At 70.1% G+C, this 114,175-nt stretch carries 102 protein-coding genes, 2 tRNA genes, 3 pseudogenes and 2 riboswitches (2 of these 109 cut by a window edge); of the genes and pseudogenes, 34 read left to right on the plus strand and 73 right to left on the minus strand.

Translation table 11 applies throughout. The features are described from left to right. Both ACZ7M3_RS12200 and ACZ7M3_RS12205 read right to left on the minus strand, forming a co-directional pair. A protein-coding gene (locus ACZ7M3_RS12200) for an SCO0607 family lipoprotein (protein ID WP_472062769.1) crosses the window boundary here: on the minus strand, positions 1–267 show its 5' portion. 66 nt of this gene lie to the left of the window's left edge; the window shows 267 of its 333 coding nt (coding positions 1–267); its start codon is at positions 265–267; the stop codon falls past the left edge of the window. A 199-nt stretch (positions 268–466) separates the two neighbouring features. Continuing rightward, positions 467–1,174, minus strand: coding sequence for a TetR/AcrR family transcriptional regulator (locus ACZ7M3_RS12205; protein ID WP_472062771.1), 708 nt, complete (start codon positions 1,172–1,174; stop codon positions 467–469). Between the two features lie 89 nt (positions 1,175–1,263). Between ACZ7M3_RS12205 and ACZ7M3_RS12210 the strand changes: the two genes are divergently transcribed. Further along, entirely contained in the window at positions 1,264–2,127 is an 864-nt protein-coding gene (locus ACZ7M3_RS12210; RefSeq protein WP_472062773.1) for an NAD(P)H-binding protein, read from the plus strand. A gap of 67 nt (positions 2,128–2,194) precedes the next feature. On the opposite strand, the gene thiD is transcribed toward ACZ7M3_RS12210, so the two are convergent. The 6 genes from thiD to ACZ7M3_RS12240 all read right to left on the minus strand — a co-directional run bounded on the left by thiD (position 2,195) and on the right by ACZ7M3_RS12240 (position 8,592). Next, the gene (gene thiD, locus ACZ7M3_RS12215) at positions 2,195–3,001 is read right to left on the minus strand and encodes a bifunctional hydroxymethylpyrimidine kinase/phosphomethylpyrimidine kinase (RefSeq protein WP_472062775.1); all 807 of its coding nucleotides are present in this window, start codon (positions 2,999–3,001) and stop codon (positions 2,195–2,197) included. Between the two features lie 42 nt (positions 3,002–3,043). Further along, positions 3,044–4,447 carry a purine-cytosine permease family protein gene (locus tag ACZ7M3_RS12220; RefSeq protein ID WP_472062776.1) on the minus strand — a complete coding sequence of 468 codons (1,404 nt, stop codon included), beginning with the start codon at positions 4,445–4,447 and terminating at the stop codon, positions 3,044–3,046. Continuing rightward, a riboswitch (TPP riboswitch) is annotated at positions 4,437–4,531 on the minus strand. Its footprint overlaps the gene before it by 11 nt. Before the next feature lie 73 nt (positions 4,532–4,604). Next, entirely contained in the window at positions 4,605–5,696 is a 1,092-nt protein-coding gene (locus tag ACZ7M3_RS12225; protein ID WP_472062778.1) for a maleylacetate reductase, read from the minus strand. A gap of 5 nt (positions 5,697–5,701) precedes the next feature. Continuing rightward, positions 5,702–6,601: an intradiol ring-cleavage dioxygenase gene (locus ACZ7M3_RS12230; protein ID WP_472062779.1), complete on the minus strand. Its 900-nt coding sequence runs from the start codon at positions 6,599–6,601 to the stop codon at positions 5,702–5,704. A 16-nt stretch (positions 6,602–6,617) separates the two neighbouring features. Further along, positions 6,618–7,850: a type III PLP-dependent enzyme domain-containing protein gene (locus ACZ7M3_RS12235; RefSeq protein WP_472062781.1), complete on the minus strand. Its 1,233-nt coding sequence runs from the start codon at positions 7,848–7,850 to the stop codon at positions 6,618–6,620. A 394-nt stretch (positions 7,851–8,244) separates the two neighbouring features. Continuing rightward, a complete protein-coding gene (locus ACZ7M3_RS12240) occupies positions 8,245–8,592 on the minus strand; it encodes an SH3 domain-containing protein (protein WP_472062783.1) in 348 nt (115 codons plus the stop codon). Positions 8,593–8,831: 239 nt separating this feature from the next. On the opposite strand from ACZ7M3_RS12240, the gene ACZ7M3_RS12245 reads away from it, so the two are divergent. Next, the gene (locus ACZ7M3_RS12245; RefSeq protein ID WP_472062785.1) at positions 8,832–9,524 is read left to right on the plus strand and encodes a class I SAM-dependent methyltransferase; all 693 of its coding nucleotides are present in this window, start codon (positions 8,832–8,834) and stop codon (positions 9,522–9,524) included. A gap of 477 nt (positions 9,525–10,001) precedes the next feature. Here ACZ7M3_RS12245 and ACZ7M3_RS12250 read toward each other — a convergent pair whose 3' ends face one another. The 5 genes and pseudogenes from ACZ7M3_RS12250 to ACZ7M3_RS12270 form a co-directional block, all read right to left on the minus strand. Beyond that, positions 10,002–14,462, minus strand: a complete 4,461-nt coding sequence (locus ACZ7M3_RS12250) for a NaeI family type II restriction endonuclease (RefSeq protein WP_472062786.1) — start codon at positions 14,460–14,462, stop codon at positions 10,002–10,004. A gap of 16 nt (positions 14,463–14,478) precedes the next feature. After that, positions 14,479–15,495: an AAA family ATPase gene (locus ACZ7M3_RS12255; RefSeq protein WP_472062788.1), complete on the minus strand. Its 1,017-nt coding sequence runs from the start codon at positions 15,493–15,495 to the stop codon at positions 14,479–14,481. Beyond that, positions 15,492–17,654: a VMAP-C domain-containing protein gene (locus ACZ7M3_RS12260; RefSeq protein ID WP_472062790.1), complete on the minus strand. Its 2,163-nt coding sequence runs from the start codon at positions 17,652–17,654 to the stop codon at positions 15,492–15,494. Before ACZ7M3_RS12260 ends, ACZ7M3_RS12255 begins: the two co-directional genes overlap by 4 nt. A 1-nt stretch (position 17,655) precedes the next feature. Beyond that, on the minus strand, positions 17,656–17,970 hold the full coding sequence (locus ACZ7M3_RS12265; RefSeq protein WP_472062792.1) for a trypco2 family protein: 315 nt from the start codon (positions 17,968–17,970) through the stop codon (positions 17,656–17,658). Positions 17,971–19,057: 1,087 nt separating this feature from the next. Beyond that, a pseudogene (locus ACZ7M3_RS12270) lies at positions 19,058–20,188 on the minus strand (ISL3 family transposase); the annotation flags it as partial. 282 nt (positions 20,189–20,470) lie between these two features. Between ACZ7M3_RS12270 and ACZ7M3_RS12275 the strand changes: the two are divergent. Continuing rightward, entirely contained in the window at positions 20,471–21,079 is a 609-nt protein-coding gene (locus ACZ7M3_RS12275; protein ID WP_472062794.1) for a YdeI/OmpD-associated family protein, read from the plus strand. 428 nt (positions 21,080–21,507) lie between these two features. Here the strand turns inward: ACZ7M3_RS12275 and ACZ7M3_RS12280 are convergent, their stop codons facing one another. The 6 genes from ACZ7M3_RS12280 to ACZ7M3_RS12305 form a co-directional block, all read right to left on the minus strand. After that, positions 21,508–21,921, minus strand: coding sequence for an NUDIX hydrolase (locus ACZ7M3_RS12280; protein WP_472062796.1), 414 nt, complete (start codon positions 21,919–21,921; stop codon positions 21,508–21,510). 106 nt (positions 21,922–22,027) lie between these two features. Further along, positions 22,028–22,702, minus strand: a complete 675-nt coding sequence (locus ACZ7M3_RS12285; RefSeq protein ID WP_472062798.1) for a DUF5655 domain-containing protein — start codon at positions 22,700–22,702, stop codon at positions 22,028–22,030. Positions 22,703–22,897: 195 nt separating this feature from the next. Further along, positions 22,898–24,718, minus strand: a complete 1,821-nt coding sequence (locus ACZ7M3_RS12290) for a caspase, EACC1-associated type (protein ID WP_472062800.1) — start codon at positions 24,716–24,718, stop codon at positions 22,898–22,900. Then, on the minus strand, positions 24,702–25,055 hold the full coding sequence (locus ACZ7M3_RS12295; RefSeq protein ID WP_472062802.1) for an effector-associated constant component EACC1: 354 nt from the start codon (positions 25,053–25,055) through the stop codon (positions 24,702–24,704). Before ACZ7M3_RS12295 ends, ACZ7M3_RS12290 begins: the two co-directional genes overlap by 17 nt. A gap of 93 nt (positions 25,056–25,148) precedes the next feature. After that, complete coding sequence (locus tag ACZ7M3_RS12300) at positions 25,149–25,442, minus strand: hypothetical protein (protein ID WP_472062803.1); 294 nt, start codon at positions 25,440–25,442, stop codon at positions 25,149–25,151. 98 nt (positions 25,443–25,540) lie between these two features. Beyond that, positions 25,541–26,050 (minus strand): SUKH-4 family immunity protein, encoded by a 510-nt coding sequence (locus ACZ7M3_RS12305; protein WP_472062805.1) that lies wholly within the window; start codon positions 26,048–26,050, stop codon positions 25,541–25,543. Positions 26,051–26,716: 666 nt separating this feature from the next. Here ACZ7M3_RS12305 and ACZ7M3_RS12310 point away from each other — a divergent pair. Further along, positions 26,717–27,934 (plus strand): tyrosine-type recombinase/integrase, encoded by a 1,218-nt coding sequence (locus tag ACZ7M3_RS12310; RefSeq protein ID WP_472062806.1) that lies wholly within the window; start codon positions 26,717–26,719, stop codon positions 27,932–27,934. Between the two features lie 99 nt (positions 27,935–28,033). Here ACZ7M3_RS12310 and ACZ7M3_RS12315 read toward each other — a convergent pair. After that, positions 28,034–28,107, minus strand: a tRNA-Pro gene (locus tag ACZ7M3_RS12315). A 100-nt stretch (positions 28,108–28,207) separates the two neighbouring features. On the opposite strand from ACZ7M3_RS12315, the gene ACZ7M3_RS12320 reads away from it, so the two are divergent. Then, positions 28,208–28,735, plus strand: coding sequence for a DUF309 domain-containing protein (locus tag ACZ7M3_RS12320; protein ID WP_472062808.1), 528 nt, complete (start codon positions 28,208–28,210; stop codon positions 28,733–28,735). Positions 28,736–28,871: 136 nt separating this feature from the next. After that, on the plus strand, positions 28,872–29,642 hold the full coding sequence (gene cobF, locus ACZ7M3_RS12325) for a precorrin-6A synthase (deacetylating) (RefSeq protein ID WP_351305468.1): 771 nt from the start codon (positions 28,872–28,874) through the stop codon (positions 29,640–29,642). A 36-nt stretch (positions 29,643–29,678) separates the two neighbouring features. Here cobF and ACZ7M3_RS12330 read toward each other — a convergent pair whose 3' ends face one another. Both ACZ7M3_RS12330 and ACZ7M3_RS12335 read right to left on the minus strand, forming a co-directional pair. After that, on the minus strand, positions 29,679–30,425 hold the full coding sequence (locus tag ACZ7M3_RS12330) for a cobalt-precorrin-6A reductase (protein ID WP_472062810.1): 747 nt from the start codon (positions 30,423–30,425) through the stop codon (positions 29,679–29,681). Between the two features lie 21 nt (positions 30,426–30,446). Next, positions 30,447–31,220: a sulfite exporter TauE/SafE family protein gene (locus ACZ7M3_RS12335; RefSeq protein ID WP_351305472.1), complete on the minus strand. Its 774-nt coding sequence runs from the start codon at positions 31,218–31,220 to the stop codon at positions 30,447–30,449. Between the two features lie 173 nt (positions 31,221–31,393). Here ACZ7M3_RS12335 and ACZ7M3_RS12340 point away from each other — a divergent pair, with 173 nt between their 5' ends. The 8 genes from ACZ7M3_RS12340 to ACZ7M3_RS12375 all read left to right on the plus strand — a co-directional run bounded on the left by ACZ7M3_RS12340 (position 31,394) and on the right by ACZ7M3_RS12375 (position 39,195). After that, on the plus strand, positions 31,394–32,215 hold the full coding sequence (locus tag ACZ7M3_RS12340; RefSeq protein WP_472062812.1) for an SAM-dependent methyltransferase: 822 nt from the start codon (positions 31,394–31,396) through the stop codon (positions 32,213–32,215). A 235-nt stretch (positions 32,216–32,450) separates the two neighbouring features. Continuing rightward, complete coding sequence (locus ACZ7M3_RS12345) at positions 32,451–33,182, plus strand: hypothetical protein (RefSeq protein WP_472062814.1); 732 nt, start codon at positions 32,451–32,453, stop codon at positions 33,180–33,182. Between the two features lie 108 nt (positions 33,183–33,290). Then, positions 33,291–34,424, plus strand: coding sequence for an acyl-CoA dehydrogenase (locus ACZ7M3_RS12350; RefSeq protein WP_472062816.1), 1,134 nt, complete (start codon positions 33,291–33,293; stop codon positions 34,422–34,424). Between the two features lie 209 nt (positions 34,425–34,633). Then, positions 34,634–35,788: an SDR family oxidoreductase gene (locus tag ACZ7M3_RS12355; RefSeq protein WP_472062818.1), complete on the plus strand. Its 1,155-nt coding sequence runs from the start codon at positions 34,634–34,636 to the stop codon at positions 35,786–35,788. Then, positions 35,785–37,125: an aspartate aminotransferase family protein gene (locus ACZ7M3_RS12360; RefSeq protein ID WP_472062820.1), complete on the plus strand. Its 1,341-nt coding sequence runs from the start codon at positions 35,785–35,787 to the stop codon at positions 37,123–37,125. Before ACZ7M3_RS12355 ends, ACZ7M3_RS12360 begins: the two co-directional genes overlap by 4 nt. A gap of 50 nt (positions 37,126–37,175) precedes the next feature. After that, entirely contained in the window at positions 37,176–37,658 is a 483-nt protein-coding gene (locus ACZ7M3_RS12365; RefSeq protein ID WP_472062822.1) for a type II toxin-antitoxin system RatA family toxin, read from the plus strand. Beyond that, the gene (locus ACZ7M3_RS12370; RefSeq protein ID WP_472062824.1) at positions 37,651–38,223 is read left to right on the plus strand and encodes a flavin reductase family protein; all 573 of its coding nucleotides are present in this window, start codon (positions 37,651–37,653) and stop codon (positions 38,221–38,223) included. Before ACZ7M3_RS12365 ends, ACZ7M3_RS12370 begins: the two co-directional genes overlap by 8 nt. Positions 38,224–38,325: 102 nt before the next feature. Continuing rightward, positions 38,326–39,195 (plus strand): esterase/lipase family protein, encoded by an 870-nt coding sequence (locus tag ACZ7M3_RS12375; protein WP_472062826.1) that lies wholly within the window; start codon positions 38,326–38,328, stop codon positions 39,193–39,195. A gap of 108 nt (positions 39,196–39,303) precedes the next feature. On the opposite strand, the gene ACZ7M3_RS12380 is transcribed toward ACZ7M3_RS12375, so the two are convergent. From ACZ7M3_RS12380 to ACZ7M3_RS12420, 9 genes are all read right to left on the minus strand, one after another. Further along, positions 39,304–39,891, minus strand: a complete 588-nt coding sequence (locus ACZ7M3_RS12380; protein ID WP_472062827.1) for a hypothetical protein — start codon at positions 39,889–39,891, stop codon at positions 39,304–39,306. A gap of 35 nt (positions 39,892–39,926) precedes the next feature. Further along, positions 39,927–40,979 carry a fatty acid desaturase family protein gene (locus ACZ7M3_RS12385; protein ID WP_472062829.1) on the minus strand — a complete coding sequence of 351 codons (1,053 nt, stop codon included), beginning with the start codon at positions 40,977–40,979 and terminating at the stop codon, positions 39,927–39,929. Positions 40,980–41,042: 63 nt separating this feature from the next. Further along, a complete protein-coding gene (locus tag ACZ7M3_RS12390) occupies positions 41,043–42,002 on the minus strand; it encodes a ferritin family protein (protein WP_472062831.1) in 960 nt (319 codons plus the stop codon). Positions 42,003–42,047: 45 nt separating this feature from the next. Further along, positions 42,048–43,064, minus strand: coding sequence for a phosphatidylglycerol lysyltransferase domain-containing protein (locus tag ACZ7M3_RS12395; RefSeq protein WP_472062833.1), 1,017 nt, complete (start codon positions 43,062–43,064; stop codon positions 42,048–42,050). After that, a complete protein-coding gene (locus tag ACZ7M3_RS12400) occupies positions 43,061–43,528 on the minus strand; it encodes a hypothetical protein (RefSeq protein WP_067362687.1) in 468 nt (155 codons plus the stop codon). The genes ACZ7M3_RS12395 and ACZ7M3_RS12400 overlap by 4 nt, the downstream gene beginning before the upstream one ends. Positions 43,529–43,530: 2 nt before the next feature. Beyond that, complete coding sequence (locus ACZ7M3_RS12405; protein ID WP_472062835.1) at positions 43,531–44,463, minus strand: SAM-dependent methyltransferase; 933 nt, start codon at positions 44,461–44,463, stop codon at positions 43,531–43,533. A 79-nt stretch (positions 44,464–44,542) separates the two neighbouring features. After that, positions 44,543–46,114 (minus strand): ABC1 kinase family protein, encoded by a 1,572-nt coding sequence (locus ACZ7M3_RS12410; protein ID WP_472062837.1) that lies wholly within the window; start codon positions 46,112–46,114, stop codon positions 44,543–44,545. A 133-nt stretch (positions 46,115–46,247) separates the two neighbouring features. Beyond that, the gene (locus ACZ7M3_RS12415) at positions 46,248–46,802 is read right to left on the minus strand and encodes a hypothetical protein (RefSeq protein ID WP_351298698.1); all 555 of its coding nucleotides are present in this window, start codon (positions 46,800–46,802) and stop codon (positions 46,248–46,250) included. Positions 46,803–46,903: 101 nt separating this feature from the next. After that, entirely contained in the window at positions 46,904–47,404 is a 501-nt protein-coding gene (locus ACZ7M3_RS12420; protein WP_388394286.1) for an RNA polymerase sigma factor, read from the minus strand. 711 nt (positions 47,405–48,115) lie between these two features. Here ACZ7M3_RS12420 and ACZ7M3_RS12425 point away from each other — a divergent pair. Then, complete coding sequence (locus tag ACZ7M3_RS12425) at positions 48,116–48,382, plus strand: metal-sensitive transcriptional regulator (protein WP_472063118.1); 267 nt, start codon at positions 48,116–48,118, stop codon at positions 48,380–48,382. 141 nt (positions 48,383–48,523) lie between these two features. Here ACZ7M3_RS12425 and ACZ7M3_RS12430 read toward each other — a convergent pair whose 3' ends face one another. Further along, the gene (locus ACZ7M3_RS12430) at positions 48,524–50,920 is read right to left on the minus strand and encodes a M4 family metallopeptidase (RefSeq protein WP_472062839.1); all 2,397 of its coding nucleotides are present in this window, start codon (positions 50,918–50,920) and stop codon (positions 48,524–48,526) included. Positions 50,921–51,753: 833 nt separating this feature from the next. Here ACZ7M3_RS12430 and ACZ7M3_RS12435 point away from each other — a divergent pair. Together ACZ7M3_RS12435 and ACZ7M3_RS12440 are read left to right on the plus strand one after the other, a co-directional pair. Next, positions 51,754–52,281: an NUDIX hydrolase family protein gene (locus tag ACZ7M3_RS12435; protein WP_472063120.1), complete on the plus strand. Its 528-nt coding sequence runs from the start codon at positions 51,754–51,756 to the stop codon at positions 52,279–52,281. Positions 52,282–52,365: 84 nt separating this feature from the next. Further along, a complete protein-coding gene (locus ACZ7M3_RS12440) occupies positions 52,366–53,949 on the plus strand; it encodes a serine/threonine-protein kinase (protein ID WP_472062841.1) in 1,584 nt (527 codons plus the stop codon). On the opposite strand, the gene ACZ7M3_RS12445 is transcribed toward ACZ7M3_RS12440, so the two are convergent. From ACZ7M3_RS12445 to ACZ7M3_RS12475, 7 genes are all read right to left on the minus strand, one after another. Beyond that, positions 53,946–56,540 (minus strand): tryptophanase, encoded by a 2,595-nt coding sequence (locus ACZ7M3_RS12445; RefSeq protein WP_472062842.1) that lies wholly within the window; start codon positions 56,538–56,540, stop codon positions 53,946–53,948. The genes ACZ7M3_RS12440 and ACZ7M3_RS12445 overlap by 4 nt on opposite strands. 298 nt (positions 56,541–56,838) lie before the next feature. Continuing rightward, positions 56,839–58,185, minus strand: a complete 1,347-nt coding sequence (locus tag ACZ7M3_RS12450) for a cytochrome P450 (protein ID WP_388518489.1) — start codon at positions 58,183–58,185, stop codon at positions 56,839–56,841. An 8-nt stretch (positions 58,186–58,193) separates the two neighbouring features. Then, positions 58,194–58,787 (minus strand): GTP-binding protein, encoded by a 594-nt coding sequence (locus tag ACZ7M3_RS12455; RefSeq protein ID WP_351298716.1) that lies wholly within the window; start codon positions 58,785–58,787, stop codon positions 58,194–58,196. Continuing rightward, complete coding sequence (locus ACZ7M3_RS12460) at positions 58,762–59,139, minus strand: DUF742 domain-containing protein (protein WP_054232691.1); 378 nt, start codon at positions 59,137–59,139, stop codon at positions 58,762–58,764. Before ACZ7M3_RS12460 ends, ACZ7M3_RS12455 begins: the two co-directional genes overlap by 26 nt. Next, positions 59,136–59,537, minus strand: a complete 402-nt coding sequence (locus ACZ7M3_RS12465; RefSeq protein ID WP_054232692.1) for a roadblock/LC7 domain-containing protein — start codon at positions 59,535–59,537, stop codon at positions 59,136–59,138. Before ACZ7M3_RS12465 ends, ACZ7M3_RS12460 begins: the two co-directional genes overlap by 4 nt. Beyond that, positions 59,534–60,721 carry a sensor histidine kinase gene (locus tag ACZ7M3_RS12470; RefSeq protein WP_472062844.1) on the minus strand — a complete coding sequence of 396 codons (1,188 nt, stop codon included), beginning with the start codon at positions 60,719–60,721 and terminating at the stop codon, positions 59,534–59,536. Before ACZ7M3_RS12470 ends, ACZ7M3_RS12465 begins: the two co-directional genes overlap by 4 nt. Before the next feature lie 357 nt (positions 60,722–61,078). Beyond that, positions 61,079–62,893 (minus strand): ABC transporter ATP-binding protein, encoded by a 1,815-nt coding sequence (locus tag ACZ7M3_RS12475; RefSeq protein ID WP_472062846.1) that lies wholly within the window; start codon positions 62,891–62,893, stop codon positions 61,079–61,081. A gap of 478 nt (positions 62,894–63,371) precedes the next feature. On the opposite strand from ACZ7M3_RS12475, the gene ACZ7M3_RS12480 reads away from it, so the two are divergent. Further along, entirely contained in the window at positions 63,372–64,829 is a 1,458-nt protein-coding gene (locus tag ACZ7M3_RS12480; protein WP_472062848.1) for an MFS transporter, read from the plus strand. A gap of 432 nt (positions 64,830–65,261) precedes the next feature. Beyond that, the gene (locus ACZ7M3_RS12485) at positions 65,262–66,503 is read left to right on the plus strand and encodes a cytochrome P450 (protein ID WP_472062850.1); all 1,242 of its coding nucleotides are present in this window, start codon (positions 65,262–65,264) and stop codon (positions 66,501–66,503) included. A gap of 682 nt (positions 66,504–67,185) precedes the next feature. On the opposite strand, the gene ACZ7M3_RS12490 is transcribed toward ACZ7M3_RS12485, so the two are convergent. Then, complete coding sequence (locus ACZ7M3_RS12490; protein WP_472062852.1) at positions 67,186–67,386, minus strand: hypothetical protein; 201 nt, start codon at positions 67,384–67,386, stop codon at positions 67,186–67,188. Between the two features lie 506 nt (positions 67,387–67,892). Here ACZ7M3_RS12490 and ACZ7M3_RS12495 point away from each other — a divergent pair. The 4 genes from ACZ7M3_RS12495 to ACZ7M3_RS12510 all read left to right on the plus strand — a co-directional run bounded on the left by ACZ7M3_RS12495 (position 67,893) and on the right by ACZ7M3_RS12510 (position 70,611). Continuing rightward, a complete protein-coding gene (locus ACZ7M3_RS12495) occupies positions 67,893–68,108 on the plus strand; it encodes a hypothetical protein (protein WP_472062854.1) in 216 nt (71 codons plus the stop codon). A gap of 64 nt (positions 68,109–68,172) precedes the next feature. Further along, positions 68,173–69,063, plus strand: coding sequence for an RNA polymerase sigma factor SigJ (sigJ, locus tag ACZ7M3_RS12500; RefSeq protein WP_472062856.1), 891 nt, complete (start codon positions 68,173–68,175; stop codon positions 69,061–69,063). A gap of 439 nt (positions 69,064–69,502) precedes the next feature. After that, entirely contained in the window at positions 69,503–70,423 is a 921-nt protein-coding gene (locus ACZ7M3_RS12505) for an NADP-dependent oxidoreductase (protein WP_472062858.1), read from the plus strand. A 29-nt stretch (positions 70,424–70,452) separates the two neighbouring features. Next, positions 70,453–70,611 (plus strand): hypothetical protein, encoded by a 159-nt coding sequence (locus tag ACZ7M3_RS12510; protein ID WP_472062860.1) that lies wholly within the window; start codon positions 70,453–70,455, stop codon positions 70,609–70,611. Positions 70,612–70,889: 278 nt separating this feature from the next. On the opposite strand, the gene ACZ7M3_RS12515 is transcribed toward ACZ7M3_RS12510, so the two are convergent. After that, positions 70,890–70,963 (minus strand) — tRNA-Pro (locus tag ACZ7M3_RS12515). Between the two features lie 185 nt (positions 70,964–71,148). On the opposite strand from ACZ7M3_RS12515, the gene ACZ7M3_RS12520 reads away from it, so the two are divergent. Both ACZ7M3_RS12520 and ACZ7M3_RS12525 read left to right on the plus strand, forming a co-directional pair. Then, complete coding sequence (locus ACZ7M3_RS12520; protein WP_472062862.1) at positions 71,149–71,853, plus strand: transketolase; 705 nt, start codon at positions 71,149–71,151, stop codon at positions 71,851–71,853. A gap of 122 nt (positions 71,854–71,975) precedes the next feature. After that, positions 71,976–72,893, plus strand: a complete 918-nt coding sequence (locus ACZ7M3_RS12525) for a transketolase family protein (RefSeq protein ID WP_472062864.1) — start codon at positions 71,976–71,978, stop codon at positions 72,891–72,893. 45 nt (positions 72,894–72,938) lie between these two features. Here the strand turns inward: ACZ7M3_RS12525 and ACZ7M3_RS12530 are convergent, their stop codons facing one another. Next, positions 72,939–73,298: an MmcQ/YjbR family DNA-binding protein gene (locus ACZ7M3_RS12530; protein WP_121414198.1), complete on the minus strand. Its 360-nt coding sequence runs from the start codon at positions 73,296–73,298 to the stop codon at positions 72,939–72,941. 249 nt (positions 73,299–73,547) lie between these two features. Here ACZ7M3_RS12530 and ACZ7M3_RS12535 point away from each other — a divergent pair, with 249 nt between their 5' ends. Genes ACZ7M3_RS12535 through ACZ7M3_RS12545 form a run of 3 tightly spaced genes read left to right on the plus strand, consistent with a single transcriptional unit; the run spans position 73,548 to position 75,000 of the window. Further along, complete coding sequence (locus ACZ7M3_RS12535; protein WP_351298753.1) at positions 73,548–73,727, plus strand: hypothetical protein; 180 nt, start codon at positions 73,548–73,550, stop codon at positions 73,725–73,727. Continuing rightward, positions 73,724–74,332: an RNA polymerase sigma factor gene (locus ACZ7M3_RS12540; RefSeq protein ID WP_472062866.1), complete on the plus strand. Its 609-nt coding sequence runs from the start codon at positions 73,724–73,726 to the stop codon at positions 74,330–74,332. Before ACZ7M3_RS12535 ends, ACZ7M3_RS12540 begins: the two co-directional genes overlap by 4 nt. Then, complete coding sequence (locus tag ACZ7M3_RS12545; RefSeq protein ID WP_351298759.1) at positions 74,329–75,000, plus strand: hypothetical protein; 672 nt, start codon at positions 74,329–74,331, stop codon at positions 74,998–75,000. Before ACZ7M3_RS12540 ends, ACZ7M3_RS12545 begins: the two co-directional genes overlap by 4 nt. A 22-nt stretch (positions 75,001–75,022) precedes the next feature. Here ACZ7M3_RS12545 and ACZ7M3_RS12550 read toward each other — a convergent pair whose 3' ends face one another. The 11 genes from ACZ7M3_RS12550 to ACZ7M3_RS12600 all read right to left on the minus strand — a co-directional run bounded on the left by ACZ7M3_RS12550 (position 75,023) and on the right by ACZ7M3_RS12600 (position 85,383). Continuing rightward, positions 75,023–75,559, minus strand: a complete 537-nt coding sequence (locus tag ACZ7M3_RS12550) for a GNAT family N-acetyltransferase (RefSeq protein ID WP_472062868.1) — start codon at positions 75,557–75,559, stop codon at positions 75,023–75,025. Continuing rightward, the gene (locus ACZ7M3_RS12555) at positions 75,556–76,131 is read right to left on the minus strand and encodes a helix-turn-helix domain-containing protein (RefSeq protein ID WP_388518540.1); all 576 of its coding nucleotides are present in this window, start codon (positions 76,129–76,131) and stop codon (positions 75,556–75,558) included. The genes ACZ7M3_RS12550 and ACZ7M3_RS12555 overlap by 4 nt, the downstream gene beginning before the upstream one ends. Before the next feature lie 106 nt (positions 76,132–76,237). Further along, a complete protein-coding gene (locus ACZ7M3_RS12560) occupies positions 76,238–77,143 on the minus strand; it encodes a LysR family transcriptional regulator (protein ID WP_067361203.1) in 906 nt (301 codons plus the stop codon). 31 nt (positions 77,144–77,174) lie between these two features. After that, positions 77,175–78,368, minus strand: coding sequence for a glycine C-acetyltransferase (locus ACZ7M3_RS12565; RefSeq protein WP_097223906.1), 1,194 nt, complete (start codon positions 78,366–78,368; stop codon positions 77,175–77,177). Positions 78,369–78,417: 49 nt separating this feature from the next. Next, positions 78,418–79,446 (minus strand): L-threonine 3-dehydrogenase, encoded by a 1,029-nt coding sequence (gene tdh, locus ACZ7M3_RS12570; RefSeq protein ID WP_095851319.1) that lies wholly within the window; start codon positions 79,444–79,446, stop codon positions 78,418–78,420. Between the two features lie 165 nt (positions 79,447–79,611). Further along, positions 79,612–80,202, minus strand: a complete 591-nt coding sequence (locus ACZ7M3_RS12575; protein WP_472062870.1) for a GAF domain-containing protein — start codon at positions 80,200–80,202, stop codon at positions 79,612–79,614. Positions 80,203–80,309: 107 nt separating this feature from the next. After that, entirely contained in the window at positions 80,310–80,897 is a 588-nt protein-coding gene (locus ACZ7M3_RS12580; RefSeq protein WP_452972346.1) for a GTP-binding protein, read from the minus strand. Continuing rightward, positions 80,875–81,246, minus strand: a complete 372-nt coding sequence (locus tag ACZ7M3_RS12585; protein WP_054232708.1) for a DUF742 domain-containing protein — start codon at positions 81,244–81,246, stop codon at positions 80,875–80,877. The genes ACZ7M3_RS12580 and ACZ7M3_RS12585 overlap by 23 nt, the downstream gene beginning before the upstream one ends. A gap of 2 nt (positions 81,247–81,248) precedes the next feature. Beyond that, on the minus strand, positions 81,249–81,689 hold the full coding sequence (locus tag ACZ7M3_RS12590; RefSeq protein WP_095851322.1) for a roadblock/LC7 domain-containing protein: 441 nt from the start codon (positions 81,687–81,689) through the stop codon (positions 81,249–81,251). A 92-nt stretch (positions 81,690–81,781) separates the two neighbouring features. Further along, positions 81,782–83,794, minus strand: coding sequence for a sensor histidine kinase (locus ACZ7M3_RS12595; RefSeq protein WP_472062872.1), 2,013 nt, complete (start codon positions 83,792–83,794; stop codon positions 81,782–81,784). Between the two features lie 356 nt (positions 83,795–84,150). After that, the gene (locus ACZ7M3_RS12600) at positions 84,151–85,383 is read right to left on the minus strand and encodes an MBL fold metallo-hydrolase (RefSeq protein WP_472062874.1); all 1,233 of its coding nucleotides are present in this window, start codon (positions 85,381–85,383) and stop codon (positions 84,151–84,153) included. Positions 85,384–85,807: 424 nt separating this feature from the next. Between ACZ7M3_RS12600 and ACZ7M3_RS12605 the strand changes: the two genes are divergently transcribed. The 4 genes from ACZ7M3_RS12605 (at position 85,808) to ACZ7M3_RS12620 (ending at position 89,904) form a co-directional block, all read left to right on the plus strand. Further along, positions 85,808–87,469, plus strand: a complete 1,662-nt coding sequence (locus tag ACZ7M3_RS12605) for a 5-guanidino-2-oxopentanoate decarboxylase (protein WP_472062876.1) — start codon at positions 85,808–85,810, stop codon at positions 87,467–87,469. Positions 87,470–87,477: 8 nt separating this feature from the next. Then, the gene (locus ACZ7M3_RS12610) at positions 87,478–88,692 is read left to right on the plus strand and encodes a Glu/Leu/Phe/Val dehydrogenase dimerization domain-containing protein (RefSeq protein WP_472063122.1); all 1,215 of its coding nucleotides are present in this window, start codon (positions 87,478–87,480) and stop codon (positions 88,690–88,692) included. A 146-nt stretch (positions 88,693–88,838) separates the two neighbouring features. Further along, a complete protein-coding gene (locus tag ACZ7M3_RS12615) occupies positions 88,839–89,258 on the plus strand; it encodes a hypothetical protein (RefSeq protein ID WP_097223908.1) in 420 nt (139 codons plus the stop codon). Positions 89,259–89,283: 25 nt separating this feature from the next. Then, the gene (locus tag ACZ7M3_RS12620) at positions 89,284–89,904 is read left to right on the plus strand and encodes a TetR/AcrR family transcriptional regulator (RefSeq protein ID WP_351435832.1); all 621 of its coding nucleotides are present in this window, start codon (positions 89,284–89,286) and stop codon (positions 89,902–89,904) included. Between the two features lie 451 nt (positions 89,905–90,355). Here ACZ7M3_RS12620 and ACZ7M3_RS12625 read toward each other — a convergent pair whose 3' ends face one another. Both ACZ7M3_RS12625 and ACZ7M3_RS12630 read right to left on the minus strand, forming a co-directional pair. Further along, positions 90,356–91,141 carry an SGNH/GDSL hydrolase family protein gene (locus tag ACZ7M3_RS12625; RefSeq protein ID WP_351299533.1) on the minus strand — a complete coding sequence of 262 codons (786 nt, stop codon included), beginning with the start codon at positions 91,139–91,141 and terminating at the stop codon, positions 90,356–90,358. Between the two features lie 143 nt (positions 91,142–91,284). Continuing rightward, a complete protein-coding gene (locus ACZ7M3_RS12630; protein ID WP_472062878.1) occupies positions 91,285–92,001 on the minus strand; it encodes a DUF6250 domain-containing protein in 717 nt (238 codons plus the stop codon). A 233-nt stretch (positions 92,002–92,234) separates the two neighbouring features. Between ACZ7M3_RS12630 and ACZ7M3_RS12635 the strand changes: the two are divergent. Beyond that, positions 92,235–92,333: pseudogene (locus ACZ7M3_RS12635) on the plus strand (IS110 family transposase); the annotation flags it as partial. 50 nt (positions 92,334–92,383) lie between these two features. On the opposite strand, the pseudogene ACZ7M3_RS12640 reads toward ACZ7M3_RS12635, so the two are convergent. The 3 genes and pseudogenes from ACZ7M3_RS12640 to ACZ7M3_RS12650 all read right to left on the minus strand — a co-directional run. Then, positions 92,384–93,715: pseudogene (locus tag ACZ7M3_RS12640) on the minus strand (rhamnogalacturonan lyase family protein); the annotation flags it as partial. A 347-nt stretch (positions 93,716–94,062) separates the two neighbouring features. Further along, positions 94,063–95,043: a M23 family metallopeptidase gene (locus ACZ7M3_RS12645; protein WP_472062879.1), complete on the minus strand. Its 981-nt coding sequence runs from the start codon at positions 95,041–95,043 to the stop codon at positions 94,063–94,065. Positions 95,044–95,045: 2 nt separating this feature from the next. Next, a riboswitch (cyclic di-AMP (ydaO/yuaA leader) is annotated at positions 95,046–95,204 on the minus strand. A gap of 301 nt (positions 95,205–95,505) precedes the next feature. Beyond that, a complete protein-coding gene (locus ACZ7M3_RS12650; RefSeq protein WP_472062880.1) occupies positions 95,506–97,575 on the minus strand; it encodes an alpha-galactosidase in 2,070 nt (689 codons plus the stop codon). 182 nt (positions 97,576–97,757) lie between these two features. Between ACZ7M3_RS12650 and ACZ7M3_RS12655 the strand changes: the two genes are divergently transcribed. Continuing rightward, positions 97,758–98,555: a tyrosine-protein phosphatase gene (locus tag ACZ7M3_RS12655; protein ID WP_450423978.1), complete on the plus strand. Its 798-nt coding sequence runs from the start codon at positions 97,758–97,760 to the stop codon at positions 98,553–98,555. A gap of 37 nt (positions 98,556–98,592) precedes the next feature. Here ACZ7M3_RS12655 and ACZ7M3_RS12660 read toward each other — a convergent pair whose 3' ends face one another. The 15 genes from ACZ7M3_RS12660 to ACZ7M3_RS12730 form a co-directional block, all read right to left on the minus strand. Next, the gene (locus ACZ7M3_RS12660) at positions 98,593–98,709 is read right to left on the minus strand and encodes a DUF6126 family protein (protein WP_054232722.1); all 117 of its coding nucleotides are present in this window, start codon (positions 98,707–98,709) and stop codon (positions 98,593–98,595) included. 59 nt (positions 98,710–98,768) lie between these two features. Beyond that, positions 98,769–99,422, minus strand: a complete 654-nt coding sequence (locus tag ACZ7M3_RS12665; protein ID WP_095851334.1) for a helix-turn-helix domain-containing protein — start codon at positions 99,420–99,422, stop codon at positions 98,769–98,771. Between the two features lie 120 nt (positions 99,423–99,542). After that, positions 99,543–100,943, minus strand: a complete 1,401-nt coding sequence (locus ACZ7M3_RS12670) for an aspartate aminotransferase family protein (protein ID WP_472062882.1) — start codon at positions 100,941–100,943, stop codon at positions 99,543–99,545. After that, positions 100,940–102,868 (minus strand): 1-deoxy-D-xylulose-5-phosphate synthase, encoded by a 1,929-nt coding sequence (dxs, locus tag ACZ7M3_RS12675; RefSeq protein WP_472062883.1) that lies wholly within the window; start codon positions 102,866–102,868, stop codon positions 100,940–100,942. Before dxs ends, ACZ7M3_RS12670 begins: the two co-directional genes overlap by 4 nt. A 28-nt stretch (positions 102,869–102,896) precedes the next feature. Then, on the minus strand, positions 102,897–104,054 hold the full coding sequence (gene ispG / locus ACZ7M3_RS12680; protein WP_095851337.1) for a flavodoxin-dependent (E)-4-hydroxy-3-methylbut-2-enyl-diphosphate synthase: 1,158 nt from the start codon (positions 104,052–104,054) through the stop codon (positions 102,897–102,899). Between the two features lie 4 nt (positions 104,055–104,058). Further along, complete coding sequence (gene hpnH, locus ACZ7M3_RS12685; protein WP_261685139.1) at positions 104,059–105,081, minus strand: adenosyl-hopene transferase HpnH; 1,023 nt, start codon at positions 105,079–105,081, stop codon at positions 104,059–104,061. 5 nt (positions 105,082–105,086) lie between these two features. Further along, positions 105,087–105,728, minus strand: coding sequence for a phosphorylase family protein (locus ACZ7M3_RS12690; RefSeq protein WP_472062885.1), 642 nt, complete (start codon positions 105,726–105,728; stop codon positions 105,087–105,089). Then, entirely contained in the window at positions 105,728–107,752 is a 2,025-nt protein-coding gene (shc, locus tag ACZ7M3_RS12695) for a squalene--hopene cyclase (protein WP_472062887.1), read from the minus strand. The genes ACZ7M3_RS12690 and shc overlap by 1 nt, the downstream gene beginning before the upstream one ends. Before the next feature lie 111 nt (positions 107,753–107,863). Continuing rightward, positions 107,864–108,991: a polyprenyl synthetase family protein gene (locus tag ACZ7M3_RS12700; RefSeq protein ID WP_079064752.1), complete on the minus strand. Its 1,128-nt coding sequence runs from the start codon at positions 108,989–108,991 to the stop codon at positions 107,864–107,866. Further along, positions 108,991–110,406, minus strand: coding sequence for a hydroxysqualene dehydroxylase HpnE (gene hpnE, locus ACZ7M3_RS12705; protein WP_472062889.1), 1,416 nt, complete (start codon positions 110,404–110,406; stop codon positions 108,991–108,993). Before hpnE ends, ACZ7M3_RS12700 begins: the two co-directional genes overlap by 1 nt. Continuing rightward, positions 110,403–110,543 (minus strand): DUF6380 family protein, encoded by a 141-nt coding sequence (locus ACZ7M3_RS12710; protein WP_351298823.1) that lies wholly within the window; start codon positions 110,541–110,543, stop codon positions 110,403–110,405. The genes hpnE and ACZ7M3_RS12710 overlap by 4 nt, the downstream gene beginning before the upstream one ends. Continuing rightward, on the minus strand, positions 110,543–111,493 hold the full coding sequence (hpnD, locus tag ACZ7M3_RS12715; protein ID WP_067361282.1) for a presqualene diphosphate synthase HpnD: 951 nt from the start codon (positions 111,491–111,493) through the stop codon (positions 110,543–110,545). Before hpnD ends, ACZ7M3_RS12710 begins: the two co-directional genes overlap by 1 nt. Continuing rightward, positions 111,490–112,392 carry a squalene synthase HpnC gene (hpnC, locus tag ACZ7M3_RS12720; protein ID WP_472062891.1) on the minus strand — a complete coding sequence of 301 codons (903 nt, stop codon included), beginning with the start codon at positions 112,390–112,392 and terminating at the stop codon, positions 111,490–111,492. The genes hpnD and hpnC overlap by 4 nt, the downstream gene beginning before the upstream one ends. 358 nt (positions 112,393–112,750) lie before the next feature. Further along, the gene (locus ACZ7M3_RS12725) at positions 112,751–113,524 is read right to left on the minus strand and encodes an ABC transporter ATP-binding protein (protein WP_351431203.1); all 774 of its coding nucleotides are present in this window, start codon (positions 113,522–113,524) and stop codon (positions 112,751–112,753) included. After that, positions 113,517–114,175 carry the 3' portion of an ABC transporter permease gene (locus ACZ7M3_RS12730; RefSeq protein ID WP_472062893.1) on the minus strand. It continues 271 nt past the right edge of the window, so 659 of the gene's 930 nt are visible here — the last part of the coding sequence; its start codon lies off the right edge, out of view; the stop codon is at positions 113,517–113,519. Before ACZ7M3_RS12730 ends, ACZ7M3_RS12725 begins: the two co-directional genes overlap by 8 nt.

Consider the following 114,175-nt stretch of genomic DNA (forward strand, 5'->3'; position numbering starts at 1 on the left):
GGTGTCCCACTTGTCGCCGACGTGCTGCGGGACCTTCCCTTCGGGATAGCGGACGTACCCCTTCGGCGGCTCGTCGCCGTTGGACACGCAGGCGCTGCCGGTGCCGCCCACCGTCATGACCGGGTACTCGCCACCGCCGCAGCTCGCGTCCTCGGCGGAGCAACCGGTCAGCATCGCGAGGGTCACGCAGGCCAGCGCGAGGCCCAGGGCGGACCGCGCCGGGCCTCTGCCGATCGCGGACGACGGTCGGTGAACTCGGCTTGTCATACGCACGATGGCTCCCTCTGGACGGCTTGTGGGACCAGCCTGCGCGATGCAAGGAAACCGATCATGAGTACGCATACTCGGATGCGGTGGGCCGTCGTACCCGATTCCGCGTAGGCACGGGGGCGTTCGACCCCACGCGACCGAGCCACCCTCAGGTCGAACCACCCTCAGCCCGGGTCACCCTCAGGCCGGGTCACTCTCAGCCCGGATCGGCGATTCGGTTGAGCCACTCCTCCATGAGGCCGCGCTCCGGCGCCGTCAGGGCGTCGGTCTGCGGGAGTACGGCCCGCAGGGTGACGGCGGCCGCGACGGGCCCGGGTGCGGGCGCGACAGGGGCGTCCGTGGCGATCGCCGCGATGACCGCCTCGCGGGCGGTGCGGGACAGCTCCGGGTCCCGGCGGCCTTCGGGGGTGGCGATGAGCGTGAGCGTCGTACCGCAGCCGGCCGCGTGGACGAGGTCCGCGGCACGGCCCTCGGGGACGCGCAGCCGGCCCGCCTCGGCGATACGCCGGATGTGTTCGGCGAGGACCTCGAAGGCGGCGAGCGCAGCGGGCGAGGGCGCACCGGGGCGGTATCGGCCGTACATCAGGGTGTACAGCGCCGGGTTGGCGAGGCCGAGGCCCACGTGCAGATCCCAGCCGGCGCAAAGGTCCTCGACCGGGTCATCGGTGGGCTTCCGGGCGGTCTTGCTGGTCAGGTACGCGGTGAAGCCGTCGGCGACGACCGCGTCGAGCAGGCCCTCTTTGTCACCGAAGAGCCGGTAGATGGTCGGCGGCTGTACGCCCGCCGCGGCGCTCACCGCCCGGGTCGAGACCGCGTCCGGCCCGCCTTCGGCCAGCAGCCGGGCAGCGGCCGCGACGATGCGTTCACGATGCCCGTCCGCCGCGGTGACGTCCTCACTCTCCATGATTCCGACGATAACAGAATCCTGTTACCGATGAGAATTTCCAGTGATACGGTCATTGCGTTATCGATGGAAACAGAGATGAGGTTGTCATGATCATCATCACCGGAGCCAACGGCGGACTCGGTCGGCTCGTCACCGAGCGGCTGCTGGAGCGCGTCCCCGCCGAGCGGATCGGCGTCAGTGTGCGCGACCCGGAGAAGGCACGAGCGCTCGAAGACCGGGGCGTGCGCGTCCGCCAGGGCGACTTCGGCGACCCCGCGAGCCTCGCGGACGCCTTCGAGGGCGCCCGGCAGGTCCTCGTCGTGTCGACGGACAGCACCGGCGCGGACGCCGTGCACCACCACCGCACCGCCGTCGAGGCCGCGGCGGCTGCCGGAGCCAAGCGCATCCTCTACACCAGCCACATGGGCTCGAACCCGTCCTCGCCCTTCGCTCCGATGCGCGACCACGCCGCGACCGAGGCGGCCCTCCGGGAGTCCGGGGTCGCCTTCACCTCACTGCGCAACGGCTTCTACGCCTCCTCAGCCGCGATGCTGCTGGGCCACGCGCTCGAGACGGGCGAACTGGCCGCGCCGAAGGACGGACCGGTCGTCTGGACGACCCACGCCGACCTCGCCGAGGCGGCGGCGCTCGCGCTCACCGGCGAGGGTCTCGACGGGACGACACCGGCGCTCACCGGCCCCGAGGCGCTCGACCTGGCCGACATCGCGGCGATCGCCACGCGGCTCACGGGCCGCGAAATCCGCCGGGTGGTCGTCTCCGACGCCGACTACCGCGCGAGCCTGCTCGCCCGCGGTCTGCCCGAGGCCGGCGCCGACCTGCTCCTCGGCCTGTTCGCCGCGAGCCGGCAGGGACAGTTCACGCCGGTCGACCCCACGCTGGGCCGCCTGCTCGGCCGACCCACCACGGCCTTGGCGGACTTCCTGAAGACAACGATCACGCCGACCGGCTGACGTGCCGGTTCCCCTTCGGGCGACGCGGACGACGGCCTCGTCCGCCATGCCGACGGATCCGCGGCGTTCAGGCGCGCGTCCGCCAGCCGTGGTCGACCGGCCCGAGGCCCTCGCCCAGGGCGAATCCCGCGGCGATCGCGCCGGTGACGTACTCCTTCGCCAGCCGCACCGCCTCCGGCACCGCCCGCCCCTGCGCCAGCCCCACCGCGATGGCCGAGGCGAGGGTGCAACCGGTGCCGTGCGTATGACGGTTGTCGTGGCGCGGGGCCCGGAACCAGTGTTGTTCGGTGCCGTCGGTCAGCAGGTCGACGGCCTCGCCGGGCAGGTGGCCGCCCTTCACCAGGACCCAGCGGGGCCCGTACGACAGCAGCTGTTCCGCGGCCCGGCACATGTCACGCTCGCCGGTGGCCTTGATCCCGGTCAGCTCGGCGGTCTCGTCGAGATTCGGGGTGGCCACCGTCGCCAGCGGCAGCAGGGCGGTCCGTACGGCGTCCAGCGCGTCGTCCGCCAGCAGCCGGTCGCCGTGCTTGGAGACGCTCACCGGGTCCACCACCACGGGCGCGCCGACGTCCGAGAGCAGTTCGGCGACGGTCTCGACGAGCAGGGGCGAGGCGAGCATGCCGGTCTTCACGGACTGCACACCGATGTCGTCCACGACGCTGCGGTACTGCGCGCGCACCGCCTCGGCGGGAAGCTCCCAGGCTCCCTGTACGCCGAGGGAGTTCTGCGCGGTGACGGCGGTGAGCACGCTCATCCCGTGCGCGCCCAGCGCGAGCATGGTCTTCAGGTCGGCCTGGATGCCGGCGCCGCCCCCGGAGTCCGATCCGGCGATGGTCAGGACACGGGGCGGGGTGGTCGGTGTGTTCGCGGGCATGGTGGGTGTCACTCCGTACGAAGGGGGTGAGAGGGGGCGGGGTCAGCGGCGCAGGCGCAGCGGGGCGTAGACCAGCAGGGCCGCGAGGAACGCCACGCCGTAGGCGGTGTCGGCGCCGTGCAGGGCGTGCGCGACCGGGCCGACGTACAGGCTGGTGCTCATGAACGGCACCGCGGCGGCGAAAGCGGCGGCGAACGCCACGAGCGCGGGCCACCACGGATACGGGCGGGCGCTCTCGGCGGCCAGGTCGACGGGTGCGCCGCCGCGGGCCCTGGCCCGGGCGAGCCAGTCGACGGCGACGATCGCGACGAACCCGGGAATCCAGTAGCCGACGAACAGCAGGACGTTCTGGAAGCGGGCCGTGGTGTCGGCGGCGTGCATCCACAGCACGAGCGGGAAGCCGAGGACGGCGGCCAGCGCGGCGGCGGCCGGGCGCGGCAGCCGTACGCCCATGGTCTGCAGGGCGAGCGAGCCGCTGTAGTCGTTCATGGCGTTGCTGCTCAGCGCGGCGAGCGCCACGGCGAGCAGGCCGAACGCGCCGAGGGCGCCGCCGCCGAGCAGGGTGTCGACGCCGCGGGCCGTCTGGTCGGTGAAGACGGCCGCGCCCCACAGTCCGAGGGCCTGGACGGCCACGAAGGACACGCCGATGCCGGCCAGGGTGTACCAGAACATCCGCGGGCGGGACGCCGTACGCGGCAGATAGCGGCTGAAGTCGCTCGCGTACGGCGCCCACGACAGCGCGAGGCTGAGCGCGATCGTGCAGGTCAGGACGAAGGCCCCGGCCCGGTCGGCGCCGTGCGCGGTGGCGGCGGGGGTGGTGTGGGCGCCGCTCAGGAGCTTCACGGTCAGGGCCACGAACGCGGCGGCGAGAGCGAAGGTCATCACGGTCTGGAGCCGGTGGATCACCTCGTAGCCGAGGACGCCGAGCGCCCCCTGCGCCGCCATCATGACGAGCACGCCCAGCCAGAACGGCCAGCCGCACAGCTGGGCCAGCGCGTCCCCGCCGAAGAGGCCGATCAGCGCGTCCCAGGCGATGGACGACAGCCACTGCAGGGCGCCGGGGACGACCACGGCCCGACCGAACGCGAGGCGGGCGAGCGGCAGCTGTCCGGCGCCGGTCTGGCTCCCCCAGGTGCCGAGGTACGCGGTCGGGACCGCCCCCAGGAGGGTGCCCAGCACGACGGCGGCGAGCGCGGTGGAGAAGTCCAGGCCGAGCGCGATGCCGACGGTGCCGGTGAACACGCCGGTCATGGTCAGGTTGGGGGCGAACCACACGGTGAACAGGCGGCCGGGGCCGCCGTAGCGGTGGTCCTCCGGGACCGGGGCGATTCCGCGCGCCTCGACGTGCAGATCCCCCGGGGCGGTGGGCATCCGCCCGTCGAACACGCCCTGTGGGCCTCCGACGGCCACCTCGCCGCGAGCGTTACGGGCATACGGCAACGACATGAGACATCCCTCCGCCAGTCCTAACTGGTTCAGGTTCGACGGGTGTGATCTCAGCCCTCGTGCGGGGCACCCCGTGTCCGGTTCGGCGGTCAGGATAGCCCGGCGGGCGCGGTCTGCCCCAGGGGGAGGGGTCCGCGCGGGCCGTACGGCCCCGTGGCTACGCGTCGACGCTCGGCTCCCTGCCCTCGTACGCCGCCGTCAGCAGCGCCAGTACACCGTCCACGGTGACCCCGCGCGGGTTCGGGTACGGCTGCCCGGCGGTCTGCTCGGCGGCCACCGCCAGATCGGTCTCCTTGAGGCCGAGTTCGGCGAGGCTCCGGGGGGCGCCGAGGCTTGCGGCCAGGGCCCACAGGTCATGGGGGACGTCGTCGACGCCGCCCAGAGCGCGCGCGAGGGCGGTGACAGCCCGGGGTGCGGCGGGCGCGTTGTAGGCGAGGGCGTACGGGAGGACCACCGTGTGCGTCTCGGCGTGCGGCAGGCCGAAGGTCCCGCCGAGCACGTGGCACAGCTTGTGGTGCAGGCCCATGGTGGTGGCGCCCAGACAGGCGCCGCAGAGCCAGGCGCCGTACAGGGCCCGACCGCGCGCGTCGAGGTCGCCGGGGGTTGCGGCCACCAGCGGTAGGGCCTGCGTCATCGCCCGTACGCCCTCCTCGGCCATGAGCGAGACGAGAGGCGAGGCGTCGGGCGCGTAGAGGGCCTCGACGGCGTGGGCCAGCGCGTTGACGCCGCTGGTGACGGTGAGGGGGACGGGGAGCGAGAGGGTGAGTTCGGGGTCGTAGACGACGCTGCGGGGCTGGACGGCGGGGTCGCGTCCGGTGCGCTTGGCGCCGTGCTCGGTGAGTCCCCAGACCGGGGTCATCTCGGAGCCGGAGTAGGTGGAGGGCACGGCGATCAGGGGCAGGCCGGTGCGCAGCGCGATCGCCTTGCCCAGGCCGATCGCCGAGCCGCCGCCGACCGCGACACACCCGTCGGCGCCGGCCGCGCGCGCCGCCTCGACGGCCCGGTCGGCGACCTCGACGGGTACGTGCATCCGGGCCTCGGCGTGCAGCCCCGCGCAGGCCTCGCCCAGGGCGTCCGCGACCGCGCGTGCCGTGCCCTCTCCCCTGCTGCCGCAGACCACCAGCACTCTGCGCAGCCCGAGCCTGGCGGCCTCGTCGGGGGTCGCGGAGACGGCGGCGCCGGGCCGGAAGACGATCCGCGCGGGCTGGGTCTCGTACGAGAAGTCGAGCGGGGTGTTCCTGTCGGTCATGGTGCTCATTCCGGTTCGAGTACGAGGTCGAAGCGGGCGTGGCGGAAGGGGTTCGGGACGCCGAACTCCCGTGCCAGGGACGGGTCGTCGGTCTCCGTGAAGTCCTGTACCAGGCTCTTCTTGACCGCGAACACCGCGTCGGAGTCCAGGTAGTCGCTGCCCGCGACGAAGATGTGCGTGGTGACCGGGGCGTGGCCCTCGGCCGAGGCGATGAAGTGGATGTGGGCGGGGCGGTAGGGGTGCCGGGCCGTGGCGCGCAGCAGCTCGCCGACCGGGCCGTCGGTGGGGATCGGGTACGGGCTCGGTACGCAGGTGCGGAACCAGAAGCGGCCCTCGGCGTCGGCCGTGAACAGTCCCCGGCCGTTGCCGGCCGGCTGGACGTCCGGCTGCTGTACGTCGTAGTAGCCCTCGGAGTCGGCCTGCCACACGTCGAGGACCGCGCCCGGCAGCGGCGTGCCGCCCTTGCCCAGTACCCGGCCGCTGACCACGCACGGCTCGCCCCTGCCCACCAGGTCGATGTTCGCGCCGAGTGCGCGGATCGGCGATCTGGTCAGGTGGAACGGGCCCAGGACCGTCGACTCGGTGGCACCCGGGTCGCGGTGACCGCCCAGCGTCTCCACGAGCATGGAGACACCGAGCACGTCCGACAGCAGGATGAACTCCTGACGGGTGTCGGTGCACTGTTGCCCGGTCGCGGTCAGGAATCCGATCGCGCGTTCCCATTCCGCCATCGTCGGCTCCGTCTCGCGCACGAAGTCGTGCAGATGACGGGTGAGCGCGCCGAGCAGTTCACGCAGACGCGGATCGGCCGTGCCGCGCAGGCTGTCGACGACGGCGTCGGTGATGCCGTGCGTGAAGTCGGTCGTGGCATCGGTCGTCGTCGAACGGTTCGGTTCGTCTGTCATGCCGCTCCTCGTGGTGCTATCGGGACTGGTCGCCGTCGGTGCCCGGGTCCACGAAGTGGAAGCCGGGCTCGGGCAACCTGGCGAACGCCCGGTGGGGCACGGACGAGGTGTAGGCACCCGCGAGGGAGAACACCACACGGTCGCCGGCCCGCAGCCCCGGCGCCCGGACGTCCCGGACCAGGATGTCCCTGGAGTTGCTCAACTGGCCGGTGAGCGTGACCCGTTCGCGGCGCACCACGGGCCGCGGCCAGGAGTAGGGCCACGCGTCCACCTCGAGTACGGACCAGGGCTGGTCGGGCCACGGCTGGTCGGGCCTCCTGGACGCCGACGTGCGCAGGTTCACCCCGCCACCGCGGACGACGGCGAAGTCCTCGCTCGCGCCGTGCTCGACGTCCAGCACCTCGCTCGCGTACCAGCCGCAGTACGCCGTCAGCGCGCGACCGGGCTCGACACTCAGGGTCAGTTCCGGGTGCGCGGCGACGAGTCGGGCGAGTCCCTCGCCGTACGCCTGCCAGTCGAAACGGCGTTCGGGGTGCTCGTAGTCCACCGCCATGCCGCCCCCGAGGTTCACCTCGGTGAGACGCAGGCCGTGGCGCGCGGCGAGTTCCGCCGTCCAGGCGACGACGCTCCCGGCCACCTCGAGGTGTTCGGGAGCGTGCAGGCCGTTGGCCAAGTGGGCGTACACGCCGCGCAGTTCGAGGTTCGGGTAGCTGCCGTCGGTGAGCAGGCCGACGATCGTGTCCGCCTGTACCGGGTCGAGGCCTGAGATCCTGCGGCCACCGCCGCCGTCGGCGAACAGGTGGTCGGCCACCGGGAGGTTGAAGCGCGGCAGGACCGCCACCCGGCCGTCCGGAGCGTGCCGCTGGGCCAGCCCGGCCAGCATGTACAGCTCGTACTCGCTCTCCACGAGGAAGCGTGTCACGCCCCGCTCCAGCGCGTCCAGGAGCTCCGTCGGGGTCTTGTCCTGGCCGCCGAAGGCCAGTGGGTGGTCCGGCGCCACCCGAGTGACGTGGTCCAGTTCGCTGTCGGTGGAGACCTTGTAGCCGTCGACGTACGGGGCGAGCGCGGTCAGGATCTCCGGTTCCCGGTTGGCCTGGGTCGCGTAGTACAACTCGACGCACTCGGGCAGCGCGGCCCGCACCGACGCGGCGTGTGCGCGCAGTGCCGCCAAGTCGTACACATAAGCGGGAAGTTCCGTGGGCGGCAGGGTCAGGATGCGGTCGCGCACCGCGAGTGAGGGTGTGTTCATGGGGCACTCCGGGTCGTGTGGCGCAGGATACCGTCGGCACGCGAGGAAGGCGGCGGACGGGGACCGGAGTGACGGCCCGGCGGACGCAGGCGGTTGGGGACATGACACGTGCCACGGCAGCCGCGGAAATCGACGGAGCCGAGCGTCCGGTTCGGCGCGGTGGCCGGGAACCGGGAGACCGGCGGCGCCGTGCTCCCGCACGCCGACGCCTCCGCTCGCAGGGCCCGCGCCCTGTGGCATCCCACCATCATGCTGATCCGCGACTCCATACCCGAGGCCCCACACGATCTCTACCCGGTGGGAGATCCTTCGGCACCTCGAGCGGCCGCCGGTGTACCTGAACGCGGCGCGGTGCCCGACCCCGGGTCGGGATCGGGCACCGCGTGTGGGTCGGTCAGCAGGTGGCGGAGGCCGGAAGGCCGCCGTACTGGTCGCCCTTGAGGTAGACGGCGCTCACATAGCCTTCGGCCAGTCGCACCCAGACGTCGTTGACGTAGCCGTTGTCGCGGATGGTCTCGCCGTGGGTCCAGCAGGAGGCGCCGCGCGGCTGCCCGGCTGTGACGTGCCCGGAGATGTCGGTGGTGGTCGAGGGCCCGGAGCGGACGTTGACGTTCACATACGGCGTGACGGCGTACGGCAGTCCCGCCGCCGCGGCCTGCGCCCCGGCCGCGCCGGTCAGCAGCAGTCCGGTGGCCAGCGCGCCGACCCCCGCCGTGGCGAACGCCTTGGTCCTCATCCTCATGGTCATACGGTCCTTCCCCGTGGTGGAGTCCGGGCGTGTTCCCGGGCCGGGCCGTACGGCCCACCCGGTCACGCCCGGGCCCACCCTGCCGGGTCGACACCCGGGGGCGGAACTTCTTTCGACGACGCTCGAAACGTCGGGCCCCGACGGGCCGGTACGCGCCGGCGGCCCGGAGTTCGAAGCCGACGCATCCGTCCGCGCGGCCCCACGGCGCGTTTGACCTGCCGCACAATGGGGCGATGATCGACGGTACTTCGCCGACAACCGCCCCCTCGCCACCCGAGTTGGTCAAGGACGACGAACTGACCGGCCATGCGGTGGTGGCCAACAGCACCATGAACCGCGCACGCGTCCTGGCAGGCGTCAACAGCTACGCCCGCGAACTCGGCTTCTCCCCCGCCGAGTTCCTGAACGACCACGGAGCCGCCCCGTCCTGGCTGGATCTGTGCAGCGGAGAGGGACTCGCCCTCCGCGAGGCGGCGCGGCAACTCCCCCGGGCCGTCATCACGGGCGTGGACCTGGTCGGCCCACTGCTGCGGACGGCACTGCCCGACGGCCTCGAACTCGTCACCGCGGACCTCGGCCGGTGGTTGCCGGGCCGCCGCTACGACCTCATCACCTGCGTCCACGGACTGCACTACATCGGCGACCGGCTCGCCCTGCTGGAGCGGGCCGCCTCCTGGCTCACCGGCACCGGTCTGCTGGTCGCCCATCTCGATCCCTCGACGCTGCGGCGCCCGGACGGCAGCGACGCGTCCCGCCCGGTCCTGGCGGCACTGCGGGCCGCCGGCTTCCAGTACTCGGCCCGCCACCACCGTCTCCGCCTGCGCGGCGGCCGCCCCGTCACCCTGCCTTTCGCCTACCTCGGCGCCGACCCGCACGCCGGCCCGAACTACACCGGACAGCCGGCCGTCGCCTCGTACTACCGCTGAGCCCCCGGCCGCCCCCCGGAAACGAGGAAGAGGCCGTATCGAAATGTCCGATACAGCCTCTGACCCGCGACTTCAAAAGTCGGGACGACAGGATTTGAACCTGCGACCCCTTGACCCCCAGGAGTGAGGGCCGTGGGAACTACCTGCACATATCGGGCAGAAAGAGGGTGCAGAAGGTGCCTCCCCGCGCGTGCTGTTCAGGGTCGGGAGAACCGTGTGGTCCCCAAATGGTCCCCAGGGCAGTGGTAACACCGTGGGTATCTGCCTGCCGTAGACCAAAAGGTTCCGGACGGACCGAGCCATGCGCGATGCATGTCGCGGTCCCGGCAGGTCGCGCACCCGTCGTGCGTGCTCGCTGGCGTCACTCACGACCAGCGTCGTCCTCGGCAGCAGCGTCGAACTCGCGCCGACTGCACTGCGCCCCAGAACGGGCATCCCTGGCTGCACGGCGATGGGGCGACGAGGCCGACATCACCTCTAGCGGGGCCCGTCCATATGATCACTGCTTGCTTCCGATTGTGAAGGAAGCACCGGCGCGCGGTGCACAGGGTCTTCCGGAGAGGCCAGACACCACAGTTGGCCGTCCATCTCCACTAGAGGCTTGCCGATCCCAGGCAAAGCCGGTACGACCCGCGCGCTGACGAATTCTCCTTCCCGGGGGAGGGGAAGACCGAGCTGACGGGCGATGTGCCGGTGTGCATCGTTGTCGCCCATGATGATGATTCCCTCGTCCCGAAGTGCCGAGCGGGATCCGCCGTTCCCTCGGACGCGCTTCATGTAGTCCTTCTGCTGAACGACGGTACGGACCGCATTGCGCCCGATTCGGCGCCTCTGGGCGCGCCGGAACAGTTCGTTGGCTCGGCCCTGACCGGACCTATTCCCAAAGACCTCCTCACGGTCGGTGTCGGGCATGTGGAGCAAGATGTTCTCCGAGAGCTCGGCCTCGCGCCAGAGCCAGAGGATCTTGTCGCGGTGCCCGGCTTTGAGCGTGGCTCTCAGGTCCCGATTGCGCCCAGTGTTGAGCCACTCCTGTTTGACGCGCAGCAAGCCGACACTCCACCGGCTCACGTAGTCGTCAGCCCAGACTAGGAGGCAGATGTGGCCCAGCGTCCCGTGAGGGAGCGTCCAGCCGCCGAATGTGAGGCTAAAACGGCAGTCAACATCGACGTCGGCGATGCTGAAGTCCATCGCATGGCCGTCCTCGAAGACGAACTCACGCTGGATCGCAATGTTTACCAGGCTCCCGAGGTGCGCCCGCTCTGCCTTGGTCAGGTGCTTCAAGTCGTATCGACCCGTGACCTCACCGTTCAACACCTCGTCGATAGCATCCCGCAGAACCCGCCCCATACGTGTACCGTCCGGGTCCAAAACCCGCACTGCACGATAGGCCGCGATGAGCTCCTCATCGTCTGCTCCCGCACTCGTGAGCCTTTCCAGCACTTCGGCCGCGTTGGCCGGCCGATCCTTGGGGTTGATCGCTAGAAGGTCCGTGACTAGCGCTTCGAGTTCGGGAGGGAAGCCAGAGGGCAGTGCCGGTCGGGGATGCGAGCGTCGGTGAGCCTCTGCTTCGCGTTGGGTGAGTGCGGCGGCGGGCGGAGCGCCAGTGACCATGGCGTACAGCAGACAGCCCAGTGAGTACAGGTCGCTCCGGTGGTCGACGGCAACGTCCTCGAAGAACTCCTCGTACGAGCGGTAGGGAGGCAGAAGCCCGAAGGGATGGGGGGTGGGTCGCATGTGCCTACCCGGGTTGATGCGCGGCAGGCGGCGGACGCACAGACCGGGATCGGTCACAAGTACCCGACCGTCATGGCACAACATTACGGCTGAGGGGCTGAGGTCCAGGTGAAGCAACCCGTTCCGATGGAGATCGGCGAGCATCCCCGCGACCTGCCCGCCGATTTCTCTGATCTTTTCCAGGGGCAGAGTGCCAGGTGCAAGGTCCAGCAATCGCCCCAGGTCGTCGCCGTCGACAGCATCCGTCACAAGGTACGGACGACCATCGTGCAACCCGTAGCCGCTGACCCGCACCGCTCCCTGAATGTCGAGTGCGGCCAGGCGCTCCGCATCGGCGAGGAAGTCCTCTTCTCCGGGCCCCGCGCCTGCCCTCGGTGTGTCGAAGAGCTTGAGAGCGACCTCCCGGCCTTGTAGCTCATCCGTCGCCTGCCAAGTGGTTGACGTCGTTCCGACGTACCGCTGCCGGGTCAGCCGGTAGCGTCCCTCGACCACCATTCCCGACTTGTCGGCGGGGATGCCCGGATCACGGCTCGGCTTCTGTGCGGGCTCCTCGGAAACCACGGCCAAGGGTTTTCCGTGCGGTCGGACTCCCCCCGCGGTGTTCTCGCCCGGCACCGCGATGGGGAACTCCCCTGCCGGCGCTCGGTCGGCCGTCGGTCCTCCGGAGCAAAGGGCAAACGCCTCGGCCAGATCGGCGGCGGAGGGTCTGCGGGTGGGATCGTATTCCATACAACGCCAAAGGGACCGCAGGAGCACCGGGCTGATCCCGGAGTTGGTCAGTCGGGCATTTTCCGAGATGTCGACCGTCGGATCGCTCCACCGTCCCGAGAGAAGGGCCAGCAGCAGCGCCCCGACGGCGTATACATCGCTTTGCGGCGTGAGCGGCTGCCCTTCGTCGTCCGCCTCCAGGTACGTGTCGCTGAGGGGCAGCACGTCGCGGTGAGCGCTGTCGACTCCGTCGACTGTCGCCGTCGCCCAGCCGACGAGCCGGACGTCGCGATCGGTCACGAGAACGGACCGGGGGGAGAGCGAGCCGTGCACGAGCCCCCGGGAGTGGGCAAGGGCAACTGCTTCCGTCAGGCCCAGTCCGATTCGCAGGAACAGCTCCTCTGGGACCGTTCCCCCGTGTTCGTCGAGGACGGCGCGCAAGTTTGGTGCGGGCGGTGAGGACGGGGCGTCTGCGCGGCGGTGGACGCAGCTCGCCGCGACCCACGGCAGCTCCCCTGCGGTGTTCGCCGCCGCGCCGAGGAGTGCGGGGACATGCATGCCCTGCATGCGCGTCAGGCACTCGGCCTCCGTCCGGACGAGGTCGAGCGCGGTTCCCGGGGCGCGGGTGTACAGCATGACCGGCGCCCGGACCATGGCGACCGTGCCGTTCTCGTCCTCGGCCAGGTACATCGTCAGGTGGGGCCAACCGTGGACACTGCGTGCACGGAGCTGGAACCGACCGAGCCGTACCGGGTCCTCCGGCAGGAGTTCTGTCCAGCCGGCTGGCACGGTTTCCCGCGGGGCGTCTTCGTATGCCTCGTCAGTCCCGGCAGCTGAGTCCCGGGGCCCGGCGGAATCCCCGGTCTCGTGCCCGGGGACACGGAGCCGTTCTGGCCCGAGCGCCACATGCCCCTCATTCGCGGAAGGGATGCCGAGCCGCGTTAGCACCTGCTCTCGAAGCCAGCCGAAGGAGCGTCCGGTGTCGCCGATGACGGCCGGGCCGTCCGGGTGCCCGACCCATGCCGGGAAGACCGGGGCGCGGCCGACGGCGGCCTCAATGCGCCGCGTCACGGCCTCGGCGGTGCGCAGCAGTTCCCTCGGGGAGACGGCGCTGAGGAGAACCTGCCGGGCGTCGTCCGTGAAGTCGAACCGCCGGTGGTGCGGCAGACGATCCGCCCCGTCGGCGTCGAGCTCGTGCATCAAGCCCCCCAGGAACACCTCCATGAGGTGACCGATGTCTGTCGGTGGCCCGAGGGCGGCCTGTACCAGGCGCATCACGGGCGGTGTGGCGGGGACGACAGCCGCCAAATGGGCCGCAAGCCGATACGCGTCGGCGGACGCAGCCTCCCTGAAGCGGAGTACCGTTTCGTCGGCGTCGACGTCCCGGGCTTCGGCCACGGTCCAGTTGGAATCGAGACGGCTGGCGTCCCACAGCGGGAGGAGCGCTGTGCCGCCGGGTGAGGCAACGAGCCACGCCCAGTCGGTGACGGCCGCAGGAGTCGGCGCAAGGACCGGGACGGGTACGGAGTCGAAGCGGACGAGGTCCGGCGGTAGGTCCGGGTCGGTCACATGCCAGGCGCGGGTGGGACCGCCGCGGCGATGGGTGGTGACCTGCCAGCCCCGTGCGCCAATCCCGGTGCTCGCCCAGAGTCGGGAAGGCAGTGCCTGGATGATTGCGGTGGGACCGCAACGTCCCCAGTGGTCCATCACCTGGCGCATCCCACCGTCCCGCCAGGCTTCGCCCACACCATCGCTGACGACCAGCACGAGGGTATTGCCGGTCGGGTCGCACAGGGCCTCCGGCGTAAAGAGCCGACCGCGGTAGCGGTACGGGCTGGTCCGCAAGGACGGAGTGCCGTTTCGCGTATCAAGTCCGTACACGCGCACGTCTCGGAAGGCCCCGGCACGTTCCATCAGCGCCCGGACGTCGGCGGCGAGCCGCTGCCAGAGGACCATGGAGACGCCGTCGTCAACTACGAGGGCCAGGGACAGCCAGCGGGTGCGCACCGCTCTGGTGACGGCCTCGGGCACGCCCGTGTCAGCGATGGCAGCGACGGTCCGTGTGACGTCGAGTTCCTGCTGGCGCCGGTCAGGGAAGCGCTGCCGCAGCGGCCGGAGGGACTTGCCGAACTGGAGCTGCCCGGCGCCGAGAGTACTGCTGTCCGGGGTGCGGACTGCGACCGCCGGCGACAGGCCCGCGGGCGCCTGCGCGCCTTCGTCGAGACTGGGCTGCGCCGAGGCCAACAGCGATCGCTTGGATCGCTTCTTCGTGGACTCCGCAGCGGTCGGCTCTGGTGCGGGCTCCACGGTCTCGGCCGCCGCCACCGTCGGCCCGTCGCGGGGCGGCTCTCCGTGCCGCTCCGAGGTCGCAGTGGCCGCGCCAGCGGAGCGCGCCAGGGGCCTGGAATCCCGAGGCAGCTTCCCGGCGAGCCAAATGGCGTCGAGGAGTTCCTCATGGGAGAGCTCCACCCCGCTCTCGGCCAGGACCTTCGTCACGCGCGAGATCACGGCGTCACACAGCCCCGCCGAGACGGTGCAGGACGCTTTGGAGAAGGGAAGCCGCCTCGAGGTTCACACCACCCTTGCGGAGGAAGACGGCGTTGAGCAGCTGATCGGTGGCCAGTTCGCCCTCGGCACGGCGTTCGAGGAACTCCCGCAGCAGGTCGTCGGTGTCGTCCAGGGCGTCGGGACCGAGGTGCGCGGCGACGATCTCCCGAAGCCGCCGCTCGTTGGGCTCAGGGAGATCGAGGCGGACGCAGCGCCGCAGGAAGGCGGGCGGGAATTCCCGTTCGCCGTTGCTGGTGATGACTACGACCGGGAACTCACTGCAGCGGACGTGGCCGCGCGTGACCGGGGTGGTCTCATCCAGGCCGTCGGTCCGAACGTGTACCGGTGCGTGGCTCGCGGGCAGCCGGGTGAGTTCGGAGATAGCGAACTCACCCTCCTCGAATACGGTCAGCAGGTCGTTGGGCAGGTCGACGTCACCCTTGTCCAGCTCGTCGATGAGCAGCACGCGGGGGCGCTCCCGGGGCACAAGCGCGTTGCCCAGGGGGCCGAGCCGGATGTACTGGCCGATGTCCGGTTCCGTGCCGTCCCCGTCCCCGTCCCGCCGTAGGGTCGCCTCGCGCAGCCGGCCGACGGCGTCGTAGTGGTACAGGGCGTCCTGAAGAGTTGAGCGGCTGTTCACCGGCCACTGCAGGACGCGGCCGAGCGCGAGTTCGTGAGCGATGGCGTGGGCCAGCGAGGACTTGCCCGTGCCAGGCTGCCCGGTCACCAGGAGGGGCCGACGCAGGTGAAGTGCCGCGTTCACCACCTCCACCTCGTCGGGGTCGATGAGGTACGGCCGCGGATAGGGAACCCTGTCACCGGTCACGGTCTCCTGACGGTCGAAACGGCGCCACGGGGGTGCAGCGGGGAACGGCACCTCACGGCGTTCCCCGTCTCCGCGGAACAGCCACCAGTCATCGCCTCCGCCGTCAGAGGATGAAAGCTGAGGGCTTGTACCAGCCAGGGGCTCTGAGGTGGTCATGACGCGTGCGATCCTCTCCAAGGGTCTCTCAGTTGAAGCGACTCAGTCCGTGGGAGAGAGCCTTCCGGTTCCCACACGAGGGAGGGCCGTGCCCGCCGCTCCGCCGGGCAAGCCGCCGAGTCGCTCCTGAAGACCCGGACCCGCTCGGGAAGTCCCTCCAGATCGCCAGCGGGAGCCAGGCCCTCCAGTCTGCCTGCGTCCTCGTAGCCGGTGGCCTCACGGTCCCACAGCACAACCGGGACGCCCAGGACGAGACATGTCAGCAACCAGGACCGGCGCTCGTTGGCAGGGCCGTGGAGGACCACCCGTGCGGTATCACGATGCTTGGTCTTCAGCAGATTCACGAGCTGCCTGGCGTCGCCGGACGTCTGGCTGGTGACGAGCACTGACGCGCGTCCGTTCTTCCACCGGCGTACCTGGTCGCCTTCGCGTTGCGGCCTTTGGTCACTGAGTTCCGGGCAGCTCAGGGAGACGCGGTAGTCCCCTCCAATCGGCCACGCGGGCAGGATGTTGTCGAGCGCTCCGGGCTCCCATTCGTCGACTGCCAAGTCGAGCCCCGCCCGGTCGACCACGACGGTCACCCACGGCACATGGTCGCCTTGCCCCGGCTCCTGGGTCACGGCGAAGACTGCTTCGCTCAGGCTACTTGCCGCCTCTCGCGGGGTCTTGGGCTCTGACTCCGCCTCCATGAGGACGCGGTACGAACCGTCGTCGCGGACAAGCAGAATTCGGACCCGGTACCGGTCGCCCCCTGCGGCGGGGTCGTGTGCCAACTCCATCACGACCCGCGACACCGGCGACGCTGCCCGCTTCGCCCACTGGGCGGCGTCCGCACGCCGCTCGCCCAGAGCCCCGGCATGGATACCGAGCCGCTGGGCGGTCTTCCCTGACCACGCGCGCAGGTCGTCGCCCAGTCCGTCGCCCATGGCCGCCGCCACGTACTCGACGAGCCGCAGTAGCGCCGGCACCGGCGGGGCGCCCTCGGGGCCGCTCACACCGTCGGACAGATCCTCCAAGCCCTCGACCACGCCAAAGACATCGTCCTCGCCGAGCTGCGAACGGGTGAGGATCTCCGGAAGTACGACGTACTGCAGCGCCTCACCGGCTGTTCGGGGCAGCAGCGCCGGCTGCTTCTCGCAGACCTGGCGCAGCAGGCCGATCAGGGCGTCGTACTCGTTCACGGAGAGCAGCAACCCGCAGTCGAGTGCCCTGGCCCACGAGAACAGATGGGTCAGAGCGGCGCGGGCCGTCCCCTGCGCACTGCTCGCGAGGGCTTCGCCGAGCGACGCGAGCGCCCGGGGATGCGCCATGAGGAGCGCAACGAGGTCGGCAGCGGTGGGCTCAAAGCCCTCGGCCTCGTAGCCCAGTTCGCGCGCCAGGGCCCGGGCGTGATCGACACGGACGCCGGGGTGCGAGAACAACGGTGCGAGCAGCTTCTCCAGTTCGCGCTCAGCGGGCGTGCGCTCGGCGGCGGGCCTGGCCTCGGGCAGGGACGCGCCGATCGCACTCAGCTCGGGAGACCGACCGGTTTGCTCTTCGACGTGGGACGCGAAGCCGTCGTCTCCAGAGAAGGAGGAAACGGGCAGGGCGATCAGCCGGCGGGCTCCGTAGGCGTGGTCCTCCTCGGTCACGACGCCGACGAGATGGCCGCCGCAGAAGATCGCCGCCCCCGAGGCCCCGCCCCAGGCGTTCCCGCCGTCGGTACGGGCGGTGGGGGCCGGTCCCTGGTCGAGGACGTAACGGTCCTTGCCTCCGGAGAGGACCGGTAGGACACCGCGCAGGTGCTCCGGCGCCCGGGTCTCCCCTTTGGCGGCCCAGGGATAGCCAAGTCCCTCGTACGGCAGTGGCGTGGTGCCTGCTGGGCAGCCCCAGCGGACGGAGCCGGGCGGATCGATCTCACGGTCAATGCGCAGCAGCGCGACGTCCAGTCCGTCCGGGTGGGCCCAGAGCAGTTCCGCGTCCACGCGCGTCGTCTCGCCGTCGAGGTGGTGGCCTACGCACACGGTGATGACCGGCCACAGCGTTCCCGTGTCGCGATTCTCCAGCACGTGGCGGGCGGTCAGCACGAGGCGCGGAGCGATCAGATAGCCGGAGCCGACGGTGAGGCGCCCCCTGCCTGTGTCCCCGCTGCGGATCAGCGCCAGTCTGCGCGGATCCATGTCACTCCTCGTCCAGCGATCCGAACTCATCGTCGCCGATCTCAGGGCGCGCGCCTCCGAGAGCCCGGTCCTTGACCGACAGCTTCAGCACCAGTTTGTGGGTACGGACGGTGGATTGCTCGCCCCCCGCGCCGATGGCAACCACGCCGAAGGAGAGCTTGCCGTCTCCCTTGGCGGACTTGCGCAGTTCGAGCTGCAGCTCCAGCTCCGCCTCTTCGACGCCGAAGGCGAATTGCTGGTTGCCGCCGAGCCGCTGGGCCTCGTACAGCTCTTGGCGCAGCTCCTCGATGGCTGCGGCCAGACCGATAGTCGACACCCTCGCCCCGCCCCCGGTTCAAGACACTCAGAAAAACAGTAGGTCGCCAGTACGGTACAACGCTCGCGAGACGCTTCAAACCTCGGTCATGGACAATGACTTGTGGAAGTAGCCGTCCACCGCATACCACCGCCCGAGAAGAAGTCCACCGACCAGGATAAGACGTTGCGCGCCTCCACCCGAGGAGATCCAGGCGGTCCTCACAGTGCCGACGGTCTGTAACGACCTGGACGTTCACTCTGAGGCGCTGACCCGGAGGTACTCAGCCAGGGGTCCGTCGAGCAGCGCGTAGTCCGGGTTCCGTCTCTCGCACCACATTGTATTGACCGCCCTCTGTGCATTCGGCCCTGGGGCACATTGCTTCCTTTCCCTGATCTTCACCACAGCCGACGCTGCGAGGCAGATCCGAGCACCCAGAACTGGTCCCCAAGCCGACATCGCCGAGCCCTCCGCCCAGTTGGAGGAGGAGACGCTTGCGTCATCGCCGACGGGACCTCCGTGGCAGACGCCCAATGGCTGCCGCCGCGTCAGAAGGCCGGTTCGCCAGGGCCGACACGGCGTGAGATCTCGCAACCCTCCGCCTTAGCTCGCGGATGGTGTCCTGCCACTGCCAGGAATCACTGCTGCACCACTCTGCTTCATCGACCGGCTGCCAGGCCGTCAGTTCGTCCAAGCGAGCGAGCACCGTGGAGGTCTCGGGGCCGAGCACTCCGCTCTCTCCGTCGAGTCGCCACTTGATGTCATGCAATCGATTGGCCGCACGGTAGTAGGACAACTGGGAGTCGTTGAGTCTGCGCATGGCGTAGCCACCACACTTGCTGCACAGTCGAAGTCGGTGCGAGCCATGAGGTCGGCGACCGTGAGGAGGTCGTCGCCGGCCACAACCGCGCGTTCGTGGGCGTGCCGGCACAGCGGCGAGTGGCCCTTGCCCTCGATCAGAGGGCTGGCGTTGGTGGTGTAGAGCTGGACTGCGGCCAAGGGCCCCAAAGGGAGGCCGCTGCTACTTCGCCACCGGTCGTCGCCAGGCTGCCGGAATGGCGCGAGGTCGAGGTGGTCTTCCGTGAGCAGGCCATGCCATACCGGGTCTTCAAAGTTGAGCGGTGCGGAGGTGTCCGCGGGCTCGGCGGGTGGTGACGCAGCGTGTGCGTAGGCGTTGGTTGGCGGGGTTGCGGAAGCCGAACGCGTTGCGGGCGATGAGCTTGATCACGCGGTTGATCCCTTCGCTCTTGGCGTTGCTGTGTCCGGTGTGGATGAACGCGGCGATCTCCGGCCACCAGCGGTCGACGGTGGTGGCGAGCTGGCGGACTTCGGGGATGTCGGAGTCCGCGCACCAGGTGAGGAACTTCCAGCGGGCGTTGCCGACTTGGTGGCGGTCGGCTCCGGTGCGGGCCAGGGCGAGGAGGGTGCGCAGGTTCTCCTTGGCTATCCAGGCCGTCAGCAGCGTCTGCCCGATCTTCCCCTCGCCCAGGAGCGTGTTCCACATCGTGGCGAACTGGTCGTCGGAGAGGTCCTCGCGGCCCAGCAGAAGCTGTCGTCTGGCCTTCCACTCCGGGTCGCTGGCCCGTCCGCGTCGGCCGCGGGTCTCGGCGGTGGTGCGGCGCCTGACCATGGACAGCATCTTGTTGGCGAGCTGGACCACGTGGAAGTGGTCGACCACGACGGTGGCGTGCGGCAGGCCGATACGGATCGCGGCGCGGCATGTGGCCGACATGTCGATGGCGACATGGCCGATGCCCCTTCTCCAGTCCAGGCTGGTGGTGGCGAGCCAGACCAGGACATCGGCGACCGTGCGGCCGTCGACTTGTCCGAGCAGCCCGCTGTGGCCGAGGGCGTCGACGAAGCCGGTGTGCCACCGGTCCCGGGTCAGGCGCCACTTGCCGGTCTCCGCATCCTGTTCCCAGCTCGGCCGTCCGCGGCGGGTCTCGTCGATGCCCAGGACTGTGACCTGCGGCAGAGGTGCCTCGGTGACGTCGCGGGCCTGCGTGCGGAAGGCTTCCATCACGGTCGGCCAGGACAGATGCAGATCCCGTGCGGCCTGGATCACCGTGGAGCCGGCATCCCGTATGCGGCGCCCGGCCGTATCCCGCAGCCGGGCGGTCAGCCTGGCACCGGCCGGGATCTGCGGGATCTGCTCGGTGAAGGACCGGCGAGGGCAGCCGGCCTCGCGGCACCACCAGCGGCGCTTGTGCCAGCGGAACTCCAATCCGCTCTCGCCGTAAGGGAGATCGCCGGCCGGGTCACCGCCGAGCCCTTAACCCGGGTGGCGAACACCCCGCAGGCCGGGCAGGCCCTGGCTGTCTCGTCGGCCGTGACCAGGTGAACTCGGCGCCTTCCGTCGGCCAGCCGCTCAACCCGCGCGACGGACACCCCGTCGAGGTCGAGCAGCAACGTCGTATCGTTGACCAAGCCCGTGGCTCCTGCATGATCGTTCTGCGTCGAGAACAGAGATGATCACGCAGGCCCACGGGCATCCCGCACCCGGGACCGTGCCGAATGCCTCATGACAATCGGCCGGGTGTGGTTCGCTGCTGGGGTGACTCAGGACTTGGAGATCGTCGCATTCGAATCCGCCGAGGCATTCCAGACATGGCTCGGCGAGAACCACGCCGACTCGCCCGGCATCTGGCTCAAGCTTCGCAAGAAGGGCCCCGGAATCGCCGCGCTGGACTACACCCAGGCGCTCGACGCGGCACTCTGCTACGGCTGGATCGACGGCCAGAAGGCCAAGTTCGACGACCAGTGGTGGCTCCAGCGGTTCACCCCGCGCAAGCCGCGCAGCAATTGGTCCAAGGCCAACCGGGACAAGGTGGCCGCCCTGATCGAGCAGGGCCGGATGCATCCGCCGGGACAGGCCGAGGTCGACCGCGCCAAGGCAGACGGCCGTTGGGAAGCGGCCTACGACGGCGCGAAGAGCGCCACGGTGCCGGACGACCTCACGGCGGCCCTGACCGCCGCCCCGGCCGCGGCTGGGTTCTTCGAGACGCTGGACCGGCAGAACCGCTACGCGATCCTGTACCGGATCCAAGACGCCAAGAAGCCCGAGACCCGGGCGCGCCGGATCGAAAAGTACGTAGCGATGCTGGCGAAGGGCGAGAAGCTGCACCCGTAGTCACGGAGAGGGACCGTGGCCGTGTGCTGCCCTGGACTCCCAGCGCGCCTGCGGCCCCGGCAGCAGCCACCAACCGCCGTCGCTGAGCGTAACGAAACGTCAGAGGCCCTGAGTAGGCCGCTCAAGATCGAAGACCCCCCATACGTCGATCGGCATCTCCCGACGGCCACAGACCAGCCGCGAAACGCGCACGGCCAAGAGGGCCGGCAAGCGATCACGCCGCGTAGCTCACCCGGAAACAGATCCTGCGCCCGCTCCACGTCCCTCGGCGTACGGAGCTGCATTTCCAGATCCCCCGTCCCGTGGTGACCGAGACCGGACACGTCCCGGCGGAGAGAAAGACGACGGCGGTCAGTGCCGCCACTCCGCCCGTCGACGACAGCACACTCATTCGGGATCACGAGACCGCCACCTTGAGAAGGGAGTGCTCAGGCAGTCAGGGTTGCGTCGAGGTATTCCTGCACCGGCTCGAACAACCCGTACGGCACGTACTGCGGGATCTCGCCATGGGCGACCCAAGCGAGTTCGGCCAACTCGTCGGTGTCGGCTACGTGGGCAGTGCCGCCCATCACCCCGCAGGCCGTGTACGACATCAGCCGGCCAGTCTTCGGATGGACCCGCTCGCCGAGCAGCTTCATGGCGGCCACGTCCAGGCCGGTCTCCTCCCGGGTCTCCCGTACGGCGGCGTCTTCACGCGCCTCGCCGGGCTCGACCTCACCAGCCGGGAACTGCCAGGAGAGCTGCCCCTCGCTGACCCGGCGGCGGACCATGAGCACGCGCCCCTCGTGGACGACGATGGCCGCGGCGATGCCTGGTCGTTCCTCCGCGTTCTGCTGCGTCACGTCGGCCTCTCCAAGACAGCTAAAATTGGTGGACAGATCGTATCGACGGGGATGAAGCAGGGCACCGACTTTCTCGGGACCCACATGACGTCAAGCTGACAAGCAATCACGCCCCTGCGTAGCTCGCTCGGAACAGATCCTGCGCCCGCTCCACGTCTCGCGGCGTACGCAGCTGCACCTCCAGATCACCCGTCCCGTGGTGACCGAGACCGGACACGTCTCGGGTGAAACCCGGAACGAGGTCGACGTCCTGCGGGTCGACCTTCAGGTAGACCAGCAGCTTGCTGCGCTGCGGCAGGCAGAGGCAGGCGAAGTTCCGCAGGCGCTGGTACGCCCGGTACTGCTTGCGCTCGACGCGGTTCACGCCGTCCCCGAGCCCGAGCAGGACCTCGTCCACCGCGCTCGCCAGCTCCACCATCGCCTCGCCCTGGACGTCCGCCGCTGCCTGGGCAACAGACTGGCGCCGTGCCCGGCGGGACACCTGCGTGCCGCCGCTCACGGCGGCCACGGTCTCGAGGCCGAGCAGGTCGCTGCCGAAGAGTCGGTAGCGGACCAGGTCGATCGAGCGCCGGTGCTCGCGCACGGCGTGAACGTCGTAGTGGGTGAAGTCGCCGGCGATGCAGATGAGGCGCGGGCCGCTCCACAGGACCTGGGAGGCAGCCATCACCCCGAGCCGGTCGCGGACCAGGTACTCGAATTCGGCGCGGTGGTCCATCAGCCAGGCCAGGTAGAACAGGCCCTGGCTGATCACGCCGACATCCGTGCCGCGCTTGTACTCCACTTTACCGACCGCAGGAGCTCGGACACCGGCTCTGAACTGCGACCATTCATAGACTACATGTCCGCGACGGCGGGTCGGAGCCGTTGCTGTAGCTCGTCCGGGTGGACTCATGGGATGGCCCGTCCCCTGGGGTGGGTGGACGCTGCGGGGGCTGCTGAAAGCCCTGGCGGTCAGATCAGCTCGGGCGAGGGTGTGTCACTGGAGCTTCCACAGCCAGATGCCTTCGCCAGGGCCATCAACGCCGTGGAAGGTCGTACCACGTGCGAGGACTTTGCCGTCGGGGCTGAACGCCACCGAGTCGCTGACGTGGTCGGTGACGGTATGAGTGCTGCGGCCGGTGGTCACGTCCCACAGTCGGACGCCGCCTTCACCTCCGGTAGCAAGCGACTTCCCGTCCGGGCTGAACACCACCGAGTACGTGATCCCCCCGATGAAGGTGGTCATGGTGCGGCCGGTGGCCACGTCCCACAGTCGGACGCCGCCTTCACCTCCGGTAGCAAGCGCCTTCCCGTCCGGGCTGAACACCATCGAGTACGTCGGCTCCTTGATGAGGGTGACGGTGGTGCGGCCGGTGGCCACGTCCCACAGCCAGCACCCAACTGCCTTTCCGTCGTCTGTGTCGCTGCCCGCGAGCGTCTTGCCGTTGGGGCTGAGCGCGACCGACTTCATGGAGCGCTTCTGCCGGGTCAAAGTGGTGATGGTGCGGCCGGCGGTCACATCCCACAGCCGGACGCCGCCTTCGCCACCGGTAGCAAGGGTCTTGCCGTCGAAACTGAACACCAGCGATTCGGTTTGAGGGGTGTTCAGCTTGACGGTGGTGACCCCGGTGCGCGCGTCCCGCAGGCGTACGTCGTAGAAACCACCGGTGGCGAGGGTCTTGCCGTTGGGGCTGAACGCCAGAGAGCTCATGTCGTCTTGATCGGAGAGCACGGCGATGGTGTCGCCGGTGGCCACATCCCACAGCCGCGAACCGGAAGCGTAGTTTGCGGCGGCGAGTGACCTGCCGTCGGGGCTGAACGCCAGGGCCCTGGGGTCTGCGTCGGCAAGTTTGTCGGACTCCGGCCAGAGCATCACCGTAGCCCCGGCGGCTGCGCCGACTACTCCTACTGCGAGCGTGCCGAGGACTATGGTGCGCCGGTGGATTCGTCGCCGGGTCGACGGCGATTCCGGCCGTTCGTCCGGCCTTCTGCTCTGTGCCGGGGGTTCGACGTGCGTGGCATGGTCAGGTGCTTTGAGACGGCTCAACTGTGCTGCCGGCCCGGCGGTCAGGGTGTTGCCGGCCGCGTTCTTGGCTACCGGGCATTTGTCAGCGGTGTCCGTGCCGCGCTGGTTGGGGTGCGGCAGGTTGCGGGCGATCAGCCTGTGCCTCAGGTGGGGGTAAAGTTCCGCGAAGGTCAGCACCGGTGGGCCGCCGGCGACCCCTGCGCCAATCAGGTCGAGCAGTTCCCCGGTGAACGCGGTGTAGGTGTCGGCTTGCCCCGCGTGCGCGGTGCGGTCGGCCGCAGTGAGGGTATAGGTGCCTCGCACGTCGGTTATGTCGGCCAAGTGCTGCCGATCCCCTGCGAGCACATTAATAGCGCGACCGGAGTAACAGCAGTCCAGCACAACGGCTTTAACCTTGGCCGGGCTTCCGAGCAGAACGCTTCGGATCTTGGAGTACTCCAGTCCGGTAACGTCCGGTTCCTCGGCGATGGTGTCGCTGACGGCGAGTACGAGATCCCCGTTCATGGTGACGGTGCCGTGGCCCACGAAGTACAGCAGCAGCACACCGTTGGTGTTCTGGGCATGGCGGCGCAGATCGCTCATCACACGACGGCAGTCGACGGGATTGAGGATGCGAGTGACCTGGTCGTCGGGCCAGCCGCCCAACTCCTCGTCGACGAGCATCCGGTGCACGCCCCGCAGGCTATTTCCTGCGGCAGGCACGGACGGGAACCCTGGATCCTGGTAGGTGGAGACGCCGATGAGCACGGCGCGGGAGCCCGATCGGTCGATTCGATCAGTTCCCGGGGGCATCGTTGCCGTCCAGCACCCGGTTGATCAGAGCTATGGGATCGCTGACGCGCCGAGCATCGACCTCGACCGTGCGGCCATTGGCGGTGACGGTCACCTTGACGTCTGAACGCCGGGCGCGCAGCCACGCGGACAGTGACTGGGCCAACGCCACAGCCACTCCGCCGGAACCTAGAGCGACAGTGAGCACGTCAAGCCCGCTGCCGAGCTCCGTCTCTGCAACCTCCCTGCGCACGACCTGGACGGCACCCTCCAACTCACGCTCCGCGCGGAGCCAACCGACAAGCGCGGCCAACTCTCCAACCTCGTCGCCACCTCTGATACCGATCACAGCGTCCATACCTTCATCATTTCAGGCTGATCGCCAGCAGGCAGGAAGTTGGCCTCACGGCTCTGTCCACCGCGACGGGGACAGAGCCGTGAGGCGGGTCGGTCAGGTCGTTGACCCCGGGGTGGTGAGGCCAGCTTCGAGGTCGGCGATGCGCCGGTCCTGGAAGCGGAGAGTGGAGCGGGCTGCCTTGAGTCGTTCGTCGAGGGTGCGGTTGTCGGCGGTGAGCTGCCGGACCCGTTGCTTGAGGGTGGTGTTCTCGGTGGTGATCCGCTTGATGGCCTCCTCGGTCCACTCAGCTTCGAAGTCCCTTATCTGGCCCAGGAGTTCGCCGATGCGGGAGCGCTGGGTGAGGATCTCGGCGTGGGCGGCCTTGAGAGCGTCCTCGGCGTTTAGCACCCGTTCGCGCCAGGTTGCGTCCCGACCTCGTCGACGGCTGCATCGCTGCCACCGGCCTGATCCTGGACGGCTGAGTGAAACCGGGGACCGGTCCCAGATCACTCATCCCAGTCCGCATAGTCCCCGATCGCCACGTCGTCGCAGAAGGTTTCCCAGAACCCGTTGTGCACGAGAGCGGTCTCGTCGATGCCGGAGACGAGACCGCGCAGCTCTTCCGCCACCTCCTCGCACCTTTCCTCGTCGCCCTCGGCATAGAACGGGAAGCGTGCGATCACAGCCACGACGCATCGGTTGAAGGAGCCGAGGTCTTGGTTCACGTGACTGGCTGTCGTTGACTCGATCTTGGGAATCTGCACCACGTGACCAGTGGCCACGTCGACGGCGATGCGTCCGAACAGGCCACTCGACGCGATGGCGACCAGCCCCCGCTCACCGATCCCCTCGAAGTACACCGACTCGCTCAGCGGCCGGTACTCGTATCCGATCAACCCGCCTGGGATGCCAGTCTCCCCGAGAGCGACAGCGATCTGGGCGGGCACCTCGGGTGGGGCCTCGATGGGAATCAAGACGAACTCGGGCTTCGGCAGCTGCGGCAGAGGCTGGCTCACGGGAAGATCCTCTCCCGACGGACTGCCCGGGCAACACCCATTGGCCCGCGAGACGGCCGACTCAGGCCGAGCGGCCAGCCCCGACATCACGCATTCAAGTTCAGTAGCATCCGACGGGGCGGCAACATAGCCCGGAAACACCGGTTAGCCAAACCGGCGTTTCCGGAGACGATTAATGCGCCAACGTCCGCACTCGAGCACAACCACAAATCAAAGCGATGGTGAAGGCGCGTCGCCGCTCTGTCGGAAATTCGCCGCGCGTTCTCCGTTCGCGAACTGTGCTGTCCGTCTCTGGACTCTTCCGCAGATCCGTCTAGTGTTCCGTACTCCCCGGAGAATAGCCGCACTTGCCCAATGAACCAATAGCAACCATTGCCAACGCCGAACCGCATCGCGATAAGGAGGCCGCAGCGGACCCTGCAGCTGCTCACCATCATGCCGTCTCACCTGATAGCCGAGCGCCTCTCCTCACCAGCTCCTGGTATTCAACCAGTGACCTCGCTGCCTGCCTGAGAGTGGACGCCTCAACCCTGCGCAGCTGGCGCACCGCCCAGCCTCCACAGGGGCCGCCTTTCGTCACGGTCTCGGAACGCGTCGCCATGTGCAGCGTCCTTGACGTCGAGGAATGGCTGCGCCACCGACGTACCGTCCCGACCAAGGGACTCAATGGCCGATAAGACCAACGTTCCTGCCGGTGTCCGGCTCTCGACCGATATCGAGTACCGTCCTGATCGCCCCACTCCGTATAGGGCGCGTGTCCGGTGGACCGATCCAACCAGCAAGCGCCGCCAGTCACTGTCCGAGGGAAAGGACAGCGAAGAAGAGACCCAGGAATGGCTCCAGGCCATCATCGAGGCCGCACAGGCCGGCCTGAGCCCGTCGCTGGCCACCATGAAGCTCGCCGAATACGGCGAAGCGAACATGGACCTCGCCCTGCGCGGCCTGGAGTTGAAAACGCTGGCCCCCTACCTGTCGGGGTGGCGGATGCGTGTGGTCCCCGCCCTGGGCCACCGCCCGGTGCGGATGATCACCAATGGTGTCGTCGACCGCACCGGGCAGAACTGGATCGCCGACGAGCACAGCCGCTCCACGGTGAAGAACACCATCGCCGTCCTGGTCCGCGTCATGGAGCAGGCAGTACGTGACGGCATCATCAAGGTCAACCCCGCCTGGGTGACCCGCTGGCAGAAGCTCTACAAGCAGGCCGAGGACGAACTCCTCAACCCACGCGCGCTGGCCCTGCCCGACTGGGAGACCCTCCTCGCACTGGCCGACGCGCTCGTGGCCGCCTCCCACGACCAGTACCGAGGCTGGGGAGACGTGGTCGTCTTCGCCGCGTGCACTGCCGCACGGATCGGCGAGGTCTCAGGCTGCCGCGTCGGAGACATCGACACCACCCAGTGGATCTGGACCGTGCGACGCCAGACCACACCCGCGCCCTGCGGACTGACCGACAAGGGCACCAAGGACAAGCGGGCCCGCAAGGTTCCCATCGTCGATGAGATCCGCCCCCTCGTCGCCCAGCGCATCCTGTCCGCCGGCCCGAATCCCGACGCCCGCCTGTTCACCGGCCCGCGCGGCGGACGCATCTCCACCGCCGTCCTACGCGACGCCACACACTGGGACGACGTGGTCACCAAGCTCGGCTACGAGCACCTACGCCGCCACGACCTCCGGCACACCGGACTGACCTGGTTCGGCGACGCCGGAGTCCAGGTACACGTCCTGCGATGCATCGCCGGCCACGGCTCCCTGACCACCACCCAGCGCTACCTGCACCCGGACGTACACAAGATCACGGCCGTCGGGGCAGCGCTCTCCGCCCACCTCAGCGTCCTGCGTGCACCGCGCTCACTGCCGAGCCCGATCGTCGTGACCCGCTGACCCCGGTCAAGGGCGCCGGTCCCCAACTGGTCCCCAAGAATGATCAAGGGCCGGTTTCGGATTCCTCCGAAACCGGCCCTGATCTGCGACCGTCTCCAGTCGGGACGACAGGATTTGAACCTGCGACCCCTTGACCCCCAGTCAAGTGCGCTACCAAGCTGCGCCACGTCCCGGTGCGTTCACCCGCGGTGTTCCGCGTGATCGTGCGAACAGAACTTTACCCCACGTCGGGGGCTGCTCCGAAGAAGGCGCGGAGCGCGCGACAATCGGGGCATGAACGCAACATCCGGAGGTCGGCGGGGCGACGGGCGGGATCGGGACACGACGGGGCGGGCGCACAACGCCCGGCCGCGGGACGGACTGGGACGGCCGCTGCCGTACGGCGCCGACGGCGTCGAGCGGCAGCCGGAAGGAGTCGTCCGCAGCCCCGAGGAGACGGTCACCGAGGCGCAGGCGCTGCTCGACGCGGGGAAGCCGTTCCACGCGCACGAGGTCTTCGAGGACGCCTGGAAGTCGGGCCCCGAGGGTGAGCGCACACTCTGGCGGGGGCTGGCCCAGCTCGCGGTGGGGCTCACCCACGCGGCCCGTGGGAACACGGCGGGCGGTGCCCGGCTGCTGCGGCGCGGGGCCGGGGCGGTCGAGGAGTGGGCGGCGGGGGCGGACGGCCGGGGCCGCCCTCATGACCTGGACCTCGCCGAACTCGCCTCCTGGGCACGCGAGCTGGCGACGGTCGTGGAACGCGAGGGCGCCGCGATCAGCGCGGTGACGTGGGCGCCCCGGCTGCGGGGGCGCCGGGACTGACGATGCGGAGCCGCCGGGAGGGGTGAGTGCGGGGCCGCCGGTGCTCACGGGTGCGGCGGCGCCGATCGGCGCGGTGCGTGCGGCGTCACCCCGGTGCGGTGCGTCCGCTGTCAGTGGCGTGCGGCAGACTCGGGGTGTGCGAAAGATTCATGTCATCGGCATCGGCGCGGGCGACCCCGACCAGCTCACCTTGCAGGCGGTCAAGGCGCTGAGGAGCACGGACGTGTTCTTCATCCTGGACAAGGGCGAGGTGAAGTCGGACCTCGTCCAGCTGCGCCGTGACATCCTCGACGCGCACATACCTGCGGGGTCCTATCGCCTGGTCGAGGCGCGCGACCCCGACCGCGACCGGGCCGCCGGGGGCGCCGCCTACTCCCCCGCCGTCGGGGACTGGCGCAGTGCCCGCGCCGACATCTACCAGCGGCTGATCACGCAGGAGCTGGGCGAGGACGAGAGCGGCGCGTTCCTGGTCTGGGGGGATCCCGCGCTGTACGACAGCACGCTCGGGATCCTGGAGGAGATCCTGGAGCGGGGCGCGGTGGCGTTCACGTACGAGGTCGTGCCCGGCATCAGCAGCGTCTCCGCGCTGGTCGCCCGCCATCGGACCGGGCTGAACCGGGTGGCCCGTCCCGTCCAGATCACCACGGGGCGGCGGCTCGCGGAGGGCTTCCCCGAGGGGGTCGACGACGTGGTCGTGATGCTCGACGCCCATCAGACCTTCCGGCAGTACGCCGACGAGGACATCGACATCTACTGGGGCGCCTACATCGGTACGCCCGACGAGATCCTGGCCTCCGGTCCGATCGCCGAGACGGCCCCGCGCATCGAGCGACTGCGGGCCGAGGCACGGGATCGCAAGGGCTGGATCATGGACACGTATCTGCTGCGCAGACACCCGCGCGGCTAGGCCCTGTCCGGCGAGGCGAGCTGACCGGCCCCTCCGTCATCGAGGGCCGAGGTCCAGCAGGGCCAGGGCCGACGGCACGTCCGGCGCGGTGGTCACGTCCGCCGGGAGCGGGGGGCGGCGTACGACGACCACGGGGAGGGCGAGGTCGCGTGCGGCGGTCAGTTTGGCGGCTGTCGCCTCTCCTCCGCTGTCCTTGGTCACCAGCACGTCGACCCGGTGCGCGCGCAGCAGGGCCTGCTCGTCGTCCGGTGTGAAGGGTCCCCGGGTGAGCAGCACTTCCATGTCCTGGGGCATCGGCGGCTCGGGGGGTTCCACCGTACGGACGAGGAAGTGGAGCTCGGAGAGGTGGGCGAAGGCCGCAAGGCCCAGGCGGCCCGTGGTGAGGAAGACACGCCGGCCCAGGGACGGGAGGAGCGCGGCGGCCTCGGGGAGGGAGCCGACCCAGTGCCAGCGGTCGTCGGGGCCGGGGGTCCAGCCGGGGCGGCGCAGCACCACGGCCGGGATTCCCGTGGCCGCGGCGGCACGCGCCGCGTTCGCCGTGATCGCGGCGGCGAACGGGTGGGTGGCGTCGACCACGGCGTCCACCCGGTGCTCGCGCAGCCACCGCACCAGCCCGTCCGCCCCGCCGAAGCCCCCGACGCGGACGTCCCCGTCGAGCGCTCCCGGCCGGGAGACGCGTCCCGCCAGGGACGTCGTCACGCGGACACCGGGGCGGGCCGCCAGTTCGGCGGCGAGTCGGCGTGCCTCGGTGGTACCGCCGAGGACCAGGACGTGGGGGGACATGGCGTCGAGCCTACGAGGTGGTCAGCGCAGCAGGAGCTGCACCCCGCCCACCACCGTCGCCGCGATGACCAGCCGCTCGAACAGGATCTGGTTGATGCGGTGCACGGCCCATTTCCCGAGGAACGCCCCCGGTACGACGAAGATCGCGAGTGCCGCGTCCAGGAGCAGCGAATGCCAGTCGATGAGACCGAGGCCCACGCTGAAGGGCACCTTGGAGACGTTCACGATCAGGAAGAAGAAGGCCGAGGTCCCCAGGAAGCCGAGTTTGCGGAAGCCGGCCGACAGGAGGTACATCGACATCACCGGGCCGCCCGCGTTGGCGACCATCGTGGTGAAGCCGCCGAGGACGCCGTACGAGCGGGCCTTGACCCGGCCGGCCCGGGTCGAGACCGAGTCGGGTTCCTCGTCCTGGGCGGCGGCCCGGCGGCGCCACATCGTCACCGCCGCCATCAGCAGCAGGATCGCGCCGATGGAAGTCCGTACCATCCCGTCGTCGGCCCACACCAGGAACAGCGTGCCGAACACGACGCCCGCGGCGACCGCCGGGAACAGCCGCCACAGCGTGGGCCAGTGGGCGTGCCGCCGGTAGGTGAGCACGGCGAGCACGTCCCCGACGATGAGGAGGGGCAGGAGCACGCCGGTCGAGGCGCGGGCGGGCAGCACGGCGGCGAAAATCGCCAGGCTGACCGTGTTGGCACCGCTCACGGCGGTCTTCGAGAAGCCGACGAGCAGGGCCGCGGCGGCGAGCGCGGCGAACTCCCCGATGGATATGTGCCAGAGCGTCATCGTGTTCATGCGGGAACCGATGCTAGGCGCACGCATGTCCCGGCGTAAGGACCGTCTCGCCAGGTGACCCCTGCGGCGACGGATGACCCCGTGGGTCGGGGCCTCGGAGAATGCCCCGCCCGGCCCAACTCCCGTGGCAGACTGCTCGAACATCAACACGAGCGTGAGCAGAGGAGTGCCGCATGACCGCGACCGGGCCTTCCGCCCAGCGGATCGACACCAGCAGGCCGCACCCGGCACGGATGTACGACTGGTTCCTCGGCGGCAAGGACAACTACCCGGTCGACGAGGAGCTCGGGCGGCGGATCATGTCCACGGACGCGAGCGCCCCCCGCTCGGCCCGCAGCAACCGCTGGTTCATGCAGCGCGCCACCCGCTGGCTGGTCCGGGAGACCGGCATCCGCCAGTTCCTCGACATCGGCACCGGCATCCCCACGGAGCCGAACCTCCACCAGATCGCCCAGGCCGCCGTCCCGGACGCGCGGGTCGTCTACGTGGACAACGACCCGATCGTCCTCGCCCACGCCGAGGCCCTGTTGCGCGGCACCCCCGAGGGTGTGACGGAGTACATCCAGGCCGACGCGCGGGAACCGGGGAAGATACTCGAACAGGCCGCCCAGGTCCTCGACTTCGACCGGCCCGTCGCGCTGTCGCTGATCGCGCTGATGCACTTCGTCGCCGAGGAGGACGGCGCGTACGACCTGGTGGACACCCTGGTCGACGCGCTGGCGCCGGGCAGCTGTCTGGTCCTGTCCGCGCTGACCGGCGACTACGACCCCGTGACGGTCGCGACCGGGATCGCGGCGTACGCGGCGGGCGGCGTGACCCTCGTGGCCCGCTCGCACACCGAGGTCAGCCGCTTCTTCCAGGGACTCGACCTCGTCGACCCCGGGGTGGTGTCGCTGTCGAAGTGGCATCCCGAGCTCGCGCTGGACGAGGACGAGATCGGCGACGCGCCCGTCCCCCTGTACGGCGCGGTCGGTTTCAAGTCCCCCCGTTCCTGAGGCACTCGGCCATCACGCCCACGTCCCGGCCCGCCGCACGGGCGGGCCGACCCACTCGGCGGGGACCAGGATCAACTCCTGTTCCCCGCCGACGGGCTGAGGCCTGAAGGAACCCGCGGTGCAGCCGGCCTCCACGACCACCCCACCCGGTAGACCGCCGATGACCTTGAGCTTGTACCGTGCGGGCGGTGGCGACCGGGGAAGCGGGGGGCGGGCTGTGGGAGCGGATCACCGTGTGGGCGATGTCCTGTTGGTCTCGTGCCCGTACACCGACGCACGGGTCACCCGTCTCACCCGGCAGGAAGTGGTCGTCGAGTGGCCGTGGTGGGAGGTGGACCCGGAGTGCGACTGGATCGAGTGGAACGGCCAGGTGTCCCTGGCCGGCGATCCGGCCTCGTACGACTGGGACTTGGAGCTGTTCCGCACCGAGCCGCCGCCCCGGCACCTCGAGGTCGGCGCGGTGTGCAAGGTCGGCATCCCTCCCACGGTGGTGCATGTGATGAGCGTCGAACGGATGGATCCACCGCTGGAGACAGGACGTCTCCCTCGTCTGGGAACGCAGGTGATGGTGCTGCGCACGGGGCAGTCGCACGATCCCGACCTGGAGTGGCAGGGTTACGGGATCGCCCCCGACGACGGGATCCCGATCACCCTCGACCTGCTGTTTCGCCCGTACGCCTGCCTCGTGGCGGGTGATGAGGTCGCGGACGCCGCGGGACGTGCCTGGCGGTTCGACGCGCCGTGGGACTGGCATCCGTTCGACGGTCAGGAGCCCTCCGAACCCACCTGGCCGCTCAGTCTCCTGACCCGCGACGGCCGCCCCGACGACGCTGCGGCGACCGTCGTGGCGCGGGCGACACGCAGCGGTTCGCACGAGCAGGAACTCGCCCGCTGGGTGGAACTGACCCAGGCCAGACCCACCCGCCTCGTCGTCGTACGGGACTCGGCCCGGCAGCCGAATCACTGACCGTCGAACGTTCCAACATCCTTTTTGCCCCGAGGGGTTCCGCCGGTTCGCGCGTAAACAGAAACGACGCTGCCGGCGACACCTGAGGATCAAGGAGCAGGGGACGACATGAGATTCCTGGAGCGTGAGCGCGCGGCCCTCGCCAAACTGCTGCCCGGCCTCGACGAGAGTCTGAGGGCCGTACCGCTGATGACACTGGAGGGGCCGAAGAGCCCCGGCATCGGGTTGTTCCGGGAGGCGGGCGGGCCGGGTCTGCTGGCCCCGACCGCCCTCCAGGGCCGGGGTGCCACCGCGTTGGAGACCCTGCGGGTGCAGCGCGCGCTGGGCAGCCGTTCGCCCTCGCTCGCGGTGGCGACGACGATGCACCACTTCTCGATGGCCACGCTGGTCGGGCTGAGCGACTCCGGCGAGGGGCTGGAGTGGATGCTCGTCCAGGGCGTCGCGTCCGAGAACCAGCTGATGGCGTCCGGCTTCGCCGAAGGACGCAGCGGCGCCGGCATCCTGTCGCCCTCCATGTCCGCCACGGTGACGCCCGAAGGGGTGCGGATCACCGGCGTGAAACGGCCGTGCAGCCTCGCCCGTTCCATGGATCTGCTCACCGCGAGCGTGGTGGTGCCGTGCGAGGAGGGCGAAGGAGAGGAACTGGCCGTGGCGCTGGTTCCCGCCGAGAGCGAGGGGCTGAGCGTCAGCGGCTTCTGGTCGAGCACCTTCCTGGCGGGCGCCGAGAGCGACCAGGTGACGCTGGACAACGTACTGGTCCCGCCGGAGCTCCTGGTGCGCACGGCCTCGCCGGCCGGGGCCCGTCTCGACGCGGTGCAGACCGCTGGCCTCGTCTGGTTCGAGCTGCTGATGACCGGCAGCTACCTCGGCGCCGCGAGCGCCCTCGTCGAGCGGGTGCTGCTCAACGACCGGGTGCCCGACGCCGAGCGGGTCCGGCTGCTGGTGGAGATCGAGGGCGCGACGGCGGCCGTCGAGGGCCTCGCCCGCCGGGTGGACGCGGACGCGCCCGACGAGTCCGCGCTCGCCGACTCGCTCTACGCGCGCTACACCGTGCAGGACGCCCTCGCGCGGATCGTGCCCCGGTCCGTCGAACTGCTCGGCGGGCTCAACTTCATGACCTCGGACGAGGTCGGATACCTCGCCGCCTGCGCCAACGGCCTCGCCCTGCACCCGCCGTCGCGCTCACGGATGACCAGCCCACTGTCCGCGTACCTCGTCGGCGAGCCGCTGACCATCGCGTAACCCCGGCACGCTCGAGCGCCCCGAAGGGGGCGCGAGGAACGGCGCGACCAGCCACAGACAACCCGCAGTCGCCGCCGAACAACAAGAACCGAGCTCATGGGCGCCCCGCGCGCGCAAAACACCAGCACCCGAACACCCACCCGCCCGGACACCCGCCCGCCCGTCCGTCCGGCAGGACCTACGCTCACCCGACCGAGGGGATCACCGCCATGCCTCCGTCCCGGCCCCGGCCCAGCGCTCCGACCAGCCCGCAACCGTCCGCGAAACGCCCCACGATTCTGCTCACCGGCGGCGCCGGGGTACTCGGCAGAGCCCTGATCGAGGAGCTGTCGCCGGATTTCGGAATCGTCTGCCTGCGCCATCGCACGCCGGTGAACGACCACCGGGTCCGTGAGGTCCGCGCCGATCTGCTGCAACCCGGACTCGGCCTGGCCCAGGCGGACTTCACCCAGCTCATCGCCGAAGTGGACCTGGTGGTGCACTCCGCCGCGGCCACCAACTGGAAGGCGGAGCCGGACCAGATCCGGCGGGCCAACCTCGACGGCACCCTTGCGATGCTCGACCTCGCCACCCGTGCCGAGGCTCCGTTCTTCCACATGAGCACCGCCTTCGTCGCCAACCCGCTGGCGCCGGAGGAGCAGGAGCGCTTCCCGGGTGCCGCCGCGTACCTCGCCTCCAAGACGGCGGCCGAACAGGTCGTGCGCGACGCCCCGGTGCAGGGCGTGATCATGCGCCCGTCGGTGGTGATGGGTGACTCCGTCACCGGTCGGATCGCCGGGATGCAGGGGCTGACGCGGGCACTGGGCGCCATCGTGAAGGGGCAGGTGCCGGTGCTGCCGGGAGCGCCGGACGCACGGATCGACATGGTGCCCCAGGACATCGTCGCGCGTGCGGTGGGTGACCTGGTGAGGGCGGGTGTCACGGGCGGCGAGTACTGGCTGACGGCCGGCACCGAGGCGCTGCTCCAGCGTGAGGTGGTGGACACCTGCCTGGAGTTCGCCGACCAGTGGGGACCGAGGCCGCATCCGCCTCGGCTCATCCCGCTGGAGTCGGTGCACCGGCTGCTGCTGCCGCTGATCGAGGGCCCCACGTTCCCGGAGTCGCTGCGCCGCCGCTTCCAGACGTACGCGGAACTGCTGCTGGTCTTCCAGCGGGCCCTCCCCTTCGAATCGTCCCTCGGGTCGCCGCACTGCGGCACGGCCCTCTCGAAGGACGACCTCCGGCGGGCGCTCGTCCGCAACCTGGCCGCCTGGTCCACCGGGCGCGGCGGCATGCGCGCCCGCCTGCGTCCGGGGCCCGCGCAGGACACGGCGGCGAGGTCCCAGCCCTCGCAGGCCACCCACACCCAGGAACTGGCCTCATGACCGCGGCCCCCGCCCCCGTCGAGACGCCGGACACCGGAACCGTGACACCGCACACCGGATCCGTGACACCGGTCGCCGACCTCGCCACGGACCGTGTGCACATCGCCCGGCTCTACCGCGAGCACCTCTCCTCCGGCCGGTCCGTGCTCGGCACGGTGCTCGGCGGCATGCTGGAGACGGCGTCCGACGGCGCGTGGGTGTTCACCGAGGACGGCCGCCGCTACCTCGACTTCGGTGGTTACGGGGTCTTCATCCTCGGTCACCGGCATCCCCACGTGACCGCGGCCGTGCACCGCCAGGTGGACACCCATCCGCTGGCCGGGCGGGTCTTCCTGGAGCCCGTCGCGGCCCTCGCCGCCGAGGCACTGGCCGCACGGACCCCACCGGGCCTCGATCACGTCCACTTCGTGAACTCCGGCGCGGAGGCCACCGAGGCCGGTCTGAAACTGGCCCGGGCGCACGGCCACACCGCCCTCGTCTCCACCATCGGCGGCTACCACGGCAAGACCCTGGGCGCGCTGACCGCCACCGCCAACCCGAAGTACCAGCAGCCCTTCCAGCCGCTGCTGCCGGACAGCACGGCGATCCCGTACGCGGACACGGCCGCGCTGGAAGCCACGCTCGCCGAACTCGGCCGCCGGGCCTGCGTGATCGTCGAGCCGGTGCAGGGCGAGGGCGGCGTACGCATCCCACCGCCGGGCCATCTGGCGGAGGTGAGCCGGCTGTGCCGGACGTACGGGGCCTTCCTGATCGTCGACGAGATCCAGACGGGCCTGGGCCGACTGGGTTCGTGGTGGGGCATGGACGCCGACGCCGAGAGCGGCCTGCCCCCACAGCCCGACGTACTGCTCGTCGGCAAGGGACTCAGCGGCGGTGTCGTGCCCGTCGCGGCGATGGTCGCGACCGCGGCGGCCTACGGGCCGTTCTCCCGCGACCCCTATCTGCACACCTCCACCTTCGCGGCCTCCCCGATCGCCTGCGCCGCCGCGCTCGCCGCGGTCGAGGCCCTGGACCGGGAGGGCGTCGTGCCGCGTGCCAAGGCTCTGGGCGAGCGGCTGCTCGCGGGCGTCCGGTCCGCCTGCGCCCCGTACACCGGCGGCCTGGTACGCGAGGTCCGCGGGCGGGGGCTGCTGATCGGCCTGGAGTTCACCGAGGAGCAGGCCGTGGGTGAACTGATCCTCGAGCTGGTCGGGCGCGGCGTCCTCGTGAACCACTCCCTCAACGCCACCCGGGTGCTGCGGCTGACACCGCCCGCGATCGTCGGCGAGGAGGAGGAACGGCTGTTCCTCACCGCCCTGACCGAGGCACTGCGCGTCGTCGCGACCCACATCGGCTGACCCGTCCGCCACCGCCGACCCGTCCCTACCGTGGAAAGGCAACACCTCCCATGCGTCACGTGACCGTACGGCTGATCGCCCACGACGTCGACCCCGAGACCGCCTACCAGCGGATCCGTGATTTCCGCCGGTATCCCGAAGTCACCGAGACCGTCCGCCAGGTCGTGGTCCATCCACCCCATGACGACGGCACGGTGGTGTCGGACTGGACCGTGCGCTTCAGGAACGGTCTGATGCGCTGGTCGGAACGGGACGCGTTCTTCCCGAAGACGCGGACCATCGGCTTCACCCAGCTCACGGGTGACTTCGAGCTGTTCGAGGGCACCTGGCGGTGCGCGTCCGGCGAGGACGGTACGGCGGTGACCTTCGACGCCGTCTTCGACCTGGGGATCCCCACGCTGGCGGAACTCCTCGACCCCGTCGCCGACTCGACGCTGCGCAGCAATATCGAGCGCATCCTGCGCGGGCTGCTCGGCAGGGTCTCGCCCACCCCGGCCCAACTCGCCGACAGCGTCGCCCCCGCGCATGGCTGACCTCACCCTCGTGCCCCGCCGGTCCCGTCCCGACCGCCCGTCCGCCGCGGGCTGGGACCCCCTGCGGGACGAGCCCGGCCCCGACACGGTCCGCTGTCTCGGTCTCTACGCCAAGCTGACGGCCGGCGTCACGGTCGTCACGGCGCTGGACGGGGCGGGCCCGACCGGGATGACGGTCTCCGCGCTGACCTCCCTGTCGGCGCGGCCGCCGCTGATCCTCGCGTGTCTGCGCGGCAGTTCCCGCACGCTCACTGCCCTGCGCGAGCAAGGTGCGTTCGCCGTGAGCCTGTTGACAGACCATCAGAGAGCGGTCGCGGAACTCTTCGCCGACTCCTCCGTGCCGCCCGCCAGGCGGTTCGAGGGCAGCCCGGTGCGCCGGGTGCTCGGCCTGCCGGTCCTCGCCGACGCGCTCGCGTGGTCGGTGTGCCTGGTCGAGGACGTACGACCGTACGGGGATCACCACGCCGTCGTCGGACGGGTGATGGCGGTGGAGGTGAACGGCGGACGGCCGCTGCTCTGGCACGACCGGGCGTTCCACGCACTGCCCGCGGCGACCACCGACTGAGCCCACCAGCAGTCAGGACGGAGGCCCGGCCGGGGTTCGCCCCGGCCGGGCCTCCCTCGTATCCACGACCACCGCACACACAACCGAGGCCAAGGAGGCCCCATGTCCCTGCCCCGCATTCCCGGCGTGAACTCCGAGAGCGCCGCGACCGAACTGCTCAGGACGCCCGAGCGGCTGGCCGGCAACACCCAGTCCACCGCGCACCGGCTGGTCGCCGGGCTCGACGGCGACCCCGAGACGGACGACTGGGGCCTGCCCCCGACGCCGGAGCGTCCTCACCCGGTCGTCCTCGTGCACGGCACGCTCGGCGACCGGGAGTCCGTCTGGCGGAAGCTGGCACCCGCGCTCAGGACGGCAGGGCACCGTATCTTCCGCCTCAACTACGGGGAACTGCCCACGCTCCCCCGCCTGTACGGTCTCGGCGACATGCGGAAGTCCTCCCAGGAGCTCGCGGACTTCGTGGACCGGGTGCTGGTGGACACCAAGGCGTCGAAGGTGGACCTCGTGGGCCACTCGCAGGGCGGGATGCTCCCGCACTACTACCTCAAGTACCTCGGTGGGACCGGGAAGGTGCGCCGTGTCGTCGGGATCGCGCCCAGCAACCACGGGGTCGAGGTGGCGGGCCTGACGAAGCTGGTCCGCCAAGTCCCGGGCGTACAGGCGGTCGTGGAGGACCAGGTGCTCTTCCGGATCAGCCCGGCCTTCACCCAGCTGCTGCACGACTCGGAGTTCGTGGGTGAGCTGGTGGCTCCGGGCGACACGGTGGACGGGGTCGACTACGCCGTCATCTGGTCGACCCGGGACGAGCTGGTCCAGCCTCCGGAGGCCCAGCAGCTGAAGCCCACCCGGCCGGAACACCCGGTCACCAACACCTGCCTTCAGCTCCTCGCCCCGAAGAACCGGACCACCCACCTGGCCATGCCGTACGACCCGATCGTGGTGCGCGAGACACTCAAGGCGCTGGCCGACTGAGTCCCGTACGAAGACGAAGCACCCGTACGGGACCGAGGGAAGGGACGAAAGGGAGGGGGTGGTGCGGGCCCGGTCGGCCCGCACCACCCCCTCCTTCGCGTGGTCGGCTCAGAACGCCGTGCAGCGGCCCTTCTCACCGGGCCACAGACACACCTGGCCGAAGACGTCGAAGCCCGCGACACCGTTCGGGTCGATCTTGTCGAAACGGGGCTTGGGAATCTGCAGACCGTTGATCTGGTCGCCGGCGAGCGGGCCGCTCGTGACGGTACGGTCGGGTACGGGGCTTCCGTTCTTGAGGTCGCCCTTGTAGTAGAGGCCGCCGACCTCGCCGGTGTTCCAGGTACCCGTGTCGTTGCCCTCCACCGAGAAGGTCGGCGGCAGCGCACCGAATCTCCCGATGCCTTCGATGTCCCAGACGACGTCGGTCAGCTGCGGCGCCCGCCCGGTTGGCGAGTGGCAGTCCAGGTACCCGACGTGCCCGGAGATCTCGGCTTCCTTGACCCGCACGCCCAGCGGCGGACTGAAGTTCAACTCGGCGTCGAGGCGGCACACGAGGTCGGGGACCGGTGCGGCCCGTACCGCGGCCGATTCGGCCTGGGCCGCGGGGGCGGACAGGGCCGTGCCCGCGAGGAGGGCGGCGGCCAGCACCGACCTCCTGCCGAGGCGGGACAGCGGGGACAGCTTCGATTTCGCCATTGCTGAGAACGTCATTGTGTCGGGTTTCCTTTCCTTCAGGCCGTGGCCGTGGTGCCACGGAGAACTTCGCTCGCGGAGCCGAGATGCTCCGCGAGGTCGCGGTACGACTCCAGGACGCCCGTCTCGACGTACGGGATCTCCCGCTCGACGCAGAACTGCTTGACGAGCGGATAGGCGCGGCGCAGCGCCGCCCTGGGCATGCCGGGGAAGAGGTGGTGCTCGATCTGGTAGTTGAGGCCGCCGTAGAAGAAGTCGCCGATGTACCCGGTGGGCAGGGTGCGCGAGGTGAGGACCTGGCGCTCCAGCCAGCTCCACTCCTTGCCCACGCGGGTCGGCAGGCCCTTGTGGTTGACGGCGAAGGCGAGGCCGAGCAGATAGCCGAGGAGGACCTGATGGACGGCGAGGAAGAGCAGGACCGACGGCCAGGGCAGGAGCACGAACAGCGCACCGAAGAACAGCACCGCGTGCAGCACCATCAGGCCGCCCTCCAGGAGGGGCTTGCGCAGTGCCCGGCGGCGCAGGGCGATGACGCCGGCGATACGCAGCACCAGGGCTTCGAGGCCCAGCAGCGGGAAGAACAGATAGCGCTGGTTGGCTGCGAGGAAGCGAGCGAATCCCTTGCGGTCCTGGGCCTGTTCGGGCGCGAAGATGGCCACGCGCCGCAGGATGTCGGGGTCGAGCTCCAGATGATTGGGGTGGTTGTGGTGCCGGTTGTGGTGCTGCACCCACCAGCCGAAGCAGACCCCGAGCATCAGGTTGCCGTGGACCAGGCCGAGGGCCTGGATGAACCTGCGGGACCGGGTGATCTGACGGTGTCCCGCGTCGTGGACGAGGAAGGCGAGCTGTTCGTGCCAGACGGCGAGCCAGACCGCGGCCAGGACCACCTTCCACCAGGTGCCGTCGGAGAAGGCCAGCGCGGCCCAGCCGAGGGCGTTCATCAACCAGACCACCGCGATCCCGGTCACGTACTGACCCGTGCGGGGCCGCATGAGCCCGGCGGCCTGGACGCGCCGGGTCAGTTCGCGGAAGTCCTCGTCCTGCGCGGCCGGTTCATGCGGTGAGGAGTTGACTGCCTGGCTGTCGGTCATCGGTGTGCCACCGACCCTTCCGTTGTGGGACGCCCGCGATGCGGGCGGGTGTGCGTGGCCTGTTCACGAGGTCAGGCCCATGTCGGTGAGGCGCGCTTCCTGGGTGACGCGCGACCATTCCGCGGCGGCGAGCATCCGTTCCTCGGCTGTGGTGTCGACCAGGCGGCGGCCCGGCCACAGCTCGTAGTCGCCGGCGAGGTCGCGGTGCTGGTCCAGCCCCTGCTGATAGAGCTGTTCGCGGCGGAAGGTCATCTGCTGCACCGGGAGTTCGGACCACAACCGCATCCCGCGCGCGACGAGTTCGCCGATCCGCTCCAGGTCCTCGGGGTGTTGCCGGACATGGCGGCGGACGATCGTGGTGCCCACGGACAGATGCCGGATCTCGTCGATGCCCGCGGCGCGTTCGATCTCGGCGGCGGGCGCGTCGAAGGGCCGCCATTTGCGCTCGCTCAGCTCGGCCGTGGGCGCGAGGACCCCCTCCACCAGGACGGTGAGGGTGATCACGCCACCGATGTAGTCGCGTTCCTTCTCCATGACGGCGAGCCCGAACTCCTCCAGGGGGTTCAGGACGGCGTCCCGGTCGACCCCGGCGAGCGACTCCATGTTGGCCGCCAACTCGCCCTGAGGTACGCCCAGTTCGAGCAGGTGGCCACGGAAGGCGTAGGCGTGGCGGGCCTCGTCCATCAGCTGGGAGGTGTAGAAGTCCATCCCGGAGAGGTCGGGGGCGTACGCGACGAGGAAGGAGATGGCGCGGGCCGCCTTCTCCTCCGCCATCGAGCGGAAGGCGAGCTCCTGCATGACGGCCTGGCGCAGCGGCCCGTCCACCATCATGTGGTCGGGCACCGGCACGTCCGGGGAGCGGCCCAGGGGATCGCCGCCGAGGGTGCCTTCCGGTACGGCCCGGAACCAGTAGCCGAGGTCGCAGCCCTCCGGTGTCAGTTCGGTGCGCAGCGCGCCTTCCAGGAGACCCGGGGCGCGGTGCCGGTCGGCCTCCACCGGGAACTTCTCGATGGATGTGGTCATTTCAGCCTTTCTGAGTCATGCGGACGGCCGGGACCCTGGAGCGGGTCAGACCGACTTGGTGAGGCGCATCAGCTGCCAGACGGCGCCGGGGCTCACCCGGCCCTGGAAGGCCAGGTACTCCGGTTCGATGAGCTGTGGGCGCCATTTGAGCTTGAAGGACTCCTGGGCGGCCGCCGGATAGATGGCGCGCCCCTTGGCCGCCAGCACCTCCACGCAGCGGTGCAGGAAGGCGCTGGTCGGTCCGGGCCCGGCCGTGTCCGGGCCGAGCTGGACGAACGGGGTGAAGCCGAGGTGCAGCCAGCCGCAGCCCTCGTCCTGGAACTGGCGCAGGGCGGTGGCGAACAGCAGCTCCACCGTGCCGGGCGGTGCGTCCGGGAGCCGCCGTGTGAGGTCGTACAGCCAGCCGGCGTGTTCACCGAAGACCGGTGAGTACGACACGTAGCCGACCGTCCGTCCCTCGTGGACGGCGGTGAACAGGCGCCGGTGCGGTGCGCCGGGGCCGCCGCGTTCGCCGATCAGGAACTCGAGTTCCTTGACGTGTCGGCCCTTGGCGCGCAGCCAGGCGGCGTCCACGGCGTCGAGGGCCGTGGTGACCTTCGCGCCGTCCCGTTCCTCGGCGGGCACCTCGGCGACCGAAACTCCTTCTCTGCGGGCCCGGTTGACCATGTTGCGCACCTTGACCATGCGCTGTCCGCCGAGGCTGTATCCGTCGAGCGCGATGCTGAAGGAGGCGCCGAACTGGTTGACGACGAAGCCGTGTCCGGCGTGCAGTTCGGCCTGCGGGCGGGAGAGTTGGACCGCGGCGACCCGGCGTCGCTCACTGCCGGTCCGTGCGAGCAGCGCGCTCAGCAGGCTCGGCCGGTCCTCCACCGCGCATACGGGCCCGCCCAGTTGGAACAGGTGCCGTCGGCCGGCCTCCCGGTACGGGACGAAGCCGTCGACACCGTCCGTGCGGAAGCGGCGGTTCCCGCTGTTCATCGCGAGGAAGGCGCTGCTGTGACTGCCGTACCGGCGCAGCATCTCGTACGCCTCCGTGTCGGCCGGCGCCTGTGCGGCGCTCACCGTACCGCCGCCTGGTGCCAGGGGACGGTGGCGAAGTCCCGCAGCGGGCCCTGGACTGCAGGGTGCGGAACCGGCTCGAAGGACACCGTGAACGACTTGGCGAAGTTGCCGAACAGCGCCCGGTCCCCGAAGAGATGGATGGGCAGGACCAGCAGCGCCCACTCCCAGCCGTACGCCAGGACCCAGGCGCCGAGGACCGCGCCCTGCACGCTGAGGCTGTGCATGGTGTTGTAGAGCACGTAGTAGACGCGCGAGACCTGCTGGTCGGGACTGCGGTGGTAGGCGAGCGCGCCCGGCAGATAGCCGATGACGTCGACGTAGACGAACAGGACGACGGCGACCCACCAGCGCACCTCGGCCAGGTGCGCGAGGAAGAATCCCGCGGCCACCAGGAGCCCGAGCAGGTATTCCAGGCGCAGCAGCCGGTAGGTGGTGGGGGTCTGGCAGAGATTGTGGCCGTCCACGGTCACCGCCCGCCGACCGGGCTCGTCCCGTCGTCCGGGCTCGCCCCGCCCGCCGACGTCGCCCCGCCCTCCGGAATCGTCGCGGTGACCAGGATCATGCTGTCCTTCTCGACCCCCGAGAACGCGGCCAGATGCGGGGCGAACCGCTCGACGGCGTACGGCAGGGCCAGCAGGTCCGCGACGCGCGCCTGCCAGCCGTAGCCGCCCCACCAGCGCTCCGCGTCCGCGAGGTGCCACACCCACGGTGTCCCCAAGCCGGACAGGGCCTCCAGCCAGGGCTTCACGAAGGGCGAGTCGGCGGTGTCGGCGTTGAGGCACTCGGCGCCGAGGCTGCTGCCCGGTGCGGAGAGCGCGCTCACCGTGTCGATCAGACGCTCCACCGCCTCCGGTGCCAGGTAGAAGAGCAGCCCCTCGCACAGCCAGGCGGTGGGCCGGCCGGGGTCGAATCCGGCGGCGAGCAGCGCGCCGCGCCAGTCGCCCAGCAGGTCGGCGGCGACCGTGGTGCGCCGGGCGGTGTCCGGCGTACGTCCGTCGACGACCCGTGCCTTGAAGGTGTGAACGGCCGGCAGGTCGACCTCGAAGACATGGGTTCCGGCGGGCCAGTCGAGCCGGAAGGCACGGGTGTCGAGTCCCGCTCCCAGCAGGACGACCTGTGCGCGTCCCTCCCGGGTCGTGGCGAGCAGGTGGTCGTCGAAGAAGCGGGTGCGGACGGCCAGCCAGTCGGGCAGCACCTTCTGCAGGACGCCGGCTCCCGGCGGGGCGCCGGCCGCCCCGGCGGCGTTCAGGAACTCGCCCGCGAGCCGGTCGTCGAAGAGGGCGTCCGCCCGCGCGGATTCATGGGCCCGCATACGGACGGTCCACAGGGCGGTCTCCGAGACCCCGTCCAGGGCGCCGGGAGCCGCTTCGCGCTGAGCGTCGTGTTGCTGCATGGGCATGGGTGATTCCTTTGTGCGTGCGGTTGACATGGGCTGTGGACGGGGCGGTTGTCGAGGGTGGATCGGATGGTGGGGTGGGTCAGCGGGACGTGCGGCGGCGGTCGAGGAACAGGGCCGCGGCGCCCAGCGCCATGAGCCCGCGCGAGGGTGACCAGGGCCGCTGTCCGCCCATCGATGAGGGCGTGTGCGGCTCGTGGAGCTGGAGCGCGAACTGACGGTTGGCCGCGTCGGAGAGCAGCCCGCGCCACTGTTCGGGGGCGGACGCGGCGGCCGAGAGGAGGTCCATCGTGTTGCGGGCGACCTGGTCCGCGGAGAAGTACTCGCGGATCAGGGCCAGGATGATCCCGCGCGCCTCCGCCTTGAAGACCTCCGCGAGGGCGATGTCCGGCGCGAGACAGCGCACCGAACCCTCCAGGTTCGCGAAGGACTTGCCGAGCAGGGAGATGGCGGGCGCCGAGCCGATGCCCCGCCGCGTCGCCTTCTCCAGGACGGTGGTCAGGGACACCCCGAAGTTGATGTCCTCCAGGGAGGCGGTGGCGACCTTGGGGACCAGCGCGGCCATGTCGGCGGCGAACGCGGGCAGGTTCGACCAGGCGGTGACCCGGCCCATGTCGGCCCACGCGTGGGCGAGACCGTGGCCGTCGTTCTGCGCGATGGCCATGAGCAGGGGCAGCAGCTGGAGGCTGGTGCGCCGGTCGAGTCGGCCGACCATGCCCCAGTCGATGAGGGTGGCCGGGCCGCCGGGCAGTGCGAAGACGTTGCCCGCGTGCGGGTCGGCGTGGAACATCCGGTCGACGAAGTACCCGCGGTACATGAAGCGCAGCAGGTCCTTGCCGATGTCCGTGCGCTCCCGGTCGCTGAACGAGCGGCGGTCGAGATGGCGTACGGAGGTGCCGGGTGCCAGTGACTGGATCAGCACCTTGGGGGTGGCGTGGACGACCCGGGGCACGGAGAGCGACGGGTAGCGACGGATGTTCTCGCGGGCCTCGTCCATGTTGCGGGCCTCGCCGGTGAAGTCCAGCTCGGGTTCCATCGCGTCGAAGATGGAGCCGAGCATCGCCTCGACGTCGATGACCTCGTTGAAGCGGGGTGCGGTACGGGCGACGATCCGGGACGCCTTGCGCATCAGGGCCATGTCCGCGCGGACGGTGTCCCGGATCCCGGGCCGCTGGATCTTCACCACGGCGGGCCGGCCGCCGGGCAGGGTCACCCGGTAGACCTGGGCCAGCGAGGCCGCCCCGAGCGGGCGGACCGTCTCGATGTCGTCGAAGCGGCGCTTCCAGTCCAGTCCCAGCTCCTCCTGGAGCACGGGCTCGAAGAGAGCGAAGGGCTGGACGTCGACCTGGTCGTGGAGGTTCTGCAGTTCGCCGATCATGGAGGCGGGCACCATGTCGGGCCGGGTGGAGAGGATCTGGCCGAGCTTCACATAGAACGGGCCGAGGCTCTCCAGGGCGTGCCGCACCGCCTTCGCACGGCGTGCCCCGTCCACGGAGGCGGTCCCGTCCCCGGCGGAGGCCTCGCCTTCCGCCGGGGAGTTCGAGTCCTGCCGGGACCGCCGGCGCTCCCGCGTCACCTGGCCGACCTCGTCGGCGACGAGGCTTCCCAGCACCTTCACAACCAGCCGGAGCCGACTGCCGAGCATGGCACCCATGTGTCACAACCTCCTGTGCCTGACGAGTTCCGTCGGTCATCCGTGCGATCGCCCACGCACGTGGGTCATGCGGCGCGATCACTCACCCGAGGTGAGGCGGTACGCGCCCGGTGAGCCCCGGATCAGCGGCGGATCAGCCGCTCTTCCTCGCCGCCGGTGCCCGCCCGGCGCCCGCCATGGCGCCGGCCACCCCCTGGACGCCCTCCAGCACGTTCACCAGGGAGGCGACGAGCTCGGAGAGCTGGGCGATCTGCCGGGGCAGCGCGGCCAGGCCCTCCGCCATGTCGGCCGCGCCCGAGACGGCCGAGGTCGCCCCGCCTGCGACCTGTCCGAGCGCGCCCAGCGGATTGGGCGCCCCACCGCCCAGTGCGGCCAGCGGGTTGGGGGCCGCGCCGGCGAGAGCGGCGAGCGGGTTGGCGGCGCCGAGGCCGGCCGCGGCGTTGGCCGCGTTGGCGAGTGCGGCCACGGGGTTGGCCACGCCGCCGAGGGCGGACAGCGCGCTGACCGTCCGCAGCACATCGCCGGGAAGCCCGTTCAACGCCTGATACGGATTCCCCGGGGTGAGCCAGTCCGCGGAATGCGAATCATCGCCTTTCCGGTCGAGGATTTCGTCGAATGCCTTCTTGGTGCTGTCGGCGATATCACCGATGAAATCCTTGATGGTGTCCTGGGTGTTATTCTTGCTCACGGTCATTACCCTTTCCATCTCATCCGCACTCCCGGAATTCGGGAGCCGTTTTCTTCCCCGCTCCCGGCCTGCGCCGGACGCGGGAGGAAGGCGGAAATCCGTTATGCCGCGGCGCCGTCGAGGGCCCTGGCGCAGGCCAGCCGCAGCCGAGCCCGCCCCCGGGTGAACGCACCTTCGGCCGCCTTGACCGAGATCTGGTGCATGCGGGCGAATTCCAGCGTGGAGATCCCATGGGCGCGGGCGAGGACCACCTGTCGCTCCCGGCCCCGCAGCAGGTGCACCTGGCCGAGCAGCCAGCGTCCGAAGTCCTGGTCGCACACGCCTTCGTCCGGCAGCTCGGGTCCGCCCACGTCCGCCGCGCGGCGCAACAGTCGCCGTCTTCGCTCCAGTTCGCGGTAGTGGTCCACACAAAGACGCAGGGCGACCGAGGTCAGAAAGGGACCGATCCGGTCCTGGTCGAGATTGCCGTGGGCCGCCGCTCTGAGCATCGCTTCCTGAACGCAGTCCTCCGCGTCCTGGGCATTCGGCAGCCGGCGGCGGACCAGCCTCATCAGCCGCTCCCGGTGACTGGCGATCACGCCCCAGGAGAACTCGCGCCGCACCTCTTCCTGGGATTCGCGGCTCGCTCGATCAATCCCTCGATCGGCGATTTCGCGCTCATCTAAGTGGTCTAGCAATTCCCTGTGACTCATGACCTCGAGCTTGATTCCCTGGTGCGAATCAGAATATTCGCACGGCCTATCCCCACCCGTCGCGAAGGTTCTTTTCCTAGTCAACACACCAACAAACCAGAGGGAATACGGACCACTCATCCGCATGGAAAAACGGAGGACTGCGTTCCGGCGTACCCCATACCGTGCTACACATTTCATGCATGCACCTGCGGCCCCTCATGTCTGCGGAAACGTCACGCCATGAGCGGGGGCGCACCAAAAGGGGGCCGAAATCACATCCGCCTCAGCGGCGCGGGGGTCGATCGCGCCAAGTTCCTCGACCGCGGACGGACACCCGGGGGCCGACCTCGGACCACGGTGAGGACCCAGGCACGGGCCGGGCCGCCGCGAGGGGCCACCGCCCTCCCGAAAGTCGTCGCGGCCGCCTGGCTCGTTCTCGCCGCCGGGCTCGGCACCCTCGCCCCCTCGGCGACGTCCCCCGGCGGCCGCCCGGGCGCACCGGCCGGTTGCCGATCCCGCGATAAAGAAGGTCATCGGACCGGGCGGACCGACCGGTGGAGGCGATCGGACGGCCGCCCCGTTGATACCCCAGGGGGTAAACTCAACAGCACCACCCCGAGGAGGACCCACCCCATGGCCATGTCCGTCGACGAGGAAGCCAGTACCGCGATCCTCAACCGCCTGCGCCGCGCCCAGGGGCAGCTCGCCGGCGTCATCGCCATGATCGAGGCCGGCCGCGACTGCAAGGACGTGGTCACCCAACTCGCCGCCGTGTCCCGCGCACTCGACCGCGCCGGGTTCAAGATCGTCGCCAGCGGGATGCGCCAGTGCATGGCCGCGTCCGACGACGAGACGCCCCCGATGTCCGAGGCCGAACTCGAAAAGCTCTTCCTCGCCCTCGCCTGAGCCGGCTCGGGAACGACGAGTTCACGGGAACGACGGACATCACAGAAGCGACGACACACCGACGCGACGTGGGCCACCCTGGCGGGTGACCCACGTCGCGGCTGTTGCCGGGGAGGCGTCAGACGGTGTCGATCGGATCGATCAGCTGGTCGTGACGGCGGTGTCGTCGACGACGAAGCTGGTCTGGAGCGAGGAGTCCTCGACCCCGCTGAACTTCAGGGCGACGGTGGTACCGGCGAACGAGGACAGGTCGAAGGTCTTCTGTGTGTACCCCGTGGCCTTGTTGAGGTTGGAGTACGTCGCCAGCGTGGTGGTGCCCGCGGTGACCGTCAGCTTGTCGTAGGCGGTGCTGGTGGTCGTCTCGGCGCTGTCGATGTGCAGGTAGAAGGTGAAGCTGGCCTTGCAGCCGGACGGGATCGTCACCGACTGGGAGAGCGTGTCGGTGTGCGTCGAGCCGTAGCCGTCCAGCCATGCCTTGTACGAACCGGCGTGCGCCGCCTGGCTGCTGGAGTTGGTGATGACACCGCTGGTCGCGGTCCAGGTGGTGTTGCCCGACTCGAAGCCCGGGTTGCCGAGCAGCTGGGTCGAGGTGCAGGTGCCGCCGCCTCCGGAGGAGCTGACGGTCCAGGTGAAGGACGCCGTTCCGGTGGCTCCGGTGCTGTCCGTGACGGTGACCGTGCTGCTGTACGTCCCGGCGGTGGTCGGCGTCCCGGTGATCGCTCCGGTGGAGCTGTTGATCGACAGGCCGGTGGGCAGCCCGGTCGCGGCGTAGCTCAGCGTGCCGGTGTTGGTGCTGCTGGCGGAGATCTGCAGGCTCACCGCGGTGCCGACGGTGGAGGACTGGCTGCCCGGGTTGGTGACGGTCACCCCGCTCGACGGCGGCGTGACATGGCTGCCGACGTTGATGCCCGCGAAGGCGTTCGCCACCCCCGCGTACTGGGTGGAGCTCGCGCCGTACAGGGCGGTGGCCGCGTTCAGGGCGGCGGTGCGGGCGCCCGCGTAGTTGGTGCTGGACGTCATGTACGTCGTCAGCGCCTTGTACCAGATCTGCAGGGCGGCGGCCCGGCCGATGCCCGCGACAGCGACCCCGTCGGAGGTCGGGCTGTTGTACGTGACGCCGTTGATGACCTTGGTACCGCTGCCCTCGGAGAGCAGGTAGAACATGTGGTTCGCCGGGCCCGAGGAGTAGTGGACGTCCAGGTTGCCGACACCGGAGTACCAACTGTCGGCGGAGCCACCGTCCTTGTCGGGCTCGTCCATGTAACGCAGCGGCGTGCCGTCGCCGTTGATGTCGATCTTCTCGCCGATGAGGTAGTCGCCGACGTCGCTGGAGTTGCCCGCGTAGAACTCCACGCCGGTGCCGAAGATGTCGGAGGTCGCCTCGTTGAGGCCGCCGGACTCACCGGAGTAGTCCAGGCCCGCGGTGTTCGAGGTGACGCCGTGGCTCATCTCGTGCCCTGCGACGTCGAGCGAGGTCAGGGCGTGGGTGCTGCTGGTGCCGTCGCCGTACGTCATGCAGAAGCAGTCGTCGTCCCAGAAGGCGTTGACGTACGCCGTGCTGTAGTGGACGCGCGAGTAGGCGGCGACGCCGTCGTTCTTGATGCCGCTGCGGCCGAAGGTGTTCTTGTAGAAGTCCCAGGTCTCCTGGGCGCCGTAGGCGGCGTCCGCGCCGGCGGTCTGGGTGTTCGAGCCGGATCCGGTGCCCCACGTGTCGTCGGCGTCGGTCATCAACGTGCCCGTGCCCGACGTGCCGTTGTTGAGGCTGTACGTCTTGTGGCCGCCGCGCGTGGTGTCGTACAGCTGGTACGTCGAACCGGACAGCGTGGTGTTCAGCGTGACCGTGCCGCTGTACTGGGTGTTGCCCGTGCCGGTCTTGATGCCCTGGAAGCGGTAGAGCTCCTGGCCGCTGGTGGCGTCGGTGATGACGTGCAGCTGACTCGGGGTGCCGTCGTCCTGGAGGCCGCCGATCACGGTCTCCCAGGCAAGCTTCGGGGTGCCGCTGCCGGCCCAGATCACCTTGCGGGCGCTGTCCGTGGTGGGCTTCTCGGCGGCCAGGGACTTGGCGGCCTTCAGCGCCTTGCTCGCGGCGGCGGACTTGGTGAAGGTCGCGGTGGTGGAGGCGACCTTGATGGTCCGCTTGTTGTTGAAGGTGCTGCTCACCGTGCCGGCGGCGAGAGAGGCCGGCGGGGTGTGGACGATCACGTCGCCGCCCAGCACCGGCAGGCCCGCGAAGGTGCGCTCGTAGCGAGTGTGGAGCGTGCCGTCCTGGTCCTTGACGACGTCCTTGACGACCAGCTTCTCCTTGGCCCCGAGGCCCAGGGTGCCGGCGGTCGCCGTGGTCTTCTGTGCCGCGCTCTTCAGCAGTGCCGAGTGCTGGGCAGGGGTGAGCTTGGCCTCCAGGCCTCCGGTGCGCAGCGGACTGGGGTGGGGGGCGGCAGGCTTGGCGGCCGCGGGGACCGTCTGTATGCCGACGGCCAGGAACGCGGCGGTGGCCGCCAGCGCTCCGGCCGCGACCGCCTGACGGGGGATTCGTCTCACTCGTACTCCTACTGCTGCGGCCGCGCGTCGACGGCCGGTGACAGACCCGGGCAGACGGGATGTGCTGACCGGGACGAGCTGAGCAGTGCGGGGCCCCTGCGCAGACCGTGTGAGGCCTGTCCGGCAGGTGAGGAAGAAGAATGGCAGCTTGACCTAGGCATGTCATGCAGACCGGAGGCAATCGAGGGTTAACCCTCGACGACGTTCACGTGGGGCGCACGGACGAGGTTCACCCGGGGCGCACCGAAGACCGCCTTCACCCGGATGGCGGCGCCGGCGAAGTCTCGGCCACCTGAGGGGCGCCCACCTCACCGGCCGCGACTTCGCCGGTGGCACGGCGACGGAGTACGCGAAGGCGGAATGGGGATAAGCCCGGAGAGCACGGCATCGCGCCGGACCGTGCCCCAGGGGCGGCATCCCTCCTTGGTAGTACGACCGGGTCGCGCGTCTGCTCCTCAGGGAGAGGTGCGGGTGACCCGTGAGCACGACGCGCGTGAGCGCGGCGGCGTGGAAGCTGGTTGTACGAGTCCGAGGAGGCCGCCATGAACCGCCAGATCCGCATTCGCCCCAGCCGTCGCCCCGCCACCGGGCGCGAGGTGACGATCGACCGCAGGACACCGTCGGGTCGCCTGCTGCCCTACTGACGCGACGGCTGCCCTCCTGGCCCGACGGCTGCCCCGCTCACCCGGCGGCCTTCCACCAACGATCCGGCCAGTTGGCGTATCCGTTCCACCGCGCGCACGTTGTGGGTGATGACAATGGCCACCAGACACCACGGCGAGCACTGCGCGCGGATCCGGAAGGGTTGAAAGTATGATCACCCAATGTCTGACATGACCGAGACCACGCCGGGCTGGCTGACGCCCGACGAACTCGAAAGCGCACGCGCACGCATGCCGATCCTGTACGTCGAGGCTGTGCCGGTCCGCGTCGACGACAACGGCGAAGTCACCAGCATCGGACTGCTGCTGCGCATAGGGCCGGACGGGACGGTCAGCCGCACCGTCGTCTCGGGCCGGGTGCTGCACCACGAGAAGGTCAGGGACGCCCTCCTGCGCCACCTGGAGAAGGATCTCGGCCCGGTGGCGCTCCCCCGCATCCCGACCTCGCTCCAGCCCTTCACCGTCGCCGAGTACTTCCCCACGGTGGGCGTCACGCCGTTCCACGACCCCCGCCAGCACGCGGTCTCGCTCGCCTACATCGTCCCGGTGACCGGCGACTGCCGCCCCCGGCAGGACGCCCTCGACCTGGTCTGGTTCAGCCCCGAGGAGGCCTCGTCACCCGCGGTCCTGGGCGAGATGCCGGGCGGCCACGGAGCCCTCCTCAAGCAGGCCCTGGCCCATGTGGGCCGGCTGTCCTGACGTAGGCCTCCGCTAGAGTCGGCGCGGTCCCCCGTCAGACCTGCTGCCGCGGGGGTGGTCCTGCGCTGGGGGATGACGGGCACGATGCGGTTCGAACGAATGCAACTGGCCGGGTACGAGATCCAGGAGGTCCTGGGCCAGGGCGGGTTCGCCACGGTGTACCGGGCGCGACAGCTGGCCGTGGGCCGCGAGGTGGCGCTCAAGGTGGACAGCAGGGTGCTCGACTCGGCCCGCGACCGGCAGCGGTTCATGCGGGAGGTCACCGCCGCCGGGCAACTCTCCGGGCATCCGCACGTGGTCCCGGTGTACGACGCCGGGGTGTTCGGGGACAACCGCCCGTACATGGTGCTCGAACTGTGCCCCGGCGGCTCCCTGGGTGATCGTCTGCACCACCAGGGTCCCCTGTCCGTGAAGGAGGCCCGCGACATCGGCGTGGGCATAGCCGACGCGGTGGCCGCGGCGCACACCGCCGGGGTGCTGCACCGGGACATCAAACCCGGCAACATCCTGGTCAACCGGTACGGCGGTGTCGCGCTCGCCGACTTCGGCCTCGCGGCCATGCCCCGGCCGGACCGGGAACTGTCGGTCACCCGGGAGGCGTTGACCCCCGCGTACGCTCCGCCCGAGGCGTTCCACCTGGCCGAACCGACCCCGGCCGGCGATGTGTACTCGCTCGCCGCCACGGTCTACGCCCTGCTGAGGGGCCGCCCGCCGCACTTCCCCGAGGACGGCACCCAGCTCAGTCTCGCGGAACTCATCGTGCGGCACACCTGGCCCTACCCCGACCTGCCGGGAGTGCCGGCGGCCCTCAACGAGGTGCTCGGGCGGGCCCTGGTGGCGGACCCGGTGCGTCGGCTGTCCGACGCCGGGGCACTGCGTGACGCGCTCGCCGCCGTCGACGTGGACAGCGCCGACCGGGTCGGCTTCGGTCCCGTACCCGGCGGCCGGACCACCACCCCCGCGCTACGGGACAGCACGCCGCCGCCCGAACCCGGTCCGCCGGGCACGACCACCGCCCCGGCGCCGCGGGACCGGCAGAAGAAGTGGCGGCGCCCCCGACTGATCGCCGCGGTGGCGGCGGTGGCGGTGGCGGTCTCGGTGAGCGTCTCGGTCGCCGTGATCACCTACCGGGGTGAGGGGTCCGACAGCCCCAAGTCCCCCTCGACCGCGTCCCGGCCGTCCGGCACCACGTCCGCCGTGAACACGGGGTTCGGTGGGGTGTCGACCACCGCCCGGGACTGTCCCGCCGCCGCGGTCGACGGCGCGGGCGGCCGGTGCGTCACGACCCCCGAGTGCTGGAGCGGCATCACCGACATCTCGGGGACGATCACCGTCAGCCTCGCGGACTGCCGGGTGAAGCACGTGTGGGAGACCTTCGCCATCGCCCCGCTGCCCAAGGACGGGATGACGAACGACGCCCGGGACCTGATCAAGCACCCCACCGTCAAGGCGCTGTGCTCACAGGAGGTCATGCTGAAGTCCCGGACGGCCACCGGACGGGCCGTCACCGGCCGGTGGAGCACGGACATCCTGCCGCCGACCGCCCAGCAGTGGTCCGACGGACTCCGCGCCTTCCGCTGCGTCGCCCACGCGGCCACGGAGGACGGGGAGATCACCGACAGCCACTTCGGGCAGCGGCCTCAGGACAGCGTTCCCCCCGCCCGCTAGACGGTCACCGGCTGGAGCTTGGCGCGGAAGTGACGCAGGATCGGGGACTGTTCCACGATCCGGTAGCCGTGCACGGACTCCGCGTTCTTGGCGATGGTCTCCAGGGTTCTGCCGACGTGGTCGTAGTGGCTGCGCGTGTAGACGCGCCGCGGCAACGCCAGCCTCACCAGTTCGTACGGCGGGCTCTTGACCGGGTTCCCGTCCTCGTCCTCCTCGCCGAGGTACAGCGACCCCAGTTCGGCCGACCGGATGCCGCCCTCCAGGTAGAGCCGGCAGGCGAGAGCGTGGCCGGGGTACTGGTGGGGCGGTATGTGGGGCAGAAGTCGGCCCGCGTTGAGGTAGATGGCGTGCAGACCGGGCGGCTCCAGGATGTCCACGCCGGCGGCGCGGACCCGCTGGGCCAGGTGGTCGGCGCTCTCCGCCCGCTCCGCGAGGTAGGAAGGTTCGGTCACCTCCTGGAGGCCCTGGGCGATCATGTCGAGGTCGCGTCCGGCCAGACCCCCGTAGGTGGGGAACCCCTCGGTGGCGATGAGAAGGAGTTCGCACTTCTGGGCGAGTTCCGGATCGTTCAGTCCGATGAAGCCGCCGATGTGGACGATGCCGTCCTTCTTGGCGCTCATCACACAGCCGTCGGCCAGACGGAACGCTTCTTCGGCGACCTGGCGCGGGGTGCGGTCCTTGTAGGCCGCCTCGTGCCGGGTGACCAGCCAGGCGTTCTCGGCGAACCGGGCGGCGTCCAGGATCAGGGGGACACCGTGCCGACGGCAGAGTTCGGAGGTCCGCTTCAGGTTCTCCATGGAGACGGGCTGACCGCCGCCGCCGTTGTTGGTGATGGTCATGACGACCGCGGCGACACGCGAGCCGGTCGTCTCGGTCAGCCCCCGCTCCAGGGCCTCGAGGTCGATGTTCCCCTTGAAGGGCTCCGAGCTGTCCAGGTTCCGCGCCTCGGCGCAGGGCAGGTCGCGCGCGACACAGCCCGCCAGCTCCACATTGGCGCGGGTGGTGTCGAAGTGCGTGTTGGACAGGACGGTGTCGCCGGGCTTGAGGAGGTTGGAGAACAGGAGTCGTTCCGCCGCACGCCCTTGGTGGGCCGGCAGGATGTGGCTGAAGCCCGTCAGTTCCGCCACCGTGTCCCGGAAGCGGTAGAAGGACCGCGAGCCCGCGTAGGACTCGTCACCGGCCATGCCCACGGCGAGCTGCGCCGAGGACAGCGCACCGGTCCCCGAGTCGCTCAGCAGATCGATGGTCACCTCTTCCGCGCGTAGATCGAAGAGGTTGTAGTGCACTCGTTCGAGTGCCGCCTTGCGCTGCTGGGGGGTCGTGAGCGGGATAGGTTCGACGACCTTGATCCGGTACGGCTCCATCCTGATTTCTGCTCCTGCCTTTCCGTTTCCTACTGAGTGGAGGGTCTCGCGCGGCTCGGTACCCGCCGTGCGATGGGGGGAGAACGTCTGAGGGGGCGGCTGGGCCGGCAACGGCGGCCGTACCGCGTACGCCTCCGAGGAGATGTACGCGGTCACACGGGGCGGTCGGCCCCGCTCGTACACCAGCGCCAGATAGGCGATGAGCCCCACGCCGTCGTGCAGCAGCCGTGAGGTGACGGTGGCCAGCGACCGGTCGAGCGCCGCGGTGTCCATGCCGTGTCGGCGCAGCACGGCCACCGCTCGCGCATAGGCCTCCCCGTCGTGCCGGACGTAGTCCCTGACCGGCACGTGGAGGGTGAAGCCGCTCGGCAGGCCGGTCCCGGACTCCGTGAAGGAGTGGCAGGAGAGCACGGGGCGCCCCTCCAGCCGTACGCCTTTCCCGGCGCCGGAGTGCTGCGGCGAGCTGTCGAGACCCGCCGCGACCCGCAGGAACTCCCGTACGGTCTCGGGCCGTGGCCCGGGGTCCGTGCGGGGCAGTTCACCCGCGTCGGCGGCGGCCAGGTTCCGATGGGTGACGTAGACCTTCACCCGGGGTGTCTCCCAGTCCCCGAGGTCGAGGGCGAAGAACGGATAGCCGTCGGCCCGGGGCAGCGCGGCGAACGCCTGCCGGTGGCCGAGCCTGTCGAGTGCCTCACGCACCGTCTCGGCGGCCCGGTCCACCCCGGACGCCGCCGGGTTCAGATAGACCTTGACCTTGGGGACTCCGCCGGGCCGCAACTCCAGGGCCAGCCACAGCGCCAGCGGGCCCTCGGGGGCCGGTGGGAAGAACAGGTCCTCCAGCCGGTCGAGTTGGTCGGTGGCGAAGCCCCAGCGCTCCGCCATGGCCCGGACCACCCGCAGTCCGACGCGCCCGTTCTCCGCCAGGCCTTCGGCGCCGTACCCCGGTTCCAGCAGCATGCGCAGGGTCGGGGGCGCGTCCGGCACGAAGGCGAGGGAGTACTCCACCGGCGTGTGGTCGTCGGACAGGAAACTCGGGTAGGACGGCGGTTCGTCCAACGGACGCTCCGCGACGGGACCGAGACAGTCGGTCAGGACACGCGCGTAGATCTCGCCGTCGGACGGTTCGAGACCAACGGCTTGGCACAGTCGGAGTAACTGGTCGGCCACGTAACCGCCGAGCGGCTGCGTGTCCGTGACCGGTCCACCCCGTGTACGGGAGGTGATCATCGGCCCTCCCGGCGGGTGGGCCCGGTAAGGAGGGCAAAAAGATACCCGCCTGTGCGGGCGGGTATCTCGCCATCCGGCTTGTGTGGTGCGACGGGTATGGCGCGGGGGTCGAAGCTCCCTTGGGAGGTCTGTCGTCGGGGGCGGAGCGTGGCTGCGGAGTGCTGTGCTGAAGTGGCGTCTGTGGTCGAGGGCTCCACGACACCTCCTTAACTTGTGATCAACACGATTGCCGCGCTCTTCCCTACCCCCCCGGTTGAATATTGATGCAGTGCGAGGATGTTGGCAGCTGTTGCGTATCTCACGCCTTCCACCAGGACAGGAACGAACTCCACAGCCCGCCACGCTCCTGCCGGCCCTGCGCACCTCCTTGGTCGCTGCGCGCCGTGGTCTCCGGGCGGTGCTGCGGGTCGGGCTGCCGAGCGGCCCGTACGGGGGTGAAACGGGCCGGAAGCGCGGCCAGCGCCCGGTTGAAGGGACCCGGACGCCAGGTCAGACTGTCCTCGGGTACGGCCAGTTCGACGTCGGGCAGCCGGTTGAAGAGGTTCTCGATGGCCGTCACGGTGATGAGCCGGGCGGGGTCCTTTGCCGGGCAGGCGTGCGGTCCCGCGCTCCACGCCAGGTGGGAGCGGTTGCTCGATGCGTGCCGGGACGCCGCGAGCGCCGGGTCGGTGTTGGCGGCCGCGAAGCTGACCAGCACGAGGTCGCCCGCCGCCAGCTTCTGTCCCCCGAACTCCATGTCGGCCGCCGGGTAGTGCGGCGCGTAGTTCGCCATGGGCGGGTTCTTCCACAGCGTGGTGTCGATGGCCTCTTCGATCAAACCGCCTGCCGCGTAACGGTCGTTGGTCAGCAGCAGGTGCAGGGTGTTGGAGATGAGGTTGCGCAGCGGCTCCGCACCGGCGCCCAGGAGCAGGACGAGCTGGTGGGCCATCTCCTCGTTGGTCAGGCGCGCCTGATGCTGCATCAGCCAGGAGGTGACGTCGTCGCCGGGCCGGGACCGCTTGAGGGCCACCAGCTCGCCCACGGCCTGACCCAGTACCTCGTTCGCCTTCTCGGCATTCACACCGTCGAAAATGCCGGATATACCGAAGAGGACCCGGTCGCCGATCTCCGCGGGGCAGCCGAAGAGTTCGTTGAACACGAAAAGCGGCAGCAGCTTGGCGTAGTCGTTGAGCAGATCGGCCGAGCCACGGGTGTGGAACTGGGCGATGAGGTAATTGGAGACCCGCTCGGCGCTCTGGCTCAGCCAATGCGAATCGACACGCGCGAAGCTGTCCGTGATGGCCTGCCGCAGCCGCATGTGGTCGGCCCCGTCACTGAACATGGCATTGGGCCGGTACACCAGAAGCGGAAGCACCGGACTGTCCGGACTGATCTCGCCCTCGTTGAAATCCCGCCAGCGGCGCGAGTCCTTCCGGAAGGCACCCGCGTTCTGGAGCAGCTGGAGCGCCGCCGAGTAATCCGTGACCAGGGTCGCCTCGACACCGGGGGCGAGTTCGACCGGAGCGGTCGGCCCGTAGTGACGCATGTACTCGTAATAGGCTTGCGGATCGGCCGCGAACTCCGCCCCGTGCAACGGCACCGGCTCACCCGTGGCATGAGCCGGGCAGCCGGGTGGTGGCACGGGGACGGTGGATTCAGTGTTCATGCTTGCTCCTAGCGGGCACGGTCCTGCAAATAGTGAACGAGGGTGATCAGGGCGCTTGCTGATGAATTCTCGTCGCGAGCGTCGCAGGTGACGACCGGGGTGTCGGGGAGCAGGTCCAGCGCCTCACGCAGCGCCTCTTCGCCACGAATCGGCGTGCCGTCGAAGTGGTTCACGGCAATGGCGTAGGCGAGTCCGTACTGCTCGATCAGGTCGATGACGGCGAAGGAATCCGCCAGCCGCTCGGGGTCGACCAGCACGAGCGCCCCGAGAGCGCCGCGCGCCATGTCCTCCCACATCTGCACGAACCGCTGCTGGCCCGGCGTACCGAACAGGTACAGCACGACGTGATCACTGATCGTGAGGCGTCCGAAGTCCATGGCCACCGTGGTGGTGGTCTTGCCGCGGACGCCCTTGAGGTCGTCGATCTCCTCGCCGGCCTGCGTCATCGTCTCCTCCGTGGACAGCGGAGGAATCTCCGACATCGTCCCGACGAAGGTGGTCTTGCCCACCGCGAAGTGCCCGACGATCAGGATCTTCACGGCGGTCTGCGCCGCTCCGCCGCGGACGTACGCCGTCTCATCCAAAACGGGCCCGGAGACCATCCAGCACCTCCTGAAGAATCTGCTCGTCGACCAGGCGGGCGCGCGCCACCGGCGCGCGCGTGATGAGGTATCCGCCTTCGGCGAGGGCATTGAGAAGGATCTTCACCACGCCCATGGGCAGGCGCAGGTGTCCCGCGATCTCGGCGACCGAGAGGTAGCCGCCGGAGCACATCTCCAGCAGGCTCTGTTCCTCCGGGGAGAGCCGGGCCGGCCGCTGCTGGTGGTCGGCGGCCGCCGTGACCAGCGTGATCAGGGAGAACTGGTCGCCGTCGGGAAGGTCCCGGCCGTTGGTGATGACGTACGGCCGCACTAACTCCGCGGCCTCGGGCTCCTGCCGCTCGGAATCGGTCACTGGCGTGCGCCGATGTTCTCGCGCGGCGGAGTCGTCAGCGCCTTGCCCAGCTGGCCGACGAGCTGCTGCATGCGGAAGGTGATCTCCCCCATCTCGACGTCGGGAGAGGCCGAGACCGCGAGGTACGCGCCGTCACCGGCGGAGATCAGGAAGACCCAGCCACCGTCGAACTCGACGAGCGTCTGCCGCCACTTCAGATCGGACCCGTCGCAGAAGAACCCGATCGAGCGGCTCAGTGACTGCACACCGCTCATCGCGGCGGCGACGGTGTCCGCGTGGTCCCTTCCGACCCCCTTCGAGGACGCCATCAAGAGCCCGTCGGCGGAGACCAGGACCGCGTGCAGAGCCCCGGGAATCTCCAGGACGCCGTCAAGCATCCATGACAGATCGTTGTTCACGAAACCTCATGCCCTTCGCTGCTTGCGTCATGTGCGTTGCTCGTGCGGCCCGCAGGCTCCGGGAGCGCGGCTCGACCGGACTGCGTGCCGCGCTGGAAGGCACCCATGATCGAGGCGGTCTCCTCTTCGGAGCGGATCGGGGTGCCCGTGGTCATGGGGGCGCCCGTGGTTTCGGAACTCGGCGGCACGATGGCCATGGCCCGCCTGCGGCGGCGCTTGGGAAGACCGTCGGCGGTCGTGGACACGGCCGCGGCGGGTTCCGGGCCGCTCGGGTTCAGCGAGGGAACAGTGCTCACAGTCTGTGCTCGCTCCTTTGGTTGCGGCATGCTGGTGAGCAGCTCGTCCGGCAGCAGAACCACCGCTCGCACACCCCCGTAGGGAGAGGTCGAGTCGACGGACACCGTGAAGCCGTAGCGCTCACAGAGCACACCGATCACCGCGAAGCCGAACTGCGGAGGATTGCCGAGCCCGGAGACACCCGAGGCCCGCTCACTCGAAAGGAGTTTCGCCGCTCGGGCCTTCTCCTCCTCGTTCATGCCGACACCGGCGTCGTCGACGACGATGCAGATGCCCTTGGGTACGGCACGGACATTGATCTCGACGCTGGTTTCCGGTGCCGAGTAGCTCGTGGCGTTGTCGAGGAGTTCCGCAAGGGCCAGCGCCACCGGTTCGACGGCTCGGTTGGTGACCGCGAAATCGACCTGCGAAAGAATTTCGACCCGCTGGAAGTGCCGGATCCTGCCCTGCGCGCTGCGGACCACGTCGTATACCGACGCGACGTCACGCTGCCGTCCCAGCCAGCCTTCGCAGAGCACGGCGATGGACTGGGCGCGCCGCCCGAACTGCGAGTTCATGTGGTCGATTTCCAGGAGGTCCTGGAGAATCACCGACTCGCCATACTTGCTCTGCAATTTGGAAATGGCCAACTGCTGTTCGGCGGCGAGACCCTGAAGCGTCCGCATCGCCGATTTGAGCGCGGTTCTTGTTGCTTCTTCGGCTTGCTCCTGAGCCTTCTTCACCGACGCCGAATATTGATTCTCAAGCTCAGCGTAGTGATCCCTGAGTTCTTGATTTCCCTGCCTTAAACTCCGCACAGACCGCTTTCCGCGAATAATGGCGGTAGCTGCAAGCGGAGTACCAGCGATAAGAGCCCAGAGAGCCGGGTCCTGCATGTATTGCGTCATAAGACTCTCTTCAAGCGACTGACAGCCAGCTACTGAATTCCGTCAGCGCGGCGGGCCGACAGCCCACTGCGCAGGGTTTACCGTCCGGGCCGCACAGTTGGCCAGAAGAGTCGTTTGGCCGGAAGAGTCGTTTTGTGCCCATAGCCCGCTCGGCAAGTGCGGCGATCGTATCATCGTCCCAACTCATGACGGACCGTCAATATGGGGAGTACTTGCGAACATTGATGGGTAGTCAGATCCTCAACGACATCCGAAAAGGGGGCTCTGCGGCTTTCGTCAATCGGTGCCCGGAGTTGACATCGGGGAGCGGGTCCCGCCGAGCGGGCGGGGGGGACCCCACGCCCGCCGGGTTCGCGTTCAGTGCAGGTCGGCCGGCTCCTGGCTGTCGTCGAGGAAACCGCCCGACTGGTGCTGCCACAGCTTCGCGTAGGCGCCTTCCGACGCGAGCAGTTCCTGATGCGTGCCCTGCTCGATGATGCGTCCGCGGTCGAGGACGACGAGCCGGTCCATGGTGGCGACCGTGCTCAGCCGGTGCGCCACGACGAGCGCCGTCCGGCCCTCCATGAGCCGCCACAGCGCTTCTTGTACGAGGATCTCGCTCTCGGAATCCAGCGCGCTGGTCGCCTCGTCGAGCAGCAGGATCGGTGCGTCGCGCAGGATCGCCCTGGCGAGTGCGACCCGCTGGCGCTGTCCGCCGGACAGCTTGACCCCGCGCTCGCCCACCATGGTGTCGAAGCCGTCCGGCAGCGCGTCGGCGAACTCCGTGACATGTGCCGCCTCAGCAGCGCGACGGATCTCGGCCTCGGTGGCGTCCGGCCGGGCGAAGGCGATGTTGTCCCGCAGGGTGCGGTGGAACATCGCCGGGTCCTGCGGCACGTAGGCCATCAGCCCGCGCAGGTCGGCCTGGCGCAGCCTGCTGATGTCCTGCCCTCCGATCAGGATGCGGCCGGAGTCGATGTCCGTCATCCTCAGCAGCAGCCGGGCCAGCGTGGTCTTGCCCCCGCCGGACCGGCCGACGAGACCGATCTTCGCCCCGCTGGGCACGGCCAGGTCGAGTCCCTCGAAGAGCGGCTGCGCGCCCGCGTGGGCGAAGGCAACCTGCTCGAAGCGGACGTCGGCGGCCCGGGACAGCAGCGCTTCCGGCGTCTTCGGGTCGAGCACGGTCGGCGGCTTCAGCAGTAGTTCGGTAAACTGAGCGGCCTCCGTCATCGAGCTCTCCAGGCGGCGGTAGATCTGGTTGAACTCGAACATGATCCGCGTCGCGTTGCTGTAGTACGTGAAGGCGACCACGACCGCCTCGACGCCCTGGCTGCCTCCGCCGAGCGCGACCGCGAGCAGCAGGCCCAGCGCGTTGGTCAGTACGGACATCGGCGCGACCAGTGTGTCGATGCGCAGGTTGCCGTAGTCCCACGACCGCAGCATGAGCCGCCGCGAGGCCGCGACCCGGGACCGGTGCTCGGCGGCCTCACGCTCCTCGGCGGCGAACGCCCGGACCGTGTCCATGTTCATCAGGCTGTCGGCGACATGGCCCGACACCCGGGCGATCGCCTCCTCTCGCTGATCGACGAGCGCCTGACGGCGGCGGATGAGGGGCAGCACGCACATCGCCGTCAGCGCGATCATCGCCAGGAGCCCGACGACGAGCAGCGGTTCGTAGCGCCACAGCACCACCGCACCGAACACCAGCGGCACGAAGCTGCCCACGACCTGGAACGTCATCGTGTCGACGAACTCCTCGAAGCGGGAGGCGAAGCTCAGCACCCGCTTGGTCAGTGACCCGGCGAAGTTGTCGTGGAAGAACGCGGCGTCCTTGGCGAACAGCTCGTCCATGCCGATGACGTACAACTGCTCGATACCGAGGGCGTCGAGACGGTTCAGGCAGTGCAGGCCGAGGCGCCACAGCATCTCCGCGAGCAGCAGGACGCCGGCGAAGCCGAGGACGTACGGCAGCGTCGAGCCGACGGAGATGCCGGCGTCGCCGGCGATCCGGCCGACGAGCTTCGCGACGATCAGAGGCGCGATGTAGTTGATGCCGATGTTGCCGAGCGCCGGCAGCAGCATCGCGGGGGCGGTCAGCCGTCGGAGCCGGGCCAACTCCCGTCCGTAATAGCGAAGGGCGAGGAGCACCGAGCCATTGCTCGGTGAACCCTCGCGCGATTCAGGCGATCCCATCCCAACCCTGTGTGGTCGTGCGGCAGCCTGCCGCGTGCTTCTCCGGGGAGATTCCGTTGCCTCAGTGGCCGTGTGGAGCTTCGGTTTCGAGTGAGCGCGTGCGCTCGGGTCGTCCCGCGACAGGCGGGGTACGACGACGGGCCCGCGGCGACACCCAAGTGCGAGTACGGCGGGCCAGGAATGGCAGTGTCCCGCGAGGGTTCCCGCGCAGTCCAAGCGTTTTTATCGGCCAACGGCGCACGTCGCACGCCTGCGCGACCCGGCCGAACAGGCGTGTGCCCCTGAGCCGGGACGGCTCGATCGCGCCCTTCCCGATGCGCCCGCGTGTCTTTTCCGTGCGGTCTTTTCTGCACAGCTCATTGATTGTACCGACCGTTAGGTCTATTTTACCGGTCGGCCGCTCTCGCGCTGGACGTCCCCCACGCCGCCTGGACCAGAGCCGCTCTCCGGATCTCCGCTCACCCACGGAAGGCCGCCGATGTCCCAGACACGAACCTCTCCCCCGCAGGCCCACGAGAGATCCCGCTCCACCACGCGCAACGTGCTCGTCGTCGTCGCGCTCGTGTGGACCGTCCAACTGGTCGCGCTCGTCGCCGCGTTGTCCGGCATCGCACAGGCCGACATCGCGATCCACTTCCGGACCACGGACATCGCCTGGTTCACCCTGATGACCCTGCTGACCGGGACCTTCTTCCTGCCCTTCGCGGTCAAGGCCGCGGCCCTCTTCGGCAAGAAGCGCGTCCTGCTCGTCGCCACCGGTCTCGGCTTCGTCGGCGACCTGGTCGCCGCCTTCGCCACCGACTACCGCACGCTGCTGATCGGGCGCGGCATCGCGGGCGTCTACGCGGCCACCGCCCCGATCGCCTACGCGATCACCCGTGACGTGTTCCCCCGCCGCTGGGTGGGACTCGCCAGCGGGCTCCTGGCCGGCGGGGTCGGCCTCGTCGCCTTCGGCGGGCCGTTCCTGGCCGGCTGGCTCCTGGACAGTTACGGATTCCGCGGCGTGCTGTGGTTCATGGCCATCAGCACCGCCGCGAGCTTCATGCTGGTGGCCGCCTTCGTGCCGGAGAGCCCGGTCCGTGAGGCAGGCGGCCGGATGGACTGGATCGGCGGACTCCTTCTCGGCGGAGGGATCACGGCGATCGTCTACGCCGTCGGCGAGGGATCGCACTGGGGCTGGGGCAGCGCCGAGTTCGCCGCTTACATCGCCGGGGCGCTGATCACGCTGGTCGCCTTCGTGCTCGTCGAGCGCCGGGTCGCCGACCCCTTGTTCCCTCCGTCCATGACACGGCGTCGGCCGGTGTGGACCGTCCTGCTGGCCACGTCCATCGCGGCCGGCTCACTCAGCGCCGTGGGCGTGGTCATGCAGTTGCTGGTGCTGATGCCGAAGATCCCCACCATCTCCGAGGGCCTGGGCTGGTCCGGGACCCGGAACGCCCTGGTCACCAGCCCGATCAGCGCCATGATCATCGTGGCGGCCGTCGGCACCGGCCTGCTCGTCCGCCGGGTGGACGCACGGATCCTCCTGGGCATTGGCTCCGCGCTCACGGTGCTCGGTTACGGCATCGGCACCCACCTGCACCACAACGCCGCACAGATCGTGGAGATGGGCCTGATCGCGGGGCTGGGCACGGGCATGGTCGTCGCCGTCGTGCCCATCATGATCATCGAGGTGGTCACCCCCGAGGAACAGGCGCTGGCCAACGGCGTCCAGACCCTGGGACAGGGCGTCGCACAGATCGTCGTCTCCCAGCTGGCCTTCGTCGTGATGGCGCAGCACGGGAAAATCCTCAAGGGCACCCAGTTCTACCTCGACACCGGCTTCACGAACGGGCTCTGGCTGGTCGTCGGTTGCTGCGCCCTGGGCGCGCTGCTCGTTCTCCTGATCCCCAGGACCAAGCGCCTCGACGAGGCCGAGGTCGGTCAGGCGGCCTGACCTGGCGGGGTGACGCGGGACGGGGCCGCGCACGGCGGGTCGGGGCGGGGTATCTCACCGTCCGGATCAGAGCGCATTCTCATTCGGATCGCGATATCGAGTAGACCGACCGTTTGATAAATAATGGCTCATTCCCTCCGCCACCCGGATCGGACGAGTCGACCCGCTCCCACCCACTTCGTCCACGCGGCCGACTTCCTGGACATAGCGTCGAGAAATCCGCCCCAAGTGGACTGCGCCAAACGGAACATCGGTAGCGAACCTCCCGTCGGGCGAGCGTCGCACCGAACAGAGTCGCCGTCGATCGCATTGATTGTACCGATCGGTCGAAGTATGGTTCCGGCGAAGCGTCGACGTGGTGTACCACACCGCGCTGGAGGAATCGTGCGGCTCTTCACCACCCGCCGAAGAAGACGAGAGGATTGAGGCACCGTGACCGAGAACGTGGCCGGCACCGAGACGGCCGAGGCAACCCCGGAGTACCCGTCGCCCCGATCGGCCCAGTGCCCCTTCGCGCCGCCACCGGGACTGCTCGACCTGCACGACTCGGGCAAGTCCGTCGTTCGCGCCAGGACCTGGGACGGCAGCACTCCGTGGGTCGTCACGCGCCACGCCGCCCTGCGTGAGATCCTCGCCGACCCGCGGGTGAGCGCCGACATCGGTGGACCGGGATACCCGCACACCACGGAGGCCATGAAGGCGCACGCCGCCGAGATGCAGCCGTCGATCAACAACACCGACGGCGCCGAACACTCCCGGTGGCGCCGGATGCTGACGAGCTCGTTCACCCGCCACCGCATGGAGAAGCTCCGCCCGGCGATCCAGCAGATCACCGACGACCTCATCGACAAGATGCTGGCGGGACCCGACCCCACCGACCTCAACACGGCCCTGTCCCTGCCCCTGCCGTCACTGATGATCTGTGAGCTGCTCGGAGTGCCCTACGAGGACCACGAGTTCTTCCAGGAGCACGCCGGCGTCACCAACGCGCGGTTCAAGACACCGCAAGAGGCCGCCGAGACGACGAGGAAGCTGCGCCGCTACATCTCCGGGCTCATCGAGGCCAAGATGGACGACCCCGCCGAGGACGTCCTGTCCGACCTCGCCTCGCGCGTCAAGGAGGGCGATCTCAGCCTGGCGGAGGCCGCACCCCTGGGGCACATCCTGCTCGTCGCCGGCCACGACACCAGCGCCAACATGATCACTCTGGGCACCGCGCTGCTGCTCCAGAACCCCGACCAGCTCGCGGCCCTGCGCGAGAACTGCGACGACCCGAAGTTCGTGGCGAACGCCGTCGAGGAACTGTTGCGCTACCTCACCATCCCGCACCTGCTCGCACGACGAGCCGTTGTCGAGGACATCGAGATCGACGGGGAGACCATCCGCGCCGGCGAGGGCGTCATCGCGGCCCTGCCGGCCGCCAACTGGGATCCGCTGGCGTTCCCCGAGCCCGAGAAGCTCGACCTCGCCCGCCGGGCGGCGCACCATGTCGCGTTCAGCTGGGGCCCGCACCAGTGCATCGGGCAACAGCTGGCCCGTATCGAACTCCACATCGTGTTCAGCACACTGTTCCGTCGGGTGCCGACCCTGCGGCTCGCGGTCGACGTATCGGAGCTGAGCTTCAAGGAGGACTCACAGGCGTACGGCATCTACGAGCTGCCCGTCACCTGGTAGCTCCTGGAGGTCCGTGTAGGAGCGGACACGACGAGGCCGTCTTCTCATCGCCAAGAGGACGGCCTCCGAACGCCCACGGCCGCTCGGTGGCCGATGGGCCACGAACCCAAGAGTCCGCCCCACCGGGTTTCGTCCGGGCCGTCCGAGAAGGAGACGAGCCTCCGCTTGCGATCGTCGTGATCGGCAGAACGAGTTCCACGACGGGACAACTGGGAGTGATGGCGCTGTTGGATGAGGCATGTGTGGCGCTTGCGGCGGCGGGCACTGCTGTGGTGCAGGCTGCGCGCACGGACGCCTGGACGGGGTTCCATGCCCGCCCGCCGACTTCGCGAGGACCGTCTCCTTCACGAAGCCGATGCCACCGGCGGTGACCCCCGCCGTACCTGCGATCTGTTCGGACTCTCCGTCGGCGCGGTCTTGCCTTTGCACACGGGAGGGCCGTAGATGTACCTCTTGCCCGAGGTGGCTCCGACGGCGTTGAGGCCGACGTGTTCGCTGCAGCCGTTGCCGTGCAGGCCGCGTGGCATGCGAACCACCGGTCGAAGAGATCACGAGGGCGACAGTACCCACCGCGGGTGGAACCTCTGGTCGATCCCCGTCACAGTGGGGAAGGACTCCCGGCAGCTCTCCCGCCGCGTCGGCCGCATGACTCCGCGGCCACCGCGGCGCGGAGAGACACGGTTCAGTCGTCCCAGTGATCCAGCACGCGCTGCCGGATCTCCGCCGGGAAGATGTGCCGGAACGAGCTGCGCGGCGCGCGGCCCTCTTCGACCGCGGGCAGCAGCGCATCGTAGGTGACGTGATCACCGGTCCAGGAGTGGCGTTCCTGCGGGGTGTAGCACGCGAGCAGGGGTAACAGGCGCCGCAAGCTGTTGGAGCTCACAGGTGACGGGCGGACCTGGTGGCGCGCGTCCAGAGGCTCGCGCAGGAGACGGACGACATCATGCTGGCCAGACTGTCCGATGAGCAGCGTCGCAGTCTCGTGACCACCCTGACGGCGTTGCCGGATCGCTGATGCGCGTCGTATCTGCCGCTCAAGCGCAGCGGGGACGAGCGCTCGCCTTGCCAAGAGCGTGGCGCAGGGGGCCTCGGTTGACCTGGTGAAAGAACTCGCCCTGACGCCCTGCCCCTTCCGGGCTGTCGGCCTCATCCGCGCCCAACTCCCCGCCCGTCTCGCCCGCGGGTCGTCACCACCTCCCTTGCCGGAGGGCGTCGCCGAAGGATGTTCGACACCCGGCAGTGGCCTGGCGCCGTCACCGAGTACGCCGATCAGTTACTGGCCATGACCGGGATCCCGCTGTCCTACCCGCGCCGCTTCTTCCGCTCGTGTTCGGCCGTCGAGATCGGCCGCCCGACCACCGCACGAGCAGTCCGAAGCGTTCCGGCCCGATGGCCGACACCACCGCCCGCGTCAGCGAACTCAACCTCACCCGCACGTACTTCGATCTCGTCGCCGCCACTCGTCGGCCCTCGCCCGGGCGCACGCCCCGTCGCGGCAATCCACCACACCTGGCGCGCCGCCAGATCTTCCACGGCACCCCGCGCCCGGCCGTCGCCGTCCGACCAGCGCAACGGGTCCACGGACGCGCGAGCTCCGCACTCTGACCAGAGCCCTCCCACGGTGACAGATGACTAATGTGGATTCGAAAGCGAAGGAGGTCACGTCTGCATGGGTGAGCCGCGCACGCCCAGGTCAGTTGGGTCTGGAGACCTGCTCGAAGCCGAGTGGGGGAAACACCGGCCCGCGGTCTTCGGCGTGGCGTACCGGCTGCTGGGGAGTGTGGCCGATGCCGAGGACGTGGCCCAGGACGTGTGGCTGCGGGCGGCCGAAGCGGATCTGCGGGACGTCAGCGATCTACGAGCCTGGCTGGTCACGGTGGCGGCACGGCGGTCGTACGACATCCTCAAGTCCGCCCGCATGCGCAGGGAGACTTACGTGGGGCCCTGGCTGCCGGAGCCGTTGCTGACGGGCCCGGACGCGTCGGAAGCGGTACTCGTCGACGAGTCCGTCGGATCGGCGATGCTCCTGATCATGGAGGAGCTGAGCCCGCCGGAGCGCGTGGCCTTCGTCCTCCACGATGTCTTCGGTCTTGAGTTCGGCCGGATCGCCGACGTGCTGAGCACTTCCGCGCCGGCCGCCCGGCAGCACGCGTCACGGGCACGGCGACGGGTGACCAAGGCGAGGCAGGCCGCGCCGCAAGCGCCCAAGGCAGAGAGGGAACGTGTCCTCGCGGCCTTCCGCGCTGCCTACGAAGCCGGGGATCTGGCCGGTCTGGTCAGGCTTCTTCACCCGGACGCCGTCTACGTCACCGATGGCGGCGGCAAGGTCGCTGCGGCCCGCAAGCTCATCCGCGGTGGGGTGCGTGTCGCCGAGGTGATGGTGCGGGTGGGCCGCCAATGGCGTCCGGACCGTATCGACGTCGTCGAGGTCGGCGGCGAGCTCGCCCTCCTCTTCCACCGCGAGGGCCGCGTGTACTCCGTCGACACCCTGCAGATCACGGACGGTGTGATCACCGCCTACCGCAGGGTCATCAACCCGGAGAAACTTTCGCGTCTCTGAGCTGTCACACCTCGGGGGGCCACCTCGTCTCCCTGATGAGAACGCAGAGCCAGAACGACCGAGGAGACCTTCAGTGACCCGCCACGAGTCCTGCCGAAACAACACCGGAGCCATAGCGCCTCCGCTGCCCGGCGGCTTCCCCCGGAACCACCGACCGTGACTCCGGGATGACCGGTAATCGACAGACAACACGTCGTGGCCCGGAGAGGATCCAGGGCCGTGAATTCGGTATGTGGCCCCCAATATCCCTTCATGGGCACCGGAAGCGATGCACTCAACATGTGCGCCGAAAATCCATTACGTCACGGCCGTGCGCTTCCTACTGGCTCTCTTCTCATGAAATCCGAAGCGCCGGATCGGCAACGCGTCGCTCCCAGTCGCCCGTCACGCAAATGACCCGGGTGCCCGGATCCGGGAATCCCCACAGGAAGGACCTGTCATGCAAGCCATCACCGTCCAGGACCGCGAGGCGGGTATCGCCGGCCTCACCCTGACAGATATGCCCTATCCCCACGCCGCTGAGAACGACGTCATCGTGCGGGTGCATGCCGCCGGGTTCACCCCCGGAGAACTGGAGTGGCCGGGCACGTGGGCCGACCGTGCCGGCCGCGACCGCGCTCCGAGCGTGCCCGGCCACGAGTTGTCGGGAGTCGTCGTCGAGCTGGGGTACGGCACCACCGGCCTGACCGTCGGCCAGCGCGTATTCGGACTGACCGACTGGACCCGCAACGGCTCCCTGGCCGAATACACCGCAGTGGAAGCCCGCAACCTCGCTCCGCTCCCGGCCGATGTCGACCACACCGTGGCCGCCGCACTGCCGATCTCCGGGCTCACCGCCTGGCAGGGCCTGTTCGACCACGCCCACCTCACCACCGGCCAGACCGTCCTGATCCACGGTGCCGCAGGCGGCGTCGGTTCGATCGCGGTGCAGCTCGCCCGCGAGGTGGGAGCCCGGGTCGTCGGTACCGGCAGGGCTACGGGCCGGGACACCGCCCTCGCGCTCGGTGTGGACACCTTTCTGGACCTGCAGGCCGACAAGCTCGAGGACGCCGGCGCGTTCGACGTGGTCTTCGATGTGATCGGCGGTGAGATCCTCAACCGTTCCACCGCCCTCGTGCGCGCCGGCGGCACGCTCGTCACCATCGCTCAGCCGCCCACCGTCCAGCCCGAGGACGGGCGGTCCGTCTTCTTCGTCGTCGAACCCGACCGCAACAGGCTGGCGGACCTCGCCCAGCGGCTGCGGGACGGGCGGCTCAAGCCCATCGTCGGTGCCGTGCGCCCGTTGGCCGAGGCGCCTGACGCGTTCGCGCCGGAGCGGCGTACCGCCGGCAAGACCATCATCCGCGTCGCGGAAGACTGAGCGGGCAGGCGCGCGTGATGGAAATACGCATGGCTGGTGTCATTCTGGCCGGCAGTCCATTGGCCGGGGTTGCCGGATACGGCCCTGCCACACATGACACGGGGGCCGTCGCCCACACCAACGCCGCCAAGGCAGCCGTCGACCAGGCCAACCGCTTCCTCTACACCGGCCTTCACAACGGCTCTTGACCCCGCTCCAGGGCGGCGCGGCCCCGGCCGGGCCGCCCTACATGCGCATACCCAGCGCCTCCGACGGCCGACGCCACGCGCCGCGCAGCTCTCACCGACAGGGGGCACGCGGGCCTTGCGATGGCTCGCCCCTGATCAGATGGCGAGTCCTGCATCGCACGGGCCTTCACCCCCGCAAGGGCGCATCAAGGACGCCGGTCCCCAACTGGTCCCCAAGAACGATCAAGGGCCGGTTTCGGATGCCTCCGAAACCGGCCCTGACCTGTGACTGTCTCCAGTCGGGACGACAGGATTTGAACCTGCGACCCCTTGACCCCCAGTCAAGTGCGCTACCAAGCTGCGCCACGTCCCGCTGCCCGTCTGACCTGGGGTTTCCCCTGGCCGAACGCGCACGGAAACAATACCGCACTCGGGGCGATGGTCGCGCATCCGTTTATTCGGGGCCGACTGGGGCGCGGGGCCACGGGGCCGCGCGCGGGGGAGGACTTCGAGGCGACACTTGACCTAAAGTTTGATTGAGGTTGCACGATCGTCGGCATGACGATCATCGAGGCAGAACGCCGACACCAGTACCAGGACCTGCCCCGCCTGATGGGGCTGATGACCGGCGACGAGAAGCACGGCCCCGCGGCGACGTCCACGCTGGACGCGCTGTGGGTGCTCTACGACCGGGTGCTGCGGATGGGGCCCGAGCGAATGGGCGATCCGGAGCGGGACCGGTTCCTGCTCTCCAAGGGGCACGGGCCCATGGCCTACTACGCGGTGCTCGCGGCCAAGGGCTTCGTGCCCGTGGAGTGGCTGCCGGACTTCGGCGCGTACGACTCACCGCTCGGACACCACCCGGACCGGGTGCTGGTACCCGGCGCCGAGATCGGCAGCGGGTCGCTGGGGCACGGGCTGCCGATCGCTGTCGGCACCGCGCTGGGCCTGCGCGCACAGGGGCTGGGTGAGCCCCGTGTGTGGGTGCTGGTCGGCGACGCGGAGCTGGACGAAGGCAGCAACCACGAGGCGATCGCGTACGCCGGGCCGGCCGGTCTCGACCGGCTGCACACCGTGGTGATCGACAACTCCTCCGCCAGCCATGCCCGGCCCGGCGGTATCGCCGCCCGGTTCGAGGCCGCGGGCTGGTCCGCCCTGACCGTCGACGGCCGTGACCACGAGGCGCTGTACGCCGCCTTCACCGCGCCCCACCCGGGTCGCCCGCACGTGGTGGTCGCCCGGGTCGAGCCCAAGTCCGCCTGAGACACCCGAGACGTCTGAGGCATCCGAGACGTGCAAGGCATCTGCGACATGCAAGGCATCTGCGGCTCCGGACGCTCCCCTCTCCTCATCCCGTGCCCCCTCCCCCGAAAGAACCCCATTCCATGGACACCATGCGTGATCGTTTCGCCCCCGTCATGACGCGGCTGCTCGACGAGGACCCTCGGGTCGCGGTCGTCCTCGCCGAGATCGGCAAGGACGGTTTCACGGAAGCCCGGCGCAGGCATCCCGATCGGGTGATCAACGTCGGGATCCGCGAACAGCTCCTGGTCGGGGCGGGCGCGGGCCTGGCGCTGACCGGTCTGCGGCCCGTCGTGCACACCTTCGCCAGCTTCCTCGTCGAGCGGCCGTTCGAGCAGGTCAAGCTGGACCTCGGACACCAGGACGTGGGCGCGGTGCTGGTGAGCGCGGCCGCGTCCTTCGACTGGCCCGCCGGAGGCTTCACTCACATGGCACCCGGCGACGTGGCCCTGCTCGACACACTGGACGGCTGGACCGTGCACGTTCCCGGCCATCCGGACGAGGCCGAGCAGCTGCTGCGGCAGGCGGTCGCCGCCGGGGACGACAAGGTGTACGTGCGGTTGTCCGTGCAGTCCAACGCGCAGGGCCTGCCGGTCGACGGGGCCCGTTTCCGTACCGTCCGGGAAGGGCGCGCAGGGGTCGTCGTCGCCGTCGGGCCGATGCTCGACGCCGTACTCGCCGCCACGGAGGGACTCGACGTCACCGTCCTGTACGCGGCCACCGTGCGGCCCTTCGACGGGCAGGCCCTGCGCCGCGCCACGGAGGCGGCGGGCACCGACGTCGTCCTCGTCGAGCCGTACCTGGCCGGTACGTCCACGGCCGCCGCGGGCGACGCGCTCGCCGACGTACCCCACCGTGTCCTCGGCCTCGGCGTCCGCCGGCGTGAGCTGCGCCGGTACGGGACCGCGGACGAGCACCTGACCGCGCACGGCCTCGACGCGGCATCCCTGCGGGAGCGGATCGGCGGCTTCCTGAGCACCTCGGGCCGACCGCGCCCCTGAGTCCGCCCCCGCGTGGACCCGCGGAGACCCGCGCGGACATGCGTGTCAGTCGGCCCTCGGAAGTCCCAGCTCCGGGTAGGCGTCGAGCAGCCGGGGCGGAGCCGCCTGGCGCCAGGAGTCGGCCAGGATGTCACGGAGTTCGTCGCCGTCCTCCAGGGCGGCGAGCCGGACCCTGACCCAGGCGAATCCCGCCTCGTGGTCGGCGATCCAGAACTTGCCGGGCTCCGCCAGGACGAGTTCGTCGCGCTCCTCCTTCGGGCAGCGAACCGCGATGGACGTCTCCTCCTCGGGCAGCGTGGCGAACATCTTCCCGGCGACCCGGAAGGTGGGCATGCTCCAGGCGATCTTCTCCGCGGTGTCCGGCAGGGAGAGGGCGGTACGGCGTACGTCGTCGGCATCCGGCATGAGAGGCACGGTAGCCAAAGGCACTGACATCGACAGGGGGCGGCGGGTTCGGTCGCTCCCGGCTCCCCGTCCGAGACGGTCGACGATTGAACCAGCTGCAATCGGATCGATACTGAACGTAATATTTTTCGAGCACCGGCTGCACGTTCGGGTCGCCCCGGACGCTTCATGGGTGGAGGCGGATGGTGTCTCTGGTGCCGGGGTGGGGACACGGCACCTTCGATCAGCACAGGTACAGGGGAGGACCCCGTGCAGCAGAGCGCTGCCGCGTGGTTGTTCGAGATCGCGCTTGGCATGAGGGTGTTCGGTCCGGACGTCGTCCGTGGCTGCCGTCGGCTCCTGACGGCCGGTGTACGGATCGGCATCACCGGACTGACCGGCACCCACGCCCCGTCCCGCTCCGCAGAGTCGACCCGGGACGTCCCGTGAACGGCGACGGCGGGCCGGAGGAGACCGGCGGAGCCGTCGGCGCGCCACGCGTCGTACCGATCGACCAGTGGCACCCCACCGTGCGGATGGCGTACTGGGGTTTCCACCATCAACGCCGCCAGGACTACATGCGCTACGCCTATCTCCAGCTCGGCTCCGACGCCGACGCGGAGGAGGCCGTGGACCTGACCTTCGACCAGGTCATGGACCGCTGGCCGCGGATGCTGCGGATGGAGAACCTGGAGGGCTACGCCTGGACGATCCTCAAGCGCCGCATCATCGACATGCACCGCAAGCGCCGGCGTCGCCCGGAGCTGATGGAGATCGCGGCCTTCGAGGCGGCGCTCGCCGACCCGGCCGAGGATCCGTACGACACGCTCACCGACGCCATCGCCCTGTACGTCGCGGTCGGTTCCCTGAGCGAGCGGCAGCGGGACGCGATCCTCCTCTACTACGGCATAGGTTTCACGGCCGCCGAAGCCGCCGTACTCATGGGCAACGAGGAGGCCACCGTCCGCTCCCAGCTCCGTACCGGCCGGCGGCGCCTCGCCACCCTGCTCAAACTCCGCTGCCCGGAGCACTCCGACGGGAAGAACCCCCGATGAGCACCCTGCCGTCCGACCGCCGCACCATCGACGACCTGTTGGCCAAAGCGCGTACGCAGGATCGTTACGCCGACTACGACCTCGCGGCCTCCGAAGCCCGTCTGCGCAGCCGTCAGGCGGCCCGGCACCGCCCGCGCAACCCCGATGCCGCGCTCGTGCGAGCCGTGTGGACCACCCCCGAGGACGACCGCACTCCGGACGCGGACCGCGCCTGGTGGGACCTGAACGCCGTGAGCCTGCTGGTGCTGTTCGGCCCGGACGCCGACCGTCATCTGAGCGAGTTCATCGACAGCCAGTACGCGGACAAGACCGGCGCCCTGGTCTTCGCGTGTCTGCTGCACGTGGCGGGCGACAGCAGCGGGGCGCGCTTCTGGTGGCGTTTCGCGGCCGGGGTCGGCCACCAGGTCGCCGAGTACTGCCTGTTCCTCGAACACGCCCACAGCGGTGAGTACCACGACGCCGACCACTGGCGCACCCAACTGGTGCGCGAGCACTTCGAACCCACCTACATGTGCGGCGAACGCGTCACCGCCCCGTTGGTGAATCCGGCGTTCATCGACCACGTCCACCCGCACATCGCCCGCCCGCACCACCCGGAGATCGGCATCGTCCCGCTCCCCAGGCCGCCTCTCGTGAAGGAGCTGCGCCACCTGACCTCCCCGCTGTAGCCGCGGCGGGAGCGGCGGCTCTTCACGCGCCGGGGACCGTCGCTCCCACCCGCTTGTAGAAGATCGTCGTCGGGCGCAGCTCACCCGACGGCGTCGCCGCGTAGTCGGGTATGGCCCCGAGCCGGGTCCAGCCCGCGGAGCGGTAGAGGGACTCGGCGGGGCTGTCGGTCTCGGTGTCCAGGTGCAGGAGGGTGATTCCGGCGGTGGCGGCCGCGTGCTCGGCAGTGGCCAAAAGGCCCCGGCCGAGGCCCTGTCCGCGGCCGTCGCGGTGCACCATCAGCTTCACCAGCTCGGCGCGGTGGCGGCTGTTGGGTTTGTCGGGGAAGACGAGGCTGACGGTGCCCAGGATCCGGTCCGCGGTGTGCGCCACCCACACGGCGAGGCGTCCGGCCGACACCGCGTCCACGCGCTCCTCCCACCAGGCGCCGGCCGTCGCCCGCTCCAACGGGGCGAGGAATCCGATCGAGGCCCCGCCCTCCACGGTGTCGATCAGCAGCTCGGCCAACTCGCCCACCGAGGCACGAAGGCGCCGGGCGTCCAGCCGGGAGACAGCGGTCACGGCAGCACCACCACCAGCGCGTACCGTACGTCCTCGGGGCCGGGACACCGGAAGCGGGTGGGCCCCCACACCCGCAGCCGCAGACAGTCCCCGGCGTCGAGCCGGTGTTCGACGTCCTGCGCGGTCACCTCCAGCGTTCCGTCGAGGACCCAGATGTGCTGCTCCAGGCCGGGCACGGGAGGCCGGTCGTAGGCGATGTCGGCGCCGGCCCTGAGCCGCCCCTCGACCAGTTCGCCGCGCAGCCCGGCGTGCGGCGCGGACACCGATCGTCGTACGAATCCGGAGGCTTCGTCGGCCCAGACCGTCTGGTCGGCCGCCCGCACCACCGCAACGGGCTCCGCCTCGACCTCGCTGAGCAGCTGAGACATGGTGCGTCCGTACACGGCGCACAGCCGGTTCAGGAGCGAGGCCGTGGCGCTGATCTCGGCCCGCTCGGCACGGGACAGTGTGGAGCGGCTGACCCCGCTGCGCTCCGCCAACTCCCCCAGGGACCAGCCACGTTCGGAGCGCAGCTCGGCCAGTCGGGCCCCGAGCCGGACATCGACGCCGTCGAGCTCCCCATCATTTCCCATATCTGGGATGTTATCCCAGATATGAAAACAGCTATGAAAACAGCTATGAAAACAGCAGGGTGCTCCGCCGACCCCTCCGCTCCGACCACTCCTCCGATCTCTCCCCTCAGTCCACCGTCGCGGCTTCCGCCAGCGCATCCAGCACCGGGCGGATCAGCGGATGCCCCTCCGCGCCCCGGCGTACGGCCGCGAAGACCCGGCGCGTGGGCGCGACGCCGTCGACCGGTCGGACCAGCACGCCCGTGAGGTCCATGCCGCGCAGGGCGGAACGGGGCACCAGGGCGACACCCGCGTCGGCCGAGGCGAGGGCGACGACGGCCCGGAAGTCGTCGGAGGAGTGTTCGAGACGGGGTTGGAATCCGGCGTTCTCGCAGGCCAGGACGACCACGTCATGGCAGGGGTTGCCGGGATACGGGCCGATCCACGGGTCCTTGGCCAGTTCGGCGAGCGGGACCTCGGTGGCGTCGGCGAGCCGGTGACCGAGCGGGACGACCGCGTCGAAGGGCTCGGCGTACAGGGCTACGGGGGTCAGGCGCGGGTCGTCCGCGTCCGGGGCGCCCCGGTACTCGACGGCGACCGCGATGTCGACCAGCCGGTCGAGCACCATCGGCAGACTGGCGTCGCCCTCGGCGTCCTGGACGCGGACGTGGATGCCGGGTGCCGTGCGGGCGAGGCGGGCCAACGCGGGAGCCACCACCAGGCCGATGCCGGTCGCGAAGGAGGCGACGGTGACCGTGCCCGCCGAACCCGCACTGTATGCGGCCAACTCCGCCTCGGCGCGCTCCAGTTGGGCGAGCACCTCGTTGGTGTGGCTGAGCAGGATCTCGCCGGCCGGAGTCAGCCGTACGCCCTTGGCGCCGCGCTCGACGAGCCGGTGGCCGGTCTCCTGCTCCAGCGCGGTCAGCTGTTGGGAGACGGCCGAGGGGGTGAGATAGAGCGCGGCGGCCGCCGCCGTGACCGTGCGGTGGTCGGCCACCGCACGGAGGATGTGGAGCCGCCGCGCTTCGATCATGTGACCGATTCTCTCAGGTCACAGGCGTCTTTCAGCCCTCGAGCTCCGCGCGGGCGGACACGAACGCGTCGACCGCCCGGTTCACGTCCTGCGTCGAGTGCGCGGCCGAGAGCTGGACCCGGATCCGGGCCTGGCCCTGCGGGACGACCGGGTAGGAGAAGCCGATCACGTAGACGCCGCGCTCCAGGAGGAGCTCGGCCATACGTCCGGCGACGGACGCGTCACCGATCATGACGGGGGCGATCGCGTGGTCACCGGGGAGGATGTCGAAGCCCTCCGCGGTCATCCGGGAACGGAACAGCGCGGTGTTCTCGGCGAGGCGGATACGCAGGTCGTCGGCCGACTCCAGCAGGTCGAGCACCTTCAGGGAGGCCGCCGCGATCACCGGGGCGAGCGTGTTCGAGAAGAGGTACGGGCGGGAGCGCTGGCGCAGCAGCGCGACGATCTCGGCGCGAGCGGCGACATAGCCGCCGGAGGCGCCGCCGAGCGCCTTGCCGAGGGTGCCGGTGATGATGTCGACGCGGTCCATGACACCGTGCAGCTCGGGGGTGCCGCGGCCGCCGGGGCCGACGAAGCCGACGGCGTGCGAGTCGTCGACCATGACCATGGCGTCGTAGCGGTCGGCGAGGTCGCAGATCTCCTTCAGGGGTGCGACATAGCCGTCCATCGAGAAGACGCCGTCGGTGACGATCAGCCGGCGGCGCGCGTCGGACGCCTCCTTGAGCTGGGCCTCCAGGTCGGCCATGTCGCGGTTGGCGTACCGGAAGCGGCGCGCCTTGGAGAGGCGGATGCCGTCGATGATCGAGGCGTGGTTGAGGGCGTCGGAGATGACCGCGTCCTCGGCGCCGAGGAGGGTCTCGAAGACGCCGCCGTTGGCGTCGAAGCAGGAGGAGTAGAGGATCGTGTCCTCCTGGCCGAGGAACGCGGAAAGGCGCGCTTCCAGCTCCTTGTGCACCTCCTGCGTACCGCAGATGAAGCGGACGGACGCCATGCCGTAGCCCCAGCGGTCCAGGGCCGCGTGGGCGGCGGAGACGACCTCGGGGTGGTCGGCGAGGCCGAGGTAGTTGTTCGCGCAGAAGTTGAGGACCTCGCCGGGGCGGCCGCCCGCGGTGACGCTCACGGTCGCGGACTGCGGGGTGCCGATGACGCGCTCGGGCTTGTGCAGACCGGCGGCGCGGATCTCGTCGAGGGTGGTGCGGAGGTCGTCGCGCACGGAGTCGAACATGGAGGGGCTCCTAGGGGGTTACGCGGTTCGGAGTGGCTCTTGCGGACGCTCACGCGCTCCAGTCGAGGATGACCTTGCCGCCGCGGCCGCTCGCGGCGTCCGCGAAGGCCGCCTCGTAGTCGCGGTAGCCGTAGCGGCCGGTGATGACCGGCGCGAGGTCGAGGCCGCCTTCGAGGAGGACGGACATCGCGTACCAGGTCTCGAACATCTCACGGCCGTAGATGCCCTTGATCGTGATCATGGAGGTGACGATCCGGGACCAGTCGACCGGGAACTCCTCGGCGGGCAGGCCCAGCATCGCGATCCGGCCGCCGTGCGTCATGTTGGCGATCATGTCGCGCATCGCCTCGGGGCGGCCGGACATCTCCAGGCCGATGTCGAAGCCCTCGCGCAGGCCGAGGGCGCGCTGCCCGTCGGCGATGGTCGACTCCGCGACGTTCAGCGCGAGGCTGACGCCGATCTTGCGGGCGAGGTCGAGGCGCTCCTCGCTGACGTCGGTGATGACGACGTTGCGGGCACCCGCGTGCCGGGCCACGGCCGCGGCCATCAGACCGATCGGGCCCGCACCCGTGATGAGGACGTCCTCGCCGACCAGGGGGAAGGACAGTGCCGTGTGCACGGCGTTGCCGAACGGGTCGAAGATCGCGGCGACGTCGAGGTCGACCGGGACACGGTGCACCCACACGTTGGCGGCGGGCAGGGCCACGTACTCGGCGAACGCGCCGTCGCGGCCGACGCCCAGACCGACCGTGGCACGGCACAGGTGACGGCGCCCGGCCAGGCAGTTGCGGCACTTGCCGCACACGAGGTGGCCCTCGCCGCTCACGCGGTCGCCCGCCTTGATGTCGGCGACGTCGCGGCCGGTCTCGACGACCTCTCCGACGAACTCGTGGCCGAGGACGAGCGGCGTGCGGATGGCTTGCTGCGCCCAGCCGTCCCAGTTGCGGATGTGCAGGTCGGTGCCGCAGATCCCGGTCCTGAGGACCTTGATCAGTACGTCGCCGGGGCCGATCTCCGGTTCCGGGACGTCCGTCAGCCAGAGCCCGGGCTCCGCCTTCTCCTTGACCAGCGCCTTCAAGCTGCGGCTCCCGTGGTGAGGTCCCGGAGCAGGGCACGCCGAAGGGGCCCGTACCGGGGAGAGGGGTGATTTCCCGGAGAAATCTGCCGCACAGGGGCGCCGTCGGTCCATCGAGGATTTCTTAAGCGCGGCCGCAGCTTTCCTTCACGCCTCCGGCCGCGGGCGTCAGATCCCCCCGGAGTCCTCCCTGCGCTCGATCTGCTCGACCAGTTCCGCCGCCATCGACTTGATGGTCTCCAGGCCCGCCTTCCCCCACGGACGCGGTTCGAGGTCGACGACGCAGATCGTCCCGAGGGCGATGCCGGTGTGGTCGATGAGCGGGGCCCCCAGGTAGGAACGGACGCCGATCTCGTCGACGACCGGGTTGCCGGCGAAACGCGGGTAGTCGCAGACGTCCTCCAGGACCAGCGCCCTGCGGCGGACCACCACATGGGGGCAGAACCCGTAGTCGCGCGTCATGTAGCGCCCGACGACCTTCACGGTGCCGTCCGGGGCGGCCGGGAGCGGCCGGGTGACCGAGACGTTTCCGTCCGGGGTGTGCAGGCCCGCGAAGAACTGCCGGTTCTCGTCGATGAAGTTGACCATCGAGTACGGCACCGCGGCGACCTCGGCGAGCCGGTCCGCGAAGGCGTCGAAGGCGGGTTCCGTGTGCTCCCCCAGGCCCAGTCGGCGCAGTCGGCTGACCCGGGCGGGGGCGTCCTTGTCCTCCGGGGTCAGCAGCAGACGACCGGCCGGGCGCGGCGGGTCGTAAGTCATCTACGGGCTCCCTGGTGTGGGGCGGGCGTCATGGTGTGTGGGCTCCGTGGCGGGGGACGTGGGTCGGGTGCGGGCTCAGCGGTCGACGGCGTACGCCGGGTGCGGGCTCAGCGGCTGGGTGCGTGCGTCGGTGCGTGGGCGAGGAGGTGGCGGACCAGGGCGAGCAGGGTCTGCACACCCGAACTGGAGATCCGGGCGTCACAGCGCACGATGGGGATCTCGGGGTCCAGGTCGATGGCCGCGCGCACCTCCTCGGGGTCGTAGCGGTAGGCACCGTCGAACTCGTTGACGGCGACGATGAAGGCGAGACCGCGCTGCTCGAAGAAGTCGACGGCCGCGAAACAGTCCTCCAGGCGACGGGTGTCGGCGAGGATCACCGCACCGAGCGCGCCCTCGGACAGCTCGTCCCACATGAACCAGAACCGCTGCTGCCCGGGAGTGCCGAACAGATACAGGACGTGCTCCGGATCGAGGGTGATGCGGCCGAAGTCCATCGCCACGGTGGTCTCGACCTTGTTCTCGACGCCGTCGAGATTGTCGGTCGCGGCGCTGACCGTGGTGAGCAGCTCCTCCGTGCTGAGCGGCGCGATCTCGCTCACCGCGCCCACGAAGGTCGTCTTGCCGACCCCGAACCCTCCGGCCACCAGGATCTTCAGCGCGGTGGGGAAGGGATCAGAGCTGTCGTCGTAGTCCATCGAGCACTGCCTCCAGAAGAGACCGGTCAGTGGGGTTGTGGTGGAACTCGGGCGGCTTGGTGGTCAGTGCCCCGCAGTCGACGAGGTCGGAGAGCAGCACCTTGGTGACCGCCGCGGGCAGCTTCAGATGTGCGGCGATCTCCGCGACCGAGACGGGCGCCCGGCACAGTTCGAGTGCCTGGGTGTGCTCGGGGCCGAGGTAGCCCAGAGGTGTTGCCCCGGTGGCCATCACCTGCGACAGCAGGTCGAGGGCGGTGGTCGGCCGGGTCCGGCCGTTGCTGACCGTGTAGGGACGCACCAGCCGTCCGGCCGCGTCGTCGAGCCAGGGCCCGTCGCCGGCCGCGGCCACGCTCAAGGCCTCATCGCCGGCGGTTCCACGGCGGCCTGCCGGGGCGCGGTCATCAGATACGGACGGACGCTCTTGACCAGCATCGCCATCTCGTAGCCGAGCACCGCCGCGTCGGCCTCCCGGCCGGCGAGTACGGCGAGACAGGTGCCGGAGCCCGCGGTGGAGACGAACAGCAGGGTCGAGTCGAGTTCGACGACGACCTGGCGTACCTCACCGCCGTCGCCGAAGCGCACGCCCGCGCTGCGGCCGAGCGAGTAGAGGCCGGAAGCGAGCGCCGCCATGTGGTCGGCGCTGTCCGGGTCGAGTCCGTGGACCGACTTCACGAGTCCGTCGCAGGAGAGGAGTACCGCGCTGGTGGTGTGCGGTACGCGCTGTACGAGGCCGCTCATCAGCCAGTCGAGATCGGATACATGGGCGTGGGCGGTCGGCGCGTCGCTCGCCATGGTGGATCGACTCCTTGAAGTACGAAGGTCTGCCGGAGCGGAGGGTGTGGGGGTGTGGGAGGGCGTGCGGGTGGGGGTCGTCAGGGGGGTGGTCATCCGGCCGTTGTGCTCCCGTCGTGCCGGGCCGTGTGGTCGTGTCCGGGCGCGGGTGCGTTGTCGCGGGTCCCGTGCGGGGCGGGCGCGTGCGCCGTGTGGGCGTCGGCTATGCGGGGCGCGCCCGTGGACGTCTGGTCGACGCGGATCACATCGAGCGGCGGCAACGGGTCCAGGTGCCGCGGATCCGGGTGCGGCGGGTCCCCCTGCAGCAGGTCGGAGTGCGGCAGATCGGGGTGCGGCCGCTCCATGTGCGGTGCCCCGCCGTGCGGTGCCTCCGTGCGCCGTTCCTCGGCGTGCTGGGCCTCCGCGAGCCCGATCCCCCGCTGGAACGCCGCCATCAGGCCGGGGTCGTGGCCGACGACCTGCTCCGGATCCTGGCGGGGCACGGGCCCGTCGCGCAGTTGGGGTGCGATGTGCTCCTGGGCGCGTCGTTTGGGCAGTCGGGGCTTGCCCATGGTGCCGCGCACCGCGCCGTTGCGGGGGGTGGGCGGCATGGCCGCGTTCTCCGCGACCGCGGCCCGGTCGTCGGGGCGGATGCCGGGCAGGGCCTCGGCCGGATTGGGCCGTTCCGCTCGGGCGCCGCGCACGGGGAGCGGTGCCGGGCCGCTGCCGCCCGTGCCGAGCGCGGCGGGCGGCATCTGGTCCCGCTGCGCCTGCCGCGGCACGGAGGCCACCGTCGCGCCGGCGGACGATACGGGCGCGGTCGGCCCTGCCTGTGGTCCGGCGGGCGGACGCGGGCCGCGGGCCTTGGGCTGCTGAATCTGCTGGGACTGCGCTTGCGATACGTCGCCGGGGGCGCCCGGCGCCGCGCCCAACAGCGCCTGCGGTACGACGAGTACGGCCTGGACACCGCCGTAGATGTTGGTCTGGAGCCGTACGTGGATGCCGTGCCGCCGGGCGAGCTGGGACACCACGAACAGACCGATCCGGCCGTCCTGGAGAAGGCTGGCGACATTCACCTGATCGGGGTCGGTGAGCAGCGCGTTCATCTTGTTCTGTTCGCCCAGGGGCATGCCCAGGCCCCGGTCCTCGACCTCGACCGCGAGGCCGGAGGTGACGAGGCCCGCGCGCAGCAGGACTTGGGTGTGCGGGGCGGAGAACACCGTGGCGTTCTCGACGAGTTCGGCCAGCAGGTGGATGACGTCGGCGACGGCGTGCCCGCGCAGGGTGCCGTCGATCGGGGGCACCAGCTTGACCCGCGAGTACTGCTCGACCTCGGCGATCGCGGACCGCAGCACCTCGGTCATGGAGACGGGGTTGCTCCACTGACGGCGTGAGACGGCGCCGCCGAGCACGGCGAGGTTCTCGGCGTGCCGGCGGATGCGGGTGGCGAGGTGGTCGACGTGGAAGAGGCCCTTGAGCAGGTCCGGGTCCTCGATCTCGTTCTCCAGCTCGTCGAGGATCGAGATCTCGCGGTGCACGAGGGACTGAAGCCGCCGCGCGAGATTGACGAAGACCTCGACCTTCTGCTCGCTGCCCGCCTGGCTGGAGAGTTGGGCCGCCTGCACGACGGCGGTGACGGCGCCGTCGTGCGCGCGGGAGAGGTCGGCGGCGAGCAGCTCGAACTCGTCGGCGTCCGGCTTGGGCCGTTGGCGCGGCTTGGGCGTGGGAGGGCTCTCGCCCCGGCGCAGGCCCTCGACGACGGCGCGCAGGTCGGCCTCGGTACGGGCGCTGCCGCGGCGCAGGGTGCCGATGCGTTCCCGCACGGACGTGGCGGCCCGGTCGGCGCCCACGGCGGCGATCAGGATGCCCGCGAGGGCCACGCACCCGGCGCCGGCGAGCACCGCCCACAGGACGATGCCGGGGCGTGCGCCGGTGGAGCGGACGGTGAACAGCACGGCCGCACAGCCGCTGAGCGCCACCGCGATCGGCGGCAGGACCGCCAGGCGCAGCAGTTGGGGCCGTAGGCGGGCCTCGGGCTGCGGGTGGACCGTGCGGGCGACCGGCCGCCCGTGCCGCCCGCCCTCACGGCGGTCTGCGCGTGCGGCCGGTGCGCGGAGGTGAGACATCTGCGTCCTCGTACTGGTGCGTCGGGGGCCACGGGGGCTCCCGCGGGTCTGCGCGACTCGGGCGTGCGCCATCGCGATGCCGGTCGAGAGAGCCGAAAAAACGGCCCCGCGTCGCCCGACGGCAACTGACAGTAGTCGCCAACCCATCATGTGCGGTGGGCAGTTGACAAACTCCCCCGGAAGGCGTCCCGCTCTGGTATGAGGCCTCGCACGGCAGACCGATATCCCTTTCGGACGCACGTTCCCTTGCGTCATCGATCCGATCAGGGCCGGTCAGAACCGGTCGCGAACAAACGGCGAGGGTCGGGGAGCGGCTCGCTCCCCGACCCTCGCCGTCGATCGGACATTCAGGAAATTCAGCTCGCGGGCACCGTCTCCGGCTCTCCGGTGCCTTCGGAAGCTCCACCCACGACATCACCCGGAGTGTTGGAAACGGAGGCATCCGCTCCGGACTTCTCGACGGCGGGCCAGCCACCCCTCGGCGGCACGGCCACACCGCGCCACCAGGGCTCGGCCGGGACGGTCTCGGCGGTGGGCTCGAAGGGCTGGCCGGGGCGGGGCAGCGCGACACGGGCACCCACCGCGTGTGCGGCTGCCATCGTGCCCTCGCCCGGCTCCACCCACGGGTGGGTCGCCAGGTTGAACGTGGCCCAGTGGATGGGCAGCATCACGCCGGTGGGCTGCCCGCCCTGGAGGTCCAGGTGGGTGCGCATGCCCTCCTCGGGCGTCATGTGGATATCGGGCCAGAACTCGCTGTACGCCCCGATCTGGATCATCGTGATGTCGAAGGGGCCGTGCTCGGCGCCGATGTCCTTGAAGCCCTCGAAGTAGCCGGTGTCCCCGCTGTGGTAGATCCGGTGCTCGTCACCCGTCACCACCCAGGAGGCCCAGAGCGTGTGCTGGGTGTTGCGCAGGCCGCGGCCGCAGAAGTGCCGGGCGGGTGTCGCGGTCAGGGAGATGCCGCCGACCTTGGTGCTCTCGTTCCAGTCCAGCTCGCGCACGCGGTCGGGCGAGACGCCCCAGTGCTCCAGGTGGGCGCCGACGCCGAGCGGCACCGCGAAGACCGTGTCCGTGTCGGCCAGGGCCTTGATGGTGGGCAGGTCGAGGTGGTCGTAGTGGTCGTGCGAGATGACGACGACGTCGACCGGGCCGAGCGCGGCCAGCGGCAGGGGCACCGGGTGCAGCCGCTTGGGCCCGACGAAGTTGAAGGGGGAACAGCGCTCGCCCCATACGGGGTCGAACAACACCCGGTGCCCGTCTATCTCGGCGAGCACACTGGAGTGCCCCATCCAGGTGATCCGCAACCGGCTCGCCGCGGGCTTGGCGAGGTCGGCGAGCGTCGTGGGGTACACCGGCACCGTGCCCGCCGGGGCGCGGTGGGCGCGCTCCTCCTTGCGGAAGAAGACCTTCGCGAACTCGAGCATGGATCCGTCGGGGCGGGTCCGGGCACTCACCGGGTTCTGGAAGACACCGTCCGCGAAATTCGGCGATCTGCGGATGCGCTCCATGCGCTCACCGCCGGGGTCCGCGCCGAAGGCGGCGGGCTGCAACGCGCGGAGCCCGGAGCTCAACGTACGGAAACCGGTCACGGTACCTCCAAGTGGAGTCGGTCAGGCCTCCCATTATGGTCGGCCCCTCTGACAGCGCCGGGTCGACGGTGTCACAGCGCGATGTCCCCGGTACACACCGCGAGGTCCGGGCCCTGGTACGTCACGCCTGGGGGTGACACACCTGGGGCCCGAGATCACATCAGGTGGCCCCCATGAACCGCACTTCCCTAACCCCGCGGCGCACGCCCTTCTTCCGCGGGTGCTCCTGGCACTCCGGCGAGTCGACGGACACCGGGGACCCCGGAGGGCTGCGGGCGGGACGGGCGGTGCGCCTCAGACCCGCTACTGATGATCCGTTCAGTAAATTGACAGACTTCGGAGTCGCTCCCGATACTGAATGGCGATTCAGTAAAGATACCGGTGGGTCTTCGGTCGCGCCGCTCGTTCCGCACCTGGAGGCACCATGGAGGCCGACCAGCGCACCGACCTGCGCACCGCCTCGCGCACCGGCGTGCTCACCGGTGGCGAGGCGCTCGTCCGGGCGCTCGCCGCGCATGACGTGACACAGGCGTTCGGCATCCCCGGCACGCACAACCTGGAGATCTACCGGCACCTGGCGGCGTACGGCGTCCGGCACGCGACCCCGCGCCACGAACAGGGCGCCGGCTATGCCGCCGACGGGTACGCGCGCGTGACGGGCCGCCCCGGTGTCGTGATCACGACCACCGGTCCCGCGCTCCTCAACGTCACGGCCGCCGTCGGGCAGGCCTACTCGGACAGCGTGCCCCTGCTGGTCGTCTCCCCGGGTATGCCGCTGCGCCACCCCGGGCTGTCGACCGGGCTGCTGCACGAGATGCGCAGCCAGACCGAGGCGCTGCGGGGCGTCGCCGCGTTCAGTCACCGGGTCTCCTCGGTGGCCGAGATCGGCGCCGCCGTGGCGCGCGCGTTCACCCTCTTCCGCACGCGGCGACCGCGGCCGGTGCACCTCGAGGTGCCGCTGGACCTGCTGACGGCGGCCGAGACCGCCGGACCGGTGCGGCTCGCCCCCGCCACCGCGCCGACCCTGCCGGACGCCGAGGCCGTACGACGGGCCGCGCGCGCCCTGCGGGAGGCGCGGCGGCCCGCACTGGTGCTCGGCGGTGGCGCGCGCGGCGCCGCGACCGCCTGTCTCACTCTCGCGGAGGCGTGCGGCGCGCCCGTCGTGACGACCGCCAACGGCAAGGGCGTCGTACCCGAGCGGCATCCGCTCTCGCTCGGCGTCTCGCTGCACACTGAGTCGGTGCAGAAGTGGCTGGTGGGTCGCGATGTCGTCCTCGCCGTGGGCACGGAGCTGGCCGAGTCCGATTTCTGGTCGCCGCCGCCCGCCCTCGGGGGCACGCTCGTCCGGGCCGACCTCGACCCGGACCAGATGCACTCCGGGCTGCCCACGGACATCGCGCTCGTCGGCGACGCGCGGGCCTCCCTGGAGGGGCTGTTGTCGGAAATGGGCCTCCACGCGCGCGTGCGGCACGACATCCCCGGCCCACGAGGCGGCGTCGACGTCGACGAGGTCGCCGCGGTGCGGGACGCGCGGTACGCCGGGAGTGCCGCGCGCGACGCGCGCTGGATCCCGTACCTGCGGGCGATCCGCGCCGTCCTGGCCGACGACGCGGTCATCACCTCGGACAGTGCCCAGTGCTGCTACTACGGCGCGCTCCCGCACCTCCCGCTGGGCCCGGCGGGACGCTATCTTCACCCGACCGGCTTCGGCACGCTCGGCTACGCGCTGCCCGCGGCGCTCGGCGCCAAGGTGGCGTGCCCGGAGCGCCAGGTGGTGGCGCTGAGCGGGGACGGCGGCCTCCAGTTCACGGTGCAGGAGCTGGCGACCGCCGCGCAGCTGCGACTCCCGCTGCCCGTCGTGGTGTTCGACAACGGCGGCTACGGAGAGATCCGCGACGAGATGGCCGCCCGTGGCGACCGCCCGACCGCGGTGGACCTCGCGCCGGTCGATCTGCCCGCCCTGGCCCGCGCCTACGGAGGACAGGGCACACGCGTGTGCCACCCCGACGAGCTGGCCCTCGCTCTCACCGAGGCGCTGCGCACGCCTGGTCCCACCCTGATCGCCGTCCCCGAGGAGACCCGATGACCACGCCCATGACCACGCCCCCGACCGCGCCGCTCACCTCGCCTTCGACCGCGCCCCTGATCACGCTCACCTGGACCGACCACGTCACGGGCAGACCGGGCTATCTCGTGGTCGACCGGCTCGTCCGGGGCGTCTCCAGCGGCGGCCTGCGGATGCGCGCGGGCTGCACCCTGGACGAGGTCGCCGGGCTCGCCCGCGGGATGACGATGAAGGAGGCCCTGCACTACAACCCCGAGGGCCGCTACATCCCGCTGGGCGGCGCCAAGGGCGGCATCGACTGCGATCCCCAGGACCCGGCGGCGTACGGCCTGCTGGTGCGCTATCTGCGCGCCATGCGCCCCTACATCGAGAGCTTCTGGACCACGGGTGAGGACCTCGGGCTCACCCAGGACCTGGTCGACCGGGCCGCCGAGGAGGCGGGGCTCGTCTCGTCCATCCAGGCCGTGTACCCGCTGCTCGACGACGAGACGACGGCCCGTCGGCGGCTCGCGGACGCCTTCGCGGTCGACGTGGACGGGATCGGGCTCGACGAACTGGTCGGCGGCTGCGGTGTCGCCGAGTCGGTGCTCGCGGCCCTGGACCGGGCCGGGGTGGCGCACGCGGGGACGCGCGTGGCCGTGCAGGGCCTGGGCACCATGGGCGGAGCCACGGCCCGCTTCCTCTCCCGCGCGGGCCTCGCCATCGTCGCCGTCGCGGACGTCAAGGGCACGATCGCGAACCCGGACGGGCTGGACATCGACGCGCTGCTCGCGGCGCGGGACGCCTACGGGACGGTCGACCGCGGCGCGCTGCGCCTAGCCGACCAGGAACTCCCGGGCGACGCCTGGCTGTCCATGGACGCGGAGGTGCTGGTTCCCGCGGCGGTCTCGTACGCCATCGACACCGAGAACCAGCGGCAGATCGGCGCCCGCTGGATCGTCGAGGCGGCCAACATGCCCGTACTGCCCGAGGCGGAGGAGCTGCTCGCCGCGCGCGGGGTCGTCGTACTGCCGGACGTCGTGGTCAACTCCGGGACGAACGCCTGGTGGTGGTGGACGCTCTTCGGCGACATCGGCGCGGACGCGGACGAGGCGTTCGCGTACACCCGGCGTTCCATGCGCGACCTGATCGACCGGATGCTGTCCCGCGCGGAGGCCGACGGGACGACACCACGGGCCGCGGCGCACGCCATCGTCGCCGACCGGCTGCCGGTGATCGCGGAGCGGTTCGGGTGGTACCGCTGACGGGCATCCGTCTCGCGGCCCTCCCGTCATTCCTCCTGGGGAATTGAGGCGCGGGGCCGGCGACAGCAGAGTCCGTGCAGCGAGGGCGCGTGAGCGCGAGTGACCGCCCCTCCCCACACGAAGTCCGACTCGTACCGGGAGCATCCATGCCCACCATCGACCCGCAGGACCTGATCGAGCGCTACATCGGCGTCTGGAACGAGCCCGATCCCGAGATCCGCCGCAAGACCGTGGACGAACTCTGGGCTCAGGACGGTCTGCACGTCCTCCGGCCGCCCCAGCAGATGCGGGACACCGCGGTGGGCCTCGGCTTCACCACCGCCGCCCTGGAGGCCCGTGGCCACGACGAGCTGCACACGCGCGTGACCCGCGCCCACGACGAATTCGTCGCTCCGGGGACCTACGTCTTCCGCATCCAGGAACCCGCCCAACAGCTGCGGGACGTCATCACGTTCCGCTGGGAGTCCTTCCACACCGGGGAGGGACGGGCCACGGGCGGTGGCCGGGAGTTCCTGGTCCTCGACGAGGACGGCCGCATCCGGTTTGACTACCAGTTCGTCGACTGACCCCGTCGAGCATTAGGGTTACCGCGTGGCGAGGGTGCGGTTGAGCGTGGCGGAACGGCGCGAGGAGTTGCTGCGCGCCGCCATCGAGCAGATCGAGGCGCGGGGCGTGGCGGCGGTGCGGATCGCCGACGTGGCCTCGGTCCTCGGGGTGAGCAACGCGTTGGTGCTGTACCACTTCTCCACCAAGGAGAAGCTGGTCGCCGCCGCGTTCACCTACGCGGCCGAGGACGACCTCGCCCATCTGCGCAAGCTGCTCGGCCGTCGTACGTCGGCGCTGCGCAGGCTGCGTGCCGCCGTGCGCTGGTACGCGCCGACCGGTCAGGCCAAGGGCTGGCGGCTGTGGATCGAGGGCTGGGCGGCCGCCCTGCGCGAGCCCGCGCTTCAGGAGGTCACGCGTGATCTCGACAAGCAGTGGAAGGCCGCGATCACCGAGGTGATCGCGGAGGGAGTGGCGGCCGGCGAGTTCGCGTGCCCGGATCCCACGGGTGCCGCCCTGCGGCTGACGGCGCTGCTCGACGGGCTCGCCGTGCAGATGACCGCCTACACGGGAGCGGTGTCGCGGGCGCGGGCCCAGGAGTGGGTGGACGAGGCGCTCGCCCGGGAACTGGGGCTCGCGCGGGAGGCGTTGACGGCGGCGGTGCGCTGAGGCGCACGCCGGGCCGCGCGCCCGGACGGTTCGGCTCGGCCGCCCACCGAGCGGGTCGGTCCGGCTGCTGCCGGCCCACCCCGGGCCGTTCACCTCGTCGGCCGCCGGATCGCAGCCACCAGAGTCGGCTCCGCCCACCGCCGAGCCACCGGGGAGGCGTGCACGGGGGCACGGCCGACCCGGCCCGGCGACAGCCGCCGCGCCACAAAGGCCGGAGGCGCGGGGGCAAGTTCGGCCCGTGCCGCCTGGCGGGCACGCCGCCGAGGCGGGTCCGTGACGGGCGGCACGTCCCGCCGCCAGGGCCGCCGGCTGCCGACGCGCCAATGACACGACGGACACCGACTCCCTGCCGACGCACGGTGAAGCCGACACCGACAACGGCCCCGCGCATCACGTCTGCGGCCCCCGCGCCCACTCCCTCCAAGCCACCGGCACGTCGGAGGCCCGTCGTTCAGGCCACCGACTCGATCCGCATCTTGATGTCGTCGGGCGAGAGGCTGCCCTTGGCGGCCACGTGGTCGCCGGAGGACTCCCCGCGCAGTCGGCGCCCGATCCACGGAACGAGGTACTCGCGCGCCCAGTGGATGTTGTCGCGCCGGACCTCGAGCGTGCCGCGGGGCGGCAGCGGAGGCCAGGGCTGGTCGGGGTCCGCGGGCACTTCGAGGCCGAGGACCTGGCCGGCGCGCAGCGCGACCCGGGTGTGGCCCTCGGGCGAGAGGTGCAAACGGTCGCCGTCCCAGGCGCGGCGGTCCTGGATCGTCTTCAGGGACCACAGGTCGAGGACCGGACAGCCGTACCGGTCCGCGATGGCCCTCACGTGCCCGTTGTACGTGGCGATCTTGCCGCGCAGATGTTTCAGCACGGGGACGGTACGGGTGTCGAAGCCGGTCGTCACCAAGACGGTGCCGACGGCGGAGGTGAGGTCGGCGACCGCGCGTTCGAAGCGCTCGGCGACCTCGTCGGGATCGGTGCCTGGCCGGATGATGTCGTTGCCGCCCGCGCAGAAGGAGACCAGGTCGGGGGCGAGTTCCTTGGCGTCCCGGAGCTGGTCCTCGACGATCTGGTCGAGCAGCTTTCCGCGTACGGCGAGGTTGGTGTAGGTGAAGTCGCCTTCGGGCCGCCGGTCGGCGAGGAGCACCGCGAACCGGTCGGCCCACCCGACGAAGGCCCCGTCGGGGCCGGGGTCGCCGACGCCTTCGGTGAAGCTGTCCCCCACCGCCACGTACGACCCGATCACTGATCTGTTGTCACTCTTCGAATCGTCTGCCACATCGGCCCATGATTCACCTTTCGATGTGAGCTACGCGACCGTAGGAAGGGGTTGACGGGTGGTGAGATAAGCCACTCGTAAAGTGTGACCGAACCCGGAATAAGGCCCTGTCAGGAGTGGTTGAACAGCCGCCACACCCGGAAGCCCTCGATCCGGAAGTGACTCCATGTGGTCCGGAACGCGAAGTGCCCGCTCGTGTACGGTTCCGGGTCGCCGTAGTCGAAAACGAGCCGTCCGTTGTTCCACCAGCGGACCGTGGAACCGTCCGAGACGATCCGGACACGGTTCGGCTCGTTGGCCGTGAGCAGTGGCTCCGTGTAGTCGTGGACGAGCGGGCGGACGCCCGGCTCCCCGACGTACCGGCGCAGCCGCGTGGTCGTGTTGGTGTTGGCGCCGTATCCGACGTAGTACGTCTTCAGGTAGTCGTATTCGGCCAGGGCACCGCCCCGGGGTGTGGCGAAGAGGTCGTCCGGGGAGCGGACGTCGACGGCGTTCCAGAAGTTGTTGAGGTCGGAGACCCGGTCGTTGAGGCCGCCCTCGGAGACCAGTGTGGCGGTGTACTCGATGACGTAGGGCCCTTCGAGCCGCTGCTTGAACCAGACCGTCGCACCGCTCGGTACGTCGATCTCCAGGACGCCGTGCGAGGCGGTGACCGTGCCGCCGTCCTGCAGTTCGGTGACCCACTGGCCGAGGCCGCGGCGGAAGCCGTCGTGGGCGATGAGCCGGCCGCGACGGTGGCGCGGCGAGGCGCTCGCGGTGGCGGCCGGGACGAGCGTCGACAGTGCGGCACCGGCGGCGAGGGTCGCGAAGGCTCTGCGGGTGGTCATGAGGTCCTACCTTCTTGATGCGGGTCTGAGTTGGTCATTCGTAAGATCAGCGGGCCCAGGGGTTTCGGGTATGGCTGTCATGGGGTCGCCGTTGGATGGCTCAAGGAACTTGGCCGCCCGGAGCCCCGCGACGGCTCGACCGCTGATTGGGAGATGCGACGCGATCGCTGTGTAGGACAACGTCGGCGAGGTCGTCTGCTGGGTTCATGTACGACGAGCCGGCGGAGGTGGCCGTGCCCGAGATCTGGGCCGGAGTGGACATCGGCAAGGAACATCACCACTGCGTGGTGATCGACGCGCAGGGCAAACGGCTGCTGTCCCGGCGGGTACTCCGGACGTTGAAGACGCCCGCGCCGATGCGGGTGACGTCGGCGGTGGAGGTCCAGTACTCGTAGCCGGGGTGGCCGGGGTCGATGTCGGCGGCGCTGCCCCGGCCGACGTCGAGGTCGGATTCGCTCGTCGGGTCGGCCGGGTGCTCGCCGGTCACCAGGCGCTGACCGGTGTCGGCGTCGTAGTAGTACCAAGGGAACTTCGATGCGACGCCCAGTTCGGACTGCTGGATCGCGAAGCCCTCCAGGCCGGGCCGGTCGGGGTCGAGGTCGGCGATGTCGAAACGGTCGCCGTGTCCGGCACCGTCGACGACGTAGCGCGGCGTGCCGTCGCTGCCCACGACGTAGTTGCCGTCGGCGATCTCGTCCTTGCCGTCCTGGTCGACGTCGACGGTCCGGGTCTGGTGGAAGCTGGTGGCGCCGCTGCCGGCCGGGACGACGTACTTCCAACGCCGGTTCAGCTCCGTGCCGTTGAAGTCCCAGGTGTGGAAGAGGATCCGGAAGGCTCCGCGTTTGGCGCCGACCCGGGTGACCAACTTCGTGACGAGGCTGGGGTGTAAGCCGTCGAGGTACGCGATGCCGAAGTGCCCGCCGGAGGGGCCGTCGGCGACGAGGTCGTCGGGCACGGGCTGCCGAGTGCGCTCGCTGCCCGTCTTCCCGTCGATCACCGAGATGAACTGGCTGGCGGGCGAGTCGGCGGTCACCTTCGCGCCGTCCGCGAAGGTGGTCCCGTCGGCCGTGTGCACCAGCACCTCGGCCTTGCCGTCGCTGTCGAGGTCGTACACGGTGACGTTGTCGTCGTTGCGGTAGCCGCCGATCGGCGTCGAGCCGCTGATCGCGGCGGGCTCGGGGTCGTTGGCGCCGTTCCCGCCGACCCGGGTGTACGAGCCCGGGCCGAGGTCGACGCGCCACAGCCGCGCGCCGGTGAGCGTGTACACCTCCAGGAGGTCGGGCTTGTCGCGGGTCTGCGCGAGCCGGCTGACGACGAGTTCGTAGCGTCCGTCGCCGTCGAGGTCGCCGGGCCAGGCGTGTTGCACGGTGTATCCGTCGGCGGCGGCCAGCGGAATCTCGGCGTAGCCCCGCACGAAGTCGAGCGCCACCGAACTCGGCTTCCGCTCATGGCCGTTGACGACGGCACGCACGGTGAAGGTGCCGGTGCCCCGGCTGTCGTCCTGGTACGTGGCCGACCGGGTGACCGGCGCCTGGTTGAGCCGCCGTCCGCCCTTGTACACGTTGAACGCGATCGCGTCTCCGGTGGGGGTACCCCCTGTTCGAGCGGAGCCGAGAACTTGGGGGAGCGCATACTCCGTGCCGAGTAACCGCCAGCTCAGGAAGGTTGCCTTGCCCGAGGGGACGGCGATCAGGCCGCGGTCCAGGTTCTCCATGATCCGGCGCGACGGCGGACGCAGTTCGGTGGCGTGCGAGGGCGCGGCGACCAGACCGGCCAGTAGCGCGCAGGCGGTGATGACGCCGAGTCTTCGAGGTCTCACGATGGCGTGCTCCTTGCGGTGGCGACTTCGGCCGCGATGTCGCCGCCGAAGACGCAGAAAGCGCTTACGGAGATCACTGTGGAGTCACTCTCGCACCGTGTCGAGGCCTCGTACGCCGGTGCCACACGACCGCAATGTGCCGATCATGAAAGGACCACGCCGGGACGCGTGGGGAAAGGCCGAGGGCCGGACCCCGCGATCGCGGGGTCCGGCCCTCGAAGACGTGAGAGGCACGGCGGACGTCAGCCGACGGCGACACCGTGCGAGCGAAGGTACGCGACCGGGTCCATGTCCGAGCCGTAGTTCGGGGTGGTGCGGATCTCGAAGTGCAGGTGCGGACCGGTGACGTTGCCGGTCGCGCCGGAGAGGCCGATCTGCTGACCCTCGGTCACGGTCTGGCCCGCCGAGACGGACAGGGCGGACAGGTGGGCGTACTGCGAGTACCGGCCGTCGGCGTGCTGGATGACGACCTGGTTGCCGTACGCGCCGCCCCAGCCGGCCGATACGACGGTGCCGGCGGCAATGGCCTTGATGGTGGTACCGGTCGGGACCACGAAGTCCACGCCGGTGTGGTAGCCGCTGGACCACATGCTGCCGGCGACCTTGTAGCCGGTGCCGATGGTGGCGCCCCCGACCGGCAGGGTGTAACCGGTGTTGGTGGCGGTGCCGGTGGCCCGGGTGGTGGCGGCCTGGGGCTTGGGCGCGTCCGCCGCGCCGGACGACCCGGCAGCCGACTGCGCCGACGATCGCGTGGACGTCTTGGCGGACGACTGCGTGGACGGCTTGGTCGACGGCTCGGTGTCGTCGGTCGACGCGGTCCTCACGCCGATCGTGAGCTTCAGGCCGGGGTGGATCATCGAGGGGTCGCTGCCGATGACCTGGCGGTTGTCGGAGTAGAGCTTCTGCCAGCCGCCACTGAGGTGCTGTCGCTCAGCGATCTTGGAGAGCCAGTCGCCGGCCTTCACCGAATAGGTCTTCGTCGAGGCCGTGGAGGTCGTCGCGGTCTTTTCCGAAACCGTCGCGGTCTTTTCGGAAACCGTCGCGCCGGAAATCGTCGCGGTCTTTTCCGGAGTGGATGAAACCGCGGCCGTCGGCGTCACGGCATGGGCACCGGCGGCCCCCATCAGCGGCAGCGCGAGGGCGGCGCCACCGGTTCCGGCCACGGCGATCGAGCGGGAGAAACGCTGGGACTTGGGTCGGCGGTGCTTACCCTTCGCGGGCATGAAGAATTCCTCTCCGGCGCCTGCGAGGTGAGCTGTCGGGTGCGGGCTGGAGATGCCCGGCCACGCGGCTGCGCGGCTATACCCCTAGCCGTTCCGGAGACCGGAACAGGCGTGGTACCTGTGGGTCCCCCGCTCCTGCCGGTTACCGGTGGGTGTGCGGATACCGGGCGGCGGCAGGATTGGGCGTCCGTCCGGATTGAGGGCGAACGTAAGCGAGATGGGGGCGCATCGCCAACCATGTGGCTTTTCTGTGCGCGTGCCTTTCTTGATCCATGCCGGAATTCCGGTCACCCTCCGTGGACAATGATCTCCCCCGCCCCTCAACCCGCCCGGGAATTCGGGCGGATCGAGAAAGCGGGCCGGCAACGCATCGTCACGAATATGACGCTGCTCACGCACGTCACACCACGGTCCTTCATTCCAGGGCCAGTTGGAATTAAGGCATCAATAAGGACAGAACGCTCACATGCGACGCAGTCGGATAACTGCCGCATCGAAGTCTCCGCGCAGCCCCGTCCGCAACCCGTGATGCAACAGCACCGCACCTCGGTGCACTTCGCCCGTTTCGCGGCATTCGTACGAGGCGCTCGCATCGAGCCCACGCAACCGGAGCGGGGCGACCGGCTCGCCGTGATGCTGCGCCTGGAGCAGGGCGAGGACGACGGTCTCATCGCCGCGGACGTACTGCACGGCGCTCAGCCCGCCCTCCGGAGGCCGCAGCCGGTAGAGGTCGCCGTGCTGCACGACCGGCCGGATCTCCTTGTAGAGGTCCACCCACTCCCGCGCCTCGACAAGCTCCGCCTCGCTCCAGTCGGCCAGGTCGCCGCCCACGCCCAGTACCCCAGCCATGGCGCTCACGAACCGGAAGCGCAGCGAGCTGATCCGACCGTTGAGCTGCGCGTTCGGACTGTCCGTGACCCAGGCGGCCATGATCCGGGCCGGGTGGATCTGACTGAAGCCGTGCTGGATGGCGAGCCGGTCGAGCGGGTCGGTGTTGTCGGAGGTCCACACCTGGTCCGTACGCGCCATGACGCCGAGGTCGATCCGGCCGCCACCGCCCGAGCAGGACTCGAAGGCGACCCCGGGATGCTCGGCGCGCAGCCGGTCCAGGAGCCCGTACAGGGCCTCCACGTGCTCGACCCACAGCTTCTGCGGGTATGGCACACCGGGCCAACCGGCGTCCGTGAAGCAGCGGTTGAAGTCCCACTTCACATAGTCGATCGGGGCACTCGAGAGCAGACCGTCGAGCTGCTCCCACAGGTACTCCTGGACATCCGGGCGGGCGAGGTTGAGTACGAGCTGGTTGCGGAACTCCGTCCTGGTCCGCCCCGGCTGGAACTGCACCCAGTCGGGGTGCGCGCGGTACAGCTCACTGTCCGGATTGACCATCTCCGGCTCGACCCAGATCCCGAACTGCATGCCGAGCGCGTGCACGTCGTCGGCGAGCGGCTTCAGTCCCTGCGGGAAGCGCTCCGGGTTGGGGGTCCAGTCGCCGAGCCCGGCGCGGTCGCTCGTCCGCGCCCCGAACCAGCCGTCGTCGACGACGAACAGCTCGACGCCCATCTCCGCGGCCCGCCGGGCCAGCTCCCGCTGCCGCCCCTCGGAGATGTCGAAGTGCGTGGCCTCCCAGGAGTTGAAGAGCACCGGCCGGTCCTGGTCCGCGTCCGGGATCACGTACGCCCGCTGGTAGGCGTGCCACGTCCGGCTCGCCGCGCCGAAGCCGCCGTCGCTCCACAGCCCCGCGAAGACGGGGGTGGTGAACGACTCCCCCGGCTCCAGACGCAACAGTCCGGAGTCGTCGTACCCCGCGCCGCCGGAGATCTGCACGCGCGCGTCGGGGAGTTGAGCCACGCAGATCCGCCACGAGCCCGACCAGCCCAGCGCGCACCCGTAGACCTCGCCGTTCTCCTCGCTCGCCCCGCTGTCCAGCGCGACCCACGGCAGGTGCTGGTGCCCGGTGTGCCCGCGGCGGCTGCCGATGACCTTCTCACCGTAGGTGAGGGGGGAGCGCGCGAGCCGGGACTCGGCCGCCCACCGCCCGTGCAGCTGGGAGAGGCGCCAACCGTCGCGCTCGGGCAGCGTCCAGGTCGCGGAGTCCGCGCGCAGCAGCTCCAGGGAAGGTCCTTCGTTGGCCAGGGTCACCCAGCGCTCGACGACGTCGCCGCGCATCCGGTAGTGCAGGGTGATGCCGAGCCCGTCGTCCGCGAAGCGCAGCCGCAGTTCGTCACTGTCGGCCTCGTGCGCCTCGAAACGCCATTCGGTGCCGCGCCGCTCCTGCGTCCGTACGGACAGGGCCGGACGTACGAAGCGGGGGCCGCCCTCGACGGGATACTCCTCGCGCCCGTCGAGCCGGGACTCGAAGGGCCGGTACGGCGGGCCGGGCAGGGCGGCCAGCGACTCGGCGTCGGCGAGGGTGATCCGGGGCCCCCAGTGGAGATGGAGCAGTTCGTCGAGGTCGGTCAGCCGTAGTGCGTAGCTGCTCGTGGGGCCCGAAAGAAGCCACGTACGACCATCTTCGCCGATTTCGATCATCAAACCCTCACAGATTCGAACAGCCGCGCTCAATCACCAACATCATCAACGGCGTCTCACCCGGGAGGCAACGGCTGTGGACAACTTCATTGCCTGAGGAACCCATGTCGTATCGTCGAAGGCGCGATCCCCGTCGGCGAGCGTCGCCGAGCAGCGCCGGCGGTCCAATGGGAGGAGCCCCCGTGACGCAGCAGGTCCCGTCGACCGAGCCGGAGCTGGCCGGAGTGCGCAACTTCCGAGACGTGGGCGGCCTGCCCACCGTGGACGGCCGCCGGGTGCGCTACGGACGGCTGTTCCGCAGCGGTCATCTCGCGCACGCCACGGAGGAGGACGCCGCGTTCCTCTCCTCCCTCGGACTGCACACGATCTTCGACTTCCGCAATGCCGCGGACCAGAAGCTGGAGGGTCCGGACGTCGAGCTGCCGGGTGTACGGAACGTGAACCTTCCGCTCACCGACCCTGCCGACGGCAGCGAGTTCTGGAAGATGGTCCGCGACGGCGACGTCGAACAGCTGCGCGGGCACCTCGGCGACGGCAAGGGGGCGAACCGGATGATCGGTTCCTACCGCACGATCGTCAAGGAGCGCACGGCCGAGCACTCGCACGTGCTGCACGCCCTGGCCGAGGACAGCGTGCCCGCGCTGATGCACTGCGCGGCGGGCAAGGACCGCGCGGGCCTCTCCATAGCCGTGACGCTCCTCGCCCTCGACGTCGAGCGCGACGCGATCGTGGCCGACTACCTGGAGTCGAACGCGACGCACCGCCGCTACAAGGTGCGCCGCAACGGCTCCTCGGAAACGGCCCGCTCCCCCGAGGTCATGGAGCTGCTCAGCCCCCTGTTCGACGCCCGCGCCGAGTATCTGACCGCGGCCTTCGAGACGATCGAGGAGACCTGGGGCGGCATCGACGCGTACCTGGAGCGGGGGCTGGGGGTCACGCCCGAGCAGCGGGAGCGGCTGCGCGAGCGCCTGCTGGACTGAAACGCGGCGGTCCGAAACCTGGGGCCTGAACCCTGGGCTACTGGTTCTGCCCGCCCAGCTCGAACAGCAGATAGATGAAGGCCGCGAAGAGATGGCCGACGGCGATGTAGATGAAGAGCCGTACCCACAGGGCGCGGGGGAACTTCTCGACCATGCGCCGCCGCGTGGCGGGGTCGACTGATTCCGTGGGCTCCGAGGGTTGCGTGGATTCCGTCATGACAGCTCTCCCATGGTCGGGTGCCCTGCCGCCGGGCCGAGGCACAGCGCGGCGGTGGGGCTCTGCAGCAGGGTGTGTACGAAGAGGAGTTCGGCCCCCGACTGATCGGCGGCCGCGATGCGGTGCGGGGTCAGCGAGTCGAAGTGCGCGCTGTCCCCGGGCGCGAGCACCTGGGCGGTGTCCCCGAGGCGCAGCCGCAGCCGCCCCTGGAGGACGTAGAGCCACTCCTCGCCGGGGTGGACGCGCACGATGTCGCCTTGCGAGCCGTAGGGGACGTGTACCCGCAGGGCCTGCATTCCGCGGCCCGGGGCACCGGCCTGCCAGTAGGTCCAGCCGCCCGCCTTCGTCGGCTCCATGTCGGCGGCCCGGACGATCGCGTCCCGTTCGGCGACCGTCTCGCCCAGCAGCTCCGAGACCGTCGTACCGTAGATACGAGCGAGTGCGAGGAGCATCGGCAGCGAGGGCTGGCGCTGTCCCGTCTCCAGTCGGGAGAGGTGGGCAGCCGAAAGGCCGGCGGCGCGGGCCGCGGCCTCCAGGGTCAGCGAGGCCCGGCGGCGCAGCGCACGCAGCTGCGGTGCGACGGCGGGCAGCGCCTCGGCTGCTGCGGACTCGGGCGGTGTGGCGGCCGCCCCCGACTCGACAGGGCTCATGACTCCATTGAGCCGCACCCTTGCCTCTCGGGCAAGTTTGTTGCCCCAGAGGCAAAGCAGCCGCCCCTGGTCGAGGCGGACCCGTACTTCGAGCCCGCCCCGCCTCTTCGTGCCGCAGGGCTAGCGGTTGGCGACCGCCTGCTTGACCAGGGTTTTTCCGAAGTCCCACATCAGGCCGCCGCCGCTGTGCGCGTCGTCCATCACGTCGGTGAAGGCCTCCACGAACCGGTCCACGTCCCGTTCGCCGATGATCAGCGGCGGGATCAGCTTGATCACCTCCAGGTGGTCGCCGGAGACCTGGGTGAGGATGCGGTGCCGCTGGAGCAGCGGGACGACGACCATCTGCGCGAACAGGCCCTTGCGCGCGGCCTGCAGCATGGTCCAACGACTGCGCAGCTTGAGCGACTTGGGCCGACCGAACTCGATGCCGATCATCAGGCCCCGGCCCCGTACGTCGCTCAGCAGCTCGTACTTGTCGATGAGCGCCGCGAGCCGGGACCTGAGTTGTTCTCCCGTGGCCCGAGCGTTGGCGACGATCTGTTCGTTCTCCATCACGGAGAGCACGGCGAGGCCCGCCGCCATGGCCTGCGCGTTCGAGCCGAAGCTCGCCGAGTGCACGAGGACCCGGTCCATGGACGAGTAGACCTTCTTGAAGATCCAGTCCTTGCCGAGCGTCGCGCCGACCGGCACATAGCCGCCGGACAGCGCCTTCGCCACGCACACCAGGTCCGGTTCGACGCCGTCCTCGTGCTGGTAGGCGTAGAAGTCTCCGGTCCGCCCGAGGCCCGTCTGCACCTCGTCCGCGATGAGCAGCGCCTTGTGCCGGTGCAGCAGCTCCTGCGCGGCACGCAGATATCCGGGTGGGGCCTCGTGCACGCCCTTGCCCTGGATGGGCTCGACGATCAGCCCGGCGACATCCCCCTTCTTCAGCTCCCGGGCCAGAGTGTCCAGGTCACCGAGCGGAACGGCGGTGTCGGGCAGCAGCGGGGCGAAGCCGTCGCGGAAGCCGTCCTCGCCGTTGACGGACAGCGAGCCGGTGGTCAGCCCGTGGAAGGCGTGGGAGCAGTAGAGGATCCTCGGCCTCCCGGTGGCGTACCGGGCGAACTTGAGCGCGGTCTCCACCGCCTCCGTACCGCTGTTGCCGAAGAACACCCGGTCCAGGTGGGGACTGTGGGCGAGCAGCCTCTCGGCGAGGAGCCCGGGCAGCGGCTGGCAGTCGAAGCGGGTGAGGTCGGCGAGCGAGGCGTCCAGGACGTCGTGCAGCGCCTTGCGGACGACGGGGTGGTGACGGCCCAAACCCATCACTCCGAACCCGGCGAGCATGTCCAGGTAGTCGTTGCCGTCCGCGTCCCAGAAGTGCGCGCCCTCGGCCCGCTCGTACACCTTGTCGAAGCCGATGGTGTGCAGCATGCGCGGGAGCTGGTGGTTCAGGTACTTGGTGTGCAGCTCGTAGCGCTCGGCTCCGCGCTCGGCGAGGAGCGCGCCGAGGTCGAACTCCCCCTTCTCCACAGGGTCGGTCATTCCTGTTTCTCCTTGGACAACTCATCCTCGAACGGCATGTCCTTCGACAGCGCGTCCTTGACGGCCAGACCGGCGCTGATCCGCCCGGCGATCTCGACGGGCGTGAGACCTATGTCGGCCAGCACCTCCCCGCGCTTGGCGTGCGCGAGGAACTGATCCGGGATTCCGAAGCGCCGTACGGGCACGTCGACCTCGGCGTCCCCGAGCGCCAGCGCGACCGCCGCGCCGACGCCGGCCGCCCGGCTGTTGTCCTCGACGACCGCGACGAGCCGGTGCTCGGCGGCGAGGCCGGGCAGCGCGGGGTCGACGGGTTTGACCCAGCGCGGGTCGACGACCGTGCAGCCGACACCACGGGCCTCCAGCAGCTCGGCCGCCTGGAGGCAGACCGGCGCCATCACGCCGACGGCGACCAGGAGGACCTGCGGGATGTCGTCGGAGCGGTGCAGGACGTCGAGGCCGCCCAGATGGTCGACCGCCGGGATCGCGGGGCCCACCGACTCCTTCGGGAAGCGGATCAGCGTCGGCGCGTCGTCGACGGCGACCGCCTCCCGCAGCTGGGCCCGCAGCTGGTCGGCGTCGCGCGGCGCGGCGATCCTCAGGCCCGGCACGACCTGGAGGATCGACATGTCCCACATGCCGTTGTGCGAGGCCCCGTCGACGCCGGTGACCCCCGCCCGGTCCAGCACGAAGGTCACTCCGCAGCGGTGCAGCGCGACATCCATGAGGAGCTGGTCGAAGGCCCGGTTGAGGAAGGTCGCGTAGACGGCGACGACCGGGTGGAGACCGCCGGTGGCGAGCCCGGCCGCCGACACCGTGGCGTGCTGTTCGGCGATCCCGACGTCCCACACCCGGTCGGGGAACCGCTCGGCGAACTTCCCGAGCCCCACCGGGTGCAGCATGGCCGCCGTGATCGCCACGACGTCGTCCCGCTCCTCGCCGATCCGGAGTATCTCGTCCCCGAACACCGAGGTCCAGGACGGCCCGCCCGAGGGCGCCAGCGGCTCGCACGTCAGCGGATCCATCACGCCGACCGTGTGGAAGTGGTCCTCCTCGTGCGCGAGCGCGGGCTCGTAACCGCGCCCCTTCTCGGTCAGGCAGTGCACCAGCACCGGCCCGTGGAAACGTTTCGCGCGGCGCAGCGCGGACTCCACGGCCCCGACGTCGTGCCCGTCGATCGGCCCGACGTACTTGAGCCCCAGGTCCTCGAACATGCCCTGCGGCGCGAAGGCGTCCTTGAACCCCTTCTTCGCGCCGTGCAGCGACTCGTAGAGGGTGTGTCCGACGACGGGGGTGCGCAGCAGTACGTCCTTGCCCCAGGCGAGGACCCTCTCGTAGCTGTCGGTCGTCCGCAGGGTCGCGAGGTGGTTGGCGAGGCCACCGATGGTCGGCGCGTACGAGCGTTCGTTGTCGTTGACGACGATGATCAGCGGACGGTCCTTGGCGGCGGCGATGTTGTTCAGCGCCTCCCACGCCATGCCGCCGGTCAGCGCGCCGTCGCCGATGACCGCGACGACATGTCCCTTCTCGCCCTGCACCTGACGGGCCTTGGCGAGCCCGTCCGCCCAGCCGAGCGCCGTGGAGGCGTGGCTGTTCTCGATGATGTCGTGCTCGGACTCCTCACGCGAGGGATAGCCGGACAGGCCACCCTTTCCGCGCAGCTTGGAGAAGTCCTGGCGTCCTGTCAGCAGCTTGTGTACGTAGCTCTGGTGGCCGGTGTCCCACAGGATGCGGTCGACGGGTGACTCGAAGACCCGGTGGAGCGCGATGGAGAGTTCCACCACCCCCAGATTGGGTCCGAGGTGACCGCCGGTCCTGGCGACCGCGTGCACCAGGAACTCCCTGATCTCATCCGCCAGTTCACCGACGTCCGCCTCGGACAGCGCCTTCAGGTCGCGTGGTCCCCGGATGCTCTCCAGAATCGTCACGCTCGGGCCCCCTCTCGGTCCGTGCTGATCAGCTCACGGTGACGGCGGGTTCGCCGGAGGCGACGCCGTCCTTCTCCATTTGCTCGGCGATCTTCATCGCTTCCTCGATGAGGGTCTCGACGATCTTCGACTCGGGCACGGTCTTGATGACCTCGCCCTTGACGAAGATCTGCCCCTTGCCGTTGCCGGAGGCGACCCCCAGGTCCGCCTCCCGCGCCTCGCCGGGGCCGTTGACGACGCAGCCCATGACCGCGACGCGCAACGGGACCTCCATCCCCTCCAGACCGGCCGTGACCTCGTCGGCCAGCTTGTAGACGTCGACCTGGGCGCGTCCGCAGGACGGACACGAGACGATCTCCAGGCGGCGCTGCTTCAGGTTCAGCGACTCCAGGATCTGGAGGCCGACCTTGACCTCCTCGGCGGGCGGGGCGCTCAGGGAGACCCGGATGGTGTCCCCGATGCCCTCGCTGAGCAGCGCCCCGAAGGCGACGGCGGACTTGATCGTGCCCTGGAACGCCGGACCGGCCTCCGTCACACCGAGGTGCAGCGGATAGTCGCACTGGGCGGCGAGCTGCCGGTACGCGTTGACCATCACCACCGGATCGTTGTGCTTCACCGAGATCTTGATGTCCCGGAACCCGTGCTCCTCGAAGAGCGACGCCTCCCACAGCGCCGACTCGACCAGCGCCTCGGGGGTCGCCTTGCCGTACTTCTGCAGCAGCCGCCGGTCGAGCGACCCGGCGTTGACCCCGATCCGGATCGGCGTCCCGGCGTCCGCGGCGGCCCGTGCGATCTCGCGGACCTTGTCGTCGAACTGCTTGATGTTGCCCGGGTTCACCCGCACCGCCGCACACCCCGCGTCGATGGCCGCGAACACGTACTTGGGCTGGAAGTGGATGTCCGCGATCACCGGGATCTGGGACTTGCGGGCGATGGTCGCAAGCGCGTCCGCGTCGTCCTGCGTGGGGCAGGCGACGCGCACGATCTGGCAGCCGGACGCGGTGAGTTCCGCGATCTGCTGCAGGGTGGCACCGATGTCCGACGTACGCGTCGTCGTCATCGACTGCACCGAAACGGGTGCTCCGCCCCCGACCGCCACCGCTCCGACCTGGATCCGCCGCGACACACGGCGTTCGGCGATCGGTCGGACCGGCACCTCGGGGAGGCCCAAGGAAACGGCGGTCATGTCGTCACCCGCGGCTTTCCGTGAAGGTCTCGCGAGCGGCCCGGATCGACTCCTTGAGGGAGCCCATCGTGGCGAGGACGGCGGTCGGCTCGTAGCCGCAGTGCGCCATGCAGTTCGCGCACCGCTCGTCCTTGCCTCGCCCGTAGGAGTCCCAGTCGGTGTCCTCCAGGAGTTGCTTGTACGTCTGCACGTACCCGTCGCTCATCAGGTAGCAGGGCCGCTGCCAGCCGAAGAGCGAGTAGCTCGGGATCGCCCAAGCGGTGCACGGGAAGTCGACCTTGCCTTCCAGGAAGTCCAGGAAGAGCGGGCTCTGGTTGAGCCGCCAGCGGCGCCGGTTACCGCCCGAGAAGGCCTTCTTGAACAGCTCCCGGGTCTGCTGGACGCCGAGGAAGTGCTCCTGGTCGGGCGCCTTCTCGTAGGCGTAGGCGGGCGAGAGCATCATCTCGTCCACCTTCAGGTCGTCATTGAGGAAGTTGAGGACCTCGATGACGGTCTGCGGGGTGTCGGTGTTGAAGAAGGTCGAGTTGGTGGTGACCCGGAAGCCACGCCGCTTGGCCTCCTTTATGGCCGCGACCGCCTCGTCGAAGGTGCCCTCCTTGGCCACCGACTCGTCGTGCCGCTCGCGCAGCCCGTCGATGTGCACGGCCCAGGCGAAATACGGCGAGGGCTTGAACTTGTCCATCTTCTTGCGCATCAACAGCGCGTTCGTGCACAGGAAGACGAACTTCTTCTTGGCCACCAACTGCCGCACGATCTCGTCGATCTGCGGGTGCATCAGCGGTTCGCCGCCGGCGATGGACACCATCGGCGCGCCGGATTCGAGGACCGCTCCCACGGCTTGGGCAACGGGCATGCGCTGCTTGAGCACCCCCGCCGGGTGCTGGATCTTGCCGCAGCCCTCACATTTGAGGTTGCAGGCGAAGAGGGGTTCCAATTCGACCAGCAGCGCGAACTTGTCCCGCTTCCTGAGCTTCTGTTCAAACAGGTACGCAGCGACCTTCATGGACTGCCGAAGCGGCATGGCCATCTGGCTCACCTCCGGGGGAGCAACAAAGAACGGTGCCATTCAAAGAAAGCGGGAAGGGCGGCACGAAGAACACGGAAAGCTGATATTCCACCGCGTACTGTGCCGATTCGGACGAGTTCATGTTCTGGAGCGTCCACGACCACCCGTACGGCCGCAACCGGGCGCACGCCCGCTCGCACGGCGCTGTGGAGCGTGGCCGCGGATTCCATGTCGACGGCGATCGCGCCGGTCGCGAGCAGATCAGACCGCTCGTGACCTCGGACGACGTGATCGGAGCCGGTGAGTGGCCCGGTGTGGACGGTGCGCCCGGGCACGGTACGCAGTAGTTCCTTGACCAGCAGTTCGGTGCCCACGCACGGGGTGCTGCCGCGTGGGTCCCGGGTCTCCTCGGCGACCACCAGGTCACCGGGGTGCATGCCCGGGGCGAGCCCCGCGCAGAAGCCCGTGGCCAGGACGGCGGCCTCGCTGAGCGCCGGGTCGGCCAGGATCCGGGTGAGCGAACGTTCGGCGGCCTTGGGCCCCATGCCGGTGCGCAGCACGGTGACGGGCCCGTCGGCCCCGGTGCGGTCGCCGCTGCGCAGGGCGAGGTGCTCGATGCCGAGCGCGCAGGCGATCAGCAGCGGGGCCGGATCGGGCTTTGTGCTCATCAACCCCCCTTGACCTCGGCGAACGACTCGCCGTGGACGAAGCTCGGTTCACCGTGGACATAGCGGCCGAGCGCGGTGAGCGGGAAGACCTGCCGGTAGAGGTGGTAGTTGATCGAGAAGTCCCACGGGAACCCGGTGCCGGTGAAGTGCGGCTCGTCCCAGGAGCCGTCCGCCAGCTGGGTCTCCGCGAGCCAGGCGATCCCGCGTTCCACCGCCTTGGAGTCCCGTTCCCCCGCGGCCAGCAGGGCGAGCAGCGCCCAGCCGGTCTGGGAGGCGGTCGAGGCGCCGCGTCCGCTCCACTCGGCGACCTCGTGGTAGGAGCGCAGGTCCTCGCCCCAGCCGCCGTCGTCGTTCTGGACGGTTTCCAGCCAGGCGACGGCCCGGCGGATCGCCGGATGCGAGGCGGGCAGTCCGGCGGCCACGAGCGCCGGGAGCACCGACCCCGTTCCGTAGACGTAGTTGACGCCCCAGCGCCCGAACCACGAGCCGTCCGGCTCCTGGTGGGCGAGCAGCCACTCGATGCCCCGGCGGGTGCGCGGGTCGTGCGAGAACCCCTCGACCGCGAGCATCTCCACCACATGGGCGGTGACGTCGGCGGACGGCGGGTCGATGACCTCCCCGAAGTCGCAGAACGGGAGCCGGTTGGGGAAGGCGCTGGTGTTGTCGACGTCGAAGGCGCCCCAGCCGCCGTCCTTGGACTGCATACCGAGGTTCCAGCGCACCCCGCGCCCGATGGCGTGCTCGACGCGCTCCGGGTCGTGGTGGCGGACGCGGCGCAGCGCGAGGGCGACCTCGGCGGTGTCGTCGATGTCGGGGTAGTTGTCGTTGTGGAACTCGAAGGCCCAACCCCCGGGCGGAAGGTGGGGCCGCTTCACCGCCCAGTCCCCGGGCCGCACGATCTCCTCGCCGAGCATCCAGTCCGCGGCCTTGACCAGCTGCGGATGGTCGGCGGGCAGGCCCGCGTCGGCGAGCGCGATGGTGGCGAGGCAGGTGTCCCAGACCGGCGACTGACAGGCCTCGATCATCCGGGCGCCGTCCTCGCGCCAGACGGCGAACCGGTCCAGCGACGCCAACCCCTCACGCATCACGGGGTGTTGGAGGTCGTAGCCGAGCAGGTGCAGCGCGATGACCGAGTACACCGCGGGTGGCTGGATGCCACCCCAGCAGCCGTCGTTCTCCTGCCGTTCGATGATCCAGCGCGCCGCCGTGTTCATCGCGGCCCGGCGCAGCCTGCGCGGGACGACCTTGCGGTACTGGTGCAGGGCCTTGTCGAGACGCTGGAAGGCCCCGTCCCAACTCGCCACGCGAGCGAGGGGTTTGACCGGGTTGGGGTGGTCGGCGTCGGTGTGCAGCTCGTCGAGCGGGAACGGCGCGGGCCGCACCGGGCGCTTCGCCGAGACGATGGTCAGCGGCACGATCGTCTGCCGCGCCCAGCAGCCGAAGTCGTAGATGTTGAGCGGCATCCACTTCGGGAAGTAGATGAGTTCCGGCGGGAGTTCGGGCAGGTCGTCCCACTTCCACCAGCCGAACAGGGCGAGCCAGATCCGGGTGAAGACGCGGGCCGAGGCGATGCCGCCCCGCTCGCGGATCCAGGCGGCCGCCCTCGCCATGTGCGGCTCGTCCGGGCCGTCCCCGGCCAGCCGCAGGGCGACGTACGCCTCGATGGTGGTGGAGAGTTCGCCGGGGCCGCCGTAGAAGGTGGCCCAGGTGCCGTCCTCGCGCTGCTCGCCGCGGATGAACAGTCCGGCGGCGCGCGTGGTCGTCTCGTCGCGGATTCCCAGGAACTGACGGAGGAGCAGGTCCTCGGCGTCCATCGTGACGTTCGTCTCGAGGTCGCCCTTCCACCAGCCCTCCGCGTCCTGCCGTGAGAGCAGGAAATCGGTGGCGCGCTGTATGGCGTGCGTGGCGACGTCTCGGGTCTCGACTGTCCCGGCCGCCACGGGAGTCGTCTCTGGGTGGATTTCGCTGGCCGCGGCAGCGCGGGGCGGCAGTGCCCCGGTGCTTCCGTCGGTCGTCGCTGTCATGGCTTCCCCTTCGTGCAGTGGTACGACTCTGCTGGGTCCGCCGTCGGCCGGTGCGTGTGTCCTCCGCGGCACCGGCCGGCGACTACGCGAGGTTTATTCGACCGATAGTGATCATCTCTTCCGTACGACGACGAAGTCGGCGAGCGCCACGAGCTGGGCCCGCACCTGGTCGGGCATCTCCACGGCGTCCAGGGCTTCGATGGCGATGGTGTGCTGGCGGCGCGCCTCCTGGGCGGTCCACTCGCGGCCGCCCGCCTCCTCGATGAGCGCAGCGCGCACGGCGAACTCCTCCTCGGAGAAGTTCTCGAAGTCGCTGGCCTTGGCGTCCTCGGCGAGCAGTTCACCGAGCCGCTCGGAGGCGGGCCCGCCCGCGGCGAGCGCCGCCACGACCGGCAGGGACTTCTTGCGCTGGCGCAGATCGCTCCAGGTCTGCTTGCCGGTGGCCTCCGGGTCGCCCCAGATGCCGAGGAGGTCGTCGACGGCCTGGAAGGCCAGGCCGAGGTGGTAGCCGTACTTCTCCAGCGTGTCCGCGGTGCGGTCGTCCGCGCCGCCGAGGACCGCGCCGATGGAGCAGGCGCAGGCGAGCAGGGCGCCCGTCTTGTTGCCCTCCATCTCCAGGCACTCCTCGACGCTGACGCGGTCGCGGTGCTCGTAGGAGATGTCCTGGGCCTGGCCGTCGATGAGGGCGCGGGTGGCGCTGGTCAGCCGGCGGGTGGCGCGGCCGGCCTCGACGGTGCCGAGTTCGAGGAGGATCTCGTTGGCCAGCGCGAACAGGGCGTCGCCGACGAGGATCGCCTGGGCGGGGCCGTGCACCTTCCAGACGGTGTCGCGGTGGCGGCGCTGTTCGTCGCCGTCCATCAGGTCGTCGTGCAGCAGGGAGAAGTTGTGCACCAGCTCGACCGCGACCGCGCCGGGCACGCCGACCTCGGGGGCGGCACCGGCGGCCTGCGCGGAGAGCACGGCCAGCGCGGGGCGTACGGCCTTGCCGCCGTCGCCGTCCGCGGGATTGCCCTGGGCGTCGATCCAGCCGAAGTGGTAGGCGGCGACGGTGTCCATGGGTGACGCCAGGCGGTCGACGGCCGCCTTCAGCACCGGTGTGGCCAGGGTCCGGCCGCGCTCCAGGAGCGCGGTCACGTCCACCGCGTCGGCAGCCTTGTCGGCCGGGGGCACAGTGGGCACAGTCTCTCCTCTTGTTGCGGTACCGGGGGTGCGGGGGTCTGCCGCGCGCTCGTCGAGCATCAGGCCGCCTCCTCGAACGCGAGGAGGTGGTCGCGGGGCCGGCCCAGGGCGCCCAGTGCGGCTCGCGCCGCACCGGCGCCGCTGCGGACCGCACTCTCCATGGTCGCGGGCCACCCGGTGGCGGTCCACGCGCCGGCCAGATACAGGCCGGGAGCTCTGGTGCGAGCGCCCGGCCGCAGCCGCCCGACGCCTGGGGTGGGGGCGAACGTCGCGGTGCGCTCTCTGGTCACGAAGAAGTCCTTCACCTCCGCGCCGCGCGCGGCGGGCAGCAGGCGCTCCAGCTCCGGAAGATAGCGCTCGCGCAGCACGGCGACGGGTTCGTCGATCTCGTCCTGGGCGGCCGACTGCGACAGGGCGAGGTACTGCCCATCTCCCAGTCCGGACGCGTCGGTGCGGTCGAAGACCCACTGCACCGGGGAGCCGAGGGCGGCGAAGAACGGTCGCGCGAGCACCTTCCGGTCGTAGACGACATGGACGTTGAGGATCGGCGCGGTGCCGATCTCCAGCAGCCGTTCGGGGGCGTCGAGCGCTCCCTCGGGCAGCAGATCGTGCGCCTCACGCTGGGGTACGGCGAGGACGACGGTGTCGGCGTCGAACGTCTCACCGGGAACCTGAACGCTCCAACGCCCGTTCTCGTTAAGGGAGATGGAGGTGACGCGTGTACGGACTTCGGTACGCACGCCCGCGGAGTCGAGCGCCTTGCGGGCCAGCGTGTCGTGCAGTTCGCCCAGCGGGACGCGCGCCCAGCCGATGTCGGCCGCGCCCGGGTCGGACAGCAGACCGGTCTTGAACACCATCGCGGCGAGCCCGAGCGAGGAGTCGCCGGCCACCGCGTTGAGGGTGGCGACCCCCACCAGGTCCCACAGTGCCTCGACGGCACGCTCCGACTGACCGTGTGCGGCGAGCCATTGGCCGAAGTTCTGGTCGTCGAGGGCCGGATCGTCGAGATCGAGCGCTTTGAGCGCCAGTGCGGCACGGCCGACCTTGGCGCGCTCGGCGAGCGACAGATGCGGATAGGTCGCCAGGCTGCGCGCGAGATGCAGAGGTACGGGCAGCGCGCTGCGGCCGATTCTGCCGAGCCGCCGCCCGGGTTTCGCCTCGGCGTCGAGAACGGGCACGTCGAGACGATCCTGCAGGGGCGCGAGCGAGGCCCCGTCGACGCGGTCGAGGAACCAGCGGTAGGCGGTGCAGCAGCGCAGATACACGTGCTGTCCGTTGTCCACGGTGAGTTCGCCGCGCTGGAAGGAGAAGGCGAGCCCGCCGAGCCGCGGCCGGCCTTCGAGCAGGGTGACACGCACCCCGGCGTCGGCCAGTGCGAGCGCGGCGGTGATTCCGGCCAGCCCGCCGCCGACCACTACGGCGTCGGCCCCTTCCGGGCGGCCCGAGGCCCCCGTGGGCTGCGTGTCCTCGCTCATCGTGCACCCTCCCCAGCGGCCGTGCCGCGGTGATTGAACGGTGCACGGCAGGCCATCGCAGTCAGGGACGCCGCCCGGCGCCGGAGGGTTGCGTGCCGCTTTTCGCCGGTGGAATCACCTTGGCCCATATTGTCCATCAGGTACGCCTCCTGACGGTACGCCGGGAGACGTGCCGGGCGTCCAGACCGGAGAGGCCGCGCACGGCGACGTACGCCTTCTCGCGCCCCGGCAGCGAGACGCGGCCGCGCAGCACGGCCTCCGGCTCCCGCTCGATGCGGTCGAGGAGCCGCCGGTAGATGCCGGCCATGGCCGCGACACAGGCGCCGCTGCGCCGGTCGAGCATGGGCAGCAGCCGGTAGCCCTCGGCGAAAAGGGTGCGGGCCCGTCGCACTTCGAAGTGGACGAGGCCCGCGAAGTCGGAGCCCTCGGGCGGGGTCGGGCCGTTGAACCCGGCCGAGCAGCCGAACTTCGCGAGGTCGTCGGCGGGCAGATAGGTGCGACCGCCGGCGGCGTCCTCCCGTACGTCCCGCAGGATGTTGGTGAGCTGGAGCGCGAGCCCGAGCGTGTCCGCATACTCCGGCGCGCGCTCGGCGCCGCGCGCCCCCGGTTCCGTACCGAACACGCCGAGCGAGAGCCGCCCGATCGCCCCGGCCACGCACCGGCAGTACACCTTCAGGTCGTCCCAGGTCTCGTACGTCTCACCGCGTACGTCCATCAGGACGCCGTCGATGAGTTCGTCGAGGCCACCCAGCGGCACCGGGAAGTACGCGGCGGTGTGACTGAGGGCGACCGCGACCGGGTCGGTGTCGTCCTCGTCGACCCGGCCCTCGCGGACCCGGGCGAGCAGAGCCCGGGTGTCCTCGAGCCGCGCCGCCTTCACGTCCGTTGCCAGCGCGCCGTCGCCGATGTCGTCGACACGCCGTGAGAACGCGTAGAGCGCCGACATCGCACGACGCTTGGGCGTCGGCAGAAGTCTGATGCCATAGGCGAAATTACGAGCCTGCTGACCGGTCACTGCCTCGCAGTAGCTGTAAGCGGCGAGTACCGGTGCGGACACGTGTTGTTCCGACTCCACGGTCCGGATCACCCCTCTCCTCGCAGAGTCACTCCCACCTCGCGCAGCAACTGGAGCTTGCCGGGCTTGGGCGGGCCGGGAAGTACGTCGTATTCGGCGGCGGCGATCGCGCGGATCGCCGCCCTTCCCCCTGCCACGAACCCCGCGAGCAGCAGCTTCAACCTGCCGTGGACGCTACCCACGAGGGGGGTGCCTTCATTCAGGAGGTGGAGCGCGCGTTCTGATTCGTAGGCAACCAGCGCGCGCACCGATGCGCCCGCTGTGGCCGTGGCGAGGTCCGCCTCCTGGACATGGAAGCGCTTCATGTCCTCGGCCGGCAGGTAGATGCGGTCGCGGCCGAGGTCCTCGGCGACGTCCTGGAGGTGCTCGACGATCTGCAGCGCCGTGCACACCGCGTCCGAGTGGCGGATCCGCTCGGGCGTGGAGGTGCCGGTGACGGACAGCACCAGGCGGCCGACGGGATTGGCGGACAGCTCGCAGTAGGCCACGAGGTCGTCATAGGTCTCGTAGCGCTTGATCAGCTGGTCCTGGCGGTTGGCCGCGATCAGCCCGAGGAAGGGTTCGGGGGTGAGGTCCGCGCGGCGGACCGTGGGCTGCAGGCGGCGCAGCAGCGGGTGGTGCGGCGTCGAGTCGAACACGCGGTGCAGGTCGGCCTCGAAGGCGTCCAGGAGGACGAGACGGTCCTCGGCCTCTTCGGGCGACACGCCGAGCAGCCTGGCGTCCGCGCCGCCCGGGGCGAGGTCGCCGTCACCGATGTCGTCGACGAGGCGCGCGAAGCCGTAGACGGCCATCAGATCGTCGCGCCAGGCCTGGGGCAGGAAGAAGGGTGCCACGGGGAAGTTCTCGCCCGCGGCCTTGTCGAGCGTTCCGCGCTCCGTCTCACCCGTGCGCGCCGTACCGGCTTGGGTCACCGCTCGCCGCCCGGCGCGGGGACGGCACACGCGTCGCGGAGCTGGAGAGTTTCCGTAGCCATTGCCGTCACATCTCCCGTTCTACACTGCCGACCCAATAGTGCCCTTTTCGGACACGCCGCCCGGGACTCCGCTCGGCGCGCCGGTGCCGGGTGTCGCGCAGTATCGCCCCACTTGCCGCGATTCAGCACCGGTACAGCTTACGTTGTACAACGCAGCAAGGTTCGTCGGGGTGTCCTGCACATCACAACAACACACCGATTGGTGTCAAGATTCCTAAGGCCAGCAGGAGTTGGCGTTTCCTTTGCAGACGCAGGGCCCCGCCGAATCGTTGCGGCGGGGCCCTGCGTACTACGAGCTACTTGCCCGTGAACTTCTCGTACTCCTTGAGGACCTCTTCGGTCGGACCGTCCATCCGCAGCTCACCGCGCTCCAGCCAGAGCACGCGGTCGCAGGTGTCGCGGATCGACTTGTTGTTGTGGCTGACCAGAAACACCGTGCCCGCGCTCTTGCGCAGCTCGCGGATCCGCTGCTCGGAGCGCTTCTGGAAGGAGCGGTCTCCGGTGGCGAGGGCCTCGTCGATCATGAGGACGTCGTGGTCCTTGGCGGCCGCGATGGAGAAGCGCAGCCGCGCCGCCATGCCGGAGGAGTAGGTGCGCATCGGCAGGGTGATGAAGTCGCCCTTCTCGTTGATGCCCGAGAAGTCGACGATCTCCTGGTAGCGCTCCCTGATCTGCTCGCGGGACATGCCCATGGCGAGCCCGCCCAATATGACGTTGCGTTCGCCCGTGAGGTCGTTCATCAGGGCCGCGTTCACGCCGAGCAGCGAGGGCTGACCGTCGGTGTAGACCTTGCCCTTCTCGGCGGGCAGCAGACCGGCGATGGCACGCAGGAGCGTGGACTTGCCGGAGCCGTTGGAGCCGATCAGGCCGATGGCCTCGCCGCGGTAGGCCGTGAAGGAGACGCCCCTGACGGCGTGCACCTTGCGTACGCCCCGCTCCTCGCCGCGCTTGATGATGCGGCTGAGGGCGGCGGTGGCGCTGCCCTTGCCGGTCTTGGCGCCGTTCACGCGGTAGACGATGTGCAGCTCGTCCGCGATCACGGTCGGGATGTGGGATGTCTGCTCAGCCACGGCCGTACCTCTCTTCCGCCTTCCAGAAGTACACGAACCCGCCGGCGGCGACGACCACGGCCCAGAAGGTGGCGATGGCCCACACATGGGGCGGCAGGTTCGAGGCGCCGTAGCCGTCGATGAGGGCGAAGCGCATCAGGTCCATGTAGATCGCGGCCGGGTTCACCTGGAGCGCGCGGATGAACCACTCGGGCCGTCCGACGAGCATGTTGCTGATGGAGAACATGACGCCCGAGGTGTACATCCAGGTCCGCAGGATGAACGGCATCAGCTGGGCGAGGTCCGGCGTCTTGGCGCCCATGCGCGCCACGATCAGCGCGAGGCCGGTGTTGAAGAGGAACTGCAGCACCAGCACCGGGACGATCAGCAGCCAGGACAGACCCGGCACGCTGCCGAAACCGATCACCACGACGAACAGCACGATCATCGAGAACAGCAGCTGCTGGAGCTGCTGAAGCGCGAAGGAGATGGGCAGCGAGGCGCGCGGGAAGTGCAGCGCGCGCACCAGCCCCAGGTTGCCCGAGATCGCACGGACGCCCGCCATGATCGAGCTCTGCGTGAACGTGAAGACGAACACACCGGTCACGAGGAACGGGATGTAGGTGTCGTGCGACATGCCTCGGCTGGCCTTGAGGATCACGCCGAAGATGA

Source organism: Streptomyces sp. NPDC111656, from assembly GCF_055656965.1.

Coding starts and splice junctions, on each gene's coding strand:
- ACZ7M3_RS12615 (WP_097223908.1), top strand. CDS start 88,839: ATGCCCACCATCGACCCGCAGGACCTGATCGAGCGCTACATCGGCGTC.
- ACZ7M3_RS12440 (WP_472062841.1), top strand. CDS start 52,366: ATGCGGTTCGAACGAATGCAACTGGCCGGGTACGAGATCCAGGAGGTC.
- ACZ7M3_RS12365 (WP_472062822.1), top strand. CDS start 37,176: ATGCGTCACGTGACCGTACGGCTGATCGCCCACGACGTCGACCCCGAG.
- ACZ7M3_RS12470 (WP_472062844.1), bottom strand. CDS start 60,721: ATGACGCAATACATGCAGGACCCGGCTCTCTGGGCTCTTATCGCTGGT.
- ACZ7M3_RS12425 (WP_472063118.1), top strand. CDS start 48,116: ATGTCCGTCGACGAGGAAGCCAGTACCGCGATCCTCAACCGCCTGCGC.
- ACZ7M3_RS12530 (WP_121414198.1), bottom strand. CDS start 73,298: ATGCCGGATGCCGACGACGTACGCCGTACCGCCCTCTCCCTGCCGGAC.
- ACZ7M3_RS12660 (WP_054232722.1), bottom strand. CDS start 98,709: ATGGTCGAGAAGTTCCCCCGCGCCCTGTGGGTACGGCTCTTCATCTAC.
- ACZ7M3_RS12205 (WP_472062771.1), bottom strand. CDS start 1,174: ATGGAGAGTGAGGACGTCACCGCGGCGGACGGGCATCGTGAACGCATC.
- ACZ7M3_RS12630 (WP_472062878.1), bottom strand. CDS start 92,001: ATGACCACCCGCAGAGCCTTCGCGACCCTCGCCGCCGGTGCCGCACTG.
- ACZ7M3_RS12405 (WP_472062835.1), bottom strand. CDS start 44,463: ATGCCCATGCAGCAACACGACGCTCAGCGCGAAGCGGCTCCCGGCGCC.
- ACZ7M3_RS12650 (WP_472062880.1), bottom strand. CDS start 97,575: ATGATCGAAATCGGCGAAGATGGTCGTACGTGGCTTCTTTCGGGCCCC.
- ACZ7M3_RS12275 (WP_472062794.1), top strand. CDS start 20,471: ATGACAATCGGCCGGGTGTGGTTCGCTGCTGGGGTGACTCAGGACTTG.
- ACZ7M3_RS12240 (WP_472062783.1), bottom strand. CDS start 8,592: ATGAGGATGAGGACCAAGGCGTTCGCCACGGCGGGGGTCGGCGCGCTG.
- shc (WP_472062887.1), bottom strand. CDS start 107,752: ATGACAGCGACGACCGACGGAAGCACCGGGGCACTGCCGCCCCGCGCT.
- ACZ7M3_RS12450 (WP_388518489.1), bottom strand. CDS start 58,185: ATGAACACTGAATCCACCGTCCCCGTGCCACCACCCGGCTGCCCGGCT.
- ACZ7M3_RS12690 (WP_472062885.1), bottom strand. CDS start 105,728: ATGAGCACAAAGCCCGATCCGGCCCCGCTGCTGATCGCCTGCGCGCTC.
- ACZ7M3_RS12245 (WP_472062785.1), top strand. CDS start 8,832: ATGATCGACGGTACTTCGCCGACAACCGCCCCCTCGCCACCCGAGTTG.
- ACZ7M3_RS12335 (WP_351305472.1), bottom strand. CDS start 31,220: ATGAACACGATGACGCTCTGGCACATATCCATCGGGGAGTTCGCCGCG.
- sigJ (WP_472062856.1), top strand. CDS start 68,173: ATGGGTGAGCCGCGCACGCCCAGGTCAGTTGGGTCTGGAGACCTGCTC.
- ACZ7M3_RS12480 (WP_472062848.1), top strand. CDS start 63,372: ATGTCCCAGACACGAACCTCTCCCCCGCAGGCCCACGAGAGATCCCGC.
- ACZ7M3_RS12575 (WP_472062870.1), bottom strand. CDS start 80,202: ATGACTTACGACCCGCCGCGCCCGGCCGGTCGTCTGCTGCTGACCCCG.
- ACZ7M3_RS12545 (WP_351298759.1), top strand. CDS start 74,329: ATGAGCACCCTGCCGTCCGACCGCCGCACCATCGACGACCTGTTGGCC.
- ACZ7M3_RS12520 (WP_472062862.1), top strand. CDS start 71,149: ATGACGATCATCGAGGCAGAACGCCGACACCAGTACCAGGACCTGCCC.
- ACZ7M3_RS12435 (WP_472063120.1), top strand. CDS start 51,754: ATGACCGAGACCACGCCGGGCTGGCTGACGCCCGACGAACTCGAAAGC.
- hpnH (WP_261685139.1), bottom strand. CDS start 105,081: ATGGCCATGCCGCTTCGGCAGTCCATGAAGGTCGCTGCGTACCTGTTT.
- ACZ7M3_RS12220 (WP_472062776.1), bottom strand. CDS start 4,447: ATGTCGTTGCCGTATGCCCGTAACGCTCGCGGCGAGGTGGCCGTCGGA.
- ACZ7M3_RS12580 (WP_452972346.1), bottom strand. CDS start 80,897: ATGGACTACGACGACAGCTCTGATCCCTTCCCCACCGCGCTGAAGATC.
- ACZ7M3_RS12390 (WP_472062831.1), bottom strand. CDS start 42,002: ATGACCACATCCATCGAGAAGTTCCCGGTGGAGGCCGACCGGCACCGC.
- ACZ7M3_RS12375 (WP_472062826.1), top strand. CDS start 38,326: ATGTCCCTGCCCCGCATTCCCGGCGTGAACTCCGAGAGCGCCGCGACC.
- ACZ7M3_RS12410 (WP_472062837.1), bottom strand. CDS start 46,114: ATGGGTGCCATGCTCGGCAGTCGGCTCCGGCTGGTTGTGAAGGTGCTG.
- ispG (WP_095851337.1), bottom strand. CDS start 104,054: ATGACCGCCGTTTCCTTGGGCCTCCCCGAGGTGCCGGTCCGACCGATC.
- ACZ7M3_RS12260 (WP_472062790.1), bottom strand. CDS start 17,654: ATGGATCCGCGCAGACTGGCGCTGATCCGCAGCGGGGACACAGGCAGG.
- ACZ7M3_RS12645 (WP_472062879.1), bottom strand. CDS start 95,043: ATGCCCGCGAAGGGTAAGCACCGCCGACCCAAGTCCCAGCGTTTCTCC.
- ACZ7M3_RS12700 (WP_079064752.1), bottom strand. CDS start 108,991: ATGCTCGACGAGCGCGCGGCAGACCCCCGCACCCCCGGTACCGCAACA.
- ACZ7M3_RS12230 (WP_472062779.1), bottom strand. CDS start 6,601: ATGACAGACGAACCGAACCGTTCGACGACGACCGATGCCACGACCGAC.
- ACZ7M3_RS12370 (WP_472062824.1), top strand. CDS start 37,651: ATGGCTGACCTCACCCTCGTGCCCCGCCGGTCCCGTCCCGACCGCCCG.
- ACZ7M3_RS12310 (WP_472062806.1), top strand. CDS start 26,717: ATGGCCGATAAGACCAACGTTCCTGCCGGTGTCCGGCTCTCGACCGAT.
- ACZ7M3_RS12210 (WP_472062773.1), top strand. CDS start 1,264: ATGATCATCATCACCGGAGCCAACGGCGGACTCGGTCGGCTCGTCACC.
- ACZ7M3_RS12350 (WP_472062816.1), top strand. CDS start 33,291: ATGAGATTCCTGGAGCGTGAGCGCGCGGCCCTCGCCAAACTGCTGCCC.
- ACZ7M3_RS12295 (WP_472062802.1), bottom strand. CDS start 25,055: ATGGACGCTGTGATCGGTATCAGAGGTGGCGACGAGGTTGGAGAGTTG.
- ACZ7M3_RS12340 (WP_472062812.1), top strand. CDS start 31,394: ATGACCGCGACCGGGCCTTCCGCCCAGCGGATCGACACCAGCAGGCCG.
- ACZ7M3_RS12360 (WP_472062820.1), top strand. CDS start 35,785: ATGACCGCGGCCCCCGCCCCCGTCGAGACGCCGGACACCGGAACCGTG.
- ACZ7M3_RS12605 (WP_472062876.1), top strand. CDS start 85,808: ATGGAGGCCGACCAGCGCACCGACCTGCGCACCGCCTCGCGCACCGGC.
- ACZ7M3_RS12495 (WP_472062854.1), top strand. CDS start 67,893: ATGGCCGACACCACCGCCCGCGTCAGCGAACTCAACCTCACCCGCACG.
- ACZ7M3_RS12290 (WP_472062800.1), bottom strand. CDS start 24,718: ATGCCCCCGGGAACTGATCGAATCGACCGATCGGGCTCCCGCGCCGTG.
- ACZ7M3_RS12710 (WP_351298823.1), bottom strand. CDS start 110,543: ATGGACAATATGGGCCAAGGTGATTCCACCGGCGAAAAGCGGCACGCA.
- ACZ7M3_RS12330 (WP_472062810.1), bottom strand. CDS start 30,425: ATGTCCCCCCACGTCCTGGTCCTCGGCGGTACCACCGAGGCACGCCGA.
- ACZ7M3_RS12505 (WP_472062858.1), top strand. CDS start 69,503: ATGCAAGCCATCACCGTCCAGGACCGCGAGGCGGGTATCGCCGGCCTC.
- ACZ7M3_RS12525 (WP_472062864.1), top strand. CDS start 71,976: ATGGACACCATGCGTGATCGTTTCGCCCCCGTCATGACGCGGCTGCTC.
- ACZ7M3_RS12235 (WP_472062781.1), bottom strand. CDS start 7,850: ATGAACACACCCTCACTCGCGGTGCGCGACCGCATCCTGACCCTGCCG.
- ACZ7M3_RS12665 (WP_095851334.1), bottom strand. CDS start 99,422: ATGAGCCCTGTCGAGTCGGGGGCGGCCGCCACACCGCCCGAGTCCGCA.
- ACZ7M3_RS12320 (WP_472062808.1), top strand. CDS start 28,208: ATGAACGCAACATCCGGAGGTCGGCGGGGCGACGGGCGGGATCGGGAC.
- ACZ7M3_RS12565 (WP_097223906.1), bottom strand. CDS start 78,368: ATGTTCGACTCCGTGCGCGACGACCTCCGCACCACCCTCGACGAGATC.
- ACZ7M3_RS12670 (WP_472062882.1), bottom strand. CDS start 100,943: ATGACCGACCCTGTGGAGAAGGGGGAGTTCGACCTCGGCGCGCTCCTC.
- ACZ7M3_RS12380 (WP_472062827.1), bottom strand. CDS start 39,891: ATGGCGAAATCGAAGCTGTCCCCGCTGTCCCGCCTCGGCAGGAGGTCG.
- ACZ7M3_RS12560 (WP_067361203.1), bottom strand. CDS start 77,143: ATGATCGAAGCGCGGCGGCTCCACATCCTCCGTGCGGTGGCCGACCAC.
- ACZ7M3_RS12355 (WP_472062818.1), top strand. CDS start 34,634: ATGCCTCCGTCCCGGCCCCGGCCCAGCGCTCCGACCAGCCCGCAACCG.
- ACZ7M3_RS12610 (WP_472063122.1), top strand. CDS start 87,478: ATGACCACGCCCCCGACCGCGCCGCTCACCTCGCCTTCGACCGCGCCC.
- ACZ7M3_RS12555 (WP_388518540.1), bottom strand. CDS start 76,131: ATGGGAAATGATGGGGAGCTCGACGGCGTCGATGTCCGGCTCGGGGCC.
- hpnE (WP_472062889.1), bottom strand. CDS start 110,406: ATGAGCGAGGACACGCAGCCCACGGGGGCCTCGGGCCGCCCGGAAGGG.
- ACZ7M3_RS12475 (WP_472062846.1), bottom strand. CDS start 62,893: ATGGGATCGCCTGAATCGCGCGAGGGTTCACCGAGCAATGGCTCGGTG.
- ACZ7M3_RS12455 (WP_351298716.1), bottom strand. CDS start 58,787: ATGGTCTCCGGGCCCGTTTTGGATGAGACGGCGTACGTCCGCGGCGGA.
- ACZ7M3_RS12510 (WP_472062860.1), top strand. CDS start 70,453: ATGGCTGGTGTCATTCTGGCCGGCAGTCCATTGGCCGGGGTTGCCGGA.
- ACZ7M3_RS12385 (WP_472062829.1), bottom strand. CDS start 40,979: ATGACCGACAGCCAGGCAGTCAACTCCTCACCGCATGAACCGGCCGCG.
- ACZ7M3_RS12225 (WP_472062778.1), bottom strand. CDS start 5,696: ATGACCGACAGGAACACCCCGCTCGACTTCTCGTACGAGACCCAGCCC.
- ACZ7M3_RS12590 (WP_095851322.1), bottom strand. CDS start 81,689: ATGGCGAGCGACGCGCCGACCGCCCACGCCCATGTATCCGATCTCGAC.
- ACZ7M3_RS12255 (WP_472062788.1), bottom strand. CDS start 15,495: ATGACCACCTCAGAGCCCCTGGCTGGTACAAGCCCTCAGCTTTCATCC.
- thiD (WP_472062775.1), bottom strand. CDS start 3,001: ATGCCCGCGAACACACCGACCACCCCGCCCCGTGTCCTGACCATCGCC.
- ACZ7M3_RS12445 (WP_472062842.1), bottom strand. CDS start 56,540: ATGATCACCTCCCGTACACGGGGTGGACCGGTCACGGACACGCAGCCG.
- ACZ7M3_RS12595 (WP_472062872.1), bottom strand. CDS start 83,794: ATGTCTCACCTCCGCGCACCGGCCGCACGCGCAGACCGCCGTGAGGGC.